This is a genomic window from Streptomyces sp. NPDC052682 (assembly GCF_040678435.1).
Classification (GTDB): Bacteria; Actinomycetota; Actinomycetes; order Streptomycetales; family Streptomycetaceae; genus Streptomyces.
This window is the reverse complement of the sequence record NZ_JBFATS010000019.1, coordinates 57,672-171,319: the sequence shown is the minus strand read 5'-3', so window position 1 is coordinate 171,319 and position 113,648 is coordinate 57,672. Positions and strand designations below refer to the sequence as shown.

At 71.8% G+C, this 113,648-nt stretch carries 106 protein-coding genes, 7 tRNA genes and 1 riboswitch (1 of these 114 only partly in view); of the genes, 92 read left to right on the top strand and 21 right to left on the bottom strand.

Annotated features, from left to right (window positions below; translation table 11 throughout):
- Nucleotides 1–1,186: serine/threonine-protein kinase (locus AB0K80_RS27600; RefSeq protein WP_365674153.1), on the bottom strand; the 1,186-nt coding region annotated here is incomplete at its 3' end.
- A 197-nt stretch (nt 1,187–1,383) separates the two neighbouring features.
- Between AB0K80_RS27600 and AB0K80_RS27595 the strand changes: the two genes are divergently transcribed.
- The 4 genes from AB0K80_RS27595 (at nt 1,384) to AB0K80_RS27580 (ending at nt 3,725) form a co-directional block, all read left to right on the top strand.
- Complete coding sequence (locus AB0K80_RS27595) at nt 1,384–1,659, top strand: hypothetical protein (RefSeq protein WP_365674151.1); 276 nt, start codon at nt 1,384–1,386, stop codon at nt 1,657–1,659.
- A gap of 197 nt (nt 1,660–1,856) precedes the next feature.
- Complete coding sequence (locus tag AB0K80_RS27590) at nt 1,857–2,054, top strand: hypothetical protein (protein WP_365674149.1); 198 nt, start codon at nt 1,857–1,859, stop codon at nt 2,052–2,054.
- 366 nt (nt 2,055–2,420) lie between these two features.
- Nucleotides 2,421–3,359 carry an aminoglycoside phosphotransferase family protein gene (locus AB0K80_RS27585; protein WP_365674147.1) on the top strand — a complete coding sequence of 313 codons (939 nt, stop codon included), beginning with the start codon at nt 2,421–2,423 and terminating at the stop codon, nt 3,357–3,359.
- A gap of 78 nt (nt 3,360–3,437) precedes the next feature.
- Nucleotides 3,438–3,725: a zf-TFIIB domain-containing protein gene (locus AB0K80_RS27580; RefSeq protein ID WP_365674144.1), complete on the top strand. Its 288-nt coding sequence runs from the start codon at nt 3,438–3,440 to the stop codon at nt 3,723–3,725.
- A 72-nt stretch (nt 3,726–3,797) separates the two neighbouring features.
- Here the strand turns inward: AB0K80_RS27580 and AB0K80_RS27575 are convergent.
- The 5 genes from AB0K80_RS27575 to AB0K80_RS27555 all read right to left on the bottom strand — a co-directional run bounded on the left by AB0K80_RS27575 (nt 3,798) and on the right by AB0K80_RS27555 (nt 4,251).
- Nucleotides 3,798–3,869, bottom strand: a tRNA-Val gene (locus tag AB0K80_RS27575).
- A gap of 34 nt (nt 3,870–3,903) precedes the next feature.
- Nucleotides 3,904–3,975, bottom strand: a tRNA-Val gene (locus AB0K80_RS27570).
- Nucleotides 3,976–3,993: 18 nt separating this feature from the next.
- Nucleotides 3,994–4,065 (bottom strand) — tRNA-Val (locus tag AB0K80_RS27565).
- Nucleotide 4,066: 1 nt separating this feature from the next.
- A tRNA-Cys gene (locus AB0K80_RS27560) sits at nt 4,067–4,140 on the bottom strand.
- Nucleotides 4,141–4,178: 38 nt separating this feature from the next.
- Nucleotides 4,179–4,251 (bottom strand) — tRNA-Gly (locus AB0K80_RS27555).
- Nucleotides 4,252–4,429: 178 nt separating this feature from the next.
- Between AB0K80_RS27555 and AB0K80_RS27550 the strand changes: the two genes are divergently transcribed.
- The 3 genes from AB0K80_RS27550 to AB0K80_RS27540 are packed head-to-tail and all read left to right on the top strand — an operon-like array spanning nt 4,430 to nt 7,170.
- On the top strand, nt 4,430–5,473 hold the full coding sequence (locus tag AB0K80_RS27550; protein WP_365674142.1) for a chorismate-binding protein: 1,044 nt from the start codon (nt 4,430–4,432) through the stop codon (nt 5,471–5,473).
- Nucleotides 5,470–6,291, top strand: coding sequence for an aminodeoxychorismate lyase (locus AB0K80_RS27545; RefSeq protein ID WP_365674140.1), 822 nt, complete (start codon nt 5,470–5,472; stop codon nt 6,289–6,291). Before AB0K80_RS27550 ends, AB0K80_RS27545 begins: the two co-directional genes overlap by 4 nt.
- A 54-nt stretch (nt 6,292–6,345) precedes the next feature.
- A complete protein-coding gene (locus AB0K80_RS27540) occupies nt 6,346–7,170 on the top strand; it encodes a GNAT family N-acetyltransferase (protein ID WP_365674138.1) in 825 nt (274 codons plus the stop codon).
- A gap of 21 nt (nt 7,171–7,191) precedes the next feature.
- On the opposite strand, the gene AB0K80_RS27535 is transcribed toward AB0K80_RS27540, so the two are convergent.
- On the bottom strand, nt 7,192–7,716 hold the full coding sequence (locus tag AB0K80_RS27535) for a DsbA family protein (protein ID WP_365674136.1): 525 nt from the start codon (nt 7,714–7,716) through the stop codon (nt 7,192–7,194).
- Nucleotides 7,717–7,920: 204 nt separating this feature from the next.
- On the opposite strand from AB0K80_RS27535, the gene AB0K80_RS27530 reads away from it, so the two are divergent.
- Both AB0K80_RS27530 and AB0K80_RS27525 read left to right on the top strand, forming a co-directional pair.
- Nucleotides 7,921–8,358: a hypothetical protein gene (locus AB0K80_RS27530; protein ID WP_365674134.1), complete on the top strand. Its 438-nt coding sequence runs from the start codon at nt 7,921–7,923 to the stop codon at nt 8,356–8,358.
- Between the two features lie 165 nt (nt 8,359–8,523).
- Nucleotides 8,524–8,709: a hypothetical protein gene (locus AB0K80_RS27525; RefSeq protein ID WP_365674162.1), complete on the top strand. Its 186-nt coding sequence runs from the start codon at nt 8,524–8,526 to the stop codon at nt 8,707–8,709.
- Nucleotides 8,710–8,803: 94 nt separating this feature from the next.
- Here the strand turns inward: AB0K80_RS27525 and AB0K80_RS27520 are convergent, their stop codons facing one another.
- Nucleotides 8,804–9,364: a CGNR zinc finger domain-containing protein gene (locus AB0K80_RS27520; RefSeq protein ID WP_365674133.1), complete on the bottom strand. Its 561-nt coding sequence runs from the start codon at nt 9,362–9,364 to the stop codon at nt 8,804–8,806.
- Nucleotides 9,365–9,641: 277 nt separating this feature from the next.
- Nucleotides 9,642–10,055, bottom strand: coding sequence for an SsgA family sporulation/cell division regulator (locus AB0K80_RS27515; protein ID WP_004002642.1), 414 nt, complete (start codon nt 10,053–10,055; stop codon nt 9,642–9,644).
- A 191-nt stretch (nt 10,056–10,246) separates the two neighbouring features.
- On the opposite strand from AB0K80_RS27515, the gene AB0K80_RS27510 reads away from it, so the two are divergent.
- The 9 genes from AB0K80_RS27510 to AB0K80_RS27470 all read left to right on the top strand — a co-directional run bounded on the left by AB0K80_RS27510 (nt 10,247) and on the right by AB0K80_RS27470 (nt 19,048).
- A complete protein-coding gene (locus AB0K80_RS27510) occupies nt 10,247–10,702 on the top strand; it encodes a TIGR02611 family protein (RefSeq protein WP_365674131.1) in 456 nt (151 codons plus the stop codon).
- Between the two features lie 79 nt (nt 10,703–10,781).
- Nucleotides 10,782–10,856 (top strand) — tRNA-Val (locus tag AB0K80_RS27505).
- 966 nt (nt 10,857–11,822) lie between these two features.
- Nucleotides 11,823–13,112, top strand: a complete 1,290-nt coding sequence (locus tag AB0K80_RS27500; RefSeq protein ID WP_365674129.1) for an extracellular solute-binding protein — start codon at nt 11,823–11,825, stop codon at nt 13,110–13,112.
- The gene (locus AB0K80_RS27495; protein WP_365674127.1) at nt 13,112–14,110 is read left to right on the top strand and encodes a sugar ABC transporter permease; all 999 of its coding nucleotides are present in this window, start codon (nt 13,112–13,114) and stop codon (nt 14,108–14,110) included. Before AB0K80_RS27500 ends, AB0K80_RS27495 begins: the two co-directional genes overlap by 1 nt.
- Nucleotides 14,110–15,003, top strand: coding sequence for a carbohydrate ABC transporter permease (locus tag AB0K80_RS27490; protein ID WP_365674124.1), 894 nt, complete (start codon nt 14,110–14,112; stop codon nt 15,001–15,003). Before AB0K80_RS27495 ends, AB0K80_RS27490 begins: the two co-directional genes overlap by 1 nt.
- Before the next feature lie 12 nt (nt 15,004–15,015).
- Nucleotides 15,016–15,615 carry a hypothetical protein gene (locus AB0K80_RS27485; RefSeq protein ID WP_365674122.1) on the top strand — a complete coding sequence of 200 codons (600 nt, stop codon included), beginning with the start codon at nt 15,016–15,018 and terminating at the stop codon, nt 15,613–15,615.
- 99 nt (nt 15,616–15,714) lie between these two features.
- Nucleotides 15,715–18,450, top strand: a complete 2,736-nt coding sequence (locus AB0K80_RS27480; RefSeq protein ID WP_365674120.1) for a Tat pathway signal sequence domain protein — start codon at nt 15,715–15,717, stop codon at nt 18,448–18,450.
- A 40-nt stretch (nt 18,451–18,490) separates the two neighbouring features.
- Entirely contained in the window at nt 18,491–18,937 is a 447-nt protein-coding gene (locus AB0K80_RS27475) for an SRPBCC family protein (protein WP_365674118.1), read from the top strand.
- Nucleotides 18,938–18,976: 39 nt separating this feature from the next.
- Nucleotides 18,977–19,048: transfer RNA gene (locus AB0K80_RS27470), tRNA-Val, on the top strand.
- A gap of 44 nt (nt 19,049–19,092) precedes the next feature.
- Here AB0K80_RS27470 and AB0K80_RS27465 read toward each other — a convergent pair.
- The gene (locus tag AB0K80_RS27465) at nt 19,093–19,818 is read right to left on the bottom strand and encodes a 3'-5' exonuclease (protein WP_365674116.1); all 726 of its coding nucleotides are present in this window, start codon (nt 19,816–19,818) and stop codon (nt 19,093–19,095) included.
- A 168-nt stretch (nt 19,819–19,986) separates the two neighbouring features.
- On the opposite strand from AB0K80_RS27465, the gene AB0K80_RS27460 reads away from it, so the two are divergent.
- The 4 genes from AB0K80_RS27460 to AB0K80_RS27445 all read left to right on the top strand — a co-directional run bounded on the left by AB0K80_RS27460 (nt 19,987) and on the right by AB0K80_RS27445 (nt 24,473).
- The gene (locus AB0K80_RS27460; RefSeq protein ID WP_365674114.1) at nt 19,987–20,553 is read left to right on the top strand and encodes a DUF4365 domain-containing protein; all 567 of its coding nucleotides are present in this window, start codon (nt 19,987–19,989) and stop codon (nt 20,551–20,553) included.
- Entirely contained in the window at nt 20,550–21,770 is a 1,221-nt protein-coding gene (locus AB0K80_RS27455) for a hypothetical protein (protein ID WP_365674112.1), read from the top strand. Before AB0K80_RS27460 ends, AB0K80_RS27455 begins: the two co-directional genes overlap by 4 nt.
- Nucleotides 21,771–21,864: 94 nt before the next feature.
- Nucleotides 21,865–23,841, top strand: coding sequence for a threonine--tRNA ligase (gene thrS, locus AB0K80_RS27450; RefSeq protein WP_365674110.1), 1,977 nt, complete (start codon nt 21,865–21,867; stop codon nt 23,839–23,841).
- A gap of 86 nt (nt 23,842–23,927) precedes the next feature.
- The gene (locus tag AB0K80_RS27445; RefSeq protein WP_365674108.1) at nt 23,928–24,473 is read left to right on the top strand and encodes an HIT domain-containing protein; all 546 of its coding nucleotides are present in this window, start codon (nt 23,928–23,930) and stop codon (nt 24,471–24,473) included.
- A 19-nt stretch (nt 24,474–24,492) separates the two neighbouring features.
- Here the strand turns inward: AB0K80_RS27445 and AB0K80_RS27440 are convergent, their stop codons facing one another.
- Both AB0K80_RS27440 and AB0K80_RS27435 read right to left on the bottom strand, forming a co-directional pair.
- The gene (locus AB0K80_RS27440) at nt 24,493–26,160 is read right to left on the bottom strand and encodes a hypothetical protein (protein ID WP_365674106.1); all 1,668 of its coding nucleotides are present in this window, start codon (nt 26,158–26,160) and stop codon (nt 24,493–24,495) included.
- Nucleotides 26,161–26,365: 205 nt separating this feature from the next.
- A complete protein-coding gene (locus AB0K80_RS27435) occupies nt 26,366–28,567 on the bottom strand; it encodes an elongation factor G-like protein EF-G2 (protein ID WP_365674104.1) in 2,202 nt (733 codons plus the stop codon).
- Between the two features lie 322 nt (nt 28,568–28,889).
- On the opposite strand from AB0K80_RS27435, the gene pgsA reads away from it, so the two are divergent.
- From pgsA to AB0K80_RS27360, 15 genes are all read left to right on the top strand, one after another.
- Nucleotides 28,890–29,681 (top strand): phosphatidylinositol phosphate synthase, encoded by a 792-nt coding sequence (gene pgsA, locus AB0K80_RS27430; protein WP_365674102.1) that lies wholly within the window; start codon nt 28,890–28,892, stop codon nt 29,679–29,681.
- Nucleotides 29,678–30,598, top strand: coding sequence for a phosphatidylinositol mannoside acyltransferase (locus AB0K80_RS27425; RefSeq protein ID WP_365674100.1), 921 nt, complete (start codon nt 29,678–29,680; stop codon nt 30,596–30,598). The genes pgsA and AB0K80_RS27425 overlap by 4 nt, the downstream gene beginning before the upstream one ends.
- Nucleotides 30,595–31,758: a glycosyltransferase family 4 protein gene (locus AB0K80_RS27420; RefSeq protein ID WP_365674099.1), complete on the top strand. Its 1,164-nt coding sequence runs from the start codon at nt 30,595–30,597 to the stop codon at nt 31,756–31,758. Before AB0K80_RS27425 ends, AB0K80_RS27420 begins: the two co-directional genes overlap by 4 nt.
- 636 nt (nt 31,759–32,394) lie before the next feature.
- Nucleotides 32,395–32,937 (top strand): hypothetical protein, encoded by a 543-nt coding sequence (locus tag AB0K80_RS27415; protein ID WP_365674097.1) that lies wholly within the window; start codon nt 32,395–32,397, stop codon nt 32,935–32,937.
- A gap of 128 nt (nt 32,938–33,065) precedes the next feature.
- Nucleotides 33,066–33,971 carry a pyridoxal 5'-phosphate synthase lyase subunit PdxS gene (pdxS, locus tag AB0K80_RS27410; protein WP_365674095.1) on the top strand — a complete coding sequence of 302 codons (906 nt, stop codon included), beginning with the start codon at nt 33,066–33,068 and terminating at the stop codon, nt 33,969–33,971.
- 13 nt (nt 33,972–33,984) lie between these two features.
- Complete coding sequence (gene pdxT, locus AB0K80_RS27405; RefSeq protein WP_365674093.1) at nt 33,985–34,590, top strand: pyridoxal 5'-phosphate synthase glutaminase subunit PdxT; 606 nt, start codon at nt 33,985–33,987, stop codon at nt 34,588–34,590.
- 48 nt (nt 34,591–34,638) lie between these two features.
- On the top strand, nt 34,639–35,391 hold the full coding sequence (locus tag AB0K80_RS27400; protein ID WP_365674091.1) for a YebC/PmpR family DNA-binding transcriptional regulator: 753 nt from the start codon (nt 34,639–34,641) through the stop codon (nt 35,389–35,391).
- A gap of 134 nt (nt 35,392–35,525) precedes the next feature.
- The gene (gene ruvC / locus AB0K80_RS27395) at nt 35,526–36,065 is read left to right on the top strand and encodes a crossover junction endodeoxyribonuclease RuvC (RefSeq protein ID WP_365674089.1); all 540 of its coding nucleotides are present in this window, start codon (nt 35,526–35,528) and stop codon (nt 36,063–36,065) included.
- The gene (gene ruvA, locus AB0K80_RS27390; RefSeq protein ID WP_365674087.1) at nt 36,062–36,667 is read left to right on the top strand and encodes a Holliday junction branch migration protein RuvA; all 606 of its coding nucleotides are present in this window, start codon (nt 36,062–36,064) and stop codon (nt 36,665–36,667) included. The genes ruvC and ruvA overlap by 4 nt, the downstream gene beginning before the upstream one ends.
- A gap of 31 nt (nt 36,668–36,698) precedes the next feature.
- Nucleotides 36,699–37,769: a Holliday junction branch migration DNA helicase RuvB gene (gene ruvB, locus AB0K80_RS27385; protein ID WP_365674085.1), complete on the top strand. Its 1,071-nt coding sequence runs from the start codon at nt 36,699–36,701 to the stop codon at nt 37,767–37,769.
- A 206-nt stretch (nt 37,770–37,975) separates the two neighbouring features.
- Nucleotides 37,976–38,476, top strand: a complete 501-nt coding sequence (gene yajC / locus AB0K80_RS27380; RefSeq protein WP_365674083.1) for a preprotein translocase subunit YajC — start codon at nt 37,976–37,978, stop codon at nt 38,474–38,476.
- 132 nt (nt 38,477–38,608) lie between these two features.
- Nucleotides 38,609–40,384, top strand: a complete 1,776-nt coding sequence (gene secD, locus AB0K80_RS27375; RefSeq protein ID WP_365674081.1) for a protein translocase subunit SecD — start codon at nt 38,609–38,611, stop codon at nt 40,382–40,384.
- 3 nt (nt 40,385–40,387) lie between these two features.
- Nucleotides 40,388–41,509: a protein translocase subunit SecF gene (gene secF, locus AB0K80_RS27370; RefSeq protein WP_365674079.1), complete on the top strand. Its 1,122-nt coding sequence runs from the start codon at nt 40,388–40,390 to the stop codon at nt 41,507–41,509.
- Nucleotides 41,506–42,054, top strand: coding sequence for an adenine phosphoribosyltransferase (locus AB0K80_RS27365; RefSeq protein ID WP_365674076.1), 549 nt, complete (start codon nt 41,506–41,508; stop codon nt 42,052–42,054). Before secF ends, AB0K80_RS27365 begins: the two co-directional genes overlap by 4 nt.
- Nucleotides 42,055–42,247: 193 nt before the next feature.
- The gene (locus tag AB0K80_RS27360; protein WP_365674074.1) at nt 42,248–44,776 is read left to right on the top strand and encodes a bifunctional (p)ppGpp synthetase/guanosine-3',5'-bis(diphosphate) 3'-pyrophosphohydrolase; all 2,529 of its coding nucleotides are present in this window, start codon (nt 42,248–42,250) and stop codon (nt 44,774–44,776) included.
- Between the two features lie 83 nt (nt 44,777–44,859).
- Here the strand turns inward: AB0K80_RS27360 and AB0K80_RS27355 are convergent, their stop codons facing one another.
- Nucleotides 44,860–46,089 (bottom strand): DUF349 domain-containing protein, encoded by a 1,230-nt coding sequence (locus tag AB0K80_RS27355; protein ID WP_365674072.1) that lies wholly within the window; start codon nt 46,087–46,089, stop codon nt 44,860–44,862.
- Between the two features lie 135 nt (nt 46,090–46,224).
- The gene (locus tag AB0K80_RS27350; protein ID WP_365674071.1) at nt 46,225–47,043 is read right to left on the bottom strand and encodes a peptidylprolyl isomerase; all 819 of its coding nucleotides are present in this window, start codon (nt 47,041–47,043) and stop codon (nt 46,225–46,227) included.
- Between the two features lie 179 nt (nt 47,044–47,222).
- Here AB0K80_RS27350 and AB0K80_RS27345 point away from each other — a divergent pair, with 179 nt between their 5' ends.
- The 20 genes from AB0K80_RS27345 (at nt 47,223) to nusB (ending at nt 67,102) form a co-directional block, all read left to right on the top strand.
- Nucleotides 47,223–47,930: an MBL fold metallo-hydrolase gene (locus tag AB0K80_RS27345; protein WP_365674069.1), complete on the top strand. Its 708-nt coding sequence runs from the start codon at nt 47,223–47,225 to the stop codon at nt 47,928–47,930.
- 11 nt (nt 47,931–47,941) lie between these two features.
- Entirely contained in the window at nt 47,942–49,204 is a 1,263-nt protein-coding gene (hisS, locus tag AB0K80_RS27340; RefSeq protein ID WP_365674067.1) for a histidine--tRNA ligase, read from the top strand.
- Between the two features lie 113 nt (nt 49,205–49,317).
- Nucleotides 49,318–49,818: a hypothetical protein gene (locus tag AB0K80_RS27335; RefSeq protein WP_365674065.1), complete on the top strand. Its 501-nt coding sequence runs from the start codon at nt 49,318–49,320 to the stop codon at nt 49,816–49,818.
- A gap of 656 nt (nt 49,819–50,474) precedes the next feature.
- Nucleotides 50,475–51,131 carry a vitamin K epoxide reductase family protein gene (locus tag AB0K80_RS27330; protein WP_365674064.1) on the top strand — a complete coding sequence of 219 codons (657 nt, stop codon included), beginning with the start codon at nt 50,475–50,477 and terminating at the stop codon, nt 51,129–51,131.
- Between the two features lie 43 nt (nt 51,132–51,174).
- Entirely contained in the window at nt 51,175–52,530 is a 1,356-nt protein-coding gene (locus tag AB0K80_RS27325) for a replication-associated recombination protein A (protein WP_365674062.1), read from the top strand.
- A 327-nt stretch (nt 52,531–52,857) separates the two neighbouring features.
- Entirely contained in the window at nt 52,858–53,472 is a 615-nt protein-coding gene (gene rpsD, locus AB0K80_RS27320) for a 30S ribosomal protein S4 (RefSeq protein WP_365674060.1), read from the top strand.
- 196 nt (nt 53,473–53,668) lie between these two features.
- Complete coding sequence (locus AB0K80_RS27315) at nt 53,669–54,127, top strand: DUF948 domain-containing protein (RefSeq protein WP_365674058.1); 459 nt, start codon at nt 53,669–53,671, stop codon at nt 54,125–54,127.
- A gap of 7 nt (nt 54,128–54,134) precedes the next feature.
- Entirely contained in the window at nt 54,135–54,497 is a 363-nt protein-coding gene (locus AB0K80_RS27310) for a hypothetical protein (protein ID WP_365674056.1), read from the top strand.
- The gene (gene alaS, locus AB0K80_RS27305; protein ID WP_365674054.1) at nt 54,497–57,169 is read left to right on the top strand and encodes an alanine--tRNA ligase; all 2,673 of its coding nucleotides are present in this window, start codon (nt 54,497–54,499) and stop codon (nt 57,167–57,169) included. The genes AB0K80_RS27310 and alaS overlap by 1 nt, the downstream gene beginning before the upstream one ends.
- A 15-nt stretch (nt 57,170–57,184) precedes the next feature.
- A complete protein-coding gene (gene ruvX / locus AB0K80_RS27300; protein ID WP_365674052.1) occupies nt 57,185–57,649 on the top strand; it encodes a Holliday junction resolvase RuvX in 465 nt (154 codons plus the stop codon).
- 121 nt (nt 57,650–57,770) lie between these two features.
- Nucleotides 57,771–59,510 (top strand): endolytic transglycosylase MltG, encoded by a 1,740-nt coding sequence (mltG, locus tag AB0K80_RS27295; protein ID WP_365674050.1) that lies wholly within the window; start codon nt 57,771–57,773, stop codon nt 59,508–59,510.
- Between the two features lie 11 nt (nt 59,511–59,521).
- Nucleotides 59,522–60,349 (top strand): shikimate dehydrogenase, encoded by an 828-nt coding sequence (locus AB0K80_RS27290; RefSeq protein WP_365674047.1) that lies wholly within the window; start codon nt 59,522–59,524, stop codon nt 60,347–60,349.
- A gap of 48 nt (nt 60,350–60,397) precedes the next feature.
- On the top strand, nt 60,398–60,790 hold the full coding sequence (locus AB0K80_RS27285) for a hypothetical protein (protein ID WP_365674046.1): 393 nt from the start codon (nt 60,398–60,400) through the stop codon (nt 60,788–60,790).
- A 159-nt stretch (nt 60,791–60,949) separates the two neighbouring features.
- Nucleotides 60,950–62,134, top strand: a complete 1,185-nt coding sequence (gene aroC, locus AB0K80_RS27280) for a chorismate synthase (RefSeq protein ID WP_365674044.1) — start codon at nt 60,950–60,952, stop codon at nt 62,132–62,134.
- Nucleotides 62,131–62,646: a shikimate kinase gene (locus tag AB0K80_RS27275; protein WP_365674042.1), complete on the top strand. Its 516-nt coding sequence runs from the start codon at nt 62,131–62,133 to the stop codon at nt 62,644–62,646. Before aroC ends, AB0K80_RS27275 begins: the two co-directional genes overlap by 4 nt.
- Nucleotides 62,643–63,734, top strand: a complete 1,092-nt coding sequence (aroB, locus tag AB0K80_RS27270; protein WP_365674040.1) for a 3-dehydroquinate synthase — start codon at nt 62,643–62,645, stop codon at nt 63,732–63,734. Before AB0K80_RS27275 ends, aroB begins: the two co-directional genes overlap by 4 nt.
- A gap of 164 nt (nt 63,735–63,898) precedes the next feature.
- A complete protein-coding gene (locus AB0K80_RS27265; RefSeq protein WP_365674038.1) occupies nt 63,899–64,753 on the top strand; it encodes a Pro-rich N-terminal domain-containing protein in 855 nt (284 codons plus the stop codon).
- 188 nt (nt 64,754–64,941) lie between these two features.
- Nucleotides 64,942–66,054, top strand: coding sequence for an aminopeptidase P family protein (locus AB0K80_RS27260; protein ID WP_365674036.1), 1,113 nt, complete (start codon nt 64,942–64,944; stop codon nt 66,052–66,054).
- 44 nt (nt 66,055–66,098) lie between these two features.
- Nucleotides 66,099–66,665 carry an elongation factor P gene (gene efp / locus AB0K80_RS27255; RefSeq protein ID WP_365674035.1) on the top strand — a complete coding sequence of 189 codons (567 nt, stop codon included), beginning with the start codon at nt 66,099–66,101 and terminating at the stop codon, nt 66,663–66,665.
- Nucleotides 66,666–66,667: 2 nt separating this feature from the next.
- On the top strand, nt 66,668–67,102 hold the full coding sequence (nusB, locus tag AB0K80_RS27250) for a transcription antitermination factor NusB (RefSeq protein WP_365674033.1): 435 nt from the start codon (nt 66,668–66,670) through the stop codon (nt 67,100–67,102).
- 190 nt (nt 67,103–67,292) lie between these two features.
- Here the strand turns inward: nusB and bldD are convergent, their stop codons facing one another.
- Nucleotides 67,293–67,796, bottom strand: a complete 504-nt coding sequence (gene bldD, locus AB0K80_RS27245; protein WP_086170636.1) for a transcriptional regulator BldD — start codon at nt 67,794–67,796, stop codon at nt 67,293–67,295.
- Nucleotides 67,797–68,072: 276 nt separating this feature from the next.
- On the opposite strand from bldD, the gene pyrR reads away from it, so the two are divergent.
- From pyrR to AB0K80_RS27175, 14 genes are all read left to right on the top strand, one after another.
- The gene (pyrR, locus tag AB0K80_RS27240) at nt 68,073–68,645 is read left to right on the top strand and encodes a bifunctional pyr operon transcriptional regulator/uracil phosphoribosyltransferase PyrR (RefSeq protein WP_365674031.1); all 573 of its coding nucleotides are present in this window, start codon (nt 68,073–68,075) and stop codon (nt 68,643–68,645) included.
- A gap of 99 nt (nt 68,646–68,744) precedes the next feature.
- The gene (locus AB0K80_RS27235) at nt 68,745–69,737 is read left to right on the top strand and encodes an aspartate carbamoyltransferase catalytic subunit (protein ID WP_365674029.1); all 993 of its coding nucleotides are present in this window, start codon (nt 68,745–68,747) and stop codon (nt 69,735–69,737) included.
- A 5-nt stretch (nt 69,738–69,742) separates the two neighbouring features.
- Complete coding sequence (locus AB0K80_RS27230; protein WP_365674027.1) at nt 69,743–71,029, top strand: dihydroorotase; 1,287 nt, start codon at nt 69,743–69,745, stop codon at nt 71,027–71,029.
- On the top strand, nt 71,026–71,601 hold the full coding sequence (locus AB0K80_RS27225) for a hypothetical protein (protein WP_365674025.1): 576 nt from the start codon (nt 71,026–71,028) through the stop codon (nt 71,599–71,601). Before AB0K80_RS27230 ends, AB0K80_RS27225 begins: the two co-directional genes overlap by 4 nt.
- Nucleotides 71,598–72,740, top strand: a complete 1,143-nt coding sequence (carA, locus tag AB0K80_RS27220) for a glutamine-hydrolyzing carbamoyl-phosphate synthase small subunit (RefSeq protein ID WP_365674023.1) — start codon at nt 71,598–71,600, stop codon at nt 72,738–72,740. Before AB0K80_RS27225 ends, carA begins: the two co-directional genes overlap by 4 nt.
- Nucleotides 72,733–76,041, top strand: a complete 3,309-nt coding sequence (carB, locus tag AB0K80_RS27215; protein ID WP_365674022.1) for a carbamoyl-phosphate synthase large subunit — start codon at nt 72,733–72,735, stop codon at nt 76,039–76,041. The genes carA and carB overlap by 8 nt, the downstream gene beginning before the upstream one ends.
- 51 nt (nt 76,042–76,092) lie before the next feature.
- Nucleotides 76,093–77,208, top strand: a complete 1,116-nt coding sequence (locus tag AB0K80_RS27210) for a quinone-dependent dihydroorotate dehydrogenase (RefSeq protein WP_365674020.1) — start codon at nt 76,093–76,095, stop codon at nt 77,206–77,208.
- A complete protein-coding gene (gene pyrF, locus AB0K80_RS27205; RefSeq protein WP_365674019.1) occupies nt 77,205–78,047 on the top strand; it encodes an orotidine-5'-phosphate decarboxylase in 843 nt (280 codons plus the stop codon). Before AB0K80_RS27210 ends, pyrF begins: the two co-directional genes overlap by 4 nt.
- Nucleotides 78,048–78,321: 274 nt before the next feature.
- Complete coding sequence (locus AB0K80_RS27200; protein ID WP_003977346.1) at nt 78,322–78,645, top strand: integration host factor; 324 nt, start codon at nt 78,322–78,324, stop codon at nt 78,643–78,645.
- Between the two features lie 58 nt (nt 78,646–78,703).
- On the top strand, nt 78,704–79,261 hold the full coding sequence (gene gmk / locus AB0K80_RS27195; RefSeq protein ID WP_365674017.1) for a guanylate kinase: 558 nt from the start codon (nt 78,704–78,706) through the stop codon (nt 79,259–79,261).
- 78 nt (nt 79,262–79,339) lie between these two features.
- The gene (gene rpoZ / locus AB0K80_RS27190) at nt 79,340–79,612 is read left to right on the top strand and encodes a DNA-directed RNA polymerase subunit omega (protein ID WP_030577387.1); all 273 of its coding nucleotides are present in this window, start codon (nt 79,340–79,342) and stop codon (nt 79,610–79,612) included.
- A 123-nt stretch (nt 79,613–79,735) separates the two neighbouring features.
- A complete protein-coding gene (gene coaBC, locus AB0K80_RS27185) occupies nt 79,736–80,938 on the top strand; it encodes a bifunctional phosphopantothenoylcysteine decarboxylase/phosphopantothenate--cysteine ligase CoaBC (RefSeq protein WP_365674015.1) in 1,203 nt (400 codons plus the stop codon).
- Between the two features lie 237 nt (nt 80,939–81,175).
- Nucleotides 81,176–82,384, top strand: a complete 1,209-nt coding sequence (gene metK, locus AB0K80_RS27180; protein ID WP_365674013.1) for a methionine adenosyltransferase — start codon at nt 81,176–81,178, stop codon at nt 82,382–82,384.
- Nucleotides 82,385–82,814: 430 nt separating this feature from the next.
- Nucleotides 82,815–84,971 (top strand): primosomal protein N', encoded by a 2,157-nt coding sequence (locus tag AB0K80_RS27175; RefSeq protein WP_365674011.1) that lies wholly within the window; start codon nt 82,815–82,817, stop codon nt 84,969–84,971.
- A gap of 101 nt (nt 84,972–85,072) precedes the next feature.
- Here the strand turns inward: AB0K80_RS27175 and AB0K80_RS27170 are convergent, their stop codons facing one another.
- On the bottom strand, nt 85,073–85,618 hold the full coding sequence (locus AB0K80_RS27170) for a hypothetical protein (protein WP_365674009.1): 546 nt from the start codon (nt 85,616–85,618) through the stop codon (nt 85,073–85,075).
- Between the two features lie 247 nt (nt 85,619–85,865).
- On the opposite strand from AB0K80_RS27170, the gene fmt reads away from it, so the two are divergent.
- Both fmt and AB0K80_RS27160 read left to right on the top strand, forming a co-directional pair.
- Nucleotides 85,866–86,798 carry a methionyl-tRNA formyltransferase gene (gene fmt / locus AB0K80_RS27165; RefSeq protein WP_365674007.1) on the top strand — a complete coding sequence of 311 codons (933 nt, stop codon included), beginning with the start codon at nt 85,866–85,868 and terminating at the stop codon, nt 86,796–86,798.
- 75 nt (nt 86,799–86,873) lie between these two features.
- Entirely contained in the window at nt 86,874–88,292 is a 1,419-nt protein-coding gene (locus tag AB0K80_RS27160; protein ID WP_365674005.1) for a transcription antitermination factor NusB, read from the top strand.
- 96 nt (nt 88,293–88,388) lie between these two features.
- On the opposite strand, the gene AB0K80_RS27155 is transcribed toward AB0K80_RS27160, so the two are convergent.
- Nucleotides 88,389–90,536, bottom strand: a complete 2,148-nt coding sequence (locus tag AB0K80_RS27155) for an MMPL family transporter (protein ID WP_365674004.1) — start codon at nt 90,534–90,536, stop codon at nt 88,389–88,391.
- A gap of 149 nt (nt 90,537–90,685) precedes the next feature.
- Here AB0K80_RS27155 and rpe point away from each other — a divergent pair, with 149 nt between their 5' ends.
- The 9 genes from rpe to AB0K80_RS27110 all read left to right on the top strand — a co-directional run bounded on the left by rpe (nt 90,686) and on the right by AB0K80_RS27110 (nt 100,804).
- Entirely contained in the window at nt 90,686–91,387 is a 702-nt protein-coding gene (gene rpe, locus AB0K80_RS27150) for a ribulose-phosphate 3-epimerase (protein ID WP_365674003.1), read from the top strand.
- A gap of 63 nt (nt 91,388–91,450) precedes the next feature.
- Nucleotides 91,451–92,494 (top strand): sugar-binding domain-containing protein, encoded by a 1,044-nt coding sequence (locus AB0K80_RS27145; protein WP_365674001.1) that lies wholly within the window; start codon nt 91,451–91,453, stop codon nt 92,492–92,494.
- Between the two features lie 24 nt (nt 92,495–92,518).
- Complete coding sequence (locus tag AB0K80_RS27140; RefSeq protein WP_365674160.1) at nt 92,519–92,872, top strand: barstar family protein; 354 nt, start codon at nt 92,519–92,521, stop codon at nt 92,870–92,872.
- Between the two features lie 108 nt (nt 92,873–92,980).
- Complete coding sequence (locus AB0K80_RS27135) at nt 92,981–94,423, top strand: GuaB1 family IMP dehydrogenase-related protein (RefSeq protein ID WP_365674158.1); 1,443 nt, start codon at nt 92,981–92,983, stop codon at nt 94,421–94,423.
- 355 nt (nt 94,424–94,778) lie between these two features.
- The gene (locus tag AB0K80_RS27130; protein ID WP_365673998.1) at nt 94,779–96,257 is read left to right on the top strand and encodes an amino acid permease; all 1,479 of its coding nucleotides are present in this window, start codon (nt 94,779–94,781) and stop codon (nt 96,255–96,257) included.
- Nucleotides 96,258–96,267: 10 nt separating this feature from the next.
- Nucleotides 96,268–96,720 (top strand): Lrp/AsnC family transcriptional regulator, encoded by a 453-nt coding sequence (locus tag AB0K80_RS27125; protein ID WP_110626876.1) that lies wholly within the window; start codon nt 96,268–96,270, stop codon nt 96,718–96,720.
- A 138-nt stretch (nt 96,721–96,858) separates the two neighbouring features.
- Nucleotides 96,859–98,055 carry an MFS transporter gene (locus AB0K80_RS27120; protein ID WP_365673996.1) on the top strand — a complete coding sequence of 399 codons (1,197 nt, stop codon included), beginning with the start codon at nt 96,859–96,861 and terminating at the stop codon, nt 98,053–98,055.
- 194 nt (nt 98,056–98,249) lie between these two features.
- On the top strand, nt 98,250–99,047 hold the full coding sequence (locus AB0K80_RS27115; RefSeq protein ID WP_365673995.1) for a carbon-nitrogen hydrolase family protein: 798 nt from the start codon (nt 98,250–98,252) through the stop codon (nt 99,045–99,047).
- 59 nt (nt 99,048–99,106) lie between these two features.
- Nucleotides 99,107–100,804 carry an NAD(P)/FAD-dependent oxidoreductase gene (locus AB0K80_RS27110; protein ID WP_365673993.1) on the top strand — a complete coding sequence of 566 codons (1,698 nt, stop codon included), beginning with the start codon at nt 99,107–99,109 and terminating at the stop codon, nt 100,802–100,804.
- Here AB0K80_RS27110 and AB0K80_RS27105 read toward each other — a convergent pair.
- Nucleotides 100,801–101,730, bottom strand: a complete 930-nt coding sequence (locus tag AB0K80_RS27105; protein WP_365673992.1) for an LLM class F420-dependent oxidoreductase — start codon at nt 101,728–101,730, stop codon at nt 100,801–100,803. The genes AB0K80_RS27110 and AB0K80_RS27105 overlap by 4 nt on opposite strands.
- 101 nt (nt 101,731–101,831) lie before the next feature.
- The gene (locus tag AB0K80_RS27100; protein WP_365673990.1) at nt 101,832–102,527 is read right to left on the bottom strand and encodes a DUF5995 family protein; all 696 of its coding nucleotides are present in this window, start codon (nt 102,525–102,527) and stop codon (nt 101,832–101,834) included.
- A gap of 205 nt (nt 102,528–102,732) precedes the next feature.
- Here AB0K80_RS27100 and AB0K80_RS27095 point away from each other — a divergent pair, with 205 nt between their 5' ends.
- The gene (locus tag AB0K80_RS27095; RefSeq protein WP_365674155.1) at nt 102,733–103,875 is read left to right on the top strand and encodes a glycoside hydrolase family 6 protein; all 1,143 of its coding nucleotides are present in this window, start codon (nt 102,733–102,735) and stop codon (nt 103,873–103,875) included.
- Here AB0K80_RS27095 and AB0K80_RS27090 read toward each other — a convergent pair.
- Both AB0K80_RS27090 and AB0K80_RS27085 read right to left on the bottom strand, forming a co-directional pair.
- Nucleotides 103,857–105,248: a solute carrier family 23 protein gene (locus AB0K80_RS27090; protein WP_365673988.1), complete on the bottom strand. Its 1,392-nt coding sequence runs from the start codon at nt 105,246–105,248 to the stop codon at nt 103,857–103,859. The two genes, AB0K80_RS27095 and AB0K80_RS27090, sit on opposite strands and share 19 nt — an antisense overlap.
- 92 nt (nt 105,249–105,340) lie before the next feature.
- Entirely contained in the window at nt 105,341–106,552 is a 1,212-nt protein-coding gene (locus AB0K80_RS27085; protein WP_365673986.1) for an MFS transporter, read from the bottom strand.
- Between the two features lie 134 nt (nt 106,553–106,686).
- Between AB0K80_RS27085 and AB0K80_RS27080 the strand changes: the two genes are divergently transcribed.
- The 9 genes from AB0K80_RS27080 to AB0K80_RS27040 all read left to right on the top strand — a co-directional run.
- Nucleotides 106,687–107,934, top strand: coding sequence for an ROK family transcriptional regulator (locus AB0K80_RS27080; RefSeq protein ID WP_365673984.1), 1,248 nt, complete (start codon nt 106,687–106,689; stop codon nt 107,932–107,934).
- Between the two features lie 228 nt (nt 107,935–108,162).
- A riboswitch (FMN riboswitch) is annotated at nt 108,163–108,293 on the top strand.
- A gap of 142 nt (nt 108,294–108,435) precedes the next feature.
- Nucleotides 108,436–109,038, top strand: coding sequence for a riboflavin synthase (locus AB0K80_RS27075; RefSeq protein WP_365673983.1), 603 nt, complete (start codon nt 108,436–108,438; stop codon nt 109,036–109,038).
- Nucleotides 109,035–109,676: a nicotinamide mononucleotide transporter family protein gene (locus AB0K80_RS27070; RefSeq protein WP_365673981.1), complete on the top strand. Its 642-nt coding sequence runs from the start codon at nt 109,035–109,037 to the stop codon at nt 109,674–109,676. Before AB0K80_RS27075 ends, AB0K80_RS27070 begins: the two co-directional genes overlap by 4 nt.
- Nucleotides 109,673–110,962 carry a bifunctional 3,4-dihydroxy-2-butanone-4-phosphate synthase/GTP cyclohydrolase II gene (locus tag AB0K80_RS27065; protein ID WP_365673979.1) on the top strand — a complete coding sequence of 430 codons (1,290 nt, stop codon included), beginning with the start codon at nt 109,673–109,675 and terminating at the stop codon, nt 110,960–110,962. Before AB0K80_RS27070 ends, AB0K80_RS27065 begins: the two co-directional genes overlap by 4 nt.
- A gap of 43 nt (nt 110,963–111,005) precedes the next feature.
- Entirely contained in the window at nt 111,006–111,491 is a 486-nt protein-coding gene (ribH, locus tag AB0K80_RS27060; protein ID WP_365673977.1) for a 6,7-dimethyl-8-ribityllumazine synthase, read from the top strand.
- Between the two features lie 34 nt (nt 111,492–111,525).
- The gene (locus tag AB0K80_RS27055) at nt 111,526–111,798 is read left to right on the top strand and encodes a phosphoribosyl-ATP diphosphatase (RefSeq protein WP_190059787.1); all 273 of its coding nucleotides are present in this window, start codon (nt 111,526–111,528) and stop codon (nt 111,796–111,798) included.
- Nucleotides 111,799–111,841: 43 nt separating this feature from the next.
- Complete coding sequence (hisG, locus tag AB0K80_RS27050; protein WP_365673974.1) at nt 111,842–112,693, top strand: ATP phosphoribosyltransferase; 852 nt, start codon at nt 111,842–111,844, stop codon at nt 112,691–112,693.
- A gap of 20 nt (nt 112,694–112,713) precedes the next feature.
- A complete protein-coding gene (locus AB0K80_RS27045; RefSeq protein WP_365673972.1) occupies nt 112,714–113,178 on the top strand; it encodes a PH domain-containing protein in 465 nt (154 codons plus the stop codon).
- 245 nt (nt 113,179–113,423) lie between these two features.
- Nucleotides 113,424–113,648: the 5' end (the start) of a hemolysin family protein gene (locus AB0K80_RS27040; protein ID WP_365673971.1), read on the top strand. 1,110 nt of this gene lie beyond the right edge of the window; only the first 225 of its 1,335 coding nucleotides appear in the window; it begins with the start codon at nt 113,424–113,426; its stop codon lies beyond the right edge, outside the window.

The window sequence follows — 113,648 nt, the reverse complement described above, 5'->3', positions numbered from 1 at the left end:
CACCGCGGCGCGGGGCCGGACGGCTGCCGCCCCCGCACCGGGTCGGGCCTCGCGAGGCGGGTGTGCCCCCCCCCGGGCCCCGGGCCCCCCCCCCGCCGCCCCGCCAGGCACCGCCGCGCGACGCGGCGGCATCCCGGGGCGCACCGCCCCCGCGCGCCGGGGTCGCGCCGCGTGCGCCGCCCCGGGAAGGCGTCCCGCCCCGCGCCCCGGCGGAACGCGGCGGGGGAGTGCCGTGCCCGCCCGTCCCCTGCGGACGCCCGGAGCGCTGGGCGCGCTCGGGGTAGGTGTCGGCGAGCCGCCCGGTGGGCCGGTCCGCCTCGGCGGCACGCGGCGCGGGGGGCCGGACGTCGGCCAGGCCCTGCGCCTCCCGGGCGGCGATCTCCTTGAGCCGCAGCGACAGCTGGAGGGTGCTGGGCCGCTCCTCGGGGTCCTTCGCCAGACAGGCCAGGATCAGCGGAGCCAGCGCGTCCGGTACGCCGTGCAGCTGCGGCTCCTCATGCACCACGCGGTACAGCATCACCTCGGAACTGCCGTGCCCGAAGGGCGAGTCACCCGTCGACGCGTAGGCGAGCGTGGCGCCGAGCGAGAACACGTCGGTGGCCGGCGTGACGGCCGCCCCGCGCACCTGCTCCGGGGCGAGGAAGCCGGGGGAGCCGACCGCGGTGCCGACGTGCGTGAGCGTCGAGGCGCCCGTCGCCCAGGCGATGCCGAAGTCGATGATCCGCGGCCCCTTCGGGGACAGCAGGATGTTGGAGGGCTTCAGGTCCCGGTGCACGACCCCGGCCTCGTGCACGGCGACCAGCCCCTCCGACAGGGCGGCCCCGATGGCGGCGACCTCGGCCGCGCACAGCGGCCCCTCCTCGGCGACCTTGTCGTGCAGCGACGGCCCCGGCACGTACTGGGTGGCGAACCACGGCCGGTCCGCCTCGAGGTCGGCGGCCACCAGCCGTGCCGTGCACCCGCCGCGGATCCGCCGCGCGGCCGACACCTCACGGGCGAACCGCGACCGGAACTCCTGATCCTCGGCCAGGTCAGGCCGGATGACCTTCAGTGCGACCCGCTGCCCCTTCTTGTCGGAGCCCAGGTAGACCACGCCCATCCCGCCCGCGCCGAGCCGTCTGTGAAGCTTGAACGAGCCGACGACGCGCGGGTCCTCGCGCCTCAGGCGCATCATCGCCATGTCCATCCCCGCTGCCCGGTCCGTGTGACGTGGCCCAGCTTACGTTTCCGCGGCCGCCCGTGCGCAGAGGCCGCGCCCTCTCGGCCCGGCGGATTGTCAGTGCCGGGTGGGACACTTGAAGAGTGGTCAGGGGGCGCGCGGACAGGGCGGGTTCGCACCCTCGGTGACGCCGACCACCCGCCGACGAAGGGGGAGTTGAACCCGTGAACGGTGATCGTGTGGAGATTGTTGTGGACGCCGGGGACACGACGCGCACATATGAGGTGGTGGCGAGCAGGGCGGGCCGCCGGGTGGAGACGGCGGTGCGCCGGGGCGTGGTGGAAGTGAGCGAAGTCACGCGCAACGGAACTGTGGTACGTACGGCCCGCTTCATGGCGAACCGGGTGCTGGCCCTCGTGGAGCAGCCGGTGCCGCGGGAGGACGGCTCGGAGAAAGCGGGGCACAGCGGGCGCCCCTTCCGGGAAGACCCTGAGACCTAGGTCCCCGTCTCCACCCAGGGGAGTACTCGGCAGGTCACGGCTCATCCTCCGGGAGGCCCGGCAAGCGGTACGAGGGCATGACGCCCGGCAGGCGCCGGACGCCTAGATTTGAGGTCAAGCGGCGGGTGCAGCACTCGTCCCCCGAGGTCAGACACCCGCCGCTGCCGACGACAACCAAGACGGTCAGGAGAGGGACCATGGCCTACACGGCACCGCGGACACTGATCCGCGCGCGGGAGCACACGGCGTTCCGCCCCCGCCGTACGGGCCGCCGCCACCCCCTGGTGGCGACGCTGATGGCCCTTCCCCTGGCGGCCCTGCTCCTCGTCGTCTTCGACGGCTGGGAGACGGTGGCCACACAGGCGTCGTCCGTGGGCGTGATGCTGGGGCGCTGAGCGGCGACCCCAGGCCCGGAAGAGCGGTCCGGGCGGGGACATCCACCCATGAAACCCCGTGGGGACGGGGGTGCGGCGGACGGCACAGATGCCGGCGCAGCTGGGGAGCTGCGCCGGCATTGCTTTGCCCCGGGTACCCGTGCCGTACGCCGACCGACCGCCGCGTGGCGTTCCCGGCGGCCGCGGCGAGCGGGCTGAGGGGCCGAGGACCGTGCACGCGCAGGCCGCGGTCCGCCCGCCATCGCGTCCCGTCCGGTCAGGCCGTACGCGCCACCCGACGGGGCCCAAGCGCCACCCACCAGCCCGCACTCGCCGAGCCCGGCGACCCCGTACCCTCTCCCTCACCACCCGCCCCCAGGGAGCCCCGTGATCACGTCCCGCCTGCTCCCCGAGCTCACCGCCCGGCTCACAGCCGCGGCCCACACCCGCGCAGCCGCGTGCCCCTGCGGGATCACCACCACCCTGGCCGACCGCCCCGACGCCCTTCTCGTCCGCCACGGGCACACCGTCGCCAAGGCCCACGCCCCGGACACCGACCCCGCCGCACTGACCCGCCGCCTCACCACCGCCGCCGGCGTCCCCGGCGTCCTGCTGCCCCCGCTCCACCCGACGCCGGTCGACCTGCACGGCCGCCTCGTGACCTTCTGGCCGTACGGCACCCCCGTGGACCCGGACGACCCCGACCGGGCCCCCTGGGAAGCCGCCGCCGCCCTCCTCGCCCGGCTGCACCGCACGCCCGCCCCCGCCGGCCTGCCCACCGCACGCGGCCCGGCCGAGGCGGCCCGGGCCGTGGCCCGCCTGAGGGAGACCGGCCCGCACCCTGCCACCGCTCCCGTGCTGCGCGCCTGGGCGGCCCTGCCCGCCTGGGCCCGGGCCGAGGCGCCCATGCCGGACACCGCCACCCTGTGCCACGGCGACCTCCACCTCGGCCAGCTCGTCCGCCACCCCGCCCCCGAGGGCCCGTGGCTGCTCATCGACGTCGACGACCTCGGCACCGGTGTCCCGGCCTGGGACCTGGCCCGCCCGGCCGCCTGGTACGCCTGCGGCCTGCTCCCGCCCGGCGAGTGGGACCGCTTCCTGACCGCCTACCGCGCGGCCGGCGGCCCGGCCGTCCCCGCGCACGGCGATCCCTGGGCCGCCCTGGACGTCCCCGCCCGTGCCCTGACCGTGCAGAGCGCCGCCCGGGCGATCGCCAAGGCCGCAGCGGCCGGCCGTCCCCTGGACGAGGTGGAACAGTGCCTCGTCGACGCCTGCGCGCGCATGGCGTCCGTACCACCGCCGTTGACGCGGGGGAACCCGACGTAGGGTGCAACCGACGGCAGCCGGACAGAGTCTGTCCTGGCGACCCGCGCAGCGGGACCGACCGCGAGGAGTGGAGACGACATGCAGTGTCCGAAGTGCCACGCACCGATGCACACCTACAACCGCAACGGCGTCCAGATCGAGCAGTGCGCCAACTGCCGCGGCATCTTCCTCGACTACGGCGAGCTGGAGGCGCTGACCCGCCTGGAGGCCCAGTGGTCCCAGCCCGGCCCGCCGCCCCCGCCCGCCCCGCAGGCCTACCCGCCGGCCCCGCCGGCCCCGGCGTGGGGCGCCCCGCACGGCGGCCACGACCACCACTACGGCCACCGCCGCCACAAGAGCTTTGGCCACATGCTCTTCTCGTCCTGACAGGAACCCGGACGCCCCCGGACACGACCGAGCCCCCGGCCGTACGAGACGGCCGGGGGCTGCGGTGTGGTGTGGACGATACTGGGATTGAACCAGTGACCTCTTCCGTGTCAGGGAAGCGCTCTCCCGCTGAGCTAATCGTCCTCGGGACCATGATCCGAAGATCATGGATGCTGCGTGCGCGATACTGGGATTGAACCAGTGACCTCTTCCGTGTCAGGGAAGCGCTCTCCCGCTGAGCTAATCGCGCGGGGATCCGAAGATCCAGTGGACGATACTGGGATTGAACCAGTGACCTCTTCCGTGTCAGGGAAGCGCTCTCCCGCTGAGCTAATCGTCCTTGGAGGTGGAGACGGGATTTGAACCCGTGTAGACGGCTTTGCAGGCCGTTGCCTCGCCTCTCGGCCACTCCACCAGGAGTGTAGGGGACCGGGACGATCCCCTGTTTCCTCGAGCGGACGACGAGGCTCGAACTCGCGACCTCAACCTTGGCAAGGTTGCGCTCTACCAACTGAGCTACGTCCGCCTGTCGTTTCGGTCCGCTCGCGCGGCCCGGCGACGTGTTGAACTCTAGCGGATTCCGGGGCCAGTACAAAAACGCGTTTGTGCAGCGTGCTGCGGTGTGCCTGCTCGCCTGCCTGGTCAGGGCCTGTGAAGGGACACGGCAAGGTCACCTGCGGGACACCCGCCATAGACTCGACAGCGTGCTCGACCTCCCTCCTCTGGCCCGTTTCGGCGACCGTGTCGCCACCGGGCTCCTCGACGTCACCGACGATCCCGCGGCCCTGGACTCCAGCGGTTTCTGGGCCGTGTGCGCGGACTTCGAGGGCCGTCTGACCTGCGCTCGGTTCCGCGACGTACGGGAGGAGTCCGTGCCCGCCCCGGTGCCGGGCGCCTGGCGCGGGCCGGCCGCCGGCGACTGGACGTCCTCGCTCGACCGTGACGCGTACACGACGGCCGTGCGGCGGATCCGCCGGCACATCGCGGCCGGCGAGGTCTACCAGGCCAACCTCTGCCGGGTGCTGTCCGCGCCCGTCGAGCCCGGCGCCGACGTGGACGCGCTCACCGCGCTGCTGGCGCGCGGCAACCCGGCGCCGTACGCCGGAACGGTGCGGCTGCCCCGGCACGGTGTGGAGATCGCCACCGCCTCTCCCGAGCTGTTCCTGCGCCGGGACGGGCGGGTCGTCACGTCCGGGCCGATCAAGGGCACCGGGCGCACCGAGGCCGATCTGCTGGAGAAGGACTACGCCGAGAACGTGATGATCGTGGACCTGGTCCGCAACGACATCGGGCGGGTCTGCGCCACCGGCAGCGTGACCGTGCCGGAACTGTGCGTCGTCGAGAAGCATCCCGGGCTCGTGCACCTGGTGTCGACGGTGCGGGGCGAGCTGCGGGACGGCGCCGGGTGGCCGGAGCTGCTCGCCGCCGCCTTCCCGCCCGGCTCCGTCACCGGCGCGCCCAAGTCGAGCGCCCTGCGGATCATCGAGGCCCTGGAGACGGCACCCCGGGGCCCGTACTGCGGCGGCATCGGCTGGGTCGACGCGGACCGGGGCGTCGGGGAGCTGGCCGTCGGCATACGCACCTTCTGGATCGACCGGCGGGAGGGCCTGCTGCGCTTCGGCACCGGCGCCGGCATCACCTGGGGCTCCGACCCCGAGGGGGAGTGGCGGGAGACCGAGCTGAAGGCGTCCCGGCTGCTCGCGGTAGCGTCGGGGGCGTACGAGGTGAGCGAAGGGACTCTCACGTGAAGATCTGGCTCGACGGCGGGTTGCAGGACCTCGACTCCGCCCGCGTCTCCGTCTTCGACCACGGACTGACCGTGGGCGACGGCATCTTCGAGACGGTGAAGGCGGTGGACGGCCGTCCGTTCGCGCTGACCCGGCACCTCGACAGGCTCACCCGTTCGGCACGCGGCCTCGGTCTGCCCGACCCCGACCTCGACGAGGTCCGCCGCGCCTGCGACGCCGTCCTGGAGGCCAACCCGATGCCGCTCGGCCGGCTGCGCATCACCTACACCGGCGGCCACGGCCCGCTGGGCTCCGACCGCGGCGAGCACGGCCCGACCCTGGTGGTCGCCCTCGGCGAGACCGGTCGGCGCCCGGACTCCACCGCCGTGATCACCGTGCCCTGGACCCGCAACGAGCGCGGCGCGCTGACCGGCCTGAAGACCACGTCGTACGCCGAGAACGTCGTCGCCCTGGCCCGCGCCCACCAGCAGGGCGCGTCCGAGGCGCTGTTCGGCAACACCGTCGGCCGCCTCTGCGAGGGCACCGGCTCCAACGTCTTCGTCGTCCTGGACGGCGAGATCCACACCCCGCCGCTGTCCTCCGGCTGCCTCGCGGGCGTCACGCGCGCGCTGACCATCGAGTGGACCGGAGCCAAGGAGACCGACCTCCCCCTGGACGTCCTGGAGCGGGCCGACGAGATCTTCCTGACGTCCACCCTGCGCGACGTCCAGGCCGTGCACCGCGTCGACGCCCGGGAACTGCCCGGCGCGCCGGGGCCGGTGACCGCCAAGGCCATGCGGATCTTCGAGGAGCGGTCCGGCGACGACCTCGATCCGTGACGGCCCACGGATATTCGGCTGCCCCGGGGCGCCGCAGCGGGTAGAACACCCCTGATGACCACGACCCTGCGGCCGGCAGAGCCGCTCCAGCAGAACGCCGACGGCACGCGTTCACGCCGCTACCAGGTATGCGTGAACAGCCGTCCCGTGGGTGCGATACACCTGGCCACCCACCCCGTCTTCGGCCCCGCCGTCGCGCGCATCCTCGACCTGCGGATCGAGGAGCCGGACCGCCGGCGCGGCCGGGGCACGGTGGCCGCGCTCGCCGCCGAGGAGGTCGCCCGCGGCTGGGGCTGCCGGCGCATCGAGGCGTCCGTTCCCGCCGCCGCCCAGGAGGCGTTCCGCCTGGCCACGGCGCTCGGGTACGCCGTACGCAACCGCAACCTGGCCAAACCGCTCGCCGACACCCCGCCGGTCCTCCCGGCGGGCAGCCGCGCCCGGCCCATGACGCAGGAGGAGTTCGGGCCCTGGCTGGCACAGGGTGTGAAGGACTACGCCCAGTCCTGGATCGAGCGCGGGGTGCCGGAGGCCGAGGCCCGGGCCAAGTCGGAGCGGGACCACGCCACCCTGCTGCCCGACGGCCGCGCCACGCCGGGCATGCTCATCAGCGTCCTGGAACACCAGGGCACGCGCGTGGGCACGCTGTGGCTGGCGCTGCGTGACGACGGCGCCTTCGTCTACGACGTCGAGGCCGCGGCCGGCCACCGCGGCAAGGGGCACGGCCGTACGCTCATGCTGCTGGCCGAGGCCCAGGCGATCGCCGCCGGCGAGCGCACCATCGGCCTCAACGTCTTCGCGGGCAACACCCCGGCCGAGCGCCTGTACGAGTCCCTCGGTTACGAGACCACGCTGTACGCCTTGTACAAGCCGCTGCTGTGACGCGGCGGAGCCAGGACCGGGTCAGGCCTGCTGCCCGGCCAGCAGCCGGTCGGCGATCTCCTCGATCCGCTCGCGCAGCCCCTCCTGGCTCTTGCCGCCGTCCAGGCGCTCGCCGCCGATGACATACGTGGGAGTGCCGGTCACGCCGATGGCCTTGCCCTCGGCCTGGTCGGCGTCCACGACCAGGATGTGCCGGCCGTCGATCAGCGCGGTGTCGAACTCCTCGGCGTCCAGTGCGAGTTCCCGCGCGACCTCGACCAGGAAGGGCTCTCCCTTACGGTCCAGCTCCTCGACCCGCTCCAGCACGGCCTCGACGTACGGCCACCCCCGGCCCTGCGCCCAGGCCTCCTCGGCGGCCTGGGCGGCGGCGAAGGCGTGCCGGTGCTTGTCCAGCGGGAAGTGCCGCAGCCGCAGCTCCAGACGGTCGCCGTAGCGGGCCCGCAGGGCGCGCAGGTCGTCCAGGGCGGTGCGGCAGTCCGGGCACTGCAGCTCGCACCAGACCTCCAGGACGGGGACGGTGGGACGGTCGGGGGAGGAGTCGTTCATGACCCCCAGTCTTCCAGCCCGGTCCGCCGGCGACCGAATCGGACCTGGCCCGGCCGCCGGTCGTACGTCCGCACCGGCACCCAGGGAGGAGCCGACCCGGAGATGTCCCTGATGTCCGGCCGGAGCATGGTCTGCGGCAGGCGCGAGGTGCACGATGGAAGAGGCGACGTGCCTGCCGCCCGACGAGCCTGCCTGGAGGACCGGATGATTGCCGAGACCGTCTGTTCCGCCGTGTCCGCGGCAGGCCTGGGCATCGCCGCGGTGACGGCCTACCGCAAACGCTTCCTCGCGGCGGCCCGCATCGCCGCCTACGCCCTCGTCCCCCTCGGCCTGGTGATGACCGGCGTGGTCGACTGGCTGGCGGACACCGCGTTCAGCCCGACGGCCTGGGCGGGGTTCGGGGTGCTCGGAGTGTCGTGGGCGCTGTTCACCACGACCCGCGTCGTGGAGCGCCGCCGGGGCGGCACCCGCCGGGAGCGCAGGGCGGCCCGGGCGGCCGCCGAGCGTGAGGCGGTGGCTCCGGCGGCCTCGGCGCCCTCCCTGGGACAGGGCACCCGCCCGGCCGCCCGGCCGACGGCGGCGTCCGGGGGCGACGACGACTTCAGTGACATCGAGGCGATCCTGAAGAAGCACGGCATATGAAGGAGTGGGGGCCGCGGCGGCCGCAGGACGAGCCGCGGGACGGGCTGCCCGTGACGGGCTGAAACAACACAGTGCGTCCTGGATCGTGCGGAGATGATCGCAATCTGACCCGGACCTCACGGAAACCGGGGCACTCCCGTTCGTCACCAGTGTGCTGATCGCCTCGTGTGTGCCGAATGCGCCATCATCGCCGACGAGATGCTGGACACCACACAGACCAAGGCCACGCCGCCGCGGGACGAACCGCGCGGCTGCCTCTTCGCCCTGTCCCAGCCGCCGCTGATGATCTTTCTGGCGGTGATCGGGTGCCTGCTGCTCATGGCCGCGCTGCACGACCTGCTGCTGCTGTGAGCCGAACCCGCGGTCCCCGGCGCCACCCGCCGGGACCGCGCCGGACCCCGTGGCCGGTGGTCTGTCCGCGGGGCGGTCCCAGGGAAGGCGGGGATCAGCCCGCCGCCTCCTTGCGCCGCGCCCGGTAGGCGGCGACGTGCAGGCGATTTCCGCAGGTACGACTGTCGCAGTACCGGCGCGACCGGTTGCGGGAGAGATCGACGAAGGCCCGCCGGCAGTCGGGCGCCTCACAGCGCCGCAGCCGCTCCTGCTCCCCGGCGACCACGAAGAACGCCAGCGCCATCCCGCAGTCGGCGGCCAGGTGATCCGCGACGGAGGCGCCGGGGGCGAAGTAGTGCACGTGCCAGTCGTAGCCGTCGTGGTCCGTGAGCCGGGGCGTCGTCCCCGCCGCGGCGATCAGCTCGTTGATCAGTCCGGCCGCGGTCCGGGCGTCGGGAGCCGCGAAGACGGCCGCGAACCGGCCGCGCACCTTGCGCACCGCCGAGAGGTCGAACTCGGAGAGCACCCCGACATCACTGATGTCGTGATTGCGCACGAAATCCTCGAGAGCCGCCACATCCGGCAGCCCGTCCGGTGTCGCGTCGTCCTCCGGTGCGGTGTTCACCAGATCCACCACGGTGTCGAGGGCGCACCGGGTGTCGTGGGTGATCAGCACGTTTCGCTCCCTGGCCTGGGGGTCGGGCGGGCGCCCGCCGATGCTGGCCGATGGTAACGGCTCGGACGGGCATCCAGCCCCGTCGGCCCGCACACGGCTTCGAATACAACGCGGTGCCGACCGCCGCGGTTCCCGGCCGGGAGCGGGCGGAGCCGGAACCGGACAGCACCGGCGCCCCCCGCTCAGCGGAAGGCGCCGGTGCTCACCGTATGCGGTTGTACTGGCCCGAGCCGTCTCCCCGAGTCGACGGCGCCGGGCGGCTTCGCGGGGCCTCTCCCTAGCTTTCCGCCAGGATGTGCGAGAGCTCCTGATCGAGGTCGAAGTGCCGGTGTTCCGTGCCGGGCGGCACGGCGGCGTCGGTCCGCTTCAGGAAGGACTCCAGGGCCCGTGCGGGGGCCTCGAGCAAGGCCTCGCCCTCCGGGGAGCTCAGGGCGATGCACACGACGCCCTGACCGTGGCTGCGCGACGGCCAGACGCGGACGTCGCCGGTGCCCGTGGGGCGGTGAAGTCCCTCGGCGAGGAGGTCGCGGGCGAACACCCACTCGACGGTCTCCTCGGCTCCGGTGTGGAAGGTGGCGTGCACGGCGTAGGGGTCGGCCGTGTCGTACCGCAGGCCTGCGGGAACAGGCAGGGAGGACTCGCTCGACACAACGAGGCGCAGGTGCAGCTCGCAGCTGACCGTGGTGTTCATAAGCGCCAGGGCCTTTCGCTCAGTGTGCGCTCGGGGATTCGCACGTCGGCGAAATCGACATGCCACCTACGGTGCCGTTGTAAACCCCTCTGCGTGTTTTGCGTGCCTTTATGTAACTCTTCCGGACCAGAGATCCTACGCGTCCTGCCGCCATTCCGGTGAGTCGTTTCGCTCCGGTAGTGTTTGGCCGTATGAATACGGGGAGTAACAGGCCGGGTGAGGTGGCCGTGGCGTCGGACGAAACGAGGTCGGACGAGGTGCACAGCGAGCATCGGGGGCTCGGCTCGCGGGCGCCGGAATTCGTCAAGGCGCGCCGCATGCTGCACCTGAGCTGGCAGGTCGGCGTCTTCGTCATCGGGCTCGCGGTCGTGGCGGCCGGCGTCATCATGCTGCCGCTGCCCGGGCCGGGCTGGGTCGTGATCTTCGGCGGCATGGCGATCTGGGCGACCGAGTTCGTCTGGGCCCAGCTGGTGCTGCGCTGGACCAAGCGCAAGGTCACCGAGGCGGCGCAGCGGGCCCTGGATCCGAAGGTCCGCCGCCGCAACATCATCCTGACCTCGGTCGGTCTGGTGATCGTGGCCGTGCTCGTCGGGATCTACGTCTGGAAGTTCGGCTTCGTCATGCCGTGGAAGATCGAGGACCAGTGAGGCGCCGCAGGGGTGCCGCTGTCCGGCCCGCGCTGGTCACAGGCACCCCCTGACATGGGGTAATGTTCTTCCTGTGCCCGGGCGATTAGCTCAGCGGGAGAGCGCTTCGTTCACACCGAAGAGGTCACTGGTTCGATCCCAGTATCGCCCACCAGCACAGCGGCCCACCTGCGACAGTGCAGGTGGGCCGCTGTCGTGTGCGGAACCTGTCGCCTGGGCCGGTAACGGACTGTGGTCGTGGCACACCGCCTGTCCTGGTGGTCGGCCTCGGCAGGCTGCCCGCCGGGCTTCACGGGCGCGCCGCCGCCGTTTCGTGCTCCTGCGAACGGCCCTCCGGCGCCCCGCCCGCGAGGACCGCGTCCGGCTGGTGGGGCCCGTGGGTGGTCGTTGCGGTAGGGGACCGCGCTGGGGGCCTGGGCCCCGGCGTCGGCGCGTGCGTTCCGGCGCGCCCGGTGGATGCTCGCTGCGGCGGGTGGGGGCGGTCCCCGCTGGGGGCGCTCGTGCCGTGGTAGCCCGGCCCCGGCGACTTGCCGACCCGCGTGCTCGCCTTCCGTGGGCCCGGTGGCAGCGAGCTCTTCGGCGGCTGCGGCCCGGTGTGCCCGTCGTTTTCCCGGTAGCCACCCGGGGGGTGCATGGCCGCCTGTGTCGTGCTGCCTGGTTGCACCGGTCCTGCCGGATCGACGACCGGGAGACGACCCAAGTCGGCCGTCCGGCGCGGAGAAGCCGCTCCTGGTCCACCCGTCGCCGCCGACCTCAGCCCCCTTCCTGCCAGGTCCGTTCGCCCTCCGGCGCGCGCCCGGCAGACTCGCCCTGCTGCCGCCGCCTTCCGGGCACACTCCCCGGTCCGCGAGGCCCTGCCCACGTCACCGACCCTCACGTTTCGGTCGCGCAGGTGGTCAGCTGAGCCATGTTCGGTACACCGAGCACGCACCCCTCACCTGCGCCATCGCCCCGCAGCATCCACCGCACGGGCACCCCACCGCGCCGGACCACCGCCCCGCTCGGTAAGAAATTCTTGTCCGAATCATTGACGCACCCTCAGCCCCTCCGTACCTTGTGCCAGCAAGCGCTTACTTGAAACGATTCACGCAAGCGGGACGACGTGCGGGGAGGTCCAACGGTGGGAACCGGCGGAAATGTGGAGAGGCGTACGGTCCTGAAGGCCGCGGGTGCCACGGCAGCCACGCTGGGGCTGGCCGCGACCACCGGTTGCGGTGGCGGCGACGGGGCCTCGGGGGACGGGACGGTGACGATCCGTTACGCGTGGTGGGGAGCCGAGGACCGCGCCCAGAGAATCAACAAGACCATCAAGCTTTTCGAGAAGAAGTACCCGAAGATCAAGGTCAAGACGGACTTCCAGCCTTACCTCGACTTCTGGAAGAAGTTCAACACCCAGGCCTCGGGCGGAAATCCGCCGGACGTCTTCCAGAATGCCATCGGGTTCCTTCGTAAATACGACGCGAAGAACGTGCTGCTCGACCTCGGCGAGCAGGTCAAGGCGGGCAACCTCTCCATGGACGGATTCCGCGCCGGTCTTGAGAAGTTCGGCGAGATCGACGGGAAGCTCCTCGGTGTCCCGGTCGGTTCCAACTCGATGGCCCTGGTCATCGACAAGCCCGTCTACACCAAGGCCGGCGTCAAGCCGGAGATGGGCTGGACCTGGGACGACTACCACGCGGCGATGAAGAAGATCCGCGACAGGACGGGACGCGCCGGTGACACCGGCCCGTACAACATCATGTACCTCTACGACCTGTACCTGCGTCAGAACGGAAAGGCGTTCTTCACCGAGTCCGGACTCGGTTTCGCCGAGGCGGACCTGACGGATTGGTGGACGAAGGCCGAACAGGGGGTCGAGGAGGGCATCTACGCCGATCAGAAGAAGGTCGCTCAGATCAAGCCCAAGTCGGCGCTCGCCGCCGGACTCTCGGGCGGCGAGTTCACCTGGGACAACTTCACCGTCCGCTACACCGCCGAGGGCAAGAGCGAGTACGGCCTGGCTCCCATCCCCACCACGGACGGCAAGAAGACCGGCCAGTACCTCGGTTCGCTCATGCTCAGTGCGTCCAAGCGCACCCAGCACCCCAAGGAAGTCGCCCAGTTCATCAACTTCATGGTGCACGACCCCGAGGTCGCCAAGATCATGGGGTACGACCGCGGCGTGCCCGCCACGCAGGCCCAGTACGACGCGTACAAGCCGACCGACCCCGTCAACCAGGCGATAGCCGCCTACGAGGAGTCCCTCGTCAAGGCGGGTGTCCTGGAGCCCATCACCCCGCACCCGAACGGTGCGGACATCTGCGAGGCCGCGTTCCTGCGCATCGGCGAGGAACTCGCCCTGGGGAAGCGGTCGGTGGCGGATGCCGTCAAGCAGTTCTTCACCGAGTCGAAGACGGCTCTCGGCAGCTGATGGGAACCACCGTGACACACGCCCCTGCGATGGAGGGCCTGTCGAAGGACTCCGAGCCGCGGCACGGTCCGGTGAAGTCCGAGCGCCCCGCCGCCCTCAAGCGGCGGCGGCGCCGGGAGAACCTGGCCGGTTATCTCTTCATGTCCCCGTGGATCGCCGGGTTCCTGCTGCTCACGGCGGGCCCGATGGTCGCCTCGCTCTACTTCGCCTTCACCGACTACAACCTGTTCGACGCGCCCCGGTGGATCGGCCTGGACAACTTCTCGGAGATGTTCGGCGATCCGCGCTGGCGCCACTCGGTGCAGGTGACGCTGTGGTACGTCGTCGTCGGTACGCCGCTGAAGCTGCTGCTGGCCCTCGGTGTGGCGCTGCTCCTGGCCCAGAAGCGGCGCGGACAGGCCTTCTACCGGGCCGCGTTCTACGCACCGTCGCTGATCGGTGCCAGCGTCTCCGTCGCGATCGTCTGGAAGGCGATCTTCTCGGACGACGCGATCGTCGACCGTACGCAGAAGCTCTTCGGCGTGCACGTCGGCGGCTGGGCCGGCGACCCGGACATGATCATCTACAGCCTGGTGGCGCTCACCGTCTGGCAGTTCGGCGCCCCCATGGTCATCTTCCTGGCCGGCCTCAAGCAGGTCCCGCGCGAGCTGTACGAGGCGGCCGAGGTCGACGGGGCGGGCAAGCTGCGCCGGTTCTGGAACATCACCCTGCCGATGATCTCGCCGGTGCTGTTCTTCAACGTCCTGCTGGAGACGATCCACTCCTTCCAGATCTTCAGCTCCGCGTACATCGTCGGCGGCGGCGCCGGAGGCAACGCCTGCGGTCCCGCGGACGGCTCCATGGTGTACACCTGCTACCTCTACGTCCAGGGCTTCGAGAACAGCCGGATGGGCCTGGCCTCCGCCATGGCCTGGATGCTGCTCCTCGCCGTCGCCCTGGTGACGGCCGTGCTGTTCTGGTCCCAGAAGCGCTGGGTGCACTACGAGGAGGGCGCCTGATGAGCGCACCCGCCACCGACCTCAAGCCCGCCGCCTCCCCCAGGGCGGGCGGCCTGCGGCACAAGCTGCCCGGTTCCCTCGCCTGGCACCTCGGGTCCCTGCTGATCCTGGCGGTGATCCTCTATCCCGTGATCTGGCTGATCGGCGGTTCCTTCAAGGAGAGCGGCGACATCATCGGCAGCCTGGACCTGTTCCCGGGCGACCCGGCGCTGTCCAACTACACGAGCCTCGCCGACGGCATCGCGGACATCCCGATCTCCACGTTCTTCATGAACTCGATCTTCCTCGCGGTCGGTTCGGTGATCGGGATCCTGATCTCCTGCTCGCTGACGGCTTACGCCTTCGCGAAGATCAGGTTCGCGGGCCGCAATCTGCTCTTCACGCTGATGATCGGCACCCTCCTGTTGCCGTACCACGTGCTGCTGATCCCGCAGTACGTGCTGTTCCGCAACCTGGAGATGATCAACACGTACACCCCGCTGCTGTTGGGGAAGTACCTGGCCACGGAGGCGTTCTTCGTCTTCCTGATGGTGCAGTTCATGCGCAACCTGCCCAAGGAGCTCGACGAGGCGGCACGTCTCGACGGCTGCGGGCACCTGCGCATCTACTGGTCGATCGTGCTGCCGCTGTGCCGGCCCGCCCTGATCACCAGCGCGATCTTCACCTTCATCAACGCGTGGAACGACTTCATGGGGCCGCTGATCTACCTCAACGAGCCGGACAAGTACACCGTCTCCCTGGGCCTGAAGATGTTCGTCGACCAGGAGGCCGTGGCCAACTACGGCGGCATGATCGCCATGTCGCTCGTCGCCCTGCTGCCGGTGCTGGCCTTCTTCCTGGCCTTCCAGCGGTATCTGATCGACGGCATGGCCACATCCGGCCTGAAGGGCTGAGGGGAGTCCGGCATGGCCCAGGCACGCGCCAAGATCTCCCCGGCACGGGGGGAGTCCCCCTTCCTCGAGCGGTTCGCGGTGTTCGCCGAGTGTCTGCTGACCGGGGTGTGGATCGCGGTGGCCTCGCTGGGCGGGGTCACCTGGCCCGCCGCGTTCGCGGCCGGCGCCCGGCATCTGCGCCGCCGCACCGCCCACCAGGGCGGCGGCTGGCGCCAGTTCGCGGCGGACTTCCGTGCGGCCGTGCGCGGCGGGTGGCTCGCCGGGCTCGCCGGCTGGGCCGCGCTGGCCGTCGTCTGGGTGGACGTGCGGGCCGTGCGGGCCGGTGTCCCCGGCGGGCCGCTGGTCGGCGCCGTCGGGGTGTGCGCGCTGATCGGCCTGGCCGTGGCCGGGCTGCGGGCGGCGGCGGTCTGGACACCCGGTGCCCGCTGGCGCGTGCTGCTGGCCGAGTCCTGGCGCCGGACCGTGCTCGACCCCGCCGGGTCGTTCCTGCTGGTGGGCGGGCTGGCCGTGGTCGCCGTGTCCGCCTGGTTCGCCACCCCGCTGGCGGTCCCCGTGCTCGGGGCCGTCGCGGCGGCGGCCGTCGCCGTCGAGGAGCGGTACCGGCACCGCTGACGGGCGGTGCCCTCCCACCCGGGCCGGCGCCCCGGCGCCGCGCCTACGTCTGTCATGCCCTTGACATCCCCCCTGCACCCCGCACGGAAAGGAAAGGCCATGTCTCCCATCCCCCGCAGGTCCCTCCTGAAGGCAGCCGCCGTCGCCGGAGCCGCCGCCCAGTTCAGCTGGGCGCTGGGGGCGCAGGACGCCTCGGCGGCCCCCGGAGCCGAGCCCGCCGACGCCGACCCGGTGACCCTGGACTGGCTGGAGGACGGCGGCCTCGGCGCCGCCCCCGGCTCCACGGTCGGCGTCCCCTGGCCCAAGGGCGTCCACCAGGAGGACCAGACCTTCGCGCTGACGGACGCCGACGGCAAGGCCGTCCCCGTCCAGTCCTGGCCGCTCGCGTACTGGCCCGACGGCTCCCTGAAGTGGACCGCCCACGCGGTCAGTTCGGGCAACGGCAAGCTCACCCTGACCGCGGGGACCCCCGCCGCGCCCGAGAAGAAGGTCACCGTCGACACCGGCGGCGGCACGATCACCGTCTCCACCGGCGTCATCACGACGAGGATCGGCAAGTCCGGTGCCACGATCGTCAAGTCGGTCACCCGGGGCTCCACGGAGATCGCCAGGAACGGCCGGCTCGTCCTCATCCGCCAGCCCGAGGTCGAGGACGGCGACCAGGGCACGGTCAGGACCGAACGCTTCGAGGGGGCCGTCTCCAAGGTCCAGGTCGAGCAGGAGGGCCCGGTCCGCGCGGTGGTCCGCGTCGACGGCAAGCACCGCAGGGGCGACCGCAGCTGGCTGCCGTTCTCCCTGCGCCTGTACTTCTACGCGGGCGCCGACTCCTTCCGCATGGTGCACACCCTCACCTACGACGGGAAGCAGGAGGCGGGCAAGGCGTCCGGCGACTTCATCCGCGGCATCGGCGTCCGCTTCACCGTGCCGATGCGCGACGAGTCCTACGACCGTCACATCCGGATCGGCGGCGAGGGCACCGGCCTGCTGCGCGAGGCCGTCAAGGGCATCACCGGCCTGCGCCGCGACCCCGGCGCCGCCGTCCAGCAGGCCCAGTACGAGGGCCGGAAGCTGCCGGACCCGTCCACCTGGGACCAGCGGGTCACCACCCGGCTGCAGTACATCCCCGAGTGGGGCGACTACACCCTCTCCCAGCTGTCCGCCGACGGCTTCACCGTGCGCAAGCGCACCAAGAAGGGCCACGGCTGGATCGCCGCGGGCGGTGGCCGGCGCGCCTCCGGCTTCGGGTACGTCGGCGGGGTCAGCGGCGGCCTCTCCTTCGGCCTGCGCGACTTCTGGGAGAAGTTCCCCGCCCAGCTCGACATCCGGGGCGCCCACACCGACGAGGCCGAGGTCACCCTCTGGCTCTGGTCGCCCGAGGCGCAGCCGATGGACCTGCGCTTCTACCACGACGGCATGGGCCAGGACACCTACCCGGAGCAGATCGAGGGCCTCAACATCACCTACGAGGACTACGAGCCCGGCTTCGGCACCCCGTACGGCATCGCCCGCACCTCCGAGCTGCTGTTCTGGGCCAACGAGTCCACTCCGAGCGCCGACAAGCTCGCCGAGCAGGTCGAGGCCGTGCGCGTGCTGCCCCAGCTCGCCGCTCCGCCCAGGCAGCTGATCAAGGCGGGGGTCTTCGGCAAGGGCCTGTTCTCCGAGCCTGACCGCTCCACCCCGGCCAAGGCGAAGATCGAGGACCACCTCGACTTCCTCTTCACCTACTACCAGGACCAGGTGGAGATGCGCCGGTGGTACGGCTTCTGGGACTACGGCGACATCATGCACACCTACGACAGCGTCCGGCACCAGTGGCGCTACGACGTCGGCGGCTACGCCTGGGACAACTCCGAGCTCTCGCCGGACCTGTGGCTGTGGTACGCGTACCTGCGCTCCGGCCGCGCCGACATCTTCCGCTTCGCCGAGGCCATGACCCGGCACACCGGCGAGGTCGACGTGTACCACCTGGGCACCTGGGCGGGCCTTGGCACCCGGCACGGGGTGCAGCACTTCGCCGACAGCGCCAAACAGCAGCGCATCGCCAACACCACGTACCGCCGCTTCTACTACTTCCTCACCGCGGACGAGCGCGTCGGCGACCTGATGCACGCCAACGTGGACTCCGACGAGACGTTCCTCGCCCTCGACCCGCTGCGCAAGATCCGTACCGAGCCGTACACGCCCGACCGGCACGCCCTGTCGATCGGCTTCGGCACGGACTGGTCCGGCCTGGTCTCGGCGTGGCTGACCGAGTGGGAGCGCAAGGGACCCAAGTGGGAGAAGGCACGCGCGCGTGTGCTGTCCACCATGGAGACCATCGCCGCCCAGCCCAACGGCTTCGTCCAGGGCAGCGGCCTGTACGACCTCGACACCGGCAGGTTCGCCGTCGCCGCCCAGCCCAAGGTCGACGTCTCGCACCTGTCGGCGGTCTTCGGCCTCAACGAGCTGTGCGCCGAGCTCATCGACCTGGTCGACATGCCGGAGTTCAACGAGGCGTACGTCGACTACTGCCGCTACTTCAACGCCACCAAGGCCGAGCAGAAGGCCCGTTACGGCTCCGACTTCGGCAACCTCCTGCTGTTCCAGGGCCACTCGCGCCTCGACGCGTACGCCGCCGTGCGCACCGGCGACGCCAAGCTGGCCAAGCGCGCGTGGGAGAAGTTCTACAACTCCGACGGCTACAAGGAGTCGGCTCCCTGGAAGACCGAGAAGCTCGGCGGCCCGCTCACGCTGGTGCCGGGGAGCGAGGCGCCCTGGATCTCCACCAACGAGACCTCGCTGTACGGCCTGGCCGCCATCGAGAACCTCGCCCTGCTGGGGGACAGGATGCCGTAGCCGCAGGTGAGCGGAGGCGGGCGCCGGGCACACTCGGCCCATGGACTGGAACCACTACCGATTCCGCAGTCTGTGGGCGCTGCCCGCGCCCGTCCCGGCCGTGTACGAGGCGCTGGAGCGGGTCGAGGACTATCCGCGCTGGTGGCCGCAGGTGCGGGAGGTCACCCGGCTCGACGACACCAGCGGGGTGATCCGCATCCGGTCCGTGCTGCCGTTCGACCTGACCTCGGTGATGCGCGAGCGGCGGCATGATCCGGCGGCCGGGGTCCTGGAGGCGGAGCTGTCCGGAGACATCGAGGGGTGGGCGCGCTGGACCCTCACGGCCCGGGTGCCGGGCACGCTCGCCCGCTACGACCAGGAGGTCGTGGTCCGCAGGCCGCTGCTGCGCCGGCTCGCCGTGCCGGGGCGGTGGCTGTTCGCCGCCAATCACGCGCTGATGATGCGGGCCGGGCGGCGCGGCCTCGCCCGGCACCTGGCAGCGGTTTGAAGGATGCCTGCCGGGACCTGTATTGTTCAGTGCGTTCCCGGGCGATTAGCTCAGCGGGAGAGCGCTTCGTTCACACCGAAGAGGTCACTGGTTCGATCCCAGTATCGCCCACCGGACAGGCCGGTCCGCAGTTGCGGACCGGCTTCTTCGTCTGTTCAGGCCGCCGTCGGCATCTCCGGGCGCAGGGGCCAGGCCGGGTCGACCTCCTCCTCCGCGCCGGTGCGGGCGAACCAGGCCTGCAGTCCGCGGGCCTGTGCCGCGTGCCACACCGCCTGGAGGGTGTGCAGCTCGCCGGGGGAGAGACGCTCCAGCCGGGACGCGAACCGGCGGCCCACCGCCCGGGTGACCTCCAGCGCGGCCACGGCGTCGGCGGCCGCGTCGTGCGCGTCCTCCAGGGCGACGCCGTAGTGCGCGCACAGGTCCGTGAGGGTGCGGCGGCCCTTGCGGTAGCGGTCCAGGTGCTTGTCCAGGACCCGGGGGTCGAGGACGAACAGCGGCGCCGACTCCAGCCAGCGGCTGAGCGAGGAGGCGCGGTGCCTGCGCAACTCGCGGTCCAGCAGCGTCAGATCGAACGGCGCGTTCATCACCACGAGCGGACGGCCGTGGTGCGCCTGCTCGGCCAGCGCCTCGGCTATCTCGTACATCACCGGCGCCGGCCAGCGGCCGTTGCGGTGCAGATGCTCCTCCGTCAGCCCGTGCACCTCCGTCGCCGCGGCGGGCACCGGCACCCCCGGGTTCACCAGCCAGCGGCTGACCCGCGGCCGGATGCCCGGGGCGTCCTGGACGACGACGGCGGCCGACACGATCCGGTCGGTCTCGACGTCCACGCCCGTCGTCTCCGTGTCGAAAGCGGCCAGCGGCCCTTCGTACCAGCACGTCATACCCAACAACCCCTCGATCACCGTCGGCAGTTGACGCACCGTCCGCTGCCCGATTCGGTGATACCCGGGCTGTTTGCACCGTACGCCGGAAGGACACAACAGGACTACGGACCCCTCCGGTTCACGGGTCCGCAGCGAGGATCGACTTGTTCTGGAAGGCTGTTGGCCATGGCCGTAGCGCAGCCCGAACGGGGCGGGCTGCTGCCCGAGCGCACGGCTCCCTCCCGCGGCTCTCTCGCCACCACCGCCTGCATGGAGACGCTCCAGGTGGGCTATCTGCACGCCGTCGCGGCCGCCGCGGGGTGTTCGCTGTCCCAGCCCTTTCCGGACAACGGCATCGACTGGCACGTCAGCCACAGCGCGCCCGGCCACACGGTCGACGACGAGGTCACCATCAAGGTCCAGCTCAAGGCCACCTACCAGGTCCCGCCGAACCCGCCGGGCCGCTTCTTCTCCTTCACGCTCGACAACGACCACCTGGCCAAGCTGGCCCGCACCCCGGTGTCGGTGCACAAGATCCTCGTCGTGATGCTCGTGCCGCGCTCCCCGGACGACTGGCTGCGCGCCGGCCACGACCGGCTCGACCTGCGGCACTGCTGCTACTGGACCAACCTCGCCGGACACCCGGTCACCGGCCGGCGCCGCACCACCGTGCGGATACCGACCGCACGCATCTTCGACGACCGGGCGCTGTGCGAGATCATGACGCGGGTCGGGACGGGAGGGACACCGTGACGCACCGCCCGGCGCAGCACACCCTGCGCACCGTACGGCCGCACCCCGCCGAGTCCGTGCCCGACCCCGGCGACATCGACCCCGCCGTGCTGGGCGCCCTGCTGCACCGGCACGGCTGGCGGCGGCGCGGCGGCGCCCCCGGACGCTACGGCCGCTGGACCCCGCCCGGGCCCGGCGGAGCCGGCCTGAGCCTGCTCGTGCCCGAGAGCCGTAGCTTCCCCGACTGCGACGACCTGCTCGGGGAGGCCCTGCTCGCCCTGTCCCGCAGCGGCCTGCCCTGCGCGCGCGAGGTCCTGGTCCGCCTCGCCGTGCCGAGCGACGAGATCCGCTGGTGGCGTGACGTGCCCACCGGCCCGGGCGGGGCCGCCCCCTGGCTCGCGGACGAGCGGCTGCGCACCGCCGCCCGCCGGATGCTGCTCGCCGGAGCGCTCGCCGTGCGCGCCCGGGCCGGCTACCACGGTGCCCGGCACCGCCGCGCCGCCGCCGCGTCCCTGGAGCACGTCCTGGTGGGCTCCGCCGAGGACGGCCGCCTCACCGCCCTGGTGCCCGTGGCCGCCGGCCGCCCGCTGGCCGTACGCCTCCACCAGGCCCTGTACGCCGCCCGCGAGGCCGTCGACTACCAGCGCGCCACCGGCGGCATGGACGCCTTCGACGGCGCCGTCGAGGCGGGCGTCAGCCACGAGCTCACCGAGGCGATCGTCGCCCTCGTCCAGGGCACCGAGGGCGCCCGGATCGCCGTCGAGTGGGCCCCGGCGGCCGGTGTCCCGCAGGGTTGCGCGGCCTCCGGCGAGCCCGTCGAGTTCTCCCCGGGTGACCTGCCCGTGCTGCGCCGGGCGGGCGCCCGCTACCGCCGCGAGGAGCCCTGTGTACCCGTGCGGGTCACCGGGGCGGTCGTGCGGATGCGCAGGCCGGGGCCGCGCGGGGAGGGCACCGTGCGGCTGCGGGTGCTGGCCGGGGCCGAGGTGCCGTACCTGAGGATCACGCTGGACGAGGAGGCGTACCGCATCGCCGGGCACGCGCACCTGGCGGGGCTGCCGGTGCGGGTACAGGGACGGCTGGACAGCCGCGGCGGCTTCCGGCGGCTGACCGGGGCCCACGGGGTCGTCCCCGTACAGGTGGACGACGCGGAACGGGACCGGCTGATGAAGTCGCTGCAGGAGTACTCCGAGACGGCGGCCTTCTTCGAGGAGGCCCGCGGGGGAGAGTGCGGGGACTGATTTCGCGGTCGGCCCTCGCGGGTCGGTACGATCCGAGGGTCACTAATACTCCATTGCCCTGCGATGGGGTACGCCCTTCAGTCAGGAGAGACCGGTGTCAGACGTCCGTGTGATCATCCAACGCGATTCCGAGCGGGAAGAACGCGTGGTGACGACGGGCACTACGGCCGCCGAGCTCTTCGCCGGCGAGCGCTCGATCATCGCCGCGCGGGTGGGCGGCGAGCTCAAGGACCTCGCCTACGAGCTGTCCGACGGTGACGAGGTGGAGGGCGTCGAGATCTCCTCCGAGGACGGCCTGAACATCCTGCGCCACTCCACCGCGCACGTGATGGCGCAGGCCGTGCAGGAGCTGTTCCCCGAGGCCAAGCTCGGCATCGGCCCGCCGGTCAAGGACGGCTTCTACTACGACTTCGACGTCGACAAGCCGTTCACGCCCGAGGATCTCAAGGCCATCGAGAAGAAGATGCAGGAGATCCAGAAGCGCGGGCAGAAGTTCTCCCGCCGTGTGGTCACCGACGAGGCCGCCCGCGAGGAGCTGGCGAACGAGCCGTACAAGCTGGAGCTGATCGGCCTGAAGGGCTCCGCCTCCAGCGACGACGGCGCGGACGTCGAGGTCGGCGCCGGCGAGCTGACCATCTACGACAACCTCGACGCCAAGACCGGCGAGCTGTGCTGGAAGGACCTGTGCCGCGGTCCGCACCTGCCCTCCACCCGGCTCATCCCGGCCTTCAAGCTGATGCGCAACGCGGCCGCCTACTGGCGCGGCAGCGAGAAGAACCCCATGCTCCAGCGCATCTACGGCACCGCCTGGCCGTCCAAGGACGAGCTGAAGCAGTACCTGGACTTCCTCGCCGAGGCCGAGAAGCGCGACCACCGCAAGCTGGGCGCCGAACTCGACCTGTTCTCCATCCCGGAGCAGATCGGCTCCGGCCTCGCCGTCTTCCACCCCAAGGGCGGCATCATCCGCCGGGTCATGGAGGACTACTCCCGCAAGCGGCACGAGGAGGCGGGCTACGAGTTCGTCTACACCCCGCACGCCACGAAGGGGAAGCTCTTCGAGACCTCGGGCCACCTGGACTGGTACGCCGACGGGATGTACCCGCCCATGCAGCTCGACGAGGGCGTGGACTACTACCTCAAGCCCATGAACTGCCCGATGCACAACCTGATCTTCGACGCGCGGGGGCGTTCGTACCGCGAACTGCCGCTGCGGCTGTTCGAGTTCGGGACGGTGTACCGGTACGAGAAGTCGGGCGTGGTGCACGGCCTGACCCGGGCCCGGGGCTTCACCCAGGACGACGCGCACATCTACTGCACGCGCGAGCAGATGTCCGAGGAGCTCGACAAGCTGCTCACCTTCGTCCTGGAGCTGCTGCGCGACTACGGCCTGACCGACTTCTACCTGGAACTGTCCACCAAGGACCCGGAGAAGTTCGTCGGCTCGGACGAGGCGTGGGAGGAGGCCACCGAGACCCTCCGTCAGGTCGCCGAGAAGCAGGGCCTGCCCCTCGTTCCCGACCCGGGCGGCGCCGCCTTCTACGGCCCGAAGATCTCCGTCCAGGCCAAGGACGCCATCGGCCGGACCTGGCAGATGTCGACGATCCAGCTCGACTTCAACCTGCCGGAGCGCTTCGACCTGGAGTACACCGCGGCCGACGGTTCCAAGCAGCGCCCGGTCATGATCCACCGTGCGCTGTTCGGCTCGATCGAGCGCTTCTTCGCGGTGCTGCTGGAGCACTACGCGGGCGCCTTCCCGGCCTGGCTGGCCCCCGTGCAGGCGATCGGCATCCCGATCGGCGACGCGCACGTCGAGTACCTGCAGAAGTGGGCCGCGGCGGCGAAGAAGAAGGGCCTGCGGGTCGAGGTGGACTCCTCCTCGGACCGGATGCAGAAGAAGATCCGCAACGCCCAGAAGCAGAAGGTGCCCTTCATGGTCATCGCGGGCGACGAGGACATGGGACACGACACCGTGTCCTTCCGCTACCGCGACGGCTCCCAGGAGAACGGCATCCCGTTCGACGAGGCGATCGAGAAGATCGCGAAGGTCGTGCAGGAGCGGGCGCAGCTCTGAGCGGCAGGGCGCGCGAAGGCCCCCGGTGCGGTCGTCCCGCCGGGGGCCTTGCCCTGCCCCCTGGGCGAACGCCATATGCTGCACGTATGACGAGTGAGCCGGAGCAGCAGATCGGAGTGGGGACGCAGGACGCGTTCCAGCGCCTGTGGACGCCCCACCGGATGGCCTACATCCAGGGTGAGGGCAAGCCGAGCGGCCCGGGCGCCGACGACGGCTGTCCCTTCTGCTCGATCCCGGCCAAGTCCGACGAGGACGGACTGATCGTCAGGCGCGGCGAGCAGGTGTACGCGGTGCTCAACCTGTACCCGTACAACGGCGGCCACCTGATGACCGTGCCCTACCGGCACGTCGCCGACTACACCGACCTCACGACGGCCGAGACCGCCGAGCTCGCCGAACTCACCAAGCAGGCGATGACGGCCCTGCGCACCGCCTCCGGCGCCCACGGCTTCAACATCGGCATGAACCAGGGCTCGGTCGCCGGCGCGGGCATCGCGGCCCACCTCCACCAGCACATCGTGCCGCGCTGGGGCGGCGACACGAACTTCATGCCGGTGGTCGGCCACACCAAGGTGCTGCCGCAGCTGCTGGCCGACACCAGGAAGATGCTGGCGGAGGCCTGGCCTTCGTAACCAGGCCCGGGCGGAACCCCTACGCGTCGTACACGTCGGCCTTCTTCGGTGACACGTCCTGCACGGCGCCGCTGAGCACCGTCGACCGCGCTCCGAACTTCTCCACGTCGACGCCGTTCTCGCGGAGCACCTTCAGCGCCGCCGCGTGCACCACCCGCAGCACCGGCGTGGCCGCCCGCAACGCGTCGTCGGCCATGAACCGGTGCCGCCACGGCTGGTCGGCCCAGGCGTGCCGCAGACCGAACGGCTCGGGGAGCGTCAGGCTGCCGCCGAGCCAGTTCAGCAGCGGCGGGTACCAGGTCAGCGGGGCGCGCGCGGCAAGCCGTACCACCTCGTCGGTCTCGATCAGCGGCAGCTTGACCGTGCGGGTCTCCCAGAACCGGAAGGGCTTGGCGACCTCCTTCTCCTTGGCCGCGGGCTTCTCGTTGAACAGGGGGTGGACCGGCCCGAGCGCGTGGCCGGTGACCTCGATGCGCAGGGTCTCGTGCAGCACGGTCACGGTGATCAGCATGGTGATCACCAGGTGGCCGTCCCAGAGCGTCCACTGCACGCCGAGGTAGTGCCGGTCACCGCTGCCGAACTGCTGCTTGTTGCAGATCTCCTGTATGGCGTGCGTCTTGACCGTGTACGCGTCCACGTCGGTGCCGCTCGGGCGGGACACCTCTTTCGCGTTCTCCCCGATGGGCGTGACGATCCAGTGCGTGATCGTCGGCTTGGGGAAGCCGCCGGTGTTGATCGGCGTGCGCTCCAGCATGGCCAGGCCGCCCTGGATCGCGACGATGACGTCCCAGCTGCGGAACGGGTGGAACTCCTTGCCCGGCTCGGCGGAGACCAGTTCCTCGGCCAGTTGCCAGCTGCCCCACCGGGTGCCCATGCCCAGGATTCCCTTGGGGCCCGCGTAGAACACCGAGTTGGAGCGCTGCTCGGCGCTCAGCCGGGCCAGCTCCTTGCGGATCTGCTCGGCCGCGTCGCCGGGGTTGCCCGGCACCGCCTCCGGGATCTTGGCGCCCACCCCGCCGCCCGACAGCAGACCCGCCCAGCGGTCCCGCAGGTCCCGCGCGGTGCGTTCGCAGATCTGCTTCGCCCAGAACCAGCCGACCACGGGCATGACGACCGCCGCGCGCGCGTACCACCCCCAGAACCCGGTGAACGGCATGCGGATCAGGAAGAGCACCGCCAGCGCGCCCACGGCGACCAGCAGGGTGGTGGCCAGGGCGCCCGCGCGCTTGTCCTCGCGCTTGCTCATCTGGCTGCGCAGCGTGAACACCATCAGCCACACCAGGAACCCCGGCAGGAACAGCACCCCGCACAGCACCGTCACCGCCGTGAGCCAGTTGTCGCGCTCGCGGCGGATGCGGTGGGCCGCCAGGCAGTGCTCCACCACGACCTGGGGCTCGATGCCGAAGGACTGGATGACCGGCTTGCGGCCGGCGCCCAGCATGCGGTCGATCACCGCGCGGGCGAAGGCCTCACCGAAGTTGGGTGCGAAGATCTTCGCCCAGGAGCGCGGCGGGGTGACCTTCGACTGGTGCCACTCGTTGTCGGCGTCCAGGATCTTGGTCACCGCGTCGTCGCGGTACGCGGCCGCGGCCAGCGCGTAGGTCGCCGCCGTCTGTCCCGCCGTACCCGACAAAGGCACCTGGGCCCCGGGACTGAAATCGAATCCGTCCGTCACTGCCGCCCCCATTGCCGCCGCATCTGCTTCTGCGGCCTTCCCGACTTCCGCGCTCCGCACACCTGTTGATCAGGTCTTCGGTCTGATCCGGTCGTCATCTCGATCAGGCCTTCAGCGTATCGGCACACACCGGCACACGTCGGCGGACGGCCAAGGCCGCCCGCCGAAACGGAAAGAAGCGTTCCGCAGACGCGCGCCGCGTGCGGCGCCGGGTGAACTACGAGGCTTTCCGGGCCTCTTCCCGCACGCGTTCCGCGATCTGCGGCGGCATCGGCTCGTGCCGGACGTACCTGCGGCTGAAGCGCGCGGTGCCGTGCGACAGAGACCGCAGGTCGACGGCGTACCGGTCGATCTCGATCTCCGGTACCTCGGCCCGGATCAGGGTGCGCCCGCCGCCCGGGGCCTGCTCGGTGCCCTGTACCCGGCCGCGCCGCCCCGACAGGTCGCTCATCACGGCGCCCACGTAGTCGTCGCCGACCAGGACGCTCACCTCGGCCACGGGTTCCAGGAGGTGGATCCGCGCGTCGGCCGCGGCCTCCCGCAGCGCCAGCGCGCCGGCCGTCTGGAACGCGGCGTCGGAGGAGTCCACCGAGTGGGCCTTGCCGTCCAGCAGCGTGACCCGTACGTCGACGAGCTGATAGCCGGCGGCAACTCCCTTGGCGGCCTGGGCCCGTACGCCCTTCTCGACCGACGGGATGAACTGCCGCGGCACCGCGCCGCCGACGACCTTGTCCACGAACTCGATGCCCGATCCCTCCGGCAGCGGCTCCACCTCGATCTCGCAGATGGCGAACTGCCCGTGCCCGCCGGACTGTTTGACGTGCCGTCCGCGCCCGGCGGCCTTCGTCGCGAACGTCTCGCGCAGGGACACCTTGTGCGGGACGACGTCGACCTGGACGCCGTACCGGCTGCGCAGCCGCTCCAGGGCCACGTCCGCGTGCGCCTCGCCCAGGCACCACAGGACCACCTGGTGGGTGTCCTGGTTCTGCTCCAGCCGCATCGTCGGGTCCTCGGCGACCAGCCGGGCCAGGCCCTGGGAGAGCTTGTCCTCGTCCGGCTTGCTGTGCGCCTGGATGGCCAGCGGCAGCAGCGGGTCGGGCATCTCCCACGGCTCCATGAGCAGCGGCTCGTCCTTGCCGGAGAGGGTGTCCCCGGTCTCGGCGCGGCTCAGCTTCGCCACGCACGCCAGGTCGCCCGCGATGACGTGCGACACCGGCCGCTGCTGCTTGCCGAACGGTGTGGACAGGGCGCCGATCCGCTCGTCCACGTCGTGGTCCTCGTGGCCCCGGTCGGCCAGCCCGTGCCCCGAGACGTGCACGGTCTGGTCGGCGCGCAGGGTGCCGGAGAACACGCGCACCAGCGAGAGCCGTCCGACGTAGGGGTCGGAGGAGGTCTTCACGACCTCGGCGACCAGCGGGGCGTCCGGGTCGCACGGGTTCAGTTCGCGCGGCTTGCCGTCGATCGTGGTCACGCGGGGCTGCTCCCGCTCCAGCGGTGTCGGGAAGCCGCGGGTGATCAGCTCCAGCAGCTCCACGGTGCCGAGCCCCTCGCGGGCGCCCTCGGCCGCGGGGGCCGCGGCCAGGACGGGGAAGAAGACGCCGCGCGCGACGGCCCGCTCCAGGTCCTGGACGAGCGTCTTGACGTCGACCTGCTCGCCGCCGAGGTAGCGGTCCATGAGGGTCTCGTCCTCGCTCTCCGAGATGATCCCCTCGATGAGGCGGTTGCGGGCCTCCTCGATCAGCGGCAGCTGGTCCTCGCCGGGCTCCGACTCCTTGCGCTCGCCGGTCGAGTAGTCGAACAGCTTCTGCGACAGCAGCCCGATCAGGCCGGTCACGGGCGCGTGCCCGTCGGCCGCCTGCGGGCCGTGCAGCGGCAGGTAGAGGGGCAGTACGGCGTCGGGGTCGTCCTTGCCGAAGGCCTCCGCGCAGATCCTGGTCATCTCCTCGAAGTCCGCCCGGGCGGCCTCCAGGTGGGTGATGACGATGGCCCGGGGCATGCCGACGGCGGCGCACTCGTCCCACACCATGCGGGTGGAGCCGTCCACGCCGTCGGAGGCCGAGACGACGAAGAGGGCCGCGTCCGCCGCGCGCAGACCGGCCCTGAGCTCACCGACGAAGTCGGCGTATCCGGGGGTGTCCAGCAGGTTGATCTTGATGCCGTCCCATGTGACGGGCACCAGGGAGAGCTGTACGGAGCGTTGCTGCCGGTGTTCGATCTCGTCGTGGTCGGAGACGGTGCCGCCGTCCTCCACGCGGCCCGCCCGGTTGATCGCTCCCGCCGTGAGGGCGAGAGCCTCCACCAGAGTCGTCTTGCCCGAACCGGAGTGGCCGACCAGCACCACATTCCGTACGGACTGGGGGTGGTCGGCCGCCTGTGCCCTGCCGGCGGCTCCGGGGTGGGTCTGTGCCTTGTCGCCCATGGTCCTGCCTCCCGTGCACGGTGAGGTCACTGTGGGCGCGGACACGCGGGGGCCGCGTGCTGGGCGGCTCCGGCGACGCCCGCGGTTGATTCGAGCTTTCCACTCCCGTCACGGTGCGTCCATACGAACGACGCGATCGCGCCGCGGCCCCGGCCGCGGGGGAGGAGGCACCGGGCCCGCCGCCCGGGTCCGCCGGACCGCCCCCCGCCTCCCGCCCCTTGGCCGGTGAAGGCGGCCCCGCGCGGCGTGCACGGGCCGGGGCGGCCGGCCCTGGCCGGCTCTACGGGCGCCCGCCCGCCGTGCGCACACGTGCCTGGCTACGATGGGCCAGCCGGTGGTCAGCAGGGGCCGTCCGGCGACACCGACCCTCGGGAAGGCCATGCTGAACAAGTACGCGCGTGCATTCTTCACGCGTGTCCTCACACCGTTCGCCGCGTTTCTCATCCGGCGGGGCGTCAGCCCCGACACGGTCACGCTCATCGGCACCGCCGGTGTCGTCGCGGGCGCGCTGGTCTTCTACCCCCGGGGAGAGTTCTTCTGGGGCACGGTCGTGATCACGCTGTTCGTGTTCTCCGACCTCGTCGACGGCAACATGGCCCGCCAGCTGGGCCGCTCCAGCCGCTGGGGCGCCTTCCTGGACTCCACCCTCGACCGGGTCGCCGACGGCGCGATCTTCGGCGGGTTCGCCCTGTGGTACGCGGGCCACGGGCACGACAACGTCCTGTGCGCGGTGTCGATCTTCTGCCTGGCCAGCGGCCAGGTCGTGTCGTACACCAAGGCCCGCGGCGAGTCGATCGGCCTGCCGGTCGCCGTGAACGGGCTCGTGGAGCGGGCCGAGCGGCTGGTGGTCTCGCTGGTCGCGGCCGGACTCGCGGGCTTCGACACCTTCGGCGTCCCCGGCATCCACGTCCTGCTGCCGATCGCCCTGTGGATGGTCGCCGTCGGCAGCCTCGTCACGCTGATCCAGCGGGTCGTCACCGTCCGCCGGGAGTCGGCGGAGGCGGAGGCGGAGGCCAAGGCGGAAGCGGAGGCGAAGGCCGCCGCGCAGGACGCCGGGCAGGAGGACTCCTCCGAGCAGGAGAACGCCTCCCAGGGGAGCGAGGCAGCCAAGTGAGCCCCCAGGACCGCCTCGTCGACGGGCTGTACCGCCTCGGCTGGAGCACCGTCAAGAAGCTGCCCGAGCCGGTCGCCGTACGGCTCGGCCGCACCCTCGCCGACCTCGCCTGGAAACAGCGCGGCAAGGGCGTACAGCGGCTCGAGAGCAACTACGCGCGCGTGGTGCCCGACGCGAGCCCCGAGCGGCTGGCGGAGCTGTCGCGCGCGGGCATGCGGTCGTACCTGCGGTACTGGATGGAGTCCTTCCGGCTCCCCGCCTGGAGTCCCCAGCGCATCAAGGCGGCCTTCGAAGCCAAGGACCTGCACCACCTGACCGAGGGCATGGCCGCGGGCAAGGGCGTCATCCTCGCCCTGCCGCACCTGGCCAACTGGGACCTCGCCGGTGCCTGGGTCACCACCCAGCTCGGCATCCCGTTCACGACGGTCGCCGAGCGGCTCAAGCCCGAGACCCTCTACGACCGTTTCGTGGCCTACCGCGAGGGCCTCGGCATGGAGGTCCTGCCGCACAACGGGGGCGCCGCCTTCGGCATACTGGCCCGCCGGCTGCGCTCCGGAGGCCTGATCTGCCTGGTCGCCGACCGGGACCTGTCCGCCTCCGGCGTCGAGGTCGAGTTCTTCGGCGAGACCGCCCGGATGCCGGCCGGACCGGCCCTGCTCGCCCAGCAGACCGGGGCCGTGCTGCTGCCCGTCACCCTCTGGTACGACGCGACGCCCGTCATGCGGGGCCGCGTCCACCCGCCCGTCGAGGTTCCCGAGTCAGGCACCCGCGCCGAGAAGACGTCTGTCATGACACAGGCGCTGGCCGACGCCTTCGCCTCGGGTATCGCCGAACACCCGGAGGACTGGCACATGCTGCAGCGGCTGTGGCTCAAGGACCTTGATCCCGCGAAGTCTGCCGAGAAGGGGACCGCGTGAGAATCGGCATCGTCTGCCCGTACTCCTGGGACGTACCGGGCGGCGTCCAGTTCCACATCCGCGACCTCGCCGAGTACTTCCTCCGGCTCGGCCACGAGGTCTCAGTCCTGGCCCCCGCCGACGACGACACCCCGCTGCCGCCGTACGTCGTCTCGGCAGGCCGTGCGGTGCCGGTGCCGTACAACGGCTCGGTGGCCCGCCTGAACTTCGGCTTCCTCAGCGCCGCCCGGGTCCGCCGCTGGCTGCACGACGGCGCCTTCGACGTCATCCACATCCACGAACCGGCCTCGCCCTCGCTGGGCCTGCTCACCTGCTGGGCCGCGCAGGGGCCGATCGTCGCCACCTTCCACACCTCCAACCCGCGCTCCCGGGCCATGATCGCCGCGTACGCGATCCTCCAGGCCGCCCTGGAGAAGATCAGCGCCCGGATCGCCGTGAGCGAGTACGCCCGCCGCACCCTCGTCGAGCACCTCGGCGGGGACGCGGTGGTCATCCCCAACGGCGTCGACGTCGACTTCTTCGCCCGGGCCGAGCCCAGGCCGGAGTGGCAGGGCGACACGATCGGCTTCATCGGGCGCATCGACGAGCCCCGCAAGGGCCTGCCGGTCCTGATGAAGGCCCTGCCGAAGATCCTGGCCGCCCGTCCGCAGACCCGGCTGCTGGTCGCCGGGCGCGGCGACGAGGAGGAGGCCGTGGCGAGCCTGCCGAAGGAGCTGCGCTCCCGCGTGGAGTTCCTCGGCATGATCAGCGACGAGGACAAGGCCCGCTTCCTGCGCAGCGTCGACCTGTACGTCGCTCCCAACACCGGGGGCGAGAGCTTCGGGATCATCCTCGTCGAGGCCATGTCCGCGGGCGCCCCCGTCCTCGCCTCCGACCTGGACGCCTTCGCGCAGGTCCTCGACCAGGGGGCGGCGGGGGAGCTGTTCCCCAACGAGGACGCGGACGCGCTGGCCGAGGCGGCCGTGAAGCTGCTGGAGAACCCGGTCCGGCGCGCGGAGCTGCGGGAGCGGGGCAGCGCCCATGTCCGGCGCTTCGACTGGTCGACCGTCGGCGCGGACATCCTGTCCGTCTACGAGACCGTGACGGCGGGCGCGGCGGCGGTGGCCGCGGACGAGCGCACCACGGGCCTGTGGGCACGGTTCGGGCTGGCCCGCGACTGATCACGTACGGCTGCGGGGGCCTGTTGTTTGCTGCGGGCAGTCGGGACGCTGTGCCGGGGTCTGCTGTCAGCAGCGGGGGCGCCGTCCCGGGGCGTGCTGTCGAGGGCGGGGTCGGGCCTGCGGCCCGCTGCCGACAGTCGGGACGCCGTCCCGACGCCTGCTGCCGAGGGCTGGGGTGCGGTCCCGGGGCGTGCCGCCGAGGGCCGGGAGTGTTCCTGCGGCCGGTTGCCGACAGCGGAGGCGCTGTGCCGGGGCGTGCTGTCGGGGGGGCTGGGGCGCGGTCCCGACGCCTGCTGCCGAGGGCTGGGGTGCCGTGCTGCGGCCGGTTGCCGAGAGCCGGGGTGCGGTCCCGGGGCCCGCTGCCGGTATCGGGGACGCCGTGCTGCGGCCGGTTGGCGAGGGCGGGGGCGCGTTCCCGTGGCCCGCTGCCGAGGACTGGGACACCGTGCCGCGGCCGGTTGCCGAGGACTGGGACACCGTGCCGCGGCCGGTTGCCGTGAGCAAGGGCGCGGTCCTGCGGCCGACCGCCGAAAACCGGGACCCCGTCCCGCCGCCTGCTGGCGACAGCCGAGGCCCCGGGCGGGAGCCCGGCACCGCACGCGGGGACGCGGTCCGGCCCCGTTAGTCTTGCCGCCCGTGACCGCAACCCTCATCTGGATCCTCGTCGCCCTGGTCGCGATCGGCCTGTACCTGAGCTGGACGGCCGGCCGGCTGGACCGGCTGCACGCCCGTATCGACGCCGCGCGCGCCGCACTCGACGCCCAGCTGGTGCGCCGCGCCTCCGTGGCCCAGGAGCTGGCCACCTCGGGAGTGCTCGACCCGGCCGCCTCGATCGTGCTCTACGAGGCCGCGCACGCCGCCCGGCAGGCCGAGGAGGAGCAGCGGGAGGTCGCCGAGAGCGAGCTCAGCCAGGCCCTGCGGGCCGTCTTCGCCGAGCCCGCGCAGGTGGAGGCGGTGAAGGAGGCGCCCGGGGGAGAGGAGGCCGCCCGGGAGCTGAGCGAGGCCGTCCGCAGGGTGCCCATGGCCCGGCGCTTCCACAACGACGCCGTCCGCGCGGCCCGGGCGCTGCGCCGGCACCGCAAGGTCCGCTGGTTCCGGCTGGCCGGTCACGCCCCGTTCCCGATGGCCTTCGAGATGGACGACGAGCCCCCGGCCGCACTGCTGGAGCGAGCCGCCTAGCAGGCGCTTCGCGGACAGCGGCCCGAAAAGGATCCACCGGCTTGTCATTGGCCCTTGCTGTGGCCTGGTCCACTCGCGTTTCCTCAGTGCTGCAGGAAACCCTCTTCACCCATCAGTGAGGTCAACCCGTGTCCATCACCGAGAACCAGGCTCCCGAGACCGGCACCGCCCGTGTGAAGCGCGGCATGGCCGAGCAGCTCAAGGGCGGCGTGATCATGGACGTCGTCACGCCGGAGCAGGCGAAGATCGCCGAGGACGCGGGCGCCGTCGCCGTCATGGCCCTGGAGCGGGTCCCGGCCGACATCCGCAAGGACGGCGGCGTGGCCCGGATGTCCGACCCGGACATGATCGAGAGCATCATCAACGCCGTCTCCATCCCGGTCATGGCCAAGGCCCGCATCGGCCACTTCGTCGAGGCCCAGGTCCTCCAGGCCCTCGGCGTCGACTACATCGACGAGTCCGAGGTCCTCACCCCGGCCGACGAGGTCAACCACTCCGACAAGTGGGCGTTCACCACCCCCTTCGTCTGCGGCGCCACCAACCTGGGCGAGGCCCTGCGCCGCATCGCCGAGGGCGCCGCGATGATCCGCTCCAAGGGCGAGGCCGGCACCGGAAACGTCGTCGAGGCCGTGCGCCACCTGCGCCAGATCAAGAACGAGATCGCCCGCCTGCGCGGCTACGACAACCACGAGCTGTACGCCGCCGCCAAGGAGCTGCGCGCCCCCTACGAGCTCGTCAAGGAGGTCGCCGAGCTCGGCAAGCTCCCGGTGGTCCTCTTCTCCGCCGGCGGCGTGGCCACCCCGGCCGACGCGGCCCTGATGCGCCAGCTCGGCGCCGAGGGCGTCTTCGTCGGCTCCGGCATCTTCAAGTCCGGCGACCCGGCCAAGCGCGCCGCCGCCATCGTCAAGGCCACCACCTTCTACGACGACCCGAAGATCATCGCGGACGCGTCCCGCAACCTCGGCGAGGCCATGGTCGGCATCAACTGCGACACCCTCCCCGAGTCCGAGCGCTACGCCACCCGCGGCTGGTAAGGCACTGGAACACATGAACACCCCCGTCATAGGCGTCCTGGCCCTCCAGGGCGACGTACGGGAGCACCTCATCGCCCTGGCCGCGGCCGACGCCGTGGCCAGGCCGGTGCGGCGCCCCGAGGAACTCGCCGAGGTCGACGGCCTGGTGCTGCCCGGCGGCGAGTCCACCACCATCTCCAAGCTGGCCATCCTGTTCGGCCTGATGGAGCCGCTGCGCGCACGCGTGCGCGACGGCATGCCCGTCTACGGCACCTGCGCCGGCATGATCATGCTCGCCGACAAGATCCTCGACCCGCGCTCGGGCCAGGAGACGGTCGGCGGCATCGACATGATCGTGCGCCGCAACGCCTTCGGCCGGCAGAACGAGTCCTTCGAGGCGGCCCTCGACGTCAAGGGCATCGAGGGCGACCCCGTGGAGGGCGTCTTCATCCGCGCCCCCTGGGTGGAGTCCGTCGGAGCCGGGGCCGAGGTGCTCGCCGAGCACGACGGCCACATCGTCGCGGTCCGCCAGGGCAACGCGCTGGCCACGTCGTTCCACCCGGAACTGACCGGCGACCACCGCGTGCACGCCCTGTTCGTCGACATGGTGCGCGCCGCCCGGGCCGTGCGGGCCTTGTAGGATCTCAGGCGTTCGTAGAGAGTTGGGTAACGCGAAGGAGACAGGCAGATGTCCGGCCACTCTAAATGGGCCACGACGAAGCACAAGAAGGCCGTCATCGATGCCAAGCGCGGCAAGCTCTTCGCGAAGCTGATCAAGAACATCGAGGTCGCGGCCCGGATGGGCGGCCCTGACCCCGACGGCAACCCGACGCTCTACGACGCCATCCAGAAGGCGAAGAAGAGCTCGGTCCCGAACAAGAACATCGACTCCGCGGTCAAGCGCGGCGCGGGCCTGGAGGCCGGCGGCGCCGACTACGAGACGATCATGTACGAGGGCTACGGCCCGAACGGCGTGGCCGTGCTCATCGAGTGCCTCACCGACAACCGCAACCGCGCCGCCTCCGAGGTCCGCGTCGCCATGACCCGCAACGGCGGCTCCATGGCCGACCCGGGCTCGGTGTCGTACCTGTTCAACCGCAAGGGCGTCGTGATCGTCCCCAAGGGCGAGCTCACCGAGGACGACGTCCTCGCGGCCGTCCTGGACGCGGGCGCCGAGGAGGTCAACGACCTCGGCGAGACCTTCGAGGTCATCAGCGAGCCCTCCGACCTGGTCGCGGTGCGCACCGCCCTGCAGGACGCGGGCATCGACTACGAGTCCGCCGACGCCAACTTCGTCCCGACCATGCAGGTCGAGCTGGACGAGGAGGGCGCCAAGAAGATCTTCAAGCTGATCGACGCCCTGGAGGACAGCGACGACGTGCAGAACGTCTTCGCCAACTTCGACGTCAGCGACGAGATCATGGAGAAGGTCGGCGCGTAACGCCGCCGGCTCCACAGGCTCACCGGGCCGACGGGACACCCCCGTCGGCCCGTCGCTTTGCCGGGCGTGGGGGCGGGGCGTTGTCGGTGGCACCCGATAGCCTGCCCAAACAGGCGATCGACAGGGAGGGACGCGTGCGCGTACTGGGGGTGGACCCGGGCCTGACACGGTGCGGTGTCGGCGTCGTCGAGGGGATGGCGGGCCGGCCGCTCACCATGCTCGGCGTCGGCGTGGTCCGCACACCGCCGGACGCCGAGCTCGGCCACCGTCTCGTCGCCATCGAGCAGGGCCTGGAGCAGTGGCTGGACGAGCACCGGCCGGAGTACGTCGCCGTGGAGCGCGTCTTCAGCCAGCACAACGTGCGTACGGTGATGGGCACCGCCCAGGCCAGCGCAGTCGCCATGCTGTGCGCCGCGCGCCGCGGCATCCCCGTCGCCCTGCACACCCCCAGCGAGGTCAAGGCCGCCGTCACCGGCAGCGGCCGCGCGGAGAAGGCACAGGTCGGCGCCATGGTCACCCGGCTGCTCCGGCTCAGCGCGCCCCCGAAGCCCGCCGACGCCGCCGACGCCCTGGCCCTGGCCATCTGCCACATCTGGCGCGCCCCCGCCCACAACCGCCTCCAGCAGGCCGTCGCCCTGCACACCGCCCACGCACCGAAAGGCCGTACGGCATGATCGCCTTCGTCAGCGGCACGGTCGCCGCGCTCGCACCCGACGCCGCGGTCGTCGAGGTCGGCGGCGTCGGCATGGCCGTCCAGTGCACGCCGAACACGCTCTCCACGCTGCGCGTCGGCCAGCCGGCCAAGCTGCACACCTCCCTCGTCGTCCGCGAGGACTCCCTCACGCTGTACGGCTTCGCGGACGACGACGAACGCCAGGTGTTCGAGCTGCTCCAGACGGCGAGCGGGGTCGGACCGCGACTGGCGCAGGCGATGCTCGCCGTGCACACCCCCGACGCCCTGCGCCGCGCGGTGGCCACCGGCGACGAGAAGGCGCTCACGGCCGTCCCCGGCATCGGCAAGAAGGGCGCCCAGAAGCTGCTGCTGGAGCTGAAGGACCGCCTCGGCGAACCCGTCGGCGCACCCGCCATCGGCGCCCCGGTCAGCACCGGCTGGCGCGACCAGCTGCACGCCGCCCTGATCGGCCTCGGGTACGCGACCCGCGAGGCGGACGAGGCCGTCGCCGCCGTCGCCCCGCAGGCCGAGGCCGCCGAGGGCACACCCCAGGTGGGACAGCTGCTGAAGGCGGCCCTGCAGACCCTGAACCGCGCCCGCTGAACCACGCCCTTCCACTTTCCGAGGCATCCACATGAACTGGGACGACACGACCGGCACTCCCGCCCCCGAGCGGCTCGTCGGTGCGTCCGCCGACCGCGAGGACCAGGCCGTCGAGGCCGCCCTGCGCCCCAAGGACCTGGACGAGTTCATCGGCCAGGAGAAGGTCCGCGAACAGCTCGACCTCGTCCTGCGCGCCGCACGCGCGCGGGGCGCCACCGCCGACCACGTCCTGCTGTCCGGCGCGCCCGGCCTCGGCAAGACCACCCTGTCGATGATCATCGCGGCGGAGATGGGCGCCCCCATCCGCATCACCTCCGGCCCCGCCATCCAGCACGCCGGGGACCTCGCGGCGATCCTGTCCTCCCTCCAGGAGGGCGAGGTCCTCTTCCTCGACGAGATCCACCGCATGTCCCGGCCCGCCGAGGAGATGCTGTACATGGCGATGGAGGACTTCCGCGTCGACGTCATCGTCGGCAAGGGCCCGGGCGCCACCGCCATCCCGCTGGAACTCCCGCCGTTCACCCTGGTCGGCGCCACCACCCGCGCGGGCCTGCTGCCGCCCCCGCTGCGCGACCGCTTCGGCTTCACCGCGCACATGGAGTTCTACGAGCCGGCCGAACTGGAGCGGGTCATCCACCGCTCGGCCCACCTCCTGGACGTCGAGATCGAGCCGGACGGCGCCGCCGAGATCGCGGGCCGCTCCCGGGGCACGCCCCGGATCGCCAACCGGCTGCTCAGGCGCGTCCGGGACTACGCGCAGGTCAAGGCGGACGGCGTCATCACGCGCGACATCGCCGCGGCGGCCCTCGCGGTCTACGAGGTCGACGCCCGGGGCCTGGACCGCCTCGACCGGGCCGTCCTCGAGGCCCTGCTCAAGCTGTTCGGCGGCGGCCCGGTCGGCCTGTCGACCCTGGCGGTCGCGGTGGGGGAGGAGCGCGAGACCGTCGAGGAGGTCGCCGAGCCCTTCCTCGTACGGGAGGGCCTGCTCGCCCGAACCCCGCGCGGCCGGGTCGCCACCCCCGCCGCATGGGCGCATCTCGGCCTCACGCCGCCCCGCTCGCAGGCCGCCGGAAACGGACAACAGGACCTGTTCGGGACGTGAGGGCACCGGCACGGCGCATGAAACGAGTCGTGAGGGCGTATCAACGGCGAGCTCACTGGCCGGAGCAGGAACCACGGTGCGATGCTGAACGTTGTTCCCTGCGCGCGGACTCGCTTAGACTCCGCCGATGCCGCCTTGTCGGCGGCGCACACCCCCAACCCGTCAGGCCGCTCACCATCGCGGTCGTGTGAAGGAAGTACCGACCCGTGAGTCTCGTGACCCTCCTCCCGTTCATCGTGCTCATCGGGGCCATGTTCCTGATGACCCGGTCGGCCAAGAAGAAGCAGCAGCAGGCCATCGAGATGCGGAACCAGATGCAGCCCGGTTCCGGCGTCCGCACCATCGGGGGCATGTATGCCACGGTCAAGGAGGTCAACGAGGACACGGTCCTTCTCGACGCCGGTCCGGGCGTCGAGCTCCTCTTCGCCAAGAACTCGATCGGCGCCGTTCTCACCGATGACGAGTACAACCGCATCGTCCACGGCATCGAGCACGACCTGAAGTCCGACGCCGACCTCGTGCCGGACGACGCCTCCTCCCTCACCGAGACCGACGAGCCCGCCGCCGACGCTGCCGCCGCCTCCGACGACAAGCCCGTCGACCTCGGCAAGAAGGACGTCGCCGACGAGCCGGCCGACGACGCCGTGGCCGACGAGGCGAAGACGGAACAGCCGAAGAAGACCGACGGCGACTCCGAGGCGAAGTAGCCGTGTACCAGGGCGCGCGGGCGGTGCCCGCGCGCCCTCGGACATGCGCGGAACGCACGGGATCCCGACACCATGTCATGGCCGCCCGCTCCCTGACCCGGCGCGAGGCGGCCCGAGAGGGAGTACGAGAAGGTGGCAGCACCTAAAAGGGGCCGGAACGCGAGCGCCCAGAGCAAGCCGGGGCGCTCGCTGGCCCTGATCCTGATCGCCATCGCGGCGCTCACCGGGGGAATGTTCGCCTCCGGACACACCACGCCGCGTCTCGGCATCGACCTCGCCGGCGGGACCAGCATCACGCTCACGGCGATCCCCGAGGACGGCAACGAGTCCGCGATCAACAAGACCAACATGGACACCGCGGTTGAGATCATGAACAACCGCGTCAATGGTCTGGGTGTCTCGGAGGCCGAGGTCCAGACGCAGGGCCGCGAGAACATCATCGTCAACATCCCCAAGGGCACGAACTCCAAGCAGGCCCGGGATCAGGTCGGTACCACCGCGAAGCTCTACTTCCGTCCGGTCATCGCCACCGAGCTCTCCGGCGGCCCGGCGCCCGGCACCTCTCCGAGCGCCTCCGGCAGCCCCTCGGGCAAGGCGACCGACAAGGCCACCGACAAGGACAAGGCCACCGACAAGGCCTCCCCGTCCGCGTCCGCCAGCCCCTCGGCGAGCGCCACCACGCAGGGCCGCGCGGTCACCGACGGCCTGAAGGCCGACGCCACGCCGTCCGCGAGCGCCTCGGGCAGCGCCAAGGCCAGCCCGTCCCCGTCCGCCACCGGCGGCACCACCGGCCAGGCCGACAGCAAGCTCCAGGCGCAGTACGCCGCGCTCGACTGCGCCGACAAGAAGGTCCGCGCCAAGGCCGGCCGCGGTGCCAAGCCCACCGACTCCACCGTGGCCTGCGGCCAGAACTCCCAGGGCCAGTGGCAGAAGTACATCCTCGGCCCCGCCGCGGTCGACGGCACGGACGTGAAGAAGGCCCAGGCGGTCATCAACACGCAGTCCGGCGCCGGCTGGACCGTCCAGATGGACTTCACGGACAAGGGCTCCAAGAAGTTCGCCGACATCACCGGCAAGCTGGCCAAGAACCAGTCCCCGCAGAACCAGTTCGCGATCGTCCTGGACGGCAAGGTCGTCTCCGACCCGTACGTCAGCCAGGCCCTGACCGGCGGCAACGCGGAGATCTCCGGGAACTTCAACCAGGAGTCGGCCCAGAGCCTCGCCAACATGCTGTCCTACGGTGCCCTGCCGCTGACCTTCAAGGAGTCCAGCGTCACCACCGTCACCGCCGCGCTCGGCGGTGAGCAGCTGCACGCCGGCCTGATCGCCGGCGCCATCGGTCTCGCCCTGGTCGTGCTCTACCTGCTGCTCTACTACCGCGGCCTGTCGATCGTCGCCGTCGCCTCGCTGGTGGTCTCCGCCGCCCTGACGTACGTGATCATGTCGTTGCTCGGCCCGACCATCGGCTTCGCGCTGAACCTGCCGGCCGTGTGCGGTGCCATCGTCGCCATCGGCATCACGGCGGACTCGTTCATCGTGTACTTCGAGCGCGTCCGCGACGAGATCCGCGAGGGCCGCACCCTGCGCCCCGCCGTCGAGCGGGCCTGGCCGCGCGCCCGGCGCACCATCCTGGTCTCCGACTTCGTGTCGTTCCTCGCCGCCGCAGTGCTCTTCATCGTCACCGTCGGCAAGGTCCAGGGCTTCGCGTTCACGCTCGGCCTGACCACCCTGCTCGACGTGGTGGTCGTGTTCCTCTTCACCAAGCCGCTGCTGACCCTGCTGGCCCGCCGCACGTTCTTCGCGAGCGGCCACAAGTGGTCCGGCCTCGACCCGAAGAGCCTGGGTGCCAAGCCGCCGCTGCGCCGCACCCGCCGTCCCGCTGGCCCCGTCGAGACGAAGGAGGCGTGAGCGATGTCGAAACTCGGCAACCTCGGCGCCCGACTGCACCGTGGCGAGGTCGGCTACGACTTCGTCAAGAACCGCAAGATCTGGTACGGCATCTCCATCCTGATCACCATCACGGCCATCCTCGGCCTGGCGGTGCGCGGCCTGAACATGGGCATCGAGTTCCAGGGCGGTGCCGTCTTCACCACCCCGAAGAACATGAGCGCCTCGGTGGCCACGGCGGAGGGCTACGCGGAGGACGCCTCCGGCCACGACGCGATCGTCCAGAAGCTCGGCGACGGCAGCCTGCGCATCCAGATCGCGGGCATCGACACCGCCAAGTCCGACGAGATCAAGGACCAGCTCGCCCAGGACCTCAAGGTCGGCGCCGAGCAGATCAACGCCGACCTGGTCGGCCCCAGCTGGGGTGACCAGATCGCCGACAAGGCGTGGCAGGGCCTGGGCATCTTCCTGGTCCTGGTGGTGATCTACCTGGCGATCGCCTTCGAGTGGCGCATGGCCCTGGCGGCCTTCGTCGCGCTGATCCACGACATCACCATCACGGTCGGCATCTACGCCCTGGTCGGCTTCGAGGTCACGCCCGGCACGGTGATCGGTCTGCTGACGATCCTCGGTTACTCGCTCTACGACACGGTCGTCGTCTTCGACAGCCTCAAGGAGCAGACGAAGGACATCACCAAGCAGACCCGCTGGACCTACAGCGACGTCGCCAACCGCTCGATCAACAGCACCCTGGTCCGCTCCGTCAACACCACGGTGGTCGCCCTGCTGCCGGTGGCGGGCCTGCTGTTCATCGGCGGCGGTGTCCTCGGCGCGGGCATGCTCAACGACATCTCGCTGTCGCTGTTCGTCGGCCTCGCGGCCGGCGCGTACTCCTCGATCTTCATCGCCACGCCGCTCGTCGCCGACCTCAAGGAGCGCGAGCCGCAGATGAAGGCGCTGAAGAAGCGCGTCCTGGCCAAGCGGGCGCAGGCCGCGGCCTCGGGCGTGTCCCCGGACGCCGAACCGGCCGGCGACGAGCGGTACGACGACGAGCCCGAGGACGCCGCTGCGGCGGTGGTCGGCCCGCGCAACCAGCCCGCGTCCCGCAGCCGGGGCCGTGGCCGTCCGTCGGGGAAGCGCCGATGACCGAGCTCGCCGACATCAGCGCGCTGCTGCTCAGCCGCATCCGGGACGTGGCCGACTACCCGGAGCCGGGCGTGATGTTCAAGGACATCACCCCGCTCCTGGCGGACCCCGCGGCGTTCACCGCGCTCACCGGCGCCCTGGCGGAGATCGCCGAGCGCACCGGTGCGACGAAGGTCGTCGGCCTGGAGGCCCGCGGCTTCATCCTCGGCGCCCCCGTCGCCGTGCGCGCCGGCCTCGGCTTCATCCCCGTACGCAAGGCGGGCAAGCTCCCCGGAGCCACCCTCCGCCAGGCGTACGACCTGGAGTACGGCTCGGCCGAGATCGAGGTGCACGCGGAGGACCTGGCCGCCGGCGACCGCGTCCTGGTCATCGACGACGTCCTGGCCACCGGCGGCACCGCCGAGGCCTCGATCCAGCTCATCCGCCGGGCCGGCGCCCAGGTCGCGGGCCTGGCCGTCCTGATGGAACTGGGCTTCCTCGGCGGCCGTACCCGCCTGGAACCGGCCCTGGACGGTGCCCCGCTCCAGGCGCTGCTCACGGTGTAGACACCCGTGCGCGGGCCGGGGGCACCGGCATGACACCGCGGAGGCGGGCCCGGAGGAATCCGGAGCCCGCCTCTCATGTTTCTCCGGTAGACGTCCCTCACAGTGGCCAGAAGGCGATCCTCGGGCCCGGGCTCGCTACCATGGGTTCTCCGGAGCCTGACCGGGGGACCCGGATCGCGCACGAGGAGTCCTCTTGCCAGACGAGGCCCAGCACCTGACCGCCGCCAAGCCCGAGTCCGCCTCGGCCGCCGCGGCGAAGCCCGCGCCGAACGCGCCCCACGCGAAGAACGACACCCGCGGGCCGGTGCAGCACGCCCAGTCCGCGCCCGTCGACAAGCCCGCCGAGCAGACCGCCCCCAAGCCCGCGCCGCCCGCGGTCCGCCCCTCCTCCGGGCAGCCCGCCCGCTCCGGTTCCTCCAACCGCGTCCGCGCCCGCCTCGCCCGCCTCGGCGTCCAGCGCGCGAACTCGTACAACCCGGTCTTGGAGCCGCTGCTGCGGATAGTGCGCAGCAACGACCCGAAGATCGACGCGGCCACGCTCCGCCAGATCGAGCGCGCCTACCAGGTCGCCGAGCGCTGGCACCGCGGTCAGAAACGCAAGAGCGGCGACCCGTACATCACGCACCCCCTCGCCGTCACCACCATCCTCGCCGAGCTCGGCATGGACCCGGCCACGCTGATGGCCGGCCTGCTGCACGACACCGTCGAGGACACCGAGTACGGCCTGGAAGACCTGCGGCGCGACTTCGGCGACGTGGTCGCCCTGCTCGTCGACGGCGTCACCAAGCTGGACAAGGTCAAGTTCGGCGAGGCCGCCCAGGCCGAGACCGTGCGCAAGATGGTCGTCGCCATGGCCAAGGACCCCCGCGTCCTGGTCATCAAGCTCGCCGACCGGCTGCACAACATGCGCACCATGCGCTACCTCAAGCGCGAGAAGCAGGAGAAGAAGGCGCGCGAGACCCTCGAGATCTACGCGCCGCTCGCCCACCGCCTGGGCATGAACACCATCAAGTGGGAGCTGGAGGACCTCGCCTTCGCGATCCTCTACCCCAAGATGTACGACGAGATCGTACGGCTGGTGGCCGAGCGGGCACCGAAGCGTGACGAGTACCTGGCCATCGTCACCGACGAGGTCCAGCAGGACCTGCGGGCCGCCCGCATCAAGGCGACCGTCACCGGCCGCCCCAAGCACTACTACAGCGTCTACCAGAAGATGATCGTCCGCGGCCGGGACTTCGCGGAGATCTACGACCTGGTGGGCATCCGCGTCCTCGTGGACACCGTCCGCGACTGCTACGCGGCGCTCGGCACGGTGCACGCGCGATGGAACCCGGTCCCCGGCCGGTTCAAGGACTACATCGCGATGCCGAAGTTCAACATGTACCAGTCGTTGCACACGACGGTCATCGGCCCCGGCGGCAAACCGGTCGAACTCCAGATCCGCACGTTCGACATGCACCGCCGCGCCGAGTACGGCATCGCCGCGCACTGGAAGTACAAGCAGGAGGCCGTCGCCGGCGCCTCCAAGATCCGCACCGACGCGCCCAAGGCGCCGGCCGGGAAGGCCGGCAAGGACGCGGCCGCCATCAACGACATGGCGTGGCTGCGGCAGCTGCTGGACTGGCAGAAGGAGACCGAGGACCCCAGCGAGTTCCTGGAGTCGCTGCGCTTCGACCTCTCCCGCAACGAGGTCTTCGTCTTCACCCCGAAGGGCGACGTCATAGCGCTCCCGGCCGGTGCCACGCCCGTGGACTTCGCGTACGCCGTCCACACCGAGGTCGGCCACCGCACGATAGGCGCGCGCGTCAACGGCCGCCTCGTCCCGCTGGAGTCCACGCTCGACAACGGCGACCTGGTGGAGGTCTTCACCTCCAAGGCACCGGGCGCGGGCCCCTCCCGCGACTGGCTCGGGTTCGTGAAGTCGCCGCGCGCCCGCAACAAGATCCGGGCGTGGTTCTCCAAGGAGCGCCGCGACGAGGCGATCGAGCAGGGCAAGGACGCCATCGTCCGCGCGATGCGCAAGCAGAACCTGCCGATCCAGCGCATCCTGACGGGTGACTCCCTCGTCACGCTCGCCCACGAGATGCGGTACGCGGACATCTCCGCGCTGTACGCGGCGATCGGCGAGGGGCATGTCTCCGCGCAGAACATCGTGCAGAAGCTCGTCCAGGCGCTCGGCGGGGAGGAGGCCGCCACCGACGAGATCGACGAGACGGTCCCGCCGTCCCGCTCGCGCAGCCGAAAGCGCCGCACCAGCGCCGACCCGGGCGTCGTCGTCAAGGGCGTCGAGGACGTGTGGGTCAAGCTGGCCCGCTGCTGTACGCCCGTCCCCGGCGACCCGATCATCGGCTTCGTGACACGGGGGAACGGAGTGTCGGTGCACCGCAGCGACTGTGTGAACGTCGAGTCGCTGTCCCGGGAGCCCGAGCGCATCCTCGACGTCGAGTGGGCGCCCACCCAGTCGTCCGTGTTCCTGGTCGCCATCCAGGTGGAGGCCCTGGACCGCTCCCGGCTGCTGTCGGACGTCACCCGTGTGCTGTCCGACCAGCACGTCAACATCCTCTCCGCGGCCGTCCAGACCTCCCGCGACCGGGTCGCCACCTCCCGCTTCACCTTCGAGATGGGCGACCCCAAGCACCTGGGGCACGTCCTGAAGGCCGTACGCGGTGTGGAGGGCGTGTACGACGTGTACCGGGTGACCTCCGCCCGCAACAGGTCGTAAGCACCACGGCACAGGTCGTCAGCACCACGGCGCACGAAGAAGGGGCTCCCCGCGGGGAGCCCCTCCTCACGTACGGGTGCCGGTCAGCCGCCGAACTCCTGCAGACCCTTCAGCGCCTGGTCCAGCAGCGCCTGGCGGCCCTGCAGTTCCTTCTCGAGCTTGTCGGCCCGGGCGTTGTTGCCCTGGGCGCGGGCCTGCTCGATCTGGGCCCTCAGCTTGTCCACGGCGGCCTGGAGCTGGCCGGTCAGGCCCTCGGCACGGGCGCGTGCCTCCGGGTTGGTCCGGCGCCACTCGGCCTCCTCGGCCTCCTGGATCGCCCGCTCCACGGCGTGCATCCGGCCCTCGACCTTCGGCCGCGCGTCGCGCGGCACATGGCCGATGGCCTCCCAGCGCTCGTTGATGGCACGGAACGCGGCCCGGGCCGCCTTCAGGTCCGTGACCGGCAGGAGCTTCTCGGCCTCCTCGGCCAGCTCCTCCTTCAGCTTGAGGTTCTCCGCCTGCTCCGCGTCGCGCTCGGCGAACACATGGCTGCGCGCCGCGAAGAAGACGTCCTGGGCGCCCCGGAAGCGGTTCCACAGGTCGTCCTCGTGCTCCCGCTGGGCCCGGCCGGCGGCCTTCCACTCGGCCATCAGCTCCCGGTAGCGCGCGGCCGTCGGACCCCAGTCCGTCGAGCTCGACAGGGCCTCGGCCTCGGCGACCAGCCGTTCCTTCGTCCGGCGCGCCTCCTCGCGCTGCGCGTCCAGCTGCGCGAAGTGCTGCTTGCGGCGCTTGGAGAACGCCGACCGCGCGTGCGAGAAGCGGTGCCACAGCTCGTCGTCGGACTTGCGGTCCAGCCGCGGCAGCCCCTTCCAGGTGTCCACCAGCGCCCGCAGCCGCTCACCGGCCGCCCGCCACTGGTCGGACCGCGCGAGCTCCTCGGCCTCGGCGACCAGCGCCTCCTTGGCCTTGCGGGCCTCGTCGGACTGCCGTGCCCGCTGCGCCCTGCGCTCCTCGCGGCGCTTCTCGACCAGCTCGACGAGTTTGTCCAGCCGGGCCCTGAGGGCGTCCAGGTCGCCCACCGCGTGGTGCGCGTCGACCTGCTCCCGCAGGTGCTCGATGGCGGCCAGGGCGTCCTTGGCCGACAGGTCGGTGGTCTTCACTCGCTTCTCGAGGAGGCCGATCTCGACAACCAGGCCCTCGTACTTGCGCTCGAAGTAGGCCAGCGCCTCCTCGGGGGAGCCGGCCTGCCAGGAACCGACGACCTTCTCGCCGTCGGCCGTACGCACGTACACGGTCCCCGTCTCGTCGACGCGGCCCCACGGGTCGCTGCTCACAGCGCCTCCTCCACATGATGCCTGCGGAGGGCCTCAGCTCCCCCGGGCATCGTCCACAGTTTCGTCACGGCCAACATAGGCGACCGGCGGGCGGCCTGTCCGCATCCCGCGCGACCGAAATTTCGCAGTTGAGGGTCAGGATTCGGTGACCGTGGCCTTGTTGATCACAACGGTCGCGTTCGGGGCCCCGTCACCGGCTCCGGTGCTCTCGCCCGCCTTGGCGATCTTCTTCAGCACCTTCATGCCCGCCTCCGAGACGGTGCCGAACGGTGTGTAGCTGGGCGGCAACTGGCTGTCCTGGTACACCAGGAAGAACTGGCTTCCGCCGCTGTGCTTCTGCCCGGTGTTCGCCATCGCGACCGTGCCCGCCGGGTAGATGTTGTCCTTCAGGCTTTTGTCCTTCAGGTTCTCGTCCGGGATCGTGTAGCCGGGGCCGCCCGTGCCGGTGCCCGTGGGGTCACCGCACTGGAGCACGTAGATGCCGTTGGTGGTGAGCCGGTGGCACTTGCTGTGGTCGAAGTAGCCCTTGCCGGCGAGGAAGGCGAAGGAGTTGACGGTGTGCGGGGCCGCCGACGCCTTCAGCGCGATGTCTATCTCGCCGCACGTCGTGTCCAGCTTCATCGTGTACTTCGCCGACGTGTCGATCGTCATCGCAGGCTCCTTCTTCCAGGTCTGCGACGTGACCTTGCCCGGGGCGGGCTTGGCGCACGGGTCGGGTGCCTTGCTGGGCGAGGCGCTGGGGGTGACCTCCGCGCTCGCGTTGGTCTTGTCGTCGTCCTTCTTGAGTACCCCGGTCGTGTAGATCGCGAGGCTGCCGATGACGACCACGCCGAGGACGGACGCGATCACCGAGTTGCGGATGCGCGCCTTGCGCCGCGCCTCGGTGCGCCGCTGCTGCTGCCGCAAGAACTTCTCCCGGGCGAGCTGACGCCGCCGCTGTTCCTGGCTGACCACCGGGTTCTCTCCTCAACGTCTCGTGTGCCGACCGGTACGCGGGTGCGCCGTGAGCCGACCGCGTGCGTGTGCCCCGTACCGTATATGGGTTCGCTGAGGATTCGGGACCGCCGGTAGGCTCTGACCACGGGCGCTGCCCGCTGGCAAGCCCACCCGTACCGACACAACGAAGGACGATCGTGCTCATTGCCGGGTTCCCCGCCGGGGCCTGGGGGACGAACTGTTATCTCGTCGCCCCCGCCGCCGGTGAGGAGTGCGTGATCATCGACCCGGGCCACGAGGCGGCCCCCGGAGTCGAGGAGACGCTGAGGAAGCATCGGCTCAAGCCCGTCGCCGTCGTCCTCACCCACGGCCACCTGGACCACGTGGCCTCGGTCGTCCCGGTGTGCGGCGCGCACGACGTACCGGCCTGGATCCACCCCGAGGACCGGTACATGATGAGCGACCCGGAGAAGGCGCTCGGCCGTTCCATCGGGCTGCCGCTGCTGGGCGAGCTGACCGTGGGGGAGCCGGACGACGTCCGCGAGCTGACCGACGGGGCGAAGCTGGAGCTGGCGGGGCTGGAGCTCACCGTCTCGCACGCGCCGGGCCATACCAAGGGGTCGGTGACCTTCGGCATGCCCGAGGCGGCGGACATCCCGCCCATCCTGTTCTCGGGCGACCTGCTGTTCGCCGGCTCCATCGGACGCACCGACCTGCCCGGCGGTGACATGGCCGAGATGCTCGACTCGCTGGCCCGCGTGTGCCTGCCGCTCGACGACTCGACCGTGGTGCTGTCCGGCCACGGCCCCCAGACGACCATCGGCCGGGAACGCGCCACCAACCCCTACCTGCGGCAGGTGGCGGCCGGCCCGGGAGCCGGTGAGGCTCCCCGACGAGGAATGTGACGAGACCTTCCGTGAGCACCTTCAAGGCCCCCAAGGGCACGTACGACCTGATCCCGCCGGACTCCGCCAAGTACCTCGCCGTGCGCGAGGCCATCGCCGCCCCGCTGCGCAACTCCGGCTACGGCTACATCGAGACGCCTGGCTTCGAGAACGTCGAGCTGTTCGCCCGCGGGGTCGGCGAGTCCACCGACATCGTGACCAAGGAGATGTACGCCTTCGAGACCAAGGGCGGCGACAAGCTGGCCCTGCGCCCCGAAGGCACCGCCTCCGTGCTGCGCGCGGCCCTGGAGGCCAACCTCCACAAGGCGGGCAACCTCCCGGTCAAGCTCTGGTACTCCGGCTCGTACTACCGCTACGAGCGCCCCCAGAAGGGCCGCTACCGCCACTTCTCCCAGGTCGGCGCCGAGGCCATCGGCGCGGAGGACCCGGCCCTGGACGCCGAGCTGATCATCCTGGCCGACCAGGCGTACCGTTCGCTCGGCCTGCGCGACTTCCGGATCCTCCTCAACAGCCTGGGCGACAAGGAGTGCCGCCCGGTCTACCGGCAGGCGCTTCAGGACTTCCTGCGCGGCCTGGACCTCGACGAGGACACCCTGCGCCGGGCGGAGATCAACCCGCTGCGCGTCCTGGACGACAAGCGCCAGGAGGTGCAGAAGCAGCTGGCCGACGCCCCGCTGCTGCGCGACTACCTGTGCGACGCCTGCAAGGCCTACCACGAGGAGGTCCGCGAGCTGATCAGCGCGGCGGACGTCTCCTTCGAGGACGACCCGAAGCTGGTGCGCGGCCTGGACTACTACACCCGGACCACCTTCGAGTTCGTCCACGACGGCCTCGGCTCCCAGTCCGCGGTGGGTGGCGGCGGCCGCTACGACGGTCTGTCGGAGATGATCGGCGGCCCCGCCCTGCCGTCCGTCGGCTGGGCCCTGGGCGTCGACCGCACGGTGCTGGCCCTGGAGGCCGAGGGCGTCGAGCTCCAACTCCCCGCCGCCACCAGCGTGTTCGCCGTACCGCTCGGCGAGGAGGCCCGCCGGGTCCTGTTCGCGAAGGTCACCGAGCTGCGCAAGGTGGGCATCGCCGCCGACTTCTCGTACGGCGGCAAGGGCCTCAAGGGCGCCATGAAGAACGCCAACCGCAGCGGCGCCCGCTACACGATCGTGGCGGGGGAGCGGGATCTGGCCGAGGGCGTCGTACAGCTGAAGGACATGGAGTCCGGCGAGCAGACGGCGGTGGGCGTCAACGAGATCGTGGCGGAACTGGAGGCCCGGCTGGGCTAGCAGGACGTCGACGAGGGGGCCGGTGCCGTGTGCAGGCACCGGTCCCTCGTCACTGCTCCGGCGCGGCACCGGTCCACGACGGCCACGGCACCCCAGAATTCCGGAGGAATCCCATGGATCTCACAGGCCACTCGACGGACTTCGTCGTGGACGCGTCGTTCCCTGAGGCCATGCGCCGTTTTGTCCGTCTCGGCCAGCAGCGGTGGCCAGGGCTCTTCCTGTGCGGGGAACCGTTCCGGTCTGACGTCGCGGCAGACTGGCGACTGCCGGAACCGGAGGATGACGACTTCTCGGGTATTGTCACCTTCTCCTCCGGCCAGGCGATGGAGGCCTTCTGGGAGGAGCACGGCTACACCCTCGAGGCCGCAGGGCAGGGGCCATACGCCGTGTTCTATCGCCATCACGCCCAGCCACTGCACGCGATGACGGTCTCCGGGATCCACGTCGCCTCTCCCGAGGCGGAGGCGGCGGTCGAAGGGACGCGGCTCCTGTTGTCCGAGTACTACGCCGTCAGCGTCGTCACTCCCGGGGATCCGGGCGATGATCCGTTCTCCAGGAGTGTCGTGAAGAATTTCCTGGCATCCTTCGGCACCTCCATCATGCTCACGGCGTAGGCCGCGGCCCCTGCCGAAAGGTCGCACCGCCCGCCGTGGGACGCTGGCGCGTCGACCGGGCTCCTGGCGCAGCGGTCCTGGCGGAGATGGCCGCCCGGCCGCCCCTGTCTGTGTACCGGCTCCTGCCGAGCGTGCGCCGCCGCCCGCTTCCGGTGTCTTGGCAGACCTGGGCCTGTGGACCGCCGCCTCCCGCGCGGACCCGCGGGTGCCGCGCCGGCGTCGCCTCGGGCGGTCGACCAACCGCGCCGCGCCGGCCGCGCCCGCCACAGGGGCCCATCGGTGCAGCGGTCGGTGCAGAACGCCGGCAGTGCGATCACCCGGCAGCCGAGCCTGCTCCGGCACGCGCCCCGCCCGCCTCCACCGATCCATCAGGTCCTGCGGAGGCGGCCTCTCCCGGCACCGCCCGGGGCGTACGCGCCGGAGCCGGTCGACGGCGCCGCGCCGTCAGCAGACCTACGCGGCCTGCCAGGTGGGCCCGTCCACCGGGTCGTGTTCGGTCGTGTGTGCCGGGACGCGACGCGTGTCGGCCGGAAATGAACCCCCGGGGGACGACCCTGCGTACTTGCTTATGTCCATCGAACGGTGGGCGGGGCGCATGTGCGGCACAATGGCCCTGCCCGAAGATGTTCCCGGCCTCAAGTGACGGAATCGGCGTGATGAGCAAGACGACAGTCCACGACGTCTCCACGGAGCCCGAGCCGGCGCGCGCCGACCCGGAGCCGCGCGCCGAGGGCGGCAGCCGGGCGTTCGCCCTGCTGCTGATGATCACCGGCGCGGCCGGGCTGCTCGCCGCGTGGGTCATCACGATCGACAAGTTCAAGCTCCTCGAGGCCAAGGTCGAGGGCAGGACGTTCGTGCCGGGGTGCAGTCTGAACCCCGTCGTCTCCTGCGGCAGCGTCATGGAGAGCAAGCAGGCCGCCGTCTTCGGTTTCCCCAACCCGATGCTCGGCCTGGTCTGCTACGGCATCGTCATCTGTGTCGGTGTGAGCCTGCTCGCCCGGGCCCGCTTCCCGCGCTGGTACTGGCTCACCTTCAACGCCGGCTGCCTGTTCGGCGTGAGCTTCTGCGCCTGGCTGATGTTCCAGTCGCTGTACCGGATCAACGCGCTGTGCCTGTGGTGCTGCCTGGCCTGGGTCGCCACGATCGTCATGTTCTGGTACGTGACCTCGTTCAACATCCGCAAGGGCTTCCTGCCCGCCCCCGGCTGGCTGAAGGGCTTCTTCGGCGAGTTCACCTGGGTCATGCCGGTCCTGCACATCGGCATCATCGGCATGCTGATCCTCACCCGCTGGTGGGACTTCTGGACCAGCTGACAGCCGGCCCCGGACTGTCAGTGCGGTGCCTTAGGGTTTCAGCGTGGAGCCCGACCTGTTCACCGCCGCAGCAGAAGAACGCCAGGAGAAGGAGCCGTCCAGCAGCCCCCTGGCGGTACGGATGCGCCCGCGCACCCTCGACGAGGTGGTGGGCCAGCAGCACCTGCTGAAGCCGGGATCGCCCCTGCGCAGACTGGTCGGCGAGGGCGGCTCCGGCCCGGCCGGCCCCTCCTCGGTGATCCTCTGGGGCCCGCCCGGCACCGGCAAGACGACCCTGGCGTACGTCGTCTCCAAGGCCACCAACAAGCGCTTCGTGGAACTGTCGGCGATCACCGCGGGCGTCAAGGAGGTCCGCGCGGTCATCGACGGGGCCCGCCGCGCCTCGGGCGGCTACGGCAAGGAGACCGTCCTCTTCCTCGACGAGATCCACCGCTTCAGCAAGGCCCAGCAGGACTCCCTCCTCCCGGCCGTCGAGAACCGCTGGGTGACCCTGATCGCGGCCACCACCGAGAACCCGTACTTCTCGGTGATCTCCCCGCTCCTGTCCCGCTCGCTGCTCCTCACGCTCGAACCCCTCACCGACGACGACATCCGGGGCCTGCTGCGGCGCGCCCTCACCGACGAGCGCGGCCTGAAGGGCGCCGTCACCCTCCCCGAGGACACCGAGAACCACCTGCTGCGCATCGCCGGCGGCGACGCCCGCCGCGCGCTCACGGCCCTGGAGGCCGCCGCCGGGGCCGCCCTCGACAAGGGCGAGGCGGAGGTGACCCTGACGACCCTGGAGGAGACGGTCGACCGGGCCGCAGTGAAGTACGACCGCGACGGCGACCAGCACTACGACGTGGCCAGCGCCCTCATCAAGTCCATCCGCGGCTCCGACGTCGACGCCGCCCTGCACTACCTGGCCCGCATGATCGAGGCCGGCGAGGACCCCCGCTTCATCGCCCGCCGCCTGATGATCTCCGCCAGCGAGGACATCGGTCTGGCCGACCCCACCGCCCTGCCCCTCGCGGTCGCCGCCGCCCAGGCCGTCGCCATGATCGGCTTCCCCGAGGCGGCCCTCACCCTCAGCCACGCCACCATCGCCCTCGCCCTCGCCCCCAAGTCCAACTCCGCGACCACCGCGATCGGCGCCGCCCTGGACGACGTACGCAAGGGACTGGCCGGGCCCGTGCCCGCGCACCTGCGCGACTCCCACTACAAGGGCGCCTCCAAGCTCGGGCACGGGCAGGGGTACGTCTACCCGCACGACGTGCCCGAGGGCATCGCTGCCCAGCAGTACGCCCCGGACGCCCTGAAGGACCGCGAGTACTACACACCGACCCGGCACGGCGCCGAGGCGCGGTACGCCGACGCCGTCGAGTGGACCCGGAAACACCTCGGTCGAAAGCGGTCCTGAGCACCCTGTAGACTTTTCCGAAGTGCTGAGTCCCGTGTCCGGCACCCCAGCAGGGGGAGCCGGCACCCCAGAGCGGGACACCCAGCCGGAGACCCGGCCCCCGGGCGGGGATCTCCAGGAGCGTCGCGCACCGGCGAACGGTGTCGCGGGCAGCCCACCACCACCCGGAGCTCCGGGACAGGTCGGTGGGCCACTCGCGTGCTGCACGTATGTGCCCAGACCAGGGAAGCGGCTGCCCGGCCAGGCCCAGCGGGCCCGGCGGGTTTTCCCGGCTGCGGATGCGACCTCCCCTAACCCTGGGGAGCCGGAACACCTAGGAAAGAGAACATGGCGAATCAGTCCCGCCCCAAGGTCAAGAAGTCGCGTGCCCTCGGCATCGCGCTGACCCCGAAGGCCGTCAAGTACTTCGAGGCCCGCCCCTACCCGCCGGGTGAGCACGGCCGCGGCCGCAAGCAGAACTCGGACTACAAGGTCCGACTGCTCGAGAAGCAGCGTCTGCGCGCCCAGTACGACATCTCCGAGCGCCAGCTGGTCCGCGCCTACGAGCGCGCGTCCAAGGTGCAGGGCAAGACCGGTGAGGCCCTGATCGTGGAGCTGGAGAAGCGCCTCGACGCGCTGGTCCTGCGCTCCGGCATCGCCCGCACGATCTACCAGGCCCGCCAGATGGTCACCCACGGCCACATCCAGGTCAACGGCAAGAAGGTCGACAAGCCCTCCTTCCGTGTCCGCCCGGACGACGTCGTGCAGGTCCGCGACCGCAGCAAGGACAAGACGCTCTTCCAGATCGCCCGTGAGGGCGGTTTCGCCCCCGACGGCGAGACCCCGCGCTACCTTCAGGTGAACCTCAAGGCCCTGGCGTTCCGCCTGGACCGCGAGCCGAACCGCAAGGAGATCCCGGTGGTCTGCGACGAGCAGCTCGTCGTCGAGTACTACGCCCGCTGATCCCAGCAGGCGAGCGGTACCGCAGCCCGTCGTCGCCCCGCCCTCTCCGGGTGGGGGGACGACGGGCTTTCGCGCCTGTGGCGCCCGGATCGTGGCACCCGTAATCGGGTACGGAGCGCCATCCCCGGCGCGATAGGCTCGGTCACACGACTTTCTCGATGTTCAGGCAGCTACGCAGGCACGTTTCAGGGAGCGGGTGCACACAGTGTCCGGTGGAGAGGTGGCCGGAATCCTGGTGGCCGTGTTCTGGGCGATCCTGGTCTCCTTCCTCGCCGTCGCGCTGGCGAGGCTGGCCCAGACGCTCAGGGCGACCACCAAGCTCGTGGCGGACGTGACCGACCAGGCCGTCCCGCTGCTGGCCGACGCCTCCGCGGCGGTGCGCTCCGCGCAGACCCAGCTCGAGCGGGTCGACGCGATCGCCTCCGACGTCCAGGAGGTCACGTCCAACGCCTCCGCGCTGTCCACCACCGTCGCCTCCACCTTCGGCGGCCCCCTGGTCAAGGTCGCCGCCTTCGGCTACGGCGTGCGCCAGGCCCTCGCCGGGCGCAAGGAGGAGGACGTGCCCGCCCGGGCGTCCAGGCGAACCGTCATCGTCGGCCGCACCGTCCCGGCCGCACGACGCACGAAGCGCACCTTCCGCGGAAAGAGGGACTGACCCAGACATGTTCCGCCGTACGTTCTGGTTCACCACCGGCGTCGCCGCCGGCGTGTGGGCCACCACCAAGGTCAACCGGAAGCTCAAGCAGCTCACCCCCGAGAGCCTCGCCCACGCGGCGGCGAACAAGGCCGTCGAGGCAGGGCACCGGCTGAAGGACCGCGCGGTGGGCTTCGCGCTCGACGTCCGCGACAACATGGCGCAGCGGGAAGCCGAGTTGGGCGACGCGCTCGGGCTCAACGCCCCCGTCCCCGGCCGTGAACTCCCGGCAACCCGGCGGCACGCCGCCATCGAGAACCGCAACAGCCCCCCGTACGTCGAGGGCTCGACGTACCCGACGTACCCGTACAACCGGAATGAGGACCACTGATGGAGTCGGCTGAGATCCGCCGTCGCTGGCTGAGCTTCTTCGAGGAGCGCGGGCACACCGTCGTCCCTTCGGCGTCGCTCATCGCGGACGACCCGACTCTGCTCCTGGTCAACGCCGGCATGGTGCCCTTCAAGCCCTACTTCCTGGGCGAGACAACGCCGCCGTTCCCGCGCGCCACCAGCGTGCAGAAGTGCGTGCGCACACCCGACATCGAAGAGGTCGGCAAGACCACGCGGCACGGCACGTTCTTCCAGATGTGCGGCAACTTCTCCTTCGGCGACTACTTCAAGGAAGGCGCCATCAAGCTCGCCTGGGAGCTGCTCACCACGCCCCAGGACAAGGGCGGTTACGGCCTGGAACCGGAGAAGCTCTGGATCACCGTCTACCAGGACGACGACGAGGCCGAGCAGATCTGGCACGACGTCGTCGGGGTGCCCAAGGAGCGCATCCAGCGCCTCGGCAAGAAGGACAACTTCTGGTCCATGGGCGTGCCCGGCCCGTGCGGTCCCTGCTCCGAGATCAACTACGACCGCGGCCCCGAGTTCGGCGTCGAGGGCGGCCCCGCCGTCAACGACGAGCGGTACGTGGAGATCTGGAACCTCGTCTTCATGCAGTACGAGCGAGGCGAGGGCACCGGCAAGGAGGACTTCGAGATCCTCGGCGACCTGCCGAGCAAGAACATCGACACCGGCCTCGGCCTCGAGCGGCTCGCCATGATTCTGCAGGGCGTGCAGAACATGTACGAGATCGACACCTCGATGGCCGTCATCGACAAGGCCACCGAGCTGACCGGCGTGCGCTACGGCGACGCCCACGACTCGGACGTGTCCCTGCGCGTGGTCACCGACCACATGCGCACCGCCGTCATGCTCATCGGCGACGGCGTCACCCCCGGCAACGAGGGCCGCGGCTACGTGCTGCGCCGGATCATGCGCCGCGCCATCCGCAACATGCGCCTGCTCGGCGCCACCGGGCCGGTCGTCAAGGACCTCATCGACGTCGTGATCGGCATGATGGGCCGGCAGTACCCCGAGCTCATCACCGACCGCGAGCGCATCGAGAAGGTCGCCCTCGCCGAGGAGGCCGCCTTCCTCAAGACGCTGAAGGCCGGCACCAACATCCTCGACACGGCCGTCACCGAGACGAAGGCCGCCGGCGGCACCGTGCTCTCCGGCGACAAGGCCTTCCTGCTCCACGACACCTGGGGCTTCCCGATCGACCTCACCCTCGAGATGGCCGCCGAACAGGGGCTGTCCGTGGACGAGGAGGGCTTCCGCCGCCTGATGAAGGAGCAGCGGGAGCGCGCCAAGGCCGACGCCCAGGCCAAGAAGACCGGCCACGCCGACCTCGGCGCCTACCGCGAGATCGCCGACCGGGCCGGTGCCACCGACTTCATCGGCTACACCGACACCGAGGGCGAGTCCACCGTCGTCGGCCTCCTCGTCGACGGCGTCTCCTCCCCGGCCGCCACCGAGGGCGACGAGGTCGAGGTCGTCCTCGACCGCACGCCCTTCTACGCCGAGGGCGGCGGCCAGATCGGCGACACCGGCCGCATCAGGACCGACGCCGGTGCCGTCATCGAGGTCCGCGACTGCCAGAAGCCGGTCCCGGGCGTCTACGTCCACAAGGGCGTCGTCCAGGTCGGCGAGGTGACGGTCGGCGCCAAGGCCCACGCCTCCATCGACGCCCGCCGCCGCAAGGCCATCGCCCGGGCCCACTCGGCCACCCACCTCACCCACCAGGCCCTGCGCGACGCCCTCGGCCCGACGGCCGCCCAGGCCGGTTCCGAGAACCAGCCCGGCCGGTTCCGCTTCGACTTCGGCTCGCCGTCCGCCGTACCGCAGACGGTGATGCTGGACGTCGAGCAGAAGATCAACGAGGTGCTCGCCCGCGACCTCGACGTGCGCGCCGACATCATGAGCCTCGACGAGGCCAAGAAGCAGGGCGCCATCGCCGAGTTCGGCGAGAAGTACGGCGAGCGCGTGCGCGTGGTGACCATCGGCGACTTCTCCAAGGAGCTGTGCGGCGGCACGCACGTGCACAACACCGCCCAGCTGGGCCTGGTGAAGCTGCTCGGCGAGTCCTCCATCGGCTCCGGTGTGCGCCGGATCGAGGCCCTGGTCGGCGTGGACGCCTACCACTTCCTCGCCCGCGAGCACACGGTCGTCAACCAGCTCACCGAGCTGCTCAAGGGCCGCCCGGAGGAGCTGCCCGAGAAGATCTCCGGCATGCTCGCCCGGCTGAAGGACGCCGAGAAGGAGATCGAGAAGTTCCGCGCCGAGAAGGTGCTGCAGGCCGCCGCCGGACTCGCCGGGTCCGCCAAGGACGTCCATGGCGTCGCCGTGGTCACCGGCCAGGTGCCGGACGGCACGACCGCCGACGACCTGCGCAAGCTGGTCCTCGACGTGCGTGGCCGCATCCAGGGCGGCCGGGCCGCCGTGGTCGCCCTGTTCACCGTCAACAACGGCAAGCCGCTGACGGTCATCGCCACCAACGACGCCGCCCGCGAGCGCGGTCTGAAGGCCGGTGACCTGGTCCGCACCGCCGCCAAGACCCTCGGTGGCGGCGGTGGCGGCAAGCCCGACGTCGCCCAGGGCGGCGGCCAGAACCCGGCCGCCGTGGGCGAGGCCATCGACGCCGTCGAGCGCCTCGTCGCCGAGACCGCCAAGTAAGAAACGGCCGAGAAGATGCGCAGAGGACGTCGACTCGCGATCGACGTCGGGGACGCCCGCATCGGGGTCGCCTCGTGCGACCCCGACGGGATCCTCGCCACCCCGGTGGAGACGGTCCCCGGACGGGACATCCCCGCAGCTCGGCGACGGCTGAAGCAGCTCGTCGAGGAGTACGAGCCGATCGAGGTCGTCGTCGGTCTGCCGCGCTCCCTGAAGGGCGGCGAGGGCCCGGCAGCGGTCAAGGTCCGAGCCTTCGCCCAGGAACTCGCACGCATGATCGTGCCGGTTCCGGTCAGACTGGTCGATGAACGCATGACAACGGTGACGGCCAGTCAGGGACTGCGCGCCTCCGGCGTGAAGACCAGGAAGGGCAGGTCCGTCATCGACCAGGCGGCCGCGGTGGTCATCCTGCAACAGGCGCTCGAATCCGAACGGATGTCAGGCAAAGCACCCGGTGAAGGCGTCGAAGTGGTCATCTGATCGCGATACGGTAACGTTCCGCGCGATGCGCCGGTGTTCGACAGCCGACGCACAGAGAGAGGCGGGACGGGAGCCGAGCCGGGAAGCCGGGCGACCGCCGCCTCGCGGCTCTAGGGGATCGATGACTGAGTATGGCCGGGGCCAAGGCTCCGAACCGTGGCATCCGGACGACCCGTTGTACGGGGACGGCGGATGGGGAGGACAGCAGGCCCAGGTGGGTCAGCAGTCCCCCTACGGCGGCCAGCCGCAGCACTATCCAGAGCAGCCGCAGCAGCCGCAGTACGGCGACTGGGGCACCGGCGATCAGGGCGGGTACGGGCAGCCGCAGCAGTACCACCCGTACGACCAGCAGTACGCGGCCCAGGGACACCAGCAGGGCCACGGATCCCAGGGCGACGGGCACCAGCAGGGCCACGGGTACCAGCAGCAGTACGACGACGGCCGGCAGCAGTACGGCGACGGCGGCTGGGCTCAGGGCGGTCAGCAGCAGGCCCCGTACCCCGCCGACCCGGCGGACCCCTACGGGCAGCAGGGCGCCTACGACACCGGTCACCAGCCCGACCACTACGCCACGCCGGACGCCTATCCGCCCCCCGAGCCGCACGGCCGGCGGCGCGCCGAAGCGGAGCCGGAGACCGACTGGGACCCGGGGCCCGACCAGGGCGAACACGCCTTCTTCGCGGGCGACGAGGGCGAGGACGACGGCTTCGACGACGACGAGGCGGACGACCGTCGCGGGCGCGGCGACCGGCGGGGCCGCGGAGGCAAGGGCGGCAAGGGCAAGAAGGGACGCAACGGCGTCGCCTGCCTGGTGGTCGTCCTGGTCCTCGGCGGCGGTCTGGCCGGTGCCGGCTACTTCGGGTACCAGTTCTACCAGGATCGTTTCGGCGCGGCCCCGGACTTCGCCGGCGACGGCAACGGCCAGCAGGTGACCGTCGAGATCCCGCAGGGCGCGGACGGGTACACCATCGGCCGGGCGCTGAAGGCGGCGGGCGTGGTCAAAAGCGTCGATGCCTTCGTCGCGGCCCAGCAGAGCAACCCGCGGGGCAAGACCATCCAGGACGGCGTCTACACGCTCCAGAAGCAGATGTCGGCCGCCGCCGCGGTCGAACTGATGCTCAGCCCGGAGAGCCGTGACAACCTGATCATCGCCGAGGGCCGGCGCAACGCCGACGTCTACCGCCTCATCGACAAGCGGCTGCAGCTCAAGGACGGCACCACCGCCGCGGTGGCCAGGAAGGACTGGAAGAAGCTCGGCCTGCCCGCCTGGGCGATGAACCACAAGAACGTCAAGGACCCGCTGGAAGGGTTCCTCTACCCCTCCAGCTACGGCGTCACCAAGGGCCAGAAGCCCGAAGACGTCCTGAAGAAGATGGTGGCGCGGGCCAACGCGACCTACACCCGGCTCGGCGTCGAGAAAAAGGCCGAGAGCCTCGGACTCGAGGGCCCCTGGCAACTGATCACGGCGGCCAGCCTGGTCCAGGCCGAGGGCACCAGTCACAGCGACTTCCGCAAGATGGCCGAGGTCGTCTACAACCGGATGAAGCCCGGCAACCCGCAGACCAACGGCATGCTGGAGTTCGACTCCACGTACAACTACATCAAGAACCAGAGCAAGATCGACCTGTCGCTGGCAGAGCTGCGCACGTACGACAACCCGTACAACACGTACTACTACAAGGGCCTGCCGCCCGGACCGATCGACAACCCGGGTGAGGACGCGATCAAGGGCGCCCTCGACCCGACACACGACGGCTGGTACTACTTCATCTCGCTCGACGGGAAGACCAGCAAGTTCACCCGGACCAACGCCGAACACCAGAAGCTGGTCGAGCAGTTCAACGCCTCGAGGAAAAACTGAGGAACCCTCCGATGTCCGCACCGCGCCGAGCCGCCGTTCTCGGCTCCCCGATCGCCCACTCCCTCTCCCCGGTGCTGCACCGCGCCGCGTACGCCGAGCTGGGCCTGCGGGAGTGGACGTACGACCGCTTCGAGGTGGACGAGAACGCGCTGCCCGGCTTCTTCGAGACGCTCGGCCCCGAGTGGGCCGGGCTCTCGCTGACCATGCCGCTGAAGCGGGCCGTGATCCCGCTGCTCGACGAGATAAGCGCGACCGCGGCCTCGGTCGACGCCGTCAACACCGTCGTGCTCACCGGGGACGGCCGCAGGACCGGCGACAACACCGACATCCCCGGCATGGTCGCGGCCCTGCGCGAGCACGGCATCGACAGCGTGGACGGCGCGGCGATCCTCGGCGCGGGCGCCACCGCCTCCTCCGCCCTGGCCGCGCTGTCCCGGATCTGCACCGGCGAGATCGCGGTGTACGCACGCAGTCAGGCCCGGGCCGCCGAGATGCGGCAGTGGGCCGAGCGGCTGGACGTCGCGGTGCGCATCGCCGACTGGGCCGACGCCGAGCAGGCCCTGCGTGCCCCGCTCGTCGTCAGCACCACGCCGGCCGGCGCCACCGACGCCCTCGCCGGGGCCGTCCCGGAGCGCCCGGCGGCCCTCTTCGACGTGCTCTACGACCCCTGGCCGACCGTCCTCGCCGCGCGCTGGTCGGCGTACGGCGGTGCCGTCGTCAGCGGCCTCGACCTGCTGGTGCACCAGGCGGTGCTCCAGGTCGAGCAGATGACGGGGCGGGCCCCGGCGCCGCTGCACGCGATGCGGAAAGCGGGGGAGCGGGCGCTCGCGGAGCGCTAGGATCCCTGTTCGGTTCCGCAGGGGGCGGAACGGGAGGGGAAACGTTTCATGTCCGCAGGCATGCCTCAGGCGTCCGTCAAGGGCGAGATCTTCGAGGCTCTGTTGTGGTTCCTGCCCGACTGGGTCCGGCTGGTGGTGCTCGGCCTGATCGTGCTCGCCGTCGTCGCGTCCTGGGTCGTCAAGCTGAAGCGCAAGCTCGCCTACCGGCGCGCGGTCCGCAGCGGGCAGCCCATCCACGCGGCGGCGCAGTACGGGCAGGGCCGGGGCGCCGACTACCTCGGCGCCTACGCACCGCAGCAGCAGGCTCAGCAGCAGCCGAGCGGTGCCGACTTCCTGGGCGCGCACGCTCCCCAGGCCCCGCAGCCCGCCCGGCAGCCCAGCGGTGCCGACTTCCTCGGTGCGTACGCCCCGCAGCAGCGCCAGGGCGACGGCCAGGCCTGATCGCGCCGTCCGCCTGGTGGAACCCGCGGCCGGCAGCGGTGCCGGACGTGGGAGGATCGGAGGTGGCGGACCGGGCCCGCGCACCCGGTCGGGCCGTCGCCGTACGCGAGGACGCGCGTACGCAGGGCAGTACCAGGGCGCGAGCACTGAGGAGCACCGTTGAGCAGGTTGCGCTGGCTGACCGCGGGGGAGTCCCACGGTCCCGCACTCGTCGCGACGCTGGAGGGTCTTCCCGCCGGCGTGCCGATCACCACGGACATGGTGGCGGACCATCTGGCGAGGCGGCGGCTGGGCTACGGGCGCGGTGCCCGGATGAAGTTCGAGCGGGACGAGGTCACCTTCCTGGGCGGTGTCCGGCACGGCCTGACTCTCGGCTCCCCGGTGGCGATCATGGTGGGCAACACCGAGTGGCCGAAGTGGGAGCAGGTCATGGCGGCCGACCCGGTGGACCCCCAGGTGCTGGCCGGGCTGGCCCGCAACGCCCCGCTGACCCGGCCCCGCCCCGGCCACGCCGATCTGGCGGGCATGCAGAAGTACGGCTTCGACGAGGCCCGGCCGGTGCTGGAGCGGGCCTCCGCCCGGGAGACCGCCGCTCGTGTCGCCCTCGGAGCGGTGGCCCGGTCGTACCTGAAGGAGACGGCGGGCATCGAAATCGTCTCCCATGTGGTGGAGCTGGCGGGGGCGAAGGCGCCGTACGGGGTGTACCCGACCCCGGCGGACGTGGCGAAGCTGGACGCGGACCCGGTGCGCTGCCTGGACGCCGACGCCTCGAAGGCGATGGTCGCCGAGATCGACCAGGCCCACAAGGACGGCGACACCCTCGGCGGTGTGGTGGAGGTGCTGGCCTACGACGTGCCGGTGGGCCTCGGCTCGCACGTGCACTGGGACCGGCGGCTGGACGCCCGCCTGGCGGCCGCGCTCATGGGCATCCAGGCGATCAAGGGTGTCGAGGTCGGCGACGGTTTCGACCTGGCGCGCGTGCCCGGCTCCCAGGCGCACGACGAGATCGTCACCACACCGGAGGGCATCAAGCGGGCCACGGGCCGCTCCGGCGGCACCGAAGGCGGCCTGTCCACCGGTGAGCTGCTGCGGGTGCGGGCCGCGATGAAGCCGATCGCGACCGTGCCGCGGGCGCTGCAGACCGTGGACGTCACCACCGGCGAGCCCGCCCAGGCCCACCACCAGCGCTCCGACGTGTGCGCGGTGCCCGCGGCCGGGATCGTGGCGGAGGCGATGGTGGCGCTGGTGCTGGCGGACGCGGTGGCGGAGAAGTTCGGCGGCGACAGTGTGGCCGAGACCCGCCGCAACGTACGCGGCTACCTCGACAACCTGGCCATCCGGTGAGCGCACCGCTGATCGTCCTGGTCGGGCCGATGGGCGTGGGCAAGTCCACCGTCGGGCGACTGCTGGCCGAGCGGCTCGCGGTGGGCTACCGGGACACCGACGACGACATCGTCGCCGCCGAGGGGCGGTCCATCGCCGACATCTTCGTCGAGGAGGGCGAGCCCGCCTTCCGTGCCCTGGAGAAGGAGGCCGTGCGCCGGGCGCTCGCCGAGCACGACGGGATCCTGGCCCTGGGCGGCGGCGCGATCCTGGACGCGGACACCCGGGCCCTGCTCGCCGGGCAGCGCGTGGTGTACCTGTCGATGGACGTCGAGGAGGCCGTCAAGCGCACCGGCCTCAACGCGGCCCGGCCGCTGCTGGCGGTCAACCCGCGCAAGCAGTGGCGCGAACTGATGGAGGCCCGCCGGCACCTGTACGAGGAGGTCGCCACGGCCGTCGTGCCCACCGACGGGCGCACCCCCGACGAGGTCACCCGAGCCGCCCTGGACGCACTGGAGTTGAAGGAAGCATGAGCGAGGACGTCACCCGGATCCAGGTCGGCGGCACCGCGGGCAGCGAGCCGTACGAGGTGCTGGTCGGCCGCCGACTCCTCGGCGAACTCGCCGGGTTGATCGGCACGAAGGCCAAGCGGGTCGCGGTCGTCCACCCCGAGGCGCTGGCCGAGACCGGTGAGGCGCTGCGCGCCGACCTCGCCGAGCAGGGCTACGAGGCGATCGCCATCCAGGTGCCCAACGCCGAGGAGGCCAAGACCGCCGAGGTCGCCGCCTACTGCTGGAAGGCGCTCGGCCAGTCCGGCTTCACCCGCACCGACGTCCTCGTCGGCGTCGGCGGCGGCGCGACCACCGACCTGGCCGGTTTCGTGGCGGCGACCTGGCTGCGCGGGGTGCGCTGGATCGCGATCCCGACCACCGTCCTGGCGATGGTGGACGCGGCGGTCGGCGGCAAGACCGGCATCAACACCGCCGAGGGCAAGAACCTGGTCGGGGCCTTCCACCCGCCCGCCGGGGTGCTGTGCGACCTGGCCGCGCTGGACTCGCTGCCGGTCAACGACTACGTCTCCGGGCTCGCGGAGGTCATCAAGGCCGGATTCATCGCCGACCCGGTGATCCTCGACCTCATCGAGGAGGACCCGCAGGCCGCGCGCACCCCGGCCGGGCCGCACACCGCCGAGCTCATCGAACGCTCGATCCGGGTCAAGGCCGACGTGGTCTCCGCCGACCTGAAGGAGTCCGGTCTGCGGGAGATCCTCAACTACGGCCACACCCTCGGCCACGCCATCGAGAAGAACGAGCGGTACAAGTGGCGGCACGGCGCGGCCGTCTCGGTCGGCATGCACTTCGCCGCCGAGCTGGGCCGCCTCGCCGGGCGGCTGGACGACGCCACCGCCGACCGCCACCGCACCATCCTCGAATCGGTGGGCCTGCCGCTGCACTACCGCTACGACCAGTGGCCCAAGCTGCTGGAGACCATGAAGGTCGACAAGAAGTCCCGCGGCGACCTGCTGCGCTTCATCGTGCTGGACGGGCTGGCCAAGCCCACCGTCCTGGAGGGCCCCGACCCGGCGGTGCTGCTCGCCGCGTACGGCGAAGTGGGCCAGTAGGTCTCCCGGCACGTCGTGGGCCCGATGCGCCGTACGCCGCCGGGCACTTCGGGCCGCTCCCGGCCGTTTCACCAAAGGACGGCCGGGGACGGTACCGTTCGGTAGCGGGCGGGGCAGGCCCCGTCGGTGAACGAGCAGCAGATGACGAGACGGAGTGGCACCGGATGCAGCACGCAGTGGGTTCTCCGCTGCCGCCGCCCCACCAGCCGGGGCACGGACCGGCCGCCGGCTGGCAGCCGGCCGCACATCACCCGGGCCCGCACCCCCCGGGCGGACCCCGGGGATCCATCCCCGTGCCCCCGCCGGGCTACCCCGGCCCGCAGCCCGCCGCCCCGCAGCACACGCAGGTCCCCCAGGTCCCCCCCGCGCCGGACACCACCGGCCACGTGCCGCTGCCCCCCGGCGGTCCCGTCGCCGCGCCCAGCGCACCCCCCGCCACGGCCGCCGCACCCGACCCGGCCACCACGACCCTGGCCGTGCTGCTGATCGGCCCGGCGGGCGCGGGCAAGACCAGCGTCGCCAAGTACTGGGCGGACCACCGCCGGGTGCCCACCGCCCACATCAGCCTCGACGACGTGCGCGAATGGGTCCGCTCGGGCTTCGCCGACCCCCAGTCCGGCTGGAACGACAACTCCGAGGCCCAGTACCGCCTGGCCCGCCGCACCTGCGGCTTCGCCGCGCGCAACTTCCTCGCCAACGGTATCTCGTGCATCCTCGACGACGCCGTCTTCCCCGACCGGCCCGTCGTCGGCCTCGGCGGCTGGAAACGGCACGTCGGCCCCGGCCTGCTGCCGGTCGTGCTGCTGCCGGGCCTCGACATCGTCCTGGAGCGCAACGCCGAGCGCACCGGCAACCGCCGCCTCACCGACGAGGAGGTCGCCCGCATCCACGGCCGCATGGCCGGCTGGTACGGCTCCGGTCTGCCGATCATCGACAACTCCCAGCTCGACATCCCCGAGACGGCCCGCGTCCTGGACGAGGTCCTGGCCCGGGCGATAGCCAGCCCTCCGAAGTGGTGAACGCCGGGAGTTGAGCCGGCCTGAAAGGGCGCGGGGGACTGCGCCGTCGACTCCCACCCGGCCGCGGACGGCACACAGTCCCGCCGGGCACCCCCCGAACGGCACCCCACCAGCCCGGACAATCCGGGCACCGCCCACTCAGGCGCCCTCAACCGGCACAAAACCGGCGGAGCTCATAGGCTCGGCTCATGTCAGAGGTGTACGCGGCCCGCCGGACGCGGCTACGGGATTGCTGCAACGCGAGCGGCAGCGCGGCGGCGCTCGTCTCCCGCCCCGCCAATGTGCGCTACCTCGCGGGCGCCGCCCCCCAGGGCGCCGTCCTGCTGATCGGCAGGACCGAGGAGCACGACCTGCTGGTCTGCGGCGACCCGCCGGAGGACCGCCCCGGCCGGCCACGGCCCGACGAGGCGCTGCGGGTGCACACCCTGCCCGGCAACGGCGGCGACCCGGCCGTCGCGGCCGCCGGGCTCGCCACCGCCCAGGGCGCCGACACCCTCGCCGTGGAGGAGCACCACCTCACCGTCGCCCGCCACCGCGCCCTCGCCTCGGTCGCCCCCCGGCTGCGCCTGGCCGGCCTCGGGTACGCCGTCGAACAGCTCCGGGTGGTCAAGGACGAGGAGGAGATCTCCTGCCTGCGCATCGGCGCCGAGATCGCCGACCAGGCCCTCGGCGAACTGCTGGAGTCCATCCTCGTCGGCCGCACCGAACGCCACCTGGCCCTGGAGCTGGAGCGGCGCCTCGTCGACCACGGCGCCGACGGCCCGGCCTTCCCGACCTCGGTGGCCACCGGCCCGCACGCCGGGCGGCGCGCTCACCGCCCCACCGACCGCCGTGTCGAGGAGGGGGACTTCCTCTCCGTCTGCCTCGGCGCCACCTACCGCGGCTACCGCTGCGAGATCGGCCGCACGTTCGTCATCGGCACGGCCCCGGCCGACTGGCAGATCGAGCTGTACGACCTGGTCTTCGCCGCCCAGCGCGCCGGCCGGGAGGCCCTCGCACCCGGCGTCGCCTGCCGGGACGTGGACCGCGCGGCACGGCAGGTGCTGGACTCCGCCGGGTACACCGAGGGCCTGACCCGGCTCACCGGACACGGGGTCGGGCTCGAAATCGACGAGGACCCTCAGTTGAGTCCCGCGGCCATGGGTAAACTGGACGCTTGCGTGCCGGTCACCGTCGAGCCGGGGGTCCACCTCCCGGGCCGGGGCGGTGTCCGGATCGATGACACGCTCGTCGTACGCCCCGAGGCGGACGGCGGACCCGAGCTACTCACCATCACGACCAAGGAGCTGCTCGCGCTGTAGCGCGTGACCCGGGGTCGTACGTCAGTCCAGGAGATTCCGCAACCGTGGCTTCCACGAACGACCTCAAGAACGGCATGGTGCTCAAGCTCGAAGGCGGCCAGCTCTGGTCCGTCGTCGAGTTCCAGCACGTCAAGCCCGGCAAGGGCCCGGCCTTCGTGCGCACCAAGCTCAAGAACGTGCTCTCCGGCAAGGTCGTCGACAAGACCTTCAACGCCGGCGTCAAGGTCGAAACGGCCACCGTCGACAAGCGGGACATGCAGTTCTCCTACATGGACGGCGACTACTTCGTCTTCATGGACCTGGAGACCTACGACCAGCTGCACATCGACCGCAAGGTCGTCGGCGACGCCGCCAACTTCCTGATCGAGGGCTTCGAGGCCACGGTCGCCCAGCACGAGGGCGAGGTGCTCTTCGTCGAGCTGCCGGCCGCCGTCGAGCTGACCGTCGCCGAGACCGAGCCGGGCGTCCAGGGCGACCGCTCCACCGGCGGCACCAAGCCCGCCACCCTGGAGACCGGCCACCAGATCCAGGTCCCGCTCTTCATCACCACCGGTGAGAAGATCAAGGTCGACACCCGCACCAGCGACTACCTCGGCCGGGTGAACAGCTAACCGTGGCTGCCCGCAACACGGCCCGCAAGCGCGCCTTCCAGATCCTCTTCGAGGGTGACCAGCGCGGCGCCGACGTCCAGACGGTCCTCGCGGACTGGATCCGGCTGTCGCGGACCGACCCCCGGCAGCCGCCGGTGAGCGAGTACACGATGCAGCTGGTCGAGGGCTACGCGAAGTACGCGCAGCGCATCGACGAGCTGATCGCGCAGTACTCGGTCGGCTGGACGCTCGACCGGATGCCGGTCGTGGACCGCAACATCCTGCGACTCGGTGCCTACGAGCTGATCTGGGTCGACGAGACCCCGGACGCCGTCGTCCTCGACGAGATGGTGCAGCTGGCGAAGGAGTTCTCCACGGACGAGTCGCCCTCGTTCGTCAACGGCCTGCTCGGCCGGCTGAAGGACCTCAAGCCGTCGCTGCGCCGCGACGAGGCCTGAGGGAACCAGGCCTGAGAGACGGAAAACACGCCGAAGGGCCCGCAGCGAGACCGCTGCGGGCCCTTCGGCGTTCCCGGACCCAGGGAGCCGCTCAGGCCCCCACAACGCCGTTGGGGTGGCCGGAACCCGTATGGTTCCGGCCACCCCGACGGTACGTTTCTGCTCAGCCCTGCCGGGCCTGCGAGGGCGGTCAGCTCTCCTCGTGGGTGGCCACCGCGCGCCGCGCGTCCGCGTCCAGCACGCCCCAGCTGATCAGCTGCTCGGTGAGGACCGAAGGCGACTGGTCGTAGATGACGGCGAGGGTGCGCAGGTCGTCCTGGCGGATCGAGAGCACCTTGCCGTTGTAGTCGCCGCGCTGGGACTGGATCGTGGCCGCGTAGCGCTGCAGCGGGCCCGCCTTCTCGGCCGGCACCGTGGCCAGCCGCTCCAGGTCCAGGACCAGCTTCGGCGGCGGCTCGGCCGCGCCGCCCGGGGTCGTGCCCGGGAGCAGCTCCTGCACCGGCACGCCGTAGAAATCCGCCAGCTCGGCGAGACGCTGCACGGTCACGGCTCGGTCGCCGCGCTCGTAGGAACCGACCACGACCGCCTTCCAGCGTCCCTGGGACTTCTCCTCGACACCGTGGAGGGAAAGGCCCTGCTGGGTGCGGATCGCCCGGAGCTTGGCCCCGAGCTGTTTGGCGTATTCGCTGGACATATAGCTCCCCGGCACTGTGTCGACGCGTCTGGCTTGGGTTCCAGGCCGCGCGGCTGGTAACTCACTGTGAGGTTACGCAGCGTTACTCTGGCGCGTCAAGCCGAATGGTCCACACCGACGCTTCCGTGCTAGTGGCGGCACATTGCGCCAAGTGGGTGAGATCGGTGCGGCAGGGGGGTGATGCGGCGTGTCGTCACGGGCCTGCTACCGTGGATGGCGCAATCCCGACGTCCTTTAAGGTCCGTCCCGTGAGGCGGAGAAGGAGGTCCGTTTCGTATGGACACGCACGCCGACGCGCAAGCGTCCGATGCGAGGCCCGTTCTCGAGGCCCCCGACATCGCGCGGGTGCTGACCCGCATCGCCCACGAGATCGTCGAACGCGCCAAGGGCGCCGACGACGTGGTGCTCCTCGGCATTCCCACCCGGGGTGTCTTCCTGGCCCGGCGGATCGCCGCCAAGCTCGAGCAGATCACCGAACGCAAGGTCCCGGTCGGCTCGCTCGACATCACCATGTACCGCGACGACCTGCGCATGCAGCCGCCGCGCGCCCTGGCCCGCACCGAGATCCCCGGTGACGGCATCGACGGCAAGCTGGTCGTCCTCGTCGACGACGTGCTCTTCTCCGGCCGCACCATCCGCGCCGCCCTCGACGCCCTGAACGACATCGGGCGCCCGCGCGCGGTGCAGCTGGCGGTCCTCGTCGACCGCGGCCACCGCGAACTGCCCATCCGCGCCGACTACGTCGGCAAGAACCTCCCCACGTCGCTGCGGGAGACGGTCAAGGTCCAGCTCGCCGAGGAGGACGGTCGCGACACCGTGCTGCTCGGCGTCAAGCAGACCGCCCAGTAGCCGGCCGAGGCGTACGGACCCGCCGTACGCCGGCTCCGTGCGCCCCGGCGCGCGCCCGTCTGCCCTCTTCCTCCCGAACTGCCCTACGGAGCCTGACAGATGCAGCGTCATCTCATCTCGGCCGCCGACCTGACCCGCGACGATGCCGTCCTGATCCTCGACACCGCCGAGGAGATGGCCCGGGTCGCCGACCGGCCGATCAAGAAGCTGCCGACCCTGCGCGGCCGCACCGTCGTCAACCTCTTCTTCGAGGACTCCACCCGGACCCGGATCTCCTTCGAGGCCGCCGAGAAGCGGCTCTCCGCGGACGTGATCAACTTCTCGGCCAAGGGCTCCAGCGTGTCCAAGGGCGAGTCCCTCAAGGACACCGCCCAGACCCTGGAGGCCATGGGCGTCGACGCCGTCGTCATCCGGCACGGCGCCTCCGGAGCCCCCTACCGCCTGGCCAACTCCGGCTGGATCGACGCCGCCGTGATCAACGCCGGCGACGGCACCCACCAGCACCCCACCCAGGCCCTGCTGGACGCCTTCACCATGCGCCGCCGGCTCGTCGGCCGGGACGCCGGTATCGGCCAGGACCTCGCCGGCAAGCGCATCACCATCGTCGGTGACGTCCTGCACAGCCGGGTGGCCCGCTCCAACGTCGACCTGCTGCACACCCTCGGCGCCGAGGTGACCCTGGTCGCCCCGCCGACCCTGCTGCCGATCGGCGTCGAGACCTGGCCCTGCGAGGTCTCCTACGACCTCGACTCGACCCTGCCCAAGTCCGACGCGGTGATGATGCTGCGCGTCCAGCGCGAGCGCATGAACGCCGCCTTCTTCCCCACCGAGCGCGAGTACGCGCGGCGCTACGGCCTGGACGGCGACCGCATGGCGCGGATGCCCGAGCACGCGATCGTCATGCACCCCGGCCCGATGGTCCGCGGCATGGAGATCACCGCCGAGGTCGCCGACTCCGACCGCTGCACCGTCGTGGAGCAGGTCGCCAACGGCGTCTCCATCCGGATGGCCGTGCTGTACCTGCTGCTCGGCGGCAACGAACCCGCCGTGACCGCACCCCGGGCCGAGACCGCCCGTACCGAGGAGAAGTGACGTACATGAGCAAGACCCTGATCCGTGGTGCGAAGGTGCTCGGCGGCGCCCCGCAGGACGTGCTGATCGACGGTGAGACCATCGCCGAGGTGGGCACCGGCCTGTCCCCCGAGGGCGCGGAGGTCGTCGAGGCCGACGGCAAGGTGCTGCTGCCGGGCCTGGTCGACCTGCACACCCACCTGCGCGAGCCGGGCCGCGAGGACTCCGAGACCGTGCTGACCGGTACCCGGGCGGCGGCGAGCGGCGGTTACACCGCCGTGTTCGCCATGGCCAACACCTTCCCCGTCGCCGACACCGCCGGTGTCGTCGAGCAGGTCTGGCGGCTCGGCCAGGAGTCCGGCTACTGCGACGTCCGGCCGGTCGGCGCCGTCACCGTCGGCCTGGAGGGCGGCAAGCTCGCCGAACTGGGCGCCATGCACGAGTCGGCGGCCGGTGTCACCGTCTTCTCCGACGACGGCAAGTGCGTCCACGACGCCCAGATCATGCGCCGGGCCCTGGAGTACGTGAAGGCCTTCGACGGCGTCATCGCCCAGCACGCCCAGGAGCCGCGGCTCACCGAGGGCGCGCAGATGAACGAGGGCGTCGTCTCCGCCGAACTGGGGCTCGGGGGCTGGCCCGCGGTGGCCGAGGAATCGATCATCGCCCGGGACGTCCTGCTCGCCGAGCACGTCGGCTCCCGCGTCCACATCTGCCACCTGTCGACCGCCGGGTCGGTCGAGATCGTGCGCTGGGCCAAGTCGCGCGGCATCCACGTCACCGCCGAGGTCACCCCGCACCACCTGCTCCTCACCGACGAGCTGGTCCGCACGTACAACCCGGTCTACAAGGTCAACCCGCCGCTGCGCACCGAGCGCGACGTCATGGCGCTGCGCGAGGCGCTCGCCGACGGCACGATCGACATCGTCGCCACCGACCACGCCCCGCACCCGCACGAGGACAAGGACTGCGAGTGGGCCGCCGCCGCCATGGGCATGGTCGGCCTGGAGACCGCGCTGTCGGTGGTACAGGAGACCATGGTCGACACGGGCCTGCTGGACTGGGCCGGCGTCGCCGACCGCATGTCCTTCAAGCCCGCGCGGATCGGACAGGCCGAGGGACACGGCCGTCCCGTCTCGGCAGGTGAGCCCGCCAACCTCACCCTGGTCGACACGGCATACCGTGGCCCTGTGGACCCCGCGGGCTTCGCCTCGCGCAGCCGCAACACCCCCTACGAGGGGCGTGAGCTGCCGGGCCGTGTCACGCACACGTGGCTCCGGGGCAAGGCCACGCTCGTCGACGGGAAGCTCACGTGACACCTGCACATTCGCTGGCGGCCCACCTCGCCGCCGAAGAGAAGTCGGCCCCGGTCACCGACTGGGCCGCCCGCCTCGGCTGGGTCGTCGGCCTCGCCCTGTTCGTCGCGCTCGTCTACTGGCTGATGCGCGAGGGCTGGAAGTGGCGCGGCACCCTCCAGGGCGACCTGCCCGAGCTGCCCACCACGCCCGACGACCCGGGCCCGGCCCGGCTCACCCTGAGCGGCCGCTACCACGGCTCCACCACCGCCGGGCAGTGGCTGGACCGCATCGTGGCACACGGCCTGGGCACCCGCAGCCGCGTCGAGCTCACCCTGACGGATGCGGGACTGGACGTCGTACGCCCCGGGGCGGCCGACTTCTTCATCCCCGTCGCCGCGCTGCGCGAGGCCCGCCTCGACAAGGGCATCGCCGGGAAGGTGCTCACCGAGGGCGGTCTGCTGATCGTGACCTGGGCGCACGGCGACAAGCTGATCGACTCGGGTTTCCGCTCCGACCGCGCGGCCGAGCACACCGAGTGGGTCGACACCCTGAACCAGATGATCACCACGACGGAAGGCGCCGAACGATGACGACCTCCACCAGGGGAGCTGGAAAGGTTCCCGCCGTACTCGTCCTGGAGGACGGCCGGATCTTCCGCGGCCGTGCCTACGGGGCCGTGGGGGAGACCTTCGGCGAGGCGGTGTTCTCCACCGGCATGACCGGCTACCAGGAAACGCTCACCGACCCGTCTTACCACCGCCAGGTCGTGGTCATGACCGCCCCGCACGTCGGCAACACCGGCGTCAACGACGAGGACCCCGAGTCCAGGCGCATCTGGGTCGCCGGGTACGTCGTCCGCGACCCCGCGCGCGTGCCGTCCAGCTGGCGCGCCAAGCGCACGCTGGACGAGGAGCTCGCCGCGCAGGGCGTGGTGGGCATCGCCGGTATCGACACCCGGGCCCTGACCCGTCACCTGCGCGAGCGCGGCGCCATGCGCGTCGGCATCTTCTCCGGGGACGCCGTGCAGGACGACGCGGCCCTCCTCGCGCGCGTGCAGGAGGTCCCGCCCATGACGGGCGCCGACCTGTCCGCCGAGGTCGCCACCACCGAGCCGTACGTCGTCCCCGCGATCGGCGAGAAGAGGTTCACGGTCGCCGCCGTCGACCTCGGCATCAAGGGCATGACCCCGCACCGCATGGCCGAACGCGGCATCGAGGTGCACGTCCTGCCCGCGACCGCCACGATCGACGACGTGTACGCCGTCGACCCCGACGGCGTGTTCTTCTCCAACGGCCCGGGCGACCCGGCCACCGCCGACCACCCGGTCTCCGTCATGCAGGGCGTCCTGGAGCGCGGCACCCCGCTGTTCGGCATCTGCTTCGGCAACCAGATCCTGGGCCGCGCGCTCGGCTTCGGCACCTACAAGCTGAAGTACGGCCACCGCGGCATCAACCAGCCGGTGCAGGACCGTACGACCGGCAAGGTCGAGGTCACCGCGCACAACCACGGCTTCGCCGTCGACGCCCCGCTCGACAAGGTCTCCGACACCCCCTACGGCCGCGCCGAGGTCTCCCACGTCTGCCTCAACGACAACGTGGTGGAGGGTCTCCAGCTCCTCGACAAGCCGGCCTTCAGCGTCCAGTACCACCCCGAAGCGGCCGCCGGCCCGCACGACGCCGCCTACCTGTTCGACCGCTTCGTGAAGCTCATGGAGGGCCAGCGTGCCTAAGCGCACCGATATCCAGTCCGTCCTGGTCATCGGCTCCGGCCCGATCGTCATCGGCCAGGCCGCCGAGTTCGACTACTCCGGCACCCAGGCATGCCGCGTCCTCAAGGCCGAGGGCCTGCGCGTCATCCTCGTCAACTCCAACCCGGCGACGATCATGACCGACCCGGAGATCGCCGACGCCACCTACGTCGAGCCGATCACCCCCGAGTTCGTCGAGAAGATCATCGCCAAGGAGCGCCCGGACGCCCTGCTGCCGACCCTGGGCGGCCAGACGGCCCTGAACACGGCCATCAAGCTCCACGAGAACGGCGTCCTCGACAAGTACGGCGTCGAGCTGATCGGCGCCAACGTCGAGGCCATCCACAAGGGCGAGGACCGCGACCAGTTCAAGGAGGTCGTGGAGGAGGTCCGCAAGAAGATCGGGCACGGCGAGTCCGCCCGCTCGGTCATCTGCCACACCATGGAGGAGGTCCTCGCCGGCGTCGAGGAGCTCGGCGGCTACCCGGTCGTCGTCCGCCCCTCCTTCACCATGGGCGGCGCCGGCTCCGGCTTCGCGCACGACGAGGAGGAGCTGCGCCGCATCGCCGGCACCGGCCTCGCCCTCTCGCCGACCACCGAGGTGCTCCTGGAGGAGTCCATCCTCGGCTGGAAGGAGTACGAGCTGGAGCTGATGCGCGACAAGAACGACAACGTCGTGGTCGTCTGCTCCATCGAGAACTTCGACCCGATGGGCGTGCACACCGGTGACTCCATCACCGTGGCGCCCGCGATGACCCTCACCGACCGCGAGTACCAGATCCTGCGGGACATCGGCATCGCGGTGATCCGCGAGGTCGGCGTGGACACCGGCGGCTGCAACATCCAGTTCGCCGTCAACCCGGCCGACGGCCGCGTCATCGTCATCGAGATGAACCCGCGCGTGTCGCGCTCCTCGGCCCTCGCCTCCAAGGCGACCGGCTTCCCGATCGCGAAGATCGCCGCCAGGCTCGCCGTGGGCTACACCCTCGACGAGATCCCCAACGACATCACGCAGGAGACGCCGGCCTCCTTCGAGCCGACCCTCGACTACGTGGTCGTCAAGACACCGCGGTTCGCCTTCGAGAAGTTCCCGCAGGCCGACTCCACGCTGACCACCACCATGAAGTCGGTCGGCGAGGCCATGGCCATCGGCCGCAACTTCACCGAGGCCTTCCAGAAGGCGCTGCGCTCGCTGGAGAAGAAGGGCAGCCAGTTCACCTTCGTGGGCGAGCCCGGCGACAAGGACCGGCTGCTGGCGGAGGCCCAGCGCCCCACCGACGGCCGGATCAACACGGTCATGCAGGCCATCCGCGCGGGCGCCACCCCCGAGGAGGTCCACGAGTCCACGAAGATCGACCCGTGGTTCGTCGACCAGCTCTTCCTCATCAAGGAGATCGCCGACGACCTGGCCGCCGCGGCCGAGCTGACCCCCGACCTGCTCGCCGAGGCCAAGCGGCACGGCTTCTCCGACCAGCAGATCGCCGAGATCCGCGGCCTGCGCGAGGACGTGGTCCGCGAGGTGCGGCACGCGCTGGGCATCCGCCCGGTCTACAAGACGGTCGACACCTGCGCCGCCGAGTTCGCCGCGAAGACGCCGTACTTCTACTCCTCCTACGACGAGGAGAGCGAGGTCGCCCCGCGCGAGAAGCCGGCCGTCATCATCCTCGGCTCCGGCCCGAACCGCATCGGCCAGGGCATCGAGTTCGACTACTCCTGCGTCCACGCCTGCTTCGCCCTCAGGGACGCCGGGTTCGAGACCGTGATGGTCAACTGCAACCCGGAGACCGTCTCCACGGACTACGACACCTCCGACCGCCTGTACTTCGAGCCGCTGACGCTGGAAGACGTGCTGGAGATCGTGCACGCCGAGCAGCAGGCCGGTCCGGTCGCGGGCGTCGTCGTACAGCTCGGCGGGCAGACCCCGCTCGGCCTGTCGCAGGCGCTGAAGGACAACGGCGTGCCGATCGTCGGCACCTCCCCGGAGGCCATCCACGCCGCCGAGGACCGCGGCGCCTTCGGCCGGGTCCTGAAGGAGGCCGGCCTGCCGGCCCCCAAGCACGGCACCGCCACCACCTTCGCCGAGGCGAAGGCCATCGCCGACGAGATCGGCTACCCGGTGCTCGTCCGGCCGTCGTACGTGCTGGGCGGACGCGGCATGGAGATCGTGTACGACGAGGCCCGCCTGGAGGCGTACATCGCCGAGTCGACCGAGATCAGCCCGTCCCGGCCGGTCCTGGTGGACCGCTTCCTGGACGACGCGATCGAGATCGACGTCGACGCGCTGTACGACGGCGAGGAGCTGTACCTCGGCGGCGTGATGGAGCACATCGAGGAGGCCGGCATCCACTCCGGCGACTCGGCGTGCGCGCTGCCCCCGATCACCCTCGGCGGCTTCGACATCAAGCGGCTGCGCGCCTCCACCGAGGCCATCGCGCGCGGTGTCGGGGTGCGCGGCCTGATCAACATCCAGTTCGCGCTCGCGGGCGACATCCTCTACGTCCTGGAGGCCAACCCGCGCGCGTCCCGGACGGTCCCCTTCACCTCCAAGGCGACGGCGGTACCGCTCGCGAAGGCCGCCGCCCGGATCTCGCTGGGCGCGACCATCGCCGAGCTGCGGGCGGAGGGCATCCTGCCGGCCGACGGCGACGGCGGCGAGCTCCCGCTCGACGCGCCGATCTCCGTCAAGGAGGCCGTCATGCCGTGGTCGCGCTTCCGCGACATCCACGGCCGCGGCGTCGACACCGTCCTCGGCCCGGAGATGCGCTCCACGGGCGAGGTCATGGGCATCGACTCCGTCTTCGGCACGGCGTACGCCAAGTCGCAGGCGGGCGCCTACGGTCCGCTGCCCACCAAGGGCCGCGCCTTCATCTCGGTCGCCAACCGCGACAAGCGCTCGATGATCTTCCCGGCCCGTGAGCTGGTCGCGCACGGCTTCGAGCTGCTCGCCACGGCCGGCACGGCGGAGGTGCTCAAGCGCAACGGCATCAACGCCACGGTCGTGCGCAAGCAGTCCGAGGGCCCCGGCCCGAACGGCGAGAAGACCATCGTCCAGCTCATCCACGACGGCGAGGTCGACCTCATCGTCAACACCCCGTACGGCACCGGCGGCCGCCTGGACGGCTACGAGATCCGTACGGCGGCCGTGGCGCGGTCCGTGCCGTGCCTGACGACGGTCCAGGCACTCGCGGCGGCGGTCCAGGGCATCGACGCCCTCAACCGCGGTGACGTCGGCGTCCGGTCGCTCCAGGAACACGCCGCGTTCCTGGCCGCGGCCCGCGACTAGCAGCCCCGAGGGGGACACCGGAAACGGTGTCCCCCTCTTCACGAGGACACCATGTACACGATCCTTTTCAGCCTCGTCTTCCGGCGCATGGACCCGGAGCGGGCCCACCACCTCGCCTTCCGCTGGATCCGTCTGGCCGCCCGCGTCCCCGTGCTGCGCACCTTCCTCGCGGCGGTGCTCGCGCCCCGCTACAAGGAACTGCGCACCGAGGCCTTCGGGCTGCGCATGCACGGCCCCTTCGGGCTCGCCGCCGGCTTCGACAAGAACGCCGTCGGCATCGACGGCATGGCCATGCTCGGCTTCGACCACGTCGAGATCGGCACGGTCACCGGCGAGCCGCAGCCCGGCAACCCCAAGAAGCGGCTGTTCCGGCTGGTCCAGGACCGGGCGCTCATCAACCGCATGGGCTTCAACAACGACGGCTCCCTGCGCGTCGCCGCCCGCCTGGCCTCCCGTACGCCCGTCTTCAAGACCGTCGTCGGCGTCAACATCGGCAAGACCAAGGCCGTCCCGGAGACCGAGGCCGTCGCCGACTACGTGAAGTCGGCCGGGCGGCTGGCGCCGTACGCCGACTACCTGGTGGTCAACGTCTCCTCCCCGAACACGCCGGGGCTGCGCGACCTGCAGGCGGTCGACCACCTGCGCCCGCTGCTCAGCGCGGTCCGCGAGGCCGCCGACCGTTCGGTCCCCGGTCGCCGGGTGCCGCTCCTCGTCAAGATCGCGCCGGACCTCGCCGACGAGGACATCGACGCCGTCGCCGACCTGGCCGTCGAGCTCGGCCTGGACGGGATCATCGCCACCAACACGACCATCGCGCGCGAGGGACTCGGGCTGCGGTCGGACCCCGCCCTGGTCCAGGAGACCGGCGGCCTGTCCGGCGCGCCCCTGAAGGCGCGCTCCCTTCAGGTGCTGCGCCGGCTGTACGCGCGCGTGGGCGACCGGATCACCCTGGTGGGCGTCGGGGGCATCGAGAACGCCGAGGACGCCTGGCAGCGCATCCTGGCCGGCGCCACGCTGGTGCAGGGCTACAGCGCGTTCGTCTACGAGGGGCCCTTCTGGAACCGCGCCCTGCACAAGGGCCTAGCGGCACGCCTGCGCACCAGCCCGTACGCCACGCTCGCCGACGCGGTGGGCGCCGACGTGAGAAACGCGAGGAGCTCCGCATGAGCCTGGAACCCTTCGGTGCGCGTCTGCGGCGGGCCATGGACGAGCGGGGCCCGCTGTGCGTCGGCATCGACCCGCACGCCTCCCTGCTCGCCGAGTGGGGCCTGAACGACGACGTCGCGGGCCTGGAGCGGTTCAGCCGCACGGTCGTGGAGGCGGTGGCCGGCCGGGTCGCCGTGCTCAAGCCGCAGAGCGCCTTCTTCGAGCGGTTCGGCTCACGCGGCGTCGCCGTACTGGAGAAGTCGGTGGCCGAGGCCCGGGCGGCCGGTGCGCTGGTCGTCATGGACGCCAAGCGCGGCGACATCGGCTCGACCATGGCCGCCTACGCGGAGTCCTTCCTGCACAAGGACGCCCCGCTGTTCTCCGACGCGCTGACCGTCTCGCCGTACCTCGGCTACGGGTCGCTCTCCCCGGCCGTCGCCCTGGCGCGGGAGAACGGCACGGGCCTGTTCGTGCTGGCGCTGACCTCCAACCCGGAGGGCGGCGAGGTGCAGCACGCGATCCGCGCGGACGGGCGCAGCGTCGGCGCGACCATGCTGGCGCACCTGGCCGCCGAGAACGCCGGCGAGGAGCCCCTGGGCTCCTTCGGCGCGGTGGTCGGCGCCACGCTCGGCGACCTGTCCTCGTACGACCTGGACATGGGCGGTCCGCTCCTCGCGCCCGGGATCGGTGCCCAGGGGGCGACACCGGCCGATCTTCCCCGGGTCTTCGGGGCGGCGGTGCGCAACGTCGTGCCGAACGTCAGCCGCGGGGTGCTGCGGCACGGCCCGGACGTGGTCGCGCTGCGTGACGCGGCGGAACGCTTCGCACAGGAGATCAGGGACGCTGTCGCGTCCGTGTGAACGCGCCGGGTGGTCCCCGGGCCTCCGACGGGTGGCTCGGGGAACACTTGAGCCTGGATACATCCTCAAATCCGGGGCATTATGTCCTCAATGTCCGCCCTGACGGAGGCTGACCAGGACTTTTCCGCTGTTCTCGCTGACTCTGGCGGACTTGACCGCTAGTCTCCGACGTGTGTGAGCGGGCGAGCGTGTTGCTCGTGGCTCCCCAGGTGTGGGGCGACTAGGTTCCTCACCGGTCCGTATCCGACAGTTCGACATCCGAGGTGACGTAGGCGTGGCTCTTCCGCCCCTTACCCCTGAACAGCGCGCAGCCGCGCTCGAAAAGGCCGCCGCGGCTCGCCGGGAGCGGGCCGAGGTCAAGAATCGACTCAAGCACTCCGGCGCCTCCCTCCACGAGGTCATCAAGCAGGGCCAGGAGAACGACGTCATCGGCAAGATGAAGGTCTCCGCCCTTCTTGAGTCCCTGCCGGGCGTGGGCAAGGTCCGCGCCAAGCAGATCATGGAGCGACTCGGTATCTCCGAGAGCCGCCGGGTGCGCGGCCTCGGCTCCAACCAGATCGCCTCCCTGGAGCGCGAGTTCGGCAGCACCGGTTCCTGACCCGGGTCCTCCGGCAAGCGAGTCCCGGGCACTCCGGGACACCTGGAATAATCGCTGCATGAGTGAACGTCCGCGGCTGACCGTGCTCTCCGGCCCCTCGGGGGTCGGCAAGAGCACGGTCGTCGCCCATATGCGCAAGGAACATCCCGAGGTCTGGCTCTCGGTGTCGGCGACGACCCGCAAGCCCCGCCCCGGCGAGCAGCACGGGGTCCACTACTTCTTCGTCACCGACGAGGAGATGGACAAGCTGATCGCCAACGGCGAGCTGCTGGAGTGGGCCGAGTTCGCCGGCAACCGGTACGGCACGCCGCGTGCGGCCGTGCAGGAGCGGCTGGAGGCCGGTGAGCCGGTACTCCTCGAGATCGACCTCCAGGGCGCCCGTCTGGTCCGCGAGTCCATGCCCGAGGCCCAGCTGGTGTTCCTGGCCCCTCCCTCCTGGGAGGAGCTGGTGCGCAGACTCACCGGCCGCGGCACCGAGCCGCCCGAGGTCATCGAGCGCCGTCTCGACGCCGCCAAGATCGAGCTGGCGGCCGAGCCTGAGTTCGACGTGACCCTGGTCAACACCTCCGTCGAGGACGTGGCGCGCGAGCTGCTAGCCTTGATGGACGTGGTGTGATCCAGACTGGTCGTTTTGTGAGGCCGGTCACCGACCGATCAGCCGACTGATTCTTTCCCATCCATCGGAAGGTAGAGCGTGTCCTCTTCCATCTCCGCGCCCGAGGGCATCATCAACCCGCCGATCGACGAGCTCCTCGAGGCCACCGACTCGAAGTACAGCCTCGTGATCTACGCGGCCAAGCGGGCCCGCCAGATCAACGCGTACTACTCGCAGCTCGGCGAGGGTCTCCTCGAGTACGTCGGTCCGCTCGTGGACACCCACGTCCACGAGAAGCCGCTCTCGATCGCCCTCCGCGAGATCAACGCGGGGCTGCTGACGTCCGAGGCCATCGAGGGCCCGGGGCAGTAAGACCCTCAGTGCAATAAGTAGTACCGTCAGCTCGCAGCTGACTTTTCCACAGGCCCGGCAGCGCGACTGCCGGGCCTGTGGTGTGTCATTGATGTCGTACGGTGCCGAGCCCGGGGAGAGACGGTGGACAAGCCCAAGGTCGTACTGGGGGTGAGCGGCGGCATCGCCGCCTACAAGGCCTGTGAGCTGCTCAGGCGGCTCACGGAGTCGGGGCACGACGTCCGGGTGGTCCCCACCGCCTCCGCGCTGCACTTCGTCGGCGCCGCCACCTGGTCCGCCCTGTCCGGCAACCCGGTCGCGACCGAGGTGTGGGACGACGTGCACGAGGTCCCGCACGTGCGCATCGGCCAGCACGCCGACCTGGTCGTGGTCGCCCCGGCCACGGCCGACATGCTGGCCAAGGCGGCCCACGGCCTGGCCGACGACCTCCTGACCAACACGCTCCTGACCGCCCGCTGCCCGGTCGTCTTCGCCCCCGCCATGCACACCGAGATGTGGGAGCACCCGGCCACCCAGGAGAACGTGGCGACCCTGCGCCGCCGGGGCGCCGTCGTCATCGAACCGGCCGTCGGCCGTCTCACCGGCGTCGACACCGGCAAGGGCCGGCTGCCCGAACCGGCCGAGATCTTCGAGGTCTGCCGCCGTGTGCTGGCCCGGGGCGGCACCGAAGCCGACCTGACGGGCCGGCACGTGGTGATCAGCGCCGGCGGCACCCGCGAGCCCCTCGACCCGGTCCGCTTCCTCGGCAACCGCTCCTCCGGCAAGCAGGGCTACGCCCTGGCCCGTACGGCCGCCGCCCGCGGCGCACGGGTCACGCTGATCGCGGCGAACACCGCGCTGCCCGACCCGGCGGACGTGGACGTCGTCCCCGTCGAGACGGCCGTGCAACTGCGCGAGGCGGTCCTGTCGGCGGCCGCCGGCGCCGACGCGGTCGTCATGGCGGCGGCCGTCGCGGACTTCCGCCCGGCGACGTACGCGGCCGGAAAGATCAAGAAGAAGGACGACCAGGACCCCGAGCCCGTCGTCCTGGTGCGGAATCCGGACGTCCTGGCGGAGATCTCCGCCGACCGTGCGCGGCCCGGACAGGTGATCGTCGGCTTCGCCGCCGAGACCGACGACGTGCTCGCCAACGGCCGCGCCAAGCTCAAGCGCAAGGGCTGCGATCTGCTGGTGGTGAACGAGGTGGGGGAGCGCAAGACGTTCGGCGCCGAGGAGAACGAGGCCGTCGTGCTGGGCGCGGACGGCAGCGAGACCCACGTCGCCCACGGCCCCAAGGAAGCACTGGCCGACACCGTGTGGGACCTGGTGGCCGAACGGCTGGCGTGAAGGTTCCGTCCGCCGCACCGGCCCGGCGCGCCACGCCCATCCGGGCGTGGCGCCTCTGGTCAACGCCACCCGTGATTGGGCAGAATGCCCGTGCCGCAGGTCACAGCACTCCCGAGAGACGAGACAGGGGGTCCGTGACCGGAGCGTGACCGATAAACTGTTCACGGACGGCGTCGGGTGCAGCCCCCGCCGTCCGCCAATGATCAGCCAGCAGCCGCTGCAACCCCAGGGAGCGTTGTGTCCCGTCGCCTGTTCACCTCGGAGTCCGTGACCGAGGGTCACCCCGACAAGATCGCTGACCAGATCAGCGACACCATCCTCGACGCGCTGCTGCGCGACGACCCGACCTCCCGCGTCGCGGTCGAGACCCTGATCACGACCGGCCTGGTGCACGTGGCCGGCGAGGTCACGACCAAGACCTACGCGGACATCGCGACCCTCGTCCGCAACAAGATCCTCGAGATCGGCTACGACTCCTCCAAGAAGGGCTTCGACGGCGCCTCCTGCGGCGTGTCGGTGTCGATCGGCGCGCAGTCCCCGGACATCGCCCAGGGTGTCGACGCGGCCTACGAGGCCCGGGTCGAGGGCGACGACGACGAGCTGGACCGCCAGGGCGCCGGCGACCAGGGCCTGATGTTCGGCTACGCGACGGACGAGACGCCGACGCTGATGCCGCTGCCGATCTTCCTCGCGCACCGCCTGTCCAAGCGCCTGTCGGACGTGCGCAAGAACGGCACGATCCCCTACCTGCGCCCCGACGGCAAGACCCAGGTCACCATCGAGTACGACGGCGACAAGGCCGTTCGCCTCGACACCGTCGTGGTCTCCTCCCAGCACGCCTCCGACATCGACCTGGACTCGCTGCTGGCCCCCGACATCAAGGAGTTCGTCGTGGAGCCGGAGCTCAAGGCTCTGCTCGACGACGGCATCAAGCTGGACACCGAGAACTACCGCCTGCTGGTCAACCCCACCGGCCGGTTCGAGATCGGCGGCCCGATGGGCGACGCCGGCCTGACCGGTCGGAAGATCATCATCGACACGTACGGCGGCATGGCCCGCCACGGCGGCGGCGCCTTCTCCGGCAAGGACCCGTCCAAGGTCGACCGCTCCGCCGCCTACGCCATGCGCTGGGTCGCCAAGAACGTCGTCGCCGCGGGCCTGGCCTCCCGCTGCGAGGTCCAGGTCGCCTACGCCATCGGCAAGGCCGAGCCCGTGGGCCTGTTCGTCGAGACCTTCGGCACCGAGAAGGTGGAGATCGGCAAGATCGAGCAGGCCATCGACGAGGTGTTCGACCTCCGTCCGGCCGCGATCATCCGCGACCTCGACCTGCTCCGCCCGATCTACGCCCAGACCGCCGCGTACGGGCACTTCGGCCGCGAGCTGCCCGACTTCACGTGGGAGAAGACGGACCGCGTGGACGCGCTGCGAGCGGCCGCGGGGCTGTAGGACCCACCGCGTTCGCCGGCAGGCCCGGTGCCCCTCTGGGGTGCCGGGCCTGCGCGCGTCCAGACGGCTTACGCGCGTCACCGCCACGGGGATCCCGGAGCACAGCTCGGGGACCGCACGCGGGAGCCGCAGCGCGGCGACAGCCCGGGTGGGGGGTGGCCGAGCCGGCCGGGGCGGCGGCAGGTCGCGGGCCGCACGGCGGGAACCGCAGGCTGCGCGTACCGCGGCCGCGTCGATCCCGGTCGGACGGCCGACGACCGGCACCGGGCGGGGGGCGGTTCCTTCGGGGCCCGGGGGAAGCCCGTGGTTCGCCTCCCCGTGGTCGGGCGGCGACAGCCCGGGGTGGGGCGTGGCCGGGGCGGCGTGTGGCCGCCGCCGTGGGGCACTCGGGCCAGGCCGGTTGTCAGTGGCCTTTGGTAAGAATGCAAGCGTGAGCAGCGAGAACGGACGGATGGGCGGCGGGGCGGAGGGTGCGCCGCCCGAGCAGCTCGCGCTCATCCGGGAGAGCGTGCGCAAGGCGAAGGAGCCGCGGGCGAAGCCCCGGACGTGGCGGGGGGCCGCACTCGCCGAGAAACTGCCCGTCGCCCGGGTGCTCGTCGACAAGGGCGTGCTGCACCTCGACCGGTACTTCGACTACGCCGTACCCGCGGAGCTGGACGCGGACGCCCAGCCCGGCGTGCGCGTCCGGGTGCGGTTCGGCGCCGGACGGCACCGGGTGCGCGACGGACGGCGCGAGGGCGGCGGGCTGATCGACGGGTTCCTCGTCGAGCGGCTGGCCGAGTCCGACTACTCGGGCCCGCTGGCGGCACTCGCCCAGGTGGTGTCCCCCGAACGCGTCCTCAGCGAGGAGCTGCTGGGACTGGCGCGGGCCGTCGCCGACCGGTACGCGGGCAGCCTCGCCGATGTGCTGCAACTCGCGGTACCGCCGCGCAACGCCCGGGCCGAGCAGCGGCCCTCGCCCCCGCCGCTGCCCCCGCCCGACGCCCCTCAGCCGGGGTCCTGGGAGCGGTACGAGCGGGGGCCTGCGTTCCTGGAGTCACTGGCCACGGGCGGCGTGCCACGGGCCGTGTGGCAGGCGCTGCCCGGCCCGCAGTGGAGCGAGGAACTCGCCCGGGCCGTGATCGCCACGCTGGCCTCCGGGCGGGGCGCGCTGGTCGTGCTGCCCGACGGGCGGGCCGTGGCACGGGTGGACGCCGCGCTGACCGAGCTGCTGGGCGAGGGCAGACACGCGGTGCTCACCGCCGACGCCGGACCCGAGAAGCGGTACGCCCAGTGGCTGGCGGTGCGGCGGGGCGCCGTCCGGGCGGTCGTCGGCACCCGGGCCGCCATGTTCGCCCCCGTGCAGAACCTCGGGCTGGTCGCCCTCTGGGACGACGGCGACGACAGCCACAGCGAGCAGCACGCCCCCCAGCCGCACGCGCGGGAGGTGCTGCTGCTGCGAGCCGCCCAGGACAGGTGCGGGTTCCTGCTCGGCAGCTGGAGCTGCACCGTCGAGGCCGCACAGCTCGTCGAGACCGGCTGGGCCCGGCCGCTCGTCGCCGGCCGGGAACAGGTCCGGGCCGCCGCACCGCTCGTACGGACCGTCGGGGACGGGGATCTCGCGCGGGACGAGGCCGCCCGGGCCGCCCGGCTGCCCACCCTGGCCTGGCAGGTCGTCAGGGACGGTCTGCGGCACGGCCCCGTGCTGGTCCAGGTGCCCCGGCGGGGTTACGTACCGCGGATGGCGTGCGCGCAGTGCCGGGCGCCCGCGCGGTGCCGGCACTGCTCCGGGCCCCTGGAGGCGCAGGGGTCCGAGGCCGCGCTGCGGTGCGGATGGTGCGGGCGTGAGGAGGGGGCCTGGCACTGCCCTGAGTGCGGTGCGTTCCGGTTGCGGGCCCAGGTGGTGGGGGCGCGGCGGACCGCCGAGGAGCTGGGGCGGGCGTTTCCCGCCGTACCGGTACGGACGTCGGGCCGTGAGCATGTGCTCGACACCGTGCCCGGCGCCCCTGCCCTGGTGGTGAGTACGCCGGGGGCCGAACCGGTCGCCGAGGGCGGATACGCGGCGGCGCTGCTGCTGGACGGGTGGGCCATGCTCGGACGGCCCGATCTGCGGGCCGGGGAGGACGCGTTGCGGCGGTGGATCGGGGCCGCCTCCCTGGTACGGCCGCAGGCGGCCGGCGGCACGGTGGTCGTCGTCGCCGAACCGACGCTCAGGCCTGTGCAGGCGCTCGTACGGTGGGACCCCGTGGGGCACGCGGTGCGGGAACTGGCCGAGCGGGCGGAGCTGGGGTTTCCGCCGGTGTCGCGGATGGCGGCCGTCTCGGGGCCGGCCGAGGCGGTAGCGGACTTCCTCCGGGGCGTGGACCTGCCGCCGGAGGCCGAGGTGCTGGGGCCCGTGCCGCTGCCCGTCACCGCAGCGGGGCGTCCGCGGCGGCCGGGAGCGCCGCCTCCCGGGGAGCACTGGGAGCGGGCGCTGATCCGGGTACCACCCGGGAGGGGATCCGCACTGGCCGGCGCCTTGAAGGCCGCCCAGGCGGCGCGGATGGCCCGGGGAGGAGGAGCCGGGGGAGCGGTGTGGGTGCGGATCGATCCGCCCGACATCGGGTGAGGGGGCGGGGCCTGCCGTCCGCCTGACGGACCGGGCCCGGCATGCCGCTGCCCTCCCGGACGGTGGCGGGAGGGCAGCGGTGCCGAGGAGGCGATGGTGCGTCAGCCGTTGCGCGGGCTCGGGAAGACCGTCGGTCTCGCCTCGTCGCGCAGGGCGGAGCTGCCCGCCGTGGGCTGCGTCGGCATGGAGCGGGCCGCGGGGACCGTCGGCACCGCGGGGATGCCGGTGCCCACGTTGAGCGTGCGGGTGCCCGCGGGGTCCGGCGCGCGCTCGGCCTCGGCGGCGGCCGCCTGCGCAGCGGCGCGGCGGGCACCGTAACGGCGGTGCACCGCCTGCTTGGTGACCCCGAGCGCGGAGCCCACCGCGTCCCACGAGAAACCGAGTGAGCGGTCGAAGTCCACGGCCGCCGTGACCAGGGTCTCGACACTGTCCCGCAGCTCCTGGGCGAGACGGACCGTCGGGGCGGGGGCGCGTCCGTAGACGACGAAGCCCGTGGAGGGGCCGGAGCGCCGCGGGCGGTAGACGTTGCCCAACTGGGCGGTGAGCGTGCGCAGTGCGTCCACCTGCCGGCGGACCCGCTCGATGTCCCGCACCAGCAAGTGCAGGCTGGCCCGAGCCTGGGCGTCGTGGGTTGCGTGGTCGGCCATGAACAAGCCTCTCGAACCGGCGTTGAAAGGAATGGGCCGCGATCGCGGCCCGTTGTGGTCAACTCTTCCTTGACCAACGCGGATTCGCCCCGCAGGTCACGGGGAGGGGGCGTGTGTTCATGTTCGTGCGCCGGGGACCCGGGTCCGCCGTGGGGCTCGGTCGCCGTTGGCGGCTTGCCGGCGGGGTGGGAAATAGACTTGGGCGTTGCCCGCAGACCGAACCCGCCCGAGAGGCCACCAGCACCCCATGAAGCTCGTCTTCGCCGGTACACCCGAGGTCGCCGTTCCCGCCCTGGACGCCCTGCTCGCCTCCGGGCGGCACGAGGTGGCCGCCGTCGTCACGCGGCCCGACGCGCCCGCCGGGCGGGGGCGCAGGATGGTCGCGTCGCCGGTGGCCGAGCGGGCCGAGGAGGCCGGGATCGAGGTGCTCAAGCCGGCCAGGCCACGCGAGCCGGAGTTCCTCGAGCGGCTGCGGGAGATCGGGCCGGACTGCTGTCCCGTCGTGGCCTACGGGGCGCTGCTGCCCCGCGTCGCCCTCGACATCCCCGCCCACGGCTGGGTCAACCTGCACTTCTCGCTGCTGCCCGCCTGGCGCGGGGCCGCGCCCGTGCAGCACGCCATCATGGCCGGGGACGAGATCACCGGCGCCTCCACCTTCCTCATCGAGGAGGGACTCGACTCCGGGCCCGTGTACGGGACCGTGACCGAGGAGATCCGGCCCACCGACACCAGCGGTGACCTGCTCACCCGGCTCGCCTTCGCGGGCGCCGGGCTGCTCGCCGCGACCATGGACGGGATCGAGGACGGCACGCTGAAGGCCGTACCGCAGCCGGCCGAGGGCATCAGTCTCGCCCCGAAGGTCACCGTCGAGGACGCCCGTGTCGACTGGAACGCTCCCGCGCTGCGCGTGGACCGCGTGGTGCGGGGCTGCACCCCGGCGCCCGGCGCCTGGACCACCTTCCGCGGTGAGCGGCTCAAGCTGATCCAGGTCACGCTCCTCCCCGAGCGCACGGACCTCGCCCCCGGGCAGCTCGCGGCCGGCAAGAACCACGTGTACGCCGGCACCGGCTCGCACGCCGTCGAGCTGCTGTGGGTGCAGGCCCAGGGCAAGAAGCCGATGAAGGCGGCCGACTGGGCACGCGGGGTGCGGATCGCCGACGGGGAGCGGCTCGGGCACTGATGCCCTCACGGCGCGCGAGCGGCGACGACGTAGGCTGGACAGCGCACTTCATCCCACACCCGGAGCACCTTTTTCGTGAGCGACCAGCCCCGTCGGCCCCGCAGGCCCGCCAAGCCGTACCGCAGGCCCAAGAAGGACCCCGTCCGCATCCTCGCCTTCGAGGCGCTGCGGGCCGTGGACGAGCGTGACGCGTACGCCAACCTCGTCCTGCCGCCGCTGCTGCGCAAGGCGCGGGAGAACGGCGACTTCGAGGCCCGGGACGCGGCGCTCGCGACCGAGCTGGTGTACGGGACACTGCGGCGGCAGGGCACGTACGACGCCGTCATCGCCGCCTGTGTCGACCGGCCGCTGCGCGAGGTCGATCCGCCGGTACTGGACGTGCTGAGCCTCGGTGCGCACCAGTTGCTCGGGACGCGGATCCCGACCCATGCCGCGGTCTCCGCGACCGTGGAGCTGGCGCGTGTCGTGCTCGGCGACGGGCGGGCCAAGTTCGTCAACGCGGTGCTGCGCAAGGTGGCCCAGGACGATCTCGACGGCTGGCTCGCCAAGGTCGCGCCGCCCTACGACGAGGACCCCGAGGACCACCTGGCCGTCGTGCACTCGCACCCCCGCTGGGTCGTCTCCGCGCTGTGGGACTCCCTCGGCGGCGGGCGGGCCGGGATCGAGGAGTTGCTGCGCGCCGACAACGAGCGGCCCGAGGTCACCCTGGTCGCCCGGCCCGGGCGGGCCACGACGGAGGAACTCCTCGCCGAGGACGCCGCCGTGCCGGGGCGCTGGTCGCCGTACGCCGTGCGGCTGAGCGAGGGCGGCGAGCCGGGGGCGGTGGCGGCCGTACGGGACGGACGCGCCGGTGTGCAGGACGAGGGCAGCCAGCTGGTCGCGCTCGCCCTGGCCAACGCGCCGCTGGAGGGGCCCGACCGGCGCTGGCTGGACGGGTGTGCCGGGCCGGGCGGCAAGGCCGCGCTGCTCGGCGCGCTCGCGGCGCAACGGGGAGCCCTGCTCGTCGCCTCCGAGAAGCAGACCCACCGCGCCGGGCTCGTGGCCAGGGCGCTGGCCGGGAACCCCGGGCCCTACCAGGTCGTCGCCGCCGACGGGACGCGGCCCGCGTGGCGGCCGGGCAGCTTCGACCGGGTGCTGGTCGATGTGCCGTGCACCGGGCTCGGCGCCCTGCGCAGGCGGCCCGAGGCGCGCTGGCGGCGGCGCCCCGAGGACCTGGACTCCTTCGCCCCGCTGCAGCGCGGGCTGCTGCGCACCGCCCTGGAGTCGGTGCGGGTCGGCGGCGTCGTCGGCTACGCGACCTGCTCGCCGCACCTCGCCGAGACCCGGGCCGTGGTCGCCGACGTGCTCAAGCAGCACCCGGACGCCGACCTGCTCGACGCCCGGCCGCTGCTGGCCGGCGTACCGGACCTGGGGGAGGGGCCGGACGTGCAACTGTGGCCGCATCTGCACGGCACGGACGCGATGTATCTGGCCCTCATCCGCCGCACCGGCTGATCCCGCCCCGGGCCGCTTGCCCGCCGGCCTGGCCAGCTTGGTCCGGCCGTTCAGCCGCGCTGGACCAGCCGGACCGGCTGTCCTCCGTCTGACCGCTCATCCGCCCGACCGCCCGGCCCCCGCCCCGACCGCCTCGGGCTCCTTCCGGCCGCCGTCCTGGCGGGCCAGCCGGTGTGGCCACCACACCTTGTGGCCTACGTCCAGGAACAGGGCCGTGACCAGGACGGACCGTACGACGAAGGTGTCCAGGAGGACGCCCAGGGCGACCGCGAAGCCGATCTCGGCGAAGGCGACCATGGGCAGCGTGCCGAGTGCGGCGAAGGTGCCGGCCAGGACGAGACCGGCGGAGGTGATGACCGCGCCGGTCGCGGCGAGACCGGTCACCACGCCCGCCCGGGTGCCCTGGCGGCGGGCCTCCTCGTGGATGCGGGTGGTGAGGAAGATGTTGTAGTCGATGCCGAGCGCCACCAGGAAGACGAAGACGAACAGCGGGAAGTCGGTCGACTCGCCCGCGTAGTCGAAGACGTACCGGAAGGCCAGGGCACTGATCCCGAGGGCCGCCGCGAAGGACAGGATCACCGTTGCGATCAGCAGCAGCGGGGCGATCAGGGCACGCAGCAGGGCGCACAGGATCAGCAGGACGACGGCCAGCACCAGCGGGATGATCAGCACGTTGTCGTGCGTCGTCGCCTTGTCCATGTCCAGCAGGGCCGCCGTACCGCCGCCCACCTTCGCGTCGGCGTCCGGCACGGCGTGGACGGCGTCCCTGACGCGTTCGACCGTCTGTTTCGCGGCCTCGCTGTCGGCCGGGGCGGTCATGGTCGCCTCGAACAGGACGCGGCCCTCGAAGGACGGTTTCGTGCCCGGCGGCAGGCCCAGCGACTGCGGGACGACGCCGGGCGTGGCGGCGACCGCGCGGCCGACCTGTTCGGCCTGCGCCTGGTTGCTGACGATGACGAGCGGATCGCCGCTGCCCGCCGGGAAGTAGCGCGCCGAGACCTCCTGCCCGGTGATCGAGTCGGGCTTGCCCGTGAAGGCGTCCGCGTTGCCGATGCCCTCGGCACGCAGCTGGAGCAGGCCCAGCGAGCACACGGCCAGGACGGCGGCCGTGACGCCCCACACCATGCGCGGTCGGCGGGCGATACGGCGGCCCATGCGGGCCCAGACGCCGCGCTCGGTGGGGTCCGGGGTGCCGTGGTGGGGGATCGCCGGCCAGAAGATCCACCGGCCGACGATCACCAGCAGGGCCGGGAAGAGGGTGAGCATGGCCAGCAGGCCGACCGCGACCCCGATCGCGGCGACCGGGCCGAGGCCACTGGTGGAGTTCATCTCGGCCGCCAGCAGCACCAGCATGCTCAGCACCACGGTCGCTCCGGAGGCCAGCACCGCAGGACCCGCCCGGTGCAGCGCCTGCGCCATCGCCTCGTGCCGGTCCTCGTGGCGGCGCAGCTCCTCCCGGTAGCGGGCGACCAGCAGCAGGGCGTAGTCCGTGCCCGCGCCGAACACCAGCACCGTCAGGATGCCCGCGCTCTGGCCGTTGACCGTCAGGCCCGCGTGCTCCGCCAGCAGATAGATCAGGGCCTGCGCGGTGAACAGGGCCACGATCACCGCGAGGAGCGGCACCAGCAGGAGGGTGAGGCTGCGGTAGGTGATCAGCAGCATGACCACGACGACCGTCATCGCCGACAGCAGCAGCGTCGAGTCGATGCCCTCGAAGGCCTCGGCGAAGTCGGCCGACGTGCCGCCCGGGCCGGTGATGTGCACCGCGAGCCCGCCGGTACTCTCGCCGACGTCGTCCCGGATGGAGTCCACCGCGGGCGAGATCCGCTCCCAGCCCTTCTCGTCCATCGTGATCGGCACGAACACCTGCGCGGCGCGCGGGTCCGTCCCCCGGTCGAAGACCGGCCCCCGGGTCTCCGCCCCCCGGATGCCGTGGTCCCGCAGCTGCTTGAGCTGGGCCACGTCCTCGGTGATCCGGGCCCGGTCCCCGGCCGTCAGGCCGCTGTCCCGGGCGTAGACGACGACCGCCGGGATCTGCTCGGGCCGGAAGTCCTCCGAGATGTCGAGCACCTGCGTCGACTCGGCCGACCCCGGCAGCCAGGAGGCCGCGTCGTTGTCCTGGGCGTCGGTCAGCTTCTGCGCGAACGGCGCCGCGAGGAACAGCACCACGAGCCAGAGCACCAGGACCAGCCACTTGGCACGCCGCCCGCAGACCAGGTGCGCGATGCCGCGTTCACTCGTCATAGAGGCCTCCCGCCGATGCCCCGAAGGCGCGGGGCGGTGACACCCCACGGCCGGGCTGCGCGGGCGCGAACGGCCCGCAGCCGTCGCACCACCCTGGCCACCTGGGACCGATGCCCGCAACCCCTGGAGGGCATGGCACGCTTAGGGGCATGGCCGTGCAGATCAACCCCAGCATCCTGTCCGCCGACTTCGCCCGCCTCGCGGACGAGGCGAAGGCGGTCGAGGGAGCCGACTGGCTCCACGTCGACGTCATGGACAACCATTTCGTCCCCAACCTCACGCTCGGCGTGCCGGTCGTAGAGTCGCTCGCCCGTGCGACGGACACCCCGCTGGACTGCCACCTGATGATCGAGGCCCCCGATCGGTGGGCGCCCCAGTACGTGGAAGCGGGGGCCGGTTCCGTCACCTTCCACGTCGAGGCGGCCGCCGCCCCCGTCCGGCTCGCCCGGGAGATCCGGGCCAAGGGCGCCCGCGCCTCCATGGCGCTCAAGCCCGCGACGCCCATCGAGCCCTACGAGGACCTGCTCCCCGAGCTCGACATGCTCCTGATCATGACGGTCGAGCCGGGCTTCGGGGGACAGGCCTTCCTCGACATCATGCTTCCGAAGATCCGCCGCACCCGCGAGTTGATCAGCAAGCACGGCCTGGAGCTCTGGCTCCAGGTCGACGGCGGAGTCTCGGCCTCCACCATCGAGCAGTGCGCCGACGCGGGCGCCGACGTCTTCGTCGCGGGATCGGCCGTGTACGGGGCGGAAGACCCGGCCGAGGCGGTACGTGCACTACGCACCCAGGCGGCGGCGGCCACCGCCAGGGCGTCGTGGGCGTGCGACCACGGAACGTCAGGAACGTGAACGGCTCCCATCAGGGCTGATCGACCGCCGCGGATCTGCAAGGATGAACGGCGAATCCAGAGTGTGAACAGTAGTGAGGAGATCGCCGTGTCGGGTATGTCGGCGGGCCGGTCAGCCATGCGGATGGGACCCGCTGAGCTGGTGCAGGCGGCGGCCATGGCCCGCCGCTTCTACCTCGAGGGCAAGTCCAAGATCCAGATCGCGGAGGAGTTCGGCGTCAGCCGCTTCAAAGTGGCCCGGGTCCTGGAGACCGCCCTCGAACGGGACCTCGTCCGCATCGAGATCCGCGTCCCGGCCGAGCTGGACGCCGAGCGCTCCGACGCGCTGCGCGCCCGCTACGGCCTCAGGCACGCCGTCGTGGTCGAGTCCCCGGCCGAGGCCGCGGAGACGCCGGACCCCGAGAACCTCGGGGAAGTGGCCGCCGACCTGCTCGGCGAGCTGGTCACCGAGGGCGACGTGCTGGGCCTGGCCTGGGGCCGCTCCACCATCCACATGGCCGCGGCCCTGGACAAGCTGCCGCCGTGCACGGTGGTGCAGCTGACCGGCGTGTACGACGCCGGGACCGCCGAGCGCGGCTCGGTGGAGGCCGTACGCCGCGCCGCCCAGGTGTCGGGCGGCGACGCCCACCCCATCTACGCGCCCATGCTGCTGCCGGACGCGGCCACCGCGGCCGCCCTGCGCCACCAGACGGGCATCGCCCGGGCCTTCGAGTACTTCGACAAGGTCACCGTCGCGTGTGTCTCCATCGGCTCCTGGGAGCCGGGCATCTCCACGGTGCACGACATGCTCTCCGAGGAGGAGCGGGCGCACTACGCCTCCCTCGGGGTGGCCGCCGAGATGTCCGCGCACCTCTTCGACGCCGAGGGGCGCCGGGTCGGGCGGGACCTGGGGGAGCGGTGCATCACCGTCAAGGCCGACCAGCTGCGCCGTATCCCGGAGGTCGTGGCGATCGCCGGCGGCCAGCGCAAGGCGCCCGCCATCGACGCGGTGCTGCGCTCCGGGCTGGTCACCAGCCTGGTGACCGACACCTCGGCGGCGGACTACCTGATGACGGCGGGCCCGACACCCCGGCCGGCCCTCAACCGGGCGGACCCGGACGGAGCCTGACACATGGCCGGCCAGGGGGACGGGATGACGGGTGACCCGGCGGGCCGGATCCAGGTCAGCCTGGACCTCGGCGGGGTCACGGACCTGGCGGGCCTCATGGACCGCTGCGCCCGTGAGCTGGACCTGCCCGAGGGGTTCGGCCGCGACTGGGACGCCCTCGCCGACGCCCTGGCCGACCCTTCCCACTGGCCCGAGGGAGCCGTGGACCGGGGGCTGCTGGTCGTCGTCCGGGGCTGGCGGGCGTACGCCGAGGCGCGGCCCGGCGAGTGGCAGGTCGCCGAGGAGGTGTTCGCCGAGGCGACCGACCGCGGCCCGGGGCTCTTCGTGACCCTGGGACCTGGAGGATCCTCCGAACAGGCCCCTGACCAGGCTGGATGATCTGCCGGGGGAGGTGTGCGCCCCCGGCATGGGACAATGAAGTACGTGCTCTTTCCCCCTGGCTGACCTGTCCGGGGGCCACCTCTGATCGACTGGGATGTGCAGCACGTGCGTTTCCTCAACGACATCCAGCCCGCGTACGACCTGACGTACGACGACGTGTTCATGGTGCCGAGCCGCTCCGCGGTCGGTTCGCGTCAGGGCGTGGACCTCAGCTCCCCGGACGGCACGGGCACCACCATTCCGCTCGTCGTCGCCAACATGACCGCCATCGCCGGGCGGCGCATGGCCGAGACGGTGGCCCGCCGCGGCGGTCTGGTCGTCATCCCGCAGGACATCCCGATCGACGTCGTCACGGATGTCGTCTCCTGGGTGAAGAGCCGCCACCTGGTCCTCGACACGCCGATCATCCTGGCCCCCCACCAGACCGTCGCCGACGCGCTGGCGCTGCTGCCCAAGCGCGCGCACAACGCCGGCGTCGTCGTCGACGGGGACCACAGGCCGATCGGCGTGGTCACCGACGCCGACCTGTCCGGCGTGGACCGCTTCACGCAGCTGACCGAGGTCATGTCGCGGGACCTGCTGCTCATCGACGCGGACATGGACCCGCGGGAGGCCTTCCACACCCTCGACCACGCCAACCGGCGCTACGCCCCCGCCGTGACCCGGGAGGGCAGGCTCGCCGGCATCCTCACCCGCAAGGGCGCCCTGCGCGCCACCCTGTACACGCCGGCCACCGACGCACAGGGCCGGCTGCGCATCGCCGCCGCCGTCGGCATCAACGGCGACGTCGCCGGCAAGGCCAAGCAGCTGCTGGACGCGGGCGTGGACACCCTTGTCATCGACACCGCGCACGGCCACCAGGAGTCGATGATCAACGCGCTCAAGCTGGTGCGCGACCTCGACCCGCAGGTGCCGGTCGTCGCGGGCAACGTGGTCGCCGCCGCCGGGGTGCGCGACCTCATCGAGGCCGGTGCGGACATCGTCAAGGTCGGTGTCGGCCCCGGCGCGATGTGCACCACGCGCATGATGACCGGTGTCGGCCGGCCGCAGTTCTCCGCCGTGCTGGAGTGCGCGGCCGAGGCGAGGAAGTACGGCAAGCACGTCTGGGCCGACGGCGGCGTCCGCCACCCGCGCGATGTGGCGATGGCGCTCGCGGCCGGCGCCTCCAACGTGATGATCGGCTCCTGGTTCGCCGGCACCTACGAGTCGCCCGGCGACCTCCAGCACGACGCGCAGGGACGCCCCTACAAGGAGTCCTTCGGCATGGCCTCCGCCCGTGCCGTGCGCAACCGCACCTCGGAGGAGTCGGCGTACGACCGCGCCCGCAAGGCGCTGTTCGAGGAGGGCATCTCCACCTCCCGGATGTTCCTCGACCCGGCCCGCCCGGGCGTCGAGGACCTGATCGACTCGATCATCGCGGGCGTCCGCTCCTCCTGCACCTACGCCGGTGCGGCCTCGCTGGAGGAGTTCGCCGAGAAGGCCATCGTCGGCATCCAGAGCGCCGCCGGCTACGCGGAGGGCAAGCCCCTGCACGCCAGCTGGAGCTGACGCCGACGCCCTTTCCCACGGCCCCTGTTGTCCCCTCAGCGGGACGACGGGGGCCGTGGCGCAGGTCCACTCAGGGGCAGGGAAAGCGCCGGCTCGCCCCGCCCCTGCGGCGGCTGCCACCGGCCCTGCGCGCAACAGTCGAAAGCGGCCGTGCAACGAACGCCCGCCGAATCCCCGGCAACGCAATGATCTTGCAGTCATGCGCAAGGTTGCTGCATTACAAGCGCGACGCTCTGCCTCGTAGGCTGTCGCCTCGTACGTGGCGTGGCGGGGACCCCGCTCGGTGGGTCCCGGCTTCCGCCGGGTCGCCGCCGGTCCCCGCCGCCCCTGATCGGCAGCGACGAAGGAGCCGCGCGTGCTCGACCAAGGCGCACCCCCGCAGAGAAGCACCCAGACAGGACGGACCACTCCCGGCCTCGGCGCCCGGCTGATGCGCCGCAAGCCCGTGGAACACCTGGTGGCGGAGGGCGGCCAGGGTGAGGGAGGCAGCCTGAGGCGTTCTCTGGGGCTGTGGCAGCTCACCATGATCAGCATCGGTGCCACGCTGGGCACCGGCATCTTCGTGGTCCTCGGCGACGCCGTCCCCGAGGCCGGCCCGGCGGTCACCCTGGCCTTTGTGATCGCCGGCCTGACGGCCCTGTTCTCGGCCCTGTCCTACGCCGAGCTGGCCGGCAGCATCCCGGTCGCCGGGTCGTCCTACTCGTATGCGTACGCAACGATGGGCGAACTCGTCGCCTGGGTGTGCGGCTGGTGTCTGGTGCTGGAGTACGGCGTGTCGGTGGCCGCCGTCGCCGTCGGCTGGGGCGAGTACCTCAACGAACTCCTGAACGGCACGATCGGTGTCACCATCCCCGCCGTGCTGTCCTCGGCCCCCGGCGAGGGCGGCGTCATCGACCTGCCCGCCCTGATCGTCGTGCTGCTGGCGATGGTGTTCCTGCTCGGCGGTGTCCGGGAGTCCGCCCGCGCCAACACGATCATGGTCGCCGTGAAGATCGCCGCACTGGTGCTGTTCTGCGCGGTCGGCTTCACGGGCTTCAAGTCCGGCAACTACGCCGACTTCATGCCGCTCGGCATGGCCGGGGTCAGCGCCGCCGGCGCCACGCTGTTCTTCTCCTACATCGGCTTCGACGCCGCCTCCACGGCCGGCGAGGAGGCCAAGGACCCCAAGAAGGACCTGCCGCGGGCGATCATGCTGTCGCTGATCATCGTGACGGCGCTGTACGTGCTCGTCGCGGGTGTCGCCGTCGGCGCCTGGCCCTGGACGAAGTTCGAGGGCTCCGAGGCCTCCCTCGCCGCGATCATGAACGACGTCAGCGGCCAGACGTTCTGGGGCACCCTGCTCGCGCTCGGCGCCGTCATCTCCATCGCCAGCGTGGTGCTGACCGTGCTGTACGGCCAGACCCGCATCCTCTTCGCGATGTCCCGCGACGGCCTGGTGCCCAAGGCGCTCGGCAAGGTCCACCACAAGACCGGCGCTCCCCGGCTCAACACGGTGATCGTGTCCGTGTTCTGCGGGGTGCTCGCCGCGCTCATCCCGCTCGGCAAGCTCGTCGACGCCACCAGCATCGGCACGCTGTTCGCCTTCGCCCTGGTCAACATCGCGGTGATCGTGCTCCGTTACAAGCGGCCGGAGCTGGAGCGCACCTTCAAGGTGCCCTTCGGGCCGGTGCTGCCGGTGCTGGGCTTCCTGTTCTGCGCGTACAACATGGCCAGCCTCGACAGTGTGACCTGGGTGGTCTTCGGGTGCTGGATGGCGGCCGGTCTCGTGTTCTACTTCCTGTACGGCCATCGCCGTTCCAGACTCGCAACGCCGCTCGCACCAGCTGAGAAGTGACCGACCCACAGTGCTGAACGATCTCGACGAACGCATCGTGCACGCCCTCGCCGAGGACGCCCGCCGCTCCTACGCGGACATCGGGCAGCTCGTCGGCCTGTCCGCGCCCGCCGTGAAGCGGCGCGTGGACCGGCTGCGGGCCACCGGAGCCATCACCGGCTTCACCGTCCGGGTCGACCCGGCGGCGCTCGGCTGGGAGACCGAGGGGTTCGTCGAGATCTACTGCCGCCGCAACACCTCGCCGGAGACCATCCAGCGAGGGCTGGAGCGGTACCAGGAGGTCGTGGCCGCGTCCACCGTCACCGGGGACGCGGACGCGATCGCCCAGGTCTTCGCCGCCGACATGCGGCACTTCGAGCGGGTCCTGGAACGCATCGCCGGGGAACCCTTCGTCGAGCGCACCAAGTCCGTGCTCGTGCTCTCGCCGCTGCTGCGGCGCTTCTCGTCGGGGTCGCCCACATAAAACCCCGGGCGGTCGCCTGCCCGGCGGGTCTAGCATCGGTGCCATGACCTGGCGACATTGATCCCGCAGCCGTGCCTCCCGAGGGCCGCCTCGGACGCCGTACCTCCGGTGTCCGATTCGTCCCTGCGGGAAGGCCTCATGACACTCTCACCCCCGCGTGTGCCCGCTGCCGGTGTCCGGCGGCTGACGGCCACGCTGTACGGGCACGCGTTCCTCCGCGACCTGATCCTGCTCTACCCGGTGTACGCGCTGCTCTTCGCCGACACCGGTCTGTCCGTCTGGCAGATCTCCTCCCTCTTCGCCCTGTGGTCGGTGACCGGCCTGGTCGTGGAGGTCCCCTCCGGCGCCTGGGCCGATGCCGTCTCCCGGCGGCTGCTGCTGTGGCTCGGCCCGCTGCTCACCGCCACCGGCTTCGCCCTGTGGGTGCTGGCCCCGTCGTACGGGACCTTCGCCCTCGGCTTCGTGCTGTGGGGCATCGGCGAGGCGCTGGGCTCCGGCGCGCTCGAGGCGCTGGTGTACGACGAACTGGACCGGCTCGGCGCCGCCGGCCACTACGCCCGGATCATGGGCCGGGCCCGGGCGGCGGGTCTGCTGGCCGTGGTGGCGGCGATGGGACTCGCCGGTCCCGTGCTCGCGCTCGGCGGCTACCCGGCGGTGGGCGCGCTGAGCGTGCTGGCCTGCCTGCTGGCCTCGGCGACGGCGGCCCGCCTGCCGGAGCACCGCGCCGCGCGGGCCGGGAGCGAGGGCTGGGCGGCGACCCTGCGGGCCGGGCTCGCCCGGGCCCGCGCGGACCGTGCGGTGCTCGGCGCCCTGCTGCTCGTCCCGGCCGTCACCGCCGTGTGGGGCACGCTCGACGAGTACACCCCACTGCTGACCCGGGAGACCGGCGTACCGGACGACAAGGTCCCCTACGTGCTCCTGCTGGTCTGGGCCGGCGCCACGGCCGGCGGCCTGCTCGCCGGTCCGGCCGAACGCCTGGGCACGACCCGTCTGGCCGCTCTGCTCGGCGGTTCGGCGCTGGCCCTGGCCGCGGGCGCGGCGGCGGGCACCCCGGCCGGCCTTCTGCTCGTCGCGCTGTCCTTCGCCGGCTTCCAGCTGGCGACCGTGCTGGCCGACGCCCGGCTCCAGCACCGCCTCGACGAGTCGGGCCGGGCGACCCTGACCTCGGTCGCGGGCCTGGGCACCAGTCTGGCCACGCTCGTCGTGTACGGCGCGTACGGACTGATCGGCTCGGCGACCACCCACGGCACCGCGTTCGCCTGGCTGGCGACGCCGTACCTGGTGACGGCCCTGCTGCTGACGGCCCGGGCGCGCGCCGCCAGGGCACGGCCGTGACGTCGCCGGTTCGAGCAGGCCCGGGCCTCGGGCCGGGCCTCCCCCGGGGGCCGTGCAACGAATCGACGCGCGAGCCCGGACGGACGCAATGATCCGCTCATGGGCGCGCAACGGCTGCTCCTTGTCCGCCCGAGCCGGCCGACCGTACCGTCTATCTGGCCCCCCCAACCCCCGCGTACCGGTGAGGAACACGCATGCGCACCGCCCTGCTCCAGAGCTCCGGACGGCCCGGCTCGGTCGTCGAGAACCTCAAGGTCCTCGACGAGGCCGCGGGCCGTGCCGCCGCCGCGGGCGCCGGGCTCCTCGTCGCGCCGGAGATGTTCCTCACCGGGTACGCGATCGGCGACGACATCGCCCGGCTCGCCGAGCCGGCGGACGGCGACTCGGCCGACGCCATCGCCGAGACGGCCACCCGGCACGGCGTCGCGATCGCCTACGGCTACCCGGAGCGCGCCGGCGACACGGGGGAGACCATCTACAACTCCGCCCAGCTGATCTCCGCCGACGGCACCCGGCTCGCGAACTACCGCAAGACGCACCTCTTCGGCTGCTTCGAACGCGACCACTTCACGCCGGGCGAGCAGCCGGTGGTGCAGGCGGAGCTGGACGGCCTGCGCGTCGGGCTCATGATCTGCTACGACGTGGAGTTCCCGGAGAACGTCCGCGCCCACGCCCTGGCCGGCACGGACCTCCTGCTCGTGCCGACCGCGCAGATGCACCCGTTCCAGTTCGTCGCCGAGTCCCTGGTGCCGGTGCGGGCCTTCGAGAACCAGATGTACGTCGCGTACGTCAACCGGGTCGGCGCCGAGGGCGAGTTCGAGTTCGTGGGGCTGTCCACCCTCGCCGGGCCCGACGGCGTCGCCCGCACCCGGGCCGGGCGCGGCGAGGAACTCGTCCTCGCCGACGTCGACCCGGTCCTCCTCGCCGCCTCGCGCGAGAACAACCCGTACCTCAAGGACCGGCGCCCCGGCCTGTACGGGTCACTGACCTGACCAACAGGGCCGGAAAGAGCGTCCCCCTCACCAGCTTTCGTGCAAGGAGTCCGTACCCCATGACGTCCACGGTGCCCAACGCCGTCGAGCACGCAGACGAGCAGCAGCCGCCGATCACCATGTTCGGCCCGGACTTCCCGTACGCGTACGACGACTTCCTCGCCCACCCGGCGGGTCTCGGGCAGGTCCCCGCGACCGAGCACGGCACCGAGGTGGCGATCATCGGCGGCGGGCTGTCCGGCATCGTCGCCGCGTACGAGCTGATGAAGATGGGCCTCAAGCCCGTCGTGTACGAGGCCGACCAGATCGGCGGACGGCTGCGCACCGTCGGCTTCGAGGGCTGCGACCCGTCGCTGACCGCCGAGATGGGTGCGATGCGCTTCCCGCCGTCCTCGACGGCGCTGCAGCACTACATCGACCTCGTGGGCCTGGAGACCCGGCCGTTCCCCAACCCGCTGGCGGAGGCGACGCCGTCGACGGTGATCGACCTCAAGGGCGAGACCCACTACGCCGAGACCCTCGACGACCTGCCGCAGGTCTACCGGGACGTGGCGAACGCCTGGAACCGGTGCCTGGAAGAGGGCGCCGACTTCTCCGACATGAACCGCGCCATGCGCGAGCGGGACGTCCCGCGCATCCGCGAGATCTGGTCCCGGCTCGTCGAGAAGCTCGACAACCAGACCTTCTACGGCTTCCTCTGCGACTCGGAGGCCTTCAAGTCCTTCCGGCACCGCGAGATCTTCGGCCAGGTCGGCTTCGGCACCGGCGGCTGGGACACCGACTTCCCCAACTCCATCCTGGAGATCCTGCGGGTCGTCTACACCGAGGCCGACGACCACCACCGCGGCATCGTCGGCGGCTCCCAGCAGCTGCCGCTGCGGCTCTGGGAGCGCGAGCCGGAGAAGATCGTGCACTGGCCGTACGGGACCTCGCTGAAGTCCCTGCACGTCAACGGCGAGCCCCGCCCGGCCGTCACCCGGCTGCACCGCACCGCGGGCAACCGCATCACCGTGACGGACGCGAACGGCGACATCCGCACGTACAAGGCGGCCGTCTTCACCGCCCAGTCCTGGATGCTGCTGTCGAAGATCGACTGCGACGACTCGCTCTTCCCGATCGACCACTGGACCGCGATCGAGCGCACCCACTACATGGAGTCCAGCAAGCTCTTCGTGCCCGTCGACCGGCCCTTCTGGCTGGACAAGGACGAGGAGACCGGCCGGGACGTCATGTCGATGACCCTCACCGACCGCATGACCCGCGGCACCTACTTGCTGGACAACGGGCCGGACCGGCCCGCCGTGATCTGCCTGTCCTACACCTGGTGCGACGACAGCCTGAAGTGGCTGCCGCTGTCCGCGCAGGAGCGGATGGAGGTCATGCTGAAGTCGCTCGGCGAGATCTACCCCAAGGTCGACATCAGGAAGCACATCATCGGCAGCCCGGTGACCGTCTCCTGGGAGAACGAGCCCTACTTCATGGGCGCGTTCAAGGCCAACCTGCCGGGCCACTACCGCTACCAGCGGCGCCTGTTCACGCACTTCATGCAGGACCGGCTGCCCGAGGACAAGCGGGGCATCTTCCTCGCCGGCGACGACATCTCCTGGACGGCGGGCTGGGCCGAGGGCGCCGTCCAGACCGCGCTGAACGCGGTCTGGGGCGTCATGCACCACCTCGGCGGCACGACCGACCCGTCCAACCCGGGCCCGGGTGACGTCTACGACGAGATCGCGCCCATCGAGCTGCCCGAGGACTAGACCCCGGCCGCCCGCGCCTTCTCGTACACCTGCGCGGCGACGTCCTTCAGCTCCTGGGCGTCCCGCACGGTGCCCTGGAGGTCGAGCAGGATCTCCTCCAGGCCGATCTGGGCGTGCGTGACCAGGTCCTCCACGATCTGGTCGACGCTGCCCTGGAACGGCCGGCGGTCCGCGCCGTCGTACGTGCCGGCCGTGTACTCGGGGTTGACCCGCAGGACCGTCCGGATCGGCTCGGTGCGGCCGCGTTCGGCGGCCAGGTCCTGCAGCTCCCGCCACTGCGCGGCGATCGTCTCGGCGCCCATGCCGACCGGCATCCAGCCGTCGGCGTGATCGACCAGGCGGCGCCGCGCCTTCGGGCTGCTCGCGGCCAGCAGGATCGGGATCGGCCGGGCCGGCTTCGGGCCGACCACGGCCGAGGCGATCTTCGTCAGCCGGCCCTCGTACGACACCGGGTCGGGGCCCCACACCGCGCGGCAGACCTCGATCAGCTCGTCCAGCACCTGACCGCGCTCCTCGAACGGCCGGACCGACGCCGCCGCGTACTCGTCGAGGGACCAGCCCGTGCCGAACCCGGCCACCACCCGGCCGCCGCTCGCCGCGTCCAGCGTGGCCAGCGACTTCGCGAGCTGGAACGGCACGTGCAGCGGGGCCACCAGCACGCTGGTGCCCAGCCGGGCCCGCTCGGTGGCCGCCGCGGCCAGGGTGAGGGTGACCAGCGGGTCGGCCACGCCCCGGTAGGCGTCCGGCCAGGGCAGGCCCTCGATCCCGTACAGGCCCTGGGTGGCGGGCTCCGGGAACAGGGCCCGCTCGTACACCCACAGGCTCTCGTAACCGGTCTCCTCGGCGAAGCGCGCCACGTCGGGCACATCACGCCCGAGGTCGTACTGCCGGTTCTGCGGAAGGCTGAGTCCGAGCCGTGTCGCCATGCCCTGTGCTCCTCTGCTTCAGGTGCTGTCCGGTTGAACGTACAACGGCCACAGGGGAGTTCAGGGGAGGACCGGGTCGGCGGGGTGCGGGAGTGGCCGGATCAGTTCGGTAGTGGCGTGAGCAGCATGCGTCCGGCGAGGCCCACGGCCGCGTCCAGCCGTTCGGTGAACTCCTCGGCCACGTCCGGCAGCCGGCGCAGCGCCCACAGCGCGCGGGCGGCCGTCCACGCGGCGTCCCGGGCGCGCTCCAGGCTCCACGCGCCCAGCAGATGCGTCAGCGGGTCGGCGATCTGGAGGACGTCGGGCCCCGGCATCAGCTCTTCGCGGACGCGCTCCTCCAGTGACACGAGGAGATCGCCCACGCGGTCGAACTCGTCCTCCAGGCAGGCCGGTTCGCAGCCGAGGGTACGGCAGGTGTCCACGACGGCGAGCGCGAGGTCGTGGCCGATGTGCGCGTTGATGCCCGCCAGGGCGAACTGCAACGGGCGTACGCCGGGATGGCGGCGGAGCTGGAACAGTGGCCGCCAGCACGCCGGTGGCCGCCCCTCGCCGGCCGCCGCGTCGACGGCGGACAGATAACGCTCGGCGAACCGCACGTCCAGCGTGATCGCGGCCCGCGGGTCCGTGAAACCGCCGGTGTCGACGCACCGGTCCACGGCCTCGGTGACGGCGAGGTAGACGCGGTTGAACACCGCCACCCCGTCCCGGGCGGGCAGGGCGGCGTCCAGGGCGCGCATGCGGGAGATGACCGCGTCCACGGTGTGGACGGCAGGGGTGAGTTGTTCGCATCGCGGCATGGGGGCAGGGTCGCAGCTCTAGGCTGGCGGGAGTGGCGGCGGGCCGGACGCTTCCCCGGAATGGGGGAACGCGCCCGCCGTGGGGGAGCGCGAGCCGTGGGGGCGCGGCCGCAGCACAGGGGGGAGCAGCAGCGTGGCAGGCCGACGTGTCCAGCGGCTGGCCGCCCGCCGGGCCGCGCGCAGGCGCGCCGTCCGGCGGACCGTGATGGTCGCGGCGGCCTCGGTGGTGGTCGCGGTGGGCGCCGCGAGCGGCGTGCTGTCGGCCTGGGACGACCGGGGTGGCGCTGAGGAGGCCAGGACCGAGGTGACCGCGTCGCCCCGCCTGGAGCCGCTGCCCCGGATTCCGTCGCCGTCACCGTCCCCGCCGGCCACCACGTCCGCATCGCCTGCGCCCACTCCGCCCGCGCCCACTTCGCGGAGGAAAGCGGCGAGTGCGACGCCTTCTTCGACGAGGACGGTGCACAAGACGCAGCGGCGGACGGCGGCGGCCCGGCTCTACCGGCACCCGGACTCCCACGTCCTGACCTGGCTCCGGGCCAACCCCGGCGACCCGCGCCGGGCGGTCATCCAGTCCCGGATCGCCGACCAGCCGGCCGCGGTCTGGTTCGCCGACTTCACCCCCGCGACCATCACGGACCGGGTGCGCGCGGTCACCTCAGGCGCGGCCGCGCGGGGCCGGGTGCCCGTCCTCGTGCCGTACGCCGTTCCCGGCCGCGACTGCGGCGGCCACTCCCGGGGCGGGGCGCCCGGACTGGACGCGTACGACGCGTGGATCGACCGGTTCGCGGCCGGGCTGGGCTCCGGCGAGGTCATCGTCGTCCTGGAGCCGGACTCGGTCGCCCAGTCCGGGTGCCTGTCCGCGGGGCAGCGCGCCGACCGCTTCGCCTCGCTGGCCCGGGCGGGGCGCGTGCTGAAGGACGCCGACCCCAGGGCCCGGGTCTACTACGACGCGGGCCACTCGGGCTGGAACCCGCCCGGGAAGCAGGCGGCGTGGCTGCGGCAGGCCGGGGCCGCCTCGCCCGACTCCTCCGACGGGATCTTCAGCAACGTCTCCAACTTCCGCACCACCGAGGAGGAGATCGCCTACGACCGCCAGGTCCTCGACGCCCTCGGCGGCCCGCCGGCCCTGGGCGCGGTCATCGACACCAGCCGCAACGGCAACGGCGCCCCGCCCGACGGCACCTGGTGCGACCCGGCGGGCCGCACCCTGGGCCGCACCCCGACCCTGGCCACCGGCGAGGCCCGCATCGACGCCTACCTGTGGGTCAAGCTGCCGGGGGAGTCGGACGGCTGCAAGGGCACGCCGGGCACCTTCAGCCCGTCGTACGCCTACGACTTGGCGCGCTGAGCGGCCTGGTCGTACGAGCTGGTGCCCTCGTCGAGCAGCGGCTGCTGCGTCTTGAGGTGGGCGGGCGCGAAGGCGCGCAGCGCGTGGTAGCCGGTGATGACGACCAGGGTGCCCAGCGCGATGCCGCTGAGCTCGAAGGTGCCGGTGAACTTCATGGTGACGTTGCCGACGCCGATGATGATGCCCGCGGCGGCCGGGACGAGGTTGAGCGGATTGCGCAGGTCCACCCCGGCGTTGAGCCAGATCTGGGCGCCGAGCAGGCCGATCATGCCGTACAGGATGACGGTGATGCCGCCGAGCACCCCGCCCGGGATCGCGGCGACGACCGCGCCGAACTTCGGGCACAGGCCGAACAGCAGGGCGAAACCGGCGGCGGCCCAGTAGGCGGCCGTGGAGTAGACGCGGGTCGCGGCCATCACGCCGATGTTCTCGGAGTACGTGGTGGTGGGCGGGCCGCCGACCGCCGTGGACAGCATCGAGCCGACGCCGTCCGCCGAGATCGCGGTGCCCAGCCTGTCGTCCACCGGTTCGCCGGTCATCTCGCCGACCGCCTTGACGTGCCCGGCGTTCTCCGCGACCAGGGCGATGACGACCGGCAGCGCGACCAGGACGGCCGACCACTGGAAGGACGGCGCGTGCAGATGGGGCAGGCCGATCCAGTCGGCCTCGGCCACGCCGGACAGGTCGAGCCGCCAGTGGTCGGTGACCTTGCCGCTCGCGTCCGCCGAGTGAATCTTCCCGAACACCCGGTCGAAGACCCAGGAGATGCCGTACCCGAAGACCAGCCCCAGGAAGATCGCGATCCGGGACCAGAAACCGCGCAGGCACACCACGGCCAGCCCGGTGCACAGCATCACCAGCAGGGCCGTCCACTGGTCCTGCGGCCAGTACGTCGAGGCCGTCACCGGCGCCAGGTTGAAGCCGATCAGCATCACCACCGCGCCGGTCACGATCGGCGGCATCACGGCGTGGATGATCCGCGCCCCGAAGCGCTGCACCGCGAGCCCGATCAGGAACAGCGCGACAGCGACGGCGAAGACGGCGCCGGTGACGGTGGCGCTGGTGCCGCCCTGGGCGCGGATCACCGCGGCGACCCCCACGAACGAGAGCGAACAGCCCAGGTAGCTGGGCACCCGGCCGCGGGTCGCCAGGAGGAAGACGACGGTCGCGACACCGGACATCATGATGGCCAGGTTCGGGTCGAGACCCATCAGAACGGGCGCCACGAAGGACGCGCCGAACATGGCCACCACGTGCTGTGCGCCGAGCCCCGCGGTGCGGGGCCAGGAGAGCCGTTCGTCGGGGCGGACCACCGCGCCGGGCGCCGGGGTGCGTCCGTCGCCGTGCAGTGTCCAGCGGACGCCGAGATCCATGGGGTGTCGATTCCTTCGTGCGGGCGGCTGTGTCCGGACCATTGTCAGGGGTCGCACAACGCGCTGCGCACACCTGCCCGCCGGGGCGCGGGTCAGGGCCGGGGGTCGGGAACCGCCGTGTCCCGGCCGCCGGTCCTCGCCCGTTCGCGGTCGCCGGGGCGCAACACCCCCGCGAACGCCGCGAGTCCGCCCGCCAGCACCGTGACCAGGCAGAACGACACCATCAGGCTGGTGGCCTGGGCCAGCATGCCGATCGCGCTCGGCGCGACCAGGCCGGAGGTGTACGTGATGGTCGCGACGCCCGCGATGGCCAGCGACGGGTTGGAGCCGCTGCGGCCGGCCGCGGCGAAGCACAGCGGCACGACGACCGCGATGCCGAGGCCCATCAGCGCGAACCCGGCCATCGCCGCCGCCGGATGCGAGGCGAGGACGATCAGCAGCCCGCCGAGCACGGCGAGGACACCGCTCGCGCGGACCGTGCGCACCGCCCCGAACCGGTCCACCACCCTGTCCCCGGCGATCCGGGCCAGGGCCATGGTGAGCGTGAAGCCCGTCGTGCAGGCGGCGGCCAGACCGGCCGAGGTCTCCAGCCGGTCGCGCAGGTAGACCGCGGACCAGTCCAGGCTCGCCCCCTCCGCGAACACCGCGCAGAACCCGATCGCGCCGATGAGCAGCGCCGAGCGCGGCGGCAGCGCGAAGCGCGGCGGGGGCTCCTCGTCCTGAGCGGGCTGCAGGTCCAGCACCCAGCGGCAGGCCAGGACGCCGAGGGCGGTGAGGACGGCGGCGGCCAGCGCGTGATGCAGCCGGGCGTCGGACCCCAGGTGCGCGGCGAGCGTGCCCGCCGCGGAGCCGGCCAGCGCGCCCGCGCTCCACATGCCGTGCAGCCCGGACATGATCGACCGGCCGAGACGGTCCTCCACGTCCACGCCCAGCGCGTTCATCGCCACGTCCGCCATGCCGGCCGTGGCGCCGTAGGTGAACAGGGCCAGGCACAGCGTGAGCAGGTTCGGCGCGAGGGAGGGCAGGACCAGCGACAGCGTCCACAGGGCGATCAGGCCGCGCAGGGCGTTGCGGGCGCCGAAGCGGTGACTGATGCTCCCGGCCAGCGGCATGGCGACGGACGCGCCGAGCGCGGGGAAGGCCAGCGCGAGCCCGAGCTGCCCGGCGCTCACCCCCGCGTGGTCCTGGATCCAGGGCACCCGGGTCGCGAAGGAGCCGGTGACGGCGCCGTGCACGGCGAAGACGGCCGCCACGGCGTACCGGGCGCGCCGCACCTGACGCTGGTCGTAGACCACTGCACTCATTCTCGGGCCCCTCCCGGTGGTGTGTTCCCCGCCGCGCGCGAAGGTCTCCCGCTCCGCGCCCGCCGTAAACTATCAGGGTCCCTGCCTGATAGATAGACGCCCTACGGCACCTGCCGATCTGGAAGGATCCCGGCATGCCCGCATCCCCGAGCACCGCCCGGGCCATCAACGACCGGCTCGCCCTGCGTCTGCTGCAGCAGGAGGGTCCGTTGACGGCAGGGCAGTTGAAGCAGCTGACCGGCCTGTCCCGGCCGACCGTCGCCGACCTCGTCGAACGCCTCACCGCCGCCGGGCTGATCGAGGTCGTCGGGGAGGCGGGCGAGCAACGGCGCGGCCCCAACGCCCGGCTGTACGGCATCGTCACCGGCCGCGCCCATCTGGCCGCGCTGGACGTGCGGACCGAGGGCGTCTCCGTACTGGTCTCCGACCTCGTCGGCCGGGTGCTCGCCGAGGCCTCGGTCCCCATCGACGGAGCCACCGCGACGGGTCCCGCCGTGGAGCAGGCGGTGGCCCTGGTCGAGCGGGCGGTGAAGGAGGCGGGCGCCGACCGGCTGCACACCGTCGGCATCGGAGCGCCGGGCCTGATCGACCCGGCCACCGGTGAACTGCGCGGCACCACCGGGCTGCCGCAGTGGCACCGCCGCCTGGTGGCCGCCCTCCAGGAACGGCTCCCCGAGACCCGCGTCAGCGTCGAGAACGAGACGAACCTCGCCGCCGTGGCGGAACAGCGCGAAGGCGCCGCCCGGGACCGGGACACCTTCGTCCTGCTCTGGCTCGGCCACGGCACGGGCGCGGCCGTGGTCCTCGACGGGGCCCTGCGCCGGGGGGCGTCCGGCGGCACGGGGGAGATCGGCTTCCTGCCGGTGCCGGGGACGGGAACGCTGCCCTCGGGCACGGACTGCGCAGGGGGGTTCCACTCCCTGGCCGGGGCGGGCGCGGTCGAGGAGCTGGCGCGGGAGTACGGGATTCCCGGGGCGGCGTCGGAGGAGGCTCCGGCCGTGAGGGCGGTGCGGGCGGCCCTGGCGGTGGTCGGGGGACCGGGCGAGGGTCCGGAGGGCGAGGGGGTCGAGCGGTCCGGGCGGGTGCCCGGCGAGGGGGACCGCGCGCACGGCTTCCTCGACGCCCTCGCCGATCGCGTCGCCGTGGGCGTCGCCTCGATCGTCGCGGTGCTGGACCCCGGCTGTGTCGTGCTCGGAGGGGAGATCGGGCAGGCCGGCGGTGCCGTGCTCGCGGACCGGGTGCAGGCGCGCGTCGCCCGGATGTCCCCCCTGCCCACCGAGGTACGGCCGAGCCTGCTGGGCGGCGGCGCGGTCCTGCGCGGCGCGCTGCTGACGGCCAGGGACCAGGCGCAGGACGAGTTGTTCGGGCTGCCCGGACCTTGACCCGTCTGCGGGGGAAGGCCCGACGGCGGGCAAGGGCCGTCGTCACCGCCGCCGGGCCGGTCTGCGCGGTCGCGCCGACCCTAAAGAGGACTAGACCATTGCGTCAACAGGTCCGTACCAACCACGGAATCCGCCTTGTGAACCCAGGGGCACGCTCTGTGAGGCACCCCACATCCTTCACCCGTCTGGACGCCCATCAGGCGTGGCACACTGGCCGTGTACCAGTAGCAGCGCACTCCGGGGTCGGTGAAAGTCCGAACCGGCGGTTACAGTCCGCGACCCGGTCGCCTCCAGCGGCCGGTTGACCAGGTGAAATTCCTGGACCGACGGTTAAAGTCCGGATGGGAGGCAGTGCGCGGCGGGCGAGCACACGTGCGCGCCGCCGTACGGTCCGCCGTCGAGGCGAACCGCGTCCGGCGTCGCCCCGATGTCGTCGCCCGTACTTCTGTCGTCATCGACAGCCCCGGAGTCCGTGCCCGAAGAGGCAGGAGGACCCGGGAAGTGTTCACCGGAATCGTCGAAGAGCTGGGCGAGGTCACCGCCGTCGAGACCCTCGACGACGCCTGTCGCTTCCGGCTGCGCGGCCCCGTCGTCACCCAGGGCGCGAAGCACGGCGACTCCATCGCCGTCAACGGCGTCTGCCTCACCGTCGTCGACCACGAGGGCGACGAGTTCACCGCCGACGTCATGGCCGAGACGCTGAACCGCTCCAGCCTGGGCGCCCTCACCGTCGGCTCGCGCGTCAACCTCGAACGCCCCATGGCCGTGGGCGAACGCCTCGGCGGGCACATCGTGCAGGGCCACGTCGACGGCACCGGCGAGATCCTGGAGCGCAAGCCGTCCGACAACTGGGAGATCGTCAAGATCTCGCTGCCGGCCGACCTGTCCCGGTACGTCGTCGAGAAGGGCTCGATCACCGTCGACGGCATCAGCCTCACCGTCGTCGACGCCGGCCCCGACTACTTCACCGTCAGCCTCATCCCCACCACGCTCGCCCTGACGACCCTCGGCGTGAAGCAGCCCGGCGACCCGGTCAACCTCGAGGTGGACGTCATCGCCAAGTACGTCGAGCGGCTGATGGCCGGTCAGGGGGCGAACCAGTGAACTGGCTCAACTCCGAGGCCTTCACCCTGTTCGGCCAGCACATCCTGTGGTCGGACATGATCGGCAACCTCTTCGGCCTGGCCGCCCTCGCCCTCGGCTGGCGGCGGTCCCTGTGGACCTGGCCGGTGCAGTTCCTCGCCGGTCTCATCCTCTTCGCGGCCTTCTTCGGGCACCTGACCGGCAGCGCCGGCAAGCAGGCGGTCGTCATGGCCGTCGCCCTGTACGGCTGGTGGCAGTGGAACCGCGGCAGGGGCCAAGCCCAGGACGGCCACATCGCCGTACGGTTCGCCACCTGGCGCGAGCGCGCGGCCCTGGCCGCCGCGGCCGCGGCGGGCACGGTCGCCGTCGCCCTGCTCTTCAAGGCCTACCCGACGCTGTCCTGGGACCCCTGGCCCGACGCGTACATCTTCGTCGGCACCATCGTCGCCATGTACGCCCAGGCGCGCGGCATGGTCGAGTTCTGGTTCGCCTGGCTGCTCGTCGACCTGGTCGGCGTGCCCCTCACCTTCGCCAACGGCTACGCCTTCTCCGGCTTCGTCTACGTCATCTACGGCGCGCTCGTCCTGTGGGGCCTGCGCGACTGGTGGCTGCGCTCCCGCGAGGCCGCGCGGCCCGTCCTGGAAGGAGCGCCCGCATGACCGCGGCACCTGTCCTGTACAGCACCGACACCTTCGAGGACCTCACCCTCGACCCGGTCGAGCAGGCCATCGCCGACATCGCGGCCGGCCGCCCGGTCGTGGTCGTCGACGACGAGGACCGGGAGAACGAGGGCGACCTGGTCATCGCCGCCGAGAAGGCGACCCCCGAGATCGTCGCCTTCATGATGAGCGAGTGCCGCGGCCTGATCTGCGCCCCCATGGAGGGCGAGGAACTCGAGCGGCTCCAGCTCCCGCAGATGGTCCAGGACAACACCGAGTCGATGAAGACCGCCTTCACCGTCTCCGTGGACGCCTCCGCCGCGCACGGCGTGACCACCGGCATCTCGGCCTCCGACCGCGCCACCACGCTCCAGCTCCTCGCGAGCGGCACCGCCGAGCCGGCCGACTTCGTCCGCCCCGGGCACATCTTCCCGCTGCGCGCCAAGCCCGGCGGGGTTCTGACCCGCAACGGCCACACCGAGGCCGCCGTGGACCTCGCCCGGCTCGCGGGCCTGCGCCCGGCCGGCGCGATCGTGGAGATCGCCGGTGAGGACGGCGAGATGCTGCGCCTGCCCGAGCTGATCCCGTTCGCCCGCAAGCACGGCCTGACGATCATCTCCATCGAGGACCTGATCGCCTACCGCCGCGGCGCGGAGCCCACCGTCCGCCGCGAGGCCGAGGTCCGTCTGCCCACCGCCCACGGCACCTTCACCGCGTACGGCTACCGCTCCACCGTCGACGGCGTTGAGCACGTCGCCCTGGTGCACGGCGAGCTCGGCGACGGCGCGGACGTCCTGGTCCGCGTCCACTCCGAGTGCCTCACCGGCGACGTCTTCGGCTCCGCCCGCTGCGACTGCGGACCCCAGCTCGACGCCTCCCTCGCCCGCATCCAGGCCGAGGGCCGGGGAGTCGTGGTCTACCTGCGCGGACACGAGGGCCGCGGCATCGGCCTGATGTCCAAGCTGCGCGCCTACGAGCTCCAGGAGCGCGGCCGCGACACCCTCGACGCCAACCTGGAACTCGGCCTGCCCGCCGACGCCCGCGACTACGGCGCCGGCGCGCAGATGCTGCGGGACCTCGGCGTGCGCAGCGTGCGGCTGATGACCAACAACCCCGACAAGACCGACGCGCTCACCCGCCACGGCATCGAGGTCACCGCACGGGTGCCGATGCCCGTCACGGCGGGCGAGCACAACCTCCGCTACCTGCGCACCAAGCGGGACCGGATGGGCCACGACCTGCCCTGGCTGGACACGCCGACCGTGCCCGCCTGCGGCAACCAGTAAGCAAGCCGCCTGCGGCGACCAGCAAGAAAGCACGAGGAGAAACGTGAGCGGCAAGGGTGCACCGGAACTGACCGTCCGCAACGTCGGAGACCTGCGGGTCGCCGTCATCGCGGCGCAGTGGCACGAGAAGGTGATGGACGGTCTGGTCAACGGCGCCCTGCGCGCCCTGCACGACCTCGGGATCGACGAGCCGACCCTGCTCCGGGTCCCCGGCAGCTGGGAGCTCCCGGTCGTCGCCAAGGTCCTCGCGGGCCGCGGCTACGACGCGGTCGTCGCCCTGGGTGTCGTCATCCGGGGCGGAACCCCCCACTTCGACTATGTGTGCCAGGGCGTCACCCAGGGTCTGACCCAGGTCTCCGTCGACACCGGCGTCCCCGTCGGATTCGGCGTGCTGACCTGCGACACCGAGGAGCAGGCCCTGGACCGCGCGGGCCTGCCCGGCTCGAACGAGGACAAGGGGCACGAGGCGGTGACGGCGGCGGTGGCGACCGCGGCGACCCTGCGCTCAGTATCCGAACCCTGGCGCTAGGGGGTCCCCTCCACCGCGTAGGGTAGGCGTCACCATGTCCAAGAAGACGTTCGAGGAGCTCTTCACCGAGCTCCAGCACAAGGCCGCCCACGGCGATCCCGCCACCTCCCGCACCGCCGAACTGGTGGGCAAGGGCGTCCACGCCATCGGCAAGAAGGTCGTCGAAGAGGCCGCCGAGGTCTGGATGGCCGCCGAGTACGAGGGCAAGGAGGCGGCCGCCGAGGAGATCTCGCAGCTGCTGTACCACGTCCAGGTGATGATGGTCGCCCGCGGGATCACCCTCGACGACGTCTACGCCCACCTGTAAGACCCCGTTCCACGAAGCCCGTCACACAAAGGAAGCCGACCTCATGCTGCGCATCGCCGTCCCCAACAAGGGTTCACTGTCCGGCCCTGCGGCGGAGATGCTGCATGAGGCCGGCTACCAGCAGCGCCGCGAGTCGAAGGAACTGCGGATCGTCGACCCCGAGAACGACGTCGAGTTCTTCTACCTCCGCCCCCGCGACATCGCGCTGTACGTCGCCTCCGGGCAGCTCGACATCGGCATCACCGGCCGCGACCTGCTGATCGACTCCGGCGCCGACGCCGAGGAGATCCTGCCGCTCGGCTTCGCCCGCTCCACCTTCCGCTTCGCCACCCGGCCGGGCACCGTCGGCGACGACCTGGCGGACCTCAAGGGCAAGACGATCGCCACCTCCTACGAGGGCATCGTCGCCAAGCACCTCGCCGACCACGGCATCGACGCCTCCGTCGTCCACCTCGACGGTGCCGTCGAGACCGCCATCCAGCTCGGCGTCGCCCAGGTCATCGCCGACGTCGTGGAGACCGGCACCAGCCTGCGCAACGCGGGCCTGGAGGTCGTCGGCGAGCCGATCATGAAGTCCGAGGCCGTCGTCATCCGCCAGACCGGCGCGGACGGCGAGGAGCCCAAGGTGCAGCAGTTCCTGCGCCGCCTCCAGGGCGTCCTGGTCGCCCGGACGTACGTGATGATGGACTACGACTGCCGCGTCGAGCAGCTGGAGAAGGCCGTCGCCCTCACCCCGGGCCTGGAGTCCCCCACCGTCTCCCCGCTGCACAACGAGGGCTGGGTCGCCGTCCGCGCGATGGTCCCCGCCAAGGAGGCGCAGCGGATCATGGACGACCTGTACGACATCGGCGCCCGGGCCATCCTGACCACGGCCATCCACGCCTGCCGCCTCTGACAGCCGAGAGGCGCACCGCGATGTCCGATCTGTCCGGCCTGCCCCGGCTACCCGTCACGTTCCGGCCGGGCCGCACCCGTGCCGTGCTGCTCACCGCCGCCCTCGCGATCTTCGTGGTGATCACCGTGGTCGCGATGCTGCTGGAGCAGCTCGGCCCGGGCGAACGCCTCAGCTTCGTCCTCACGGCCGCCCTGCTGGCCGGTGTGCTGGTGCTGCTGGCCCGGCCGAAGGTGGTCGCCGACGAGTCCGGCGTCACCGTCGTCAACCTCACCCACAAGCGCCGCCTGGAGTGGGCCGAGATCCTGCGGGTGAACCTCCGTCCGGGCGACCCCTGGGTCTTCCTCGACCTCAGCGACGGCACCAGCCTGCCCGCGCTCGGCATCCAGCCGGGCATCGCCAAGCAGCGCGCCATCGCCGACGCCCGTACGCTGCGGGCCCTGGTCGAGGCCCGGTCCACGGGCGACCCCGAGACACCTCAGGGCTGACTGAGGGACGGATCGGGGCCCTCCACCCTGCCGCAGCGGGCCCTGTCTTGATTAATCTGGTGGCGGAGACGCGACCGTCGCGTCTCCGCCCTTGTTGCCCCGCCCGGTGCACAGGGGTCCCTGCTACCCGAGGAGTGACCTACTCCGGCGATGGACGGATCGTCCTGTAGTACCTGCGCCGCCCCCTGCCGACATAGCGCGGACCGCACCCCTGAGGTCCGCGCCCGTGTGGAGGCGGCGGCATCATGACCATCCCCCTGCTGCTCCTGGCGGCCGCTTTCCTGCTGATTCTCGCCAACGGATTCTTCGTGGCGGCCGAGTTCGGCCTGGTAACGGTCGAGCGGCCGGACGCCGAGCAGGCCGCCGCCGAGGGCGACCGACGTGCCCGCCGGGTCGTCGAGTCGCTCAAGGAGCTGTCCTTCCAGCTGTCCGGCACCCAGCTCGGCATCACCATCACCTCCCTCGTCGTC

What these genes read in the sequence shown, in the direction of transcription:
- AB0K80_RS27590 (WP_365674149.1), top strand. Translation starts at nt 1,857, where the DNA reads ATGGCCTACACGGCACCGCGGACACTGATCCGCGCGCGGGAGCACACG.
- AB0K80_RS27580 (WP_365674144.1), top strand. Translation starts at nt 3,438, where the DNA reads ATGCAGTGTCCGAAGTGCCACGCACCGATGCACACCTACAACCGCAAC.
- AB0K80_RS27540 (WP_365674138.1), top strand. Translation starts at nt 6,346, where the DNA reads ATGACCACGACCCTGCGGCCGGCAGAGCCGCTCCAGCAGAACGCCGAC.
- AB0K80_RS27535 (WP_365674136.1), bottom strand. Translation starts at nt 7,716, where the DNA reads ATGAACGACTCCTCCCCCGACCGTCCCACCGTCCCCGTCCTGGAGGTC.
- AB0K80_RS27530 (WP_365674134.1), top strand. Translation starts at nt 7,921, where the DNA reads ATGATTGCCGAGACCGTCTGTTCCGCCGTGTCCGCGGCAGGCCTGGGC.
- AB0K80_RS27515 (WP_004002642.1), bottom strand. Translation starts at nt 10,055, where the DNA reads ATGAACACCACGGTCAGCTGCGAGCTGCACCTGCGCCTCGTTGTGTCG.
- AB0K80_RS27510 (WP_365674131.1), top strand. Translation starts at nt 10,247, where the DNA reads ATGAATACGGGGAGTAACAGGCCGGGTGAGGTGGCCGTGGCGTCGGAC.
- AB0K80_RS27495 (WP_365674127.1), top strand. Translation starts at nt 13,112, where the DNA reads ATGGGAACCACCGTGACACACGCCCCTGCGATGGAGGGCCTGTCGAAG.
- AB0K80_RS27490 (WP_365674124.1), top strand. Translation starts at nt 14,110, where the DNA reads ATGAGCGCACCCGCCACCGACCTCAAGCCCGCCGCCTCCCCCAGGGCG.
- AB0K80_RS27485 (WP_365674122.1), top strand. Translation starts at nt 15,016, where the DNA reads ATGGCCCAGGCACGCGCCAAGATCTCCCCGGCACGGGGGGAGTCCCCC.
- AB0K80_RS27480 (WP_365674120.1), top strand. Translation starts at nt 15,715, where the DNA reads ATGTCTCCCATCCCCCGCAGGTCCCTCCTGAAGGCAGCCGCCGTCGCC.
- AB0K80_RS27475 (WP_365674118.1), top strand. Translation starts at nt 18,491, where the DNA reads ATGGACTGGAACCACTACCGATTCCGCAGTCTGTGGGCGCTGCCCGCG.
- AB0K80_RS27465 (WP_365674116.1), bottom strand. Translation starts at nt 19,818, where the DNA reads ATGACGTGCTGGTACGAAGGGCCGCTGGCCGCTTTCGACACGGAGACG.
- AB0K80_RS27460 (WP_365674114.1), top strand. Translation starts at nt 19,987, where the DNA reads ATGGCCGTAGCGCAGCCCGAACGGGGCGGGCTGCTGCCCGAGCGCACG.
- AB0K80_RS27445 (WP_365674108.1), top strand. Translation starts at nt 23,928, where the DNA reads ATGACGAGTGAGCCGGAGCAGCAGATCGGAGTGGGGACGCAGGACGCG.
- AB0K80_RS27440 (WP_365674106.1), bottom strand. Translation starts at nt 26,160, where the DNA reads ATGGGGGCGGCAGTGACGGACGGATTCGATTTCAGTCCCGGGGCCCAG.
- AB0K80_RS27435 (WP_365674104.1), bottom strand. Translation starts at nt 28,567, where the DNA reads ATGGGCGACAAGGCACAGACCCACCCCGGAGCCGCCGGCAGGGCACAG.
- pgsA (WP_365674102.1), top strand. Translation starts at nt 28,890, where the DNA reads ATGGGCCAGCCGGTGGTCAGCAGGGGCCGTCCGGCGACACCGACCCTC.
- pdxT (WP_365674093.1), top strand. Translation starts at nt 33,985, where the DNA reads ATGAACACCCCCGTCATAGGCGTCCTGGCCCTCCAGGGCGACGTACGG.
- AB0K80_RS27400 (WP_365674091.1), top strand. Translation starts at nt 34,639, where the DNA reads ATGTCCGGCCACTCTAAATGGGCCACGACGAAGCACAAGAAGGCCGTC.
- ruvA (WP_365674087.1), top strand. Translation starts at nt 36,062, where the DNA reads ATGATCGCCTTCGTCAGCGGCACGGTCGCCGCGCTCGCACCCGACGCC.
- ruvB (WP_365674085.1), top strand. Translation starts at nt 36,699, where the DNA reads ATGAACTGGGACGACACGACCGGCACTCCCGCCCCCGAGCGGCTCGTC.
- secF (WP_365674079.1), top strand. Translation starts at nt 40,388, where the DNA reads ATGTCGAAACTCGGCAACCTCGGCGCCCGACTGCACCGTGGCGAGGTC.
- AB0K80_RS27365 (WP_365674076.1), top strand. Translation starts at nt 41,506, where the DNA reads ATGACCGAGCTCGCCGACATCAGCGCGCTGCTGCTCAGCCGCATCCGG.
- AB0K80_RS27335 (WP_365674065.1), top strand. Translation starts at nt 49,318, where the DNA reads ATGGATCTCACAGGCCACTCGACGGACTTCGTCGTGGACGCGTCGTTC.
- AB0K80_RS27330 (WP_365674064.1), top strand. Translation starts at nt 50,475, where the DNA reads ATGAGCAAGACGACAGTCCACGACGTCTCCACGGAGCCCGAGCCGGCG.
- rpsD (WP_365674060.1), top strand. Translation starts at nt 52,858, where the DNA reads ATGGCGAATCAGTCCCGCCCCAAGGTCAAGAAGTCGCGTGCCCTCGGC.
- AB0K80_RS27310 (WP_365674056.1), top strand. Translation starts at nt 54,135, where the DNA reads ATGTTCCGCCGTACGTTCTGGTTCACCACCGGCGTCGCCGCCGGCGTG.
- alaS (WP_365674054.1), top strand. Translation starts at nt 54,497, where the DNA reads ATGGAGTCGGCTGAGATCCGCCGTCGCTGGCTGAGCTTCTTCGAGGAG.
- ruvX (WP_365674052.1), top strand. Translation starts at nt 57,185, where the DNA reads ATGCGCAGAGGACGTCGACTCGCGATCGACGTCGGGGACGCCCGCATC.
- mltG (WP_365674050.1), top strand. Translation starts at nt 57,771, where the DNA reads ATGACTGAGTATGGCCGGGGCCAAGGCTCCGAACCGTGGCATCCGGAC.
- AB0K80_RS27290 (WP_365674047.1), top strand. Translation starts at nt 59,522, where the DNA reads ATGTCCGCACCGCGCCGAGCCGCCGTTCTCGGCTCCCCGATCGCCCAC.
- AB0K80_RS27285 (WP_365674046.1), top strand. Translation starts at nt 60,398, where the DNA reads ATGTCCGCAGGCATGCCTCAGGCGTCCGTCAAGGGCGAGATCTTCGAG.
- aroB (WP_365674040.1), top strand. Translation starts at nt 62,643, where the DNA reads ATGAGCGAGGACGTCACCCGGATCCAGGTCGGCGGCACCGCGGGCAGC.
- AB0K80_RS27265 (WP_365674038.1), top strand. Translation starts at nt 63,899, where the DNA reads ATGCAGCACGCAGTGGGTTCTCCGCTGCCGCCGCCCCACCAGCCGGGG.
- AB0K80_RS27260 (WP_365674036.1), top strand. Translation starts at nt 64,942, where the DNA reads ATGTCAGAGGTGTACGCGGCCCGCCGGACGCGGCTACGGGATTGCTGC.
- bldD (WP_086170636.1), bottom strand. Translation starts at nt 67,796, where the DNA reads ATGTCCAGCGAATACGCCAAACAGCTCGGGGCCAAGCTCCGGGCGATC.
- pyrR (WP_365674031.1), top strand. Translation starts at nt 68,073, where the DNA reads ATGGACACGCACGCCGACGCGCAAGCGTCCGATGCGAGGCCCGTTCTC.
- AB0K80_RS27235 (WP_365674029.1), top strand. Translation starts at nt 68,745, where the DNA reads ATGCAGCGTCATCTCATCTCGGCCGCCGACCTGACCCGCGACGATGCC.
- AB0K80_RS27230 (WP_365674027.1), top strand. Translation starts at nt 69,743, where the DNA reads ATGAGCAAGACCCTGATCCGTGGTGCGAAGGTGCTCGGCGGCGCCCCG.
- carA (WP_365674023.1), top strand. Translation starts at nt 71,598, where the DNA reads ATGACGACCTCCACCAGGGGAGCTGGAAAGGTTCCCGCCGTACTCGTC.
- AB0K80_RS27210 (WP_365674020.1), top strand. Translation starts at nt 76,093, where the DNA reads ATGTACACGATCCTTTTCAGCCTCGTCTTCCGGCGCATGGACCCGGAG.
- pyrF (WP_365674019.1), top strand. Translation starts at nt 77,205, where the DNA reads ATGAGCCTGGAACCCTTCGGTGCGCGTCTGCGGCGGGCCATGGACGAG.
- gmk (WP_365674017.1), top strand. Translation starts at nt 78,704, where the DNA reads ATGAGTGAACGTCCGCGGCTGACCGTGCTCTCCGGCCCCTCGGGGGTC.
- AB0K80_RS27170 (WP_365674009.1), bottom strand. Translation starts at nt 85,618, where the DNA reads ATGGCCGACCACGCAACCCACGACGCCCAGGCTCGGGCCAGCCTGCAC.
- fmt (WP_365674007.1), top strand. Translation starts at nt 85,866, where the DNA reads ATGAAGCTCGTCTTCGCCGGTACACCCGAGGTCGCCGTTCCCGCCCTG.
- AB0K80_RS27155 (WP_365674004.1), bottom strand. Translation starts at nt 90,536, where the DNA reads ATGACGAGTGAACGCGGCATCGCGCACCTGGTCTGCGGGCGGCGTGCC.
- rpe (WP_365674003.1), top strand. Translation starts at nt 90,686, where the DNA reads ATGGCCGTGCAGATCAACCCCAGCATCCTGTCCGCCGACTTCGCCCGC.
- AB0K80_RS27140 (WP_365674160.1), top strand. Translation starts at nt 92,519, where the DNA reads ATGACGGGTGACCCGGCGGGCCGGATCCAGGTCAGCCTGGACCTCGGC.
- AB0K80_RS27120 (WP_365673996.1), top strand. Translation starts at nt 96,859, where the DNA reads ATGACACTCTCACCCCCGCGTGTGCCCGCTGCCGGTGTCCGGCGGCTG.
- AB0K80_RS27115 (WP_365673995.1), top strand. Translation starts at nt 98,250, where the DNA reads ATGCGCACCGCCCTGCTCCAGAGCTCCGGACGGCCCGGCTCGGTCGTC.
- AB0K80_RS27110 (WP_365673993.1), top strand. Translation starts at nt 99,107, where the DNA reads ATGACGTCCACGGTGCCCAACGCCGTCGAGCACGCAGACGAGCAGCAG.
- AB0K80_RS27105 (WP_365673992.1), bottom strand. Translation starts at nt 101,730, where the DNA reads ATGGCGACACGGCTCGGACTCAGCCTTCCGCAGAACCGGCAGTACGAC.
- AB0K80_RS27100 (WP_365673990.1), bottom strand. Translation starts at nt 102,527, where the DNA reads ATGCCGCGATGCGAACAACTCACCCCTGCCGTCCACACCGTGGACGCG.
- AB0K80_RS27095 (WP_365674155.1), top strand. Translation starts at nt 102,733, where the DNA reads ATGGTCGCGGCGGCCTCGGTGGTGGTCGCGGTGGGCGCCGCGAGCGGC.
- AB0K80_RS27090 (WP_365673988.1), bottom strand. Translation starts at nt 105,248, where the DNA reads ATGGATCTCGGCGTCCGCTGGACACTGCACGGCGACGGACGCACCCCG.
- AB0K80_RS27085 (WP_365673986.1), bottom strand. Translation starts at nt 106,552, where the DNA reads ATGAGTGCAGTGGTCTACGACCAGCGTCAGGTGCGGCGCGCCCGGTAC.
- AB0K80_RS27080 (WP_365673984.1), top strand. Translation starts at nt 106,687, where the DNA reads ATGCCCGCATCCCCGAGCACCGCCCGGGCCATCAACGACCGGCTCGCC.
- AB0K80_RS27065 (WP_365673979.1), top strand. Translation starts at nt 109,673, where the DNA reads ATGACCGCGGCACCTGTCCTGTACAGCACCGACACCTTCGAGGACCTC.
- AB0K80_RS27055 (WP_190059787.1), top strand. Translation starts at nt 111,526, where the DNA reads ATGTCCAAGAAGACGTTCGAGGAGCTCTTCACCGAGCTCCAGCACAAG.
- hisG (WP_365673974.1), top strand. Translation starts at nt 111,842, where the DNA reads ATGCTGCGCATCGCCGTCCCCAACAAGGGTTCACTGTCCGGCCCTGCG.
- AB0K80_RS27045 (WP_365673972.1), top strand. Translation starts at nt 112,714, where the DNA reads ATGTCCGATCTGTCCGGCCTGCCCCGGCTACCCGTCACGTTCCGGCCG.